The following is a 113,836-nucleotide window of genomic DNA, read 5'->3' as shown; positions in this document are numbered from 1 at the left end:
TCTGGGCATAATCCAGCAGGATCTCGCTAGGCTTGAAGGCCTGCACCGAAGAGGTGTTAATAATGACCGCGCCTTCCGACAGGTGATGCAGGGCGGCACGGGTGATCCAGAAGAGAGCATAAACGTTAGTTTTGAAGGTCGCATCGAAAGCGGCTGTCGTCAGCTCTTCAATGGACTCGCAATACTGCTGTCTGCCCGCGTTATTCACTAAAATGTCGAGGCCGCCCAGTTCACTCACCGCCCGTTCAACCAGCGTGTCGCAGAACGATTCCACCCGAATATCACCGGGGATCGCCACGGCTTTACGGCCTTCAGCCTGAATCAGCGCGATAACGGCCGCAGCATCAGATTCTTCTTCCGGCAGGTAGCCAATGGCCACATCGGCACCTTCGCGGGCATAAGCGATGGCGACTGCGCGTCCAATACCGGAATCACCCCCGGTAATAAGCGCTTTTTTACCTGCGAGTTTGCCAGAACCGATATAACTGGTTTCGCCATGATCGGGGATTGGCTTCATTTCCGATGCCAGTCCTGGCGTTTGTTGCGGTTGCTCCACAAACGGTGGGCGTGGGTAGTGTTTTGAAGTGATGTTTCCTGATGTCATCCCGACCTCCTTAGTCAATGAATATAAATAATAGTCACTGTGACGTGACACACATTTCCGGGAGGCAAAATTCGGACGATTCTTCTTTTGAATATATTTTTGCTTTTTTACGCAGGATGTCTTACCCAAATATAGGGCACGCCCTGTACGCAGAAATCAATATCTCATCAGGGCAATTATTTATGCGGATGCTTGCGTGTCATACGGGAAATAAAAAGCCTGAGGTGTCGTTCAGGTGAACGCTTTCGCGGCGCGTTGCGGGGCAATAAATTGACTCCGCCGTAACCGGGTCAGAAATGGTGGATATCCGCCTGGTTACCGGGAGAGGGGAATCAGCGCCGCAAGGTTTTTTTGTGGTGACCTCTCAACCCCCAGTCAATATGTTAGAATCCGCAAAACACCAGGCGCAAATAAGCAAGAGGGAGAAGATGGTAAGGAAAAACAGGATCGTTGTGGATTATTCGTTATCCATTTTAGAGCGCACTAAAGCCAGTAAACTTATTAACGATCATAAAAAAGAGTATCTCAAACCCTACGGTTATCTTTCACTCATTCAAAAGGCGGCGGTCTCTGTTTTAGGGGTAGCGGCGTTATTTACGCTTATTACGCTGCTGATGTTAAGCCTGAAAACCGCCCCCGACGCTGCTTTTTTTGCCAGAACACGTAACTTCAGTATCGCTCTGCTGGTGCTGTTTGGTGTCGCGTTGGCCCTGTTCAAACTCTATGACGTGTTGATGAATAACATCATGAAGAAACACCAGCGGGTTGAGCAGGAGGACCCGGAGACCTTACAGAAAGTGAAGCTAAACCGCTTCTTTATTGAAAATATCACCAACACCGCCAGCGGGAAAATCTACTGGAAAAACGTTAAGGACAGCTACCGGAAAGGTGGATTTATTTTTATCCATATGATGAACGATAATTGCGTGGTGATACCTGAAAGGGTTTTTGCTTCGACCAGCGAAGCCGCAGAGGTTTTTGATTTTATCAACGAGCAGATAGCGCAAAATAAATAAACCATGACAACCCAACAGCAATTCACCTTTGCCACGCGCCCGCTGGTGCCTTTCGCCCATGATTACACGCATGGCGAAACGGAGCCGTGGCACAGTCACACCTGCGCCCAGCTGCTGCATACCCTGAGCGGGGTGGTGCGCGTGGAGACCGCGCAGGGGTTCTGGATTGTACCGCCGGGGCGGGGCGTCTGGCTGCCTGCCGGGACGCAGCACCGTCTGCTGATCACCGGCAACGTGGCGGCACGGACGCTGTTTATCGATCCTTTTGCCCGGGCGGATCTGCCCTCGGTTTGCCAGGTGGTGCAAATTTCCACCCTGCTGCGCGAGCTGATCCTCGCCTCGCTGCACCTGCCAGAAAGTTACGCGGCGGGCAGCAGAGCCGAGCGCATTTATGAGTTGATCCTCGATGAAATCCGCGGGATAAGCGTGCTGCCGTTCAATCTTCCCGAGCCAGAGACACCCGCACTGCTGGCGCTGTGCCGCCAGATCCAGGCCGAGCCGGGCGCGCGCTGGACGACGGCGCTGGCGGCCAGCCAGTTAAACATCAGCGAACGTACCCTGTTGCGGCATTTTCGCCAGCAGACCGGGCTGGCGTTCAGCGAATGGCTGCGCAGGGCGCGGCTGATGGAGGCCCTGAACCGCCTGGCGCAGGGGCAGTCCGTGCTCCGGGTGGCGCTGGACCTCGGTTATGAGAGTCACAGCGCCTTTAGCGCCATGTTCCGCCGCACCCTCGGCGTGGCCCCGAGCGACTACTTCCAGCCTGAGTCGCTTTCCGGCAATGCGTTCAACAATGCCTGAAGCGATGCCCGGGAAACATCGTTGTCGATGCCCGTTCCCCAGCGGCTCACGCCCTGCTTAGTGCTGCAGCGAATATAGGCCGCCGACCGGCTTTCGCTGCACCTGCCGAGGGTATGCTCGTGATAATCCTCGATGGCGAATGTCAGATTAAAGCAGGTTTTTATCGCACTGGCGGCGGCAGAGAGCAGGCCGTTGCCTTTTCCCTCTAAGGTCACGATACCCCCGGCGGTCTGCACCCGCGCCGACAATACCAGCCCACCGTCCGGCTGGCTCTCCGTCCGGTAGTCCAGCAACTGACGTGGGGCGAGCTGATGCGGGCCATACAGCTCGCGGTAGAGCTGCCACAGCGCGCTCAGCGTCATCTCGTTGCCTTCCCGGTCGGTGTGGGCCTGAACGTGGCGGCTGAAGTCCTGCTGCAACGCCCGGGGCAGCACCAGACCGTGATTTTGCTCCAGCATCCAGGCCGCGCCGCTTTTCCCGGACTGGCTGTTGACGCGGATCACCGCCTCATAGCTACAACCGATATCGTTCGGATCAACGGGAAGATAGGGCATCTCCCAGCGCGGTGAGGCTGACTGTTCCCGGGCGTGAAACCCTTTTTTGATGGCATCCTGATGAGAGCCAGAGAAGGCGGTAAACGCCAGCTTACCGGCATAAGGGTGGCGCGGATGCACCGGCAGCTGGTTGCACTGCTCCACCAGCTCCACCACCTGCTTCATGTCGCTGAAGTCGAGCTGCGGCGAAATCCCCTGGCTGTAGAGATTCATCGCCAGCGTCACCAGACAGACGTTGCCGGTGCGCTCCCCGTTGCCAAACAGACACCCTTCCACGCGATCGGCCCCGGCAAGCAGAGCCAACTCGGCGCTGGCGACGCCGCTGCCGCGGTCGTTATGGGGATGCACGCTAATACAGACGTCACGCCGGCGAGAAAAGTGACGGCAGAAGTACTCAATCTGATCGGCATAAACGTTGGGCGTATTCACCTCGACCGTGGCGGGGAGGTTGATGATCATCGGCCGGGCGGAAGAGGGTTCCCAGACATCCGCCACCGCCTCGCAGATTTGCAGGGCGAAGTCCGGTTCGGTGAAGCAGAACGTTTCCGGCGAATATTCGTAGCACCAGCGAGTCTGCGGGTGAGCCTCGCATAAGGCGCGGATCTGGCGCGTGGCGCTGACGGCCAGTTGCACGATCTCCTCTTTGCTCTGGCGAAACACCAGCTGGCGGAACAGCGGCGCGGTGGCGTTATAGAGATGCACCGTGGCGCGTTTGGCACCTTCAAGAGAGGCAAAGGTGCGCTCAATCAGATCGCTGCGGGCCTGGGTGAGCACCTGAATGGTCACGTCATCCGGGATCCGCTGCTCCTCAATCAGCTGACGGACAAACTGAAAGTCCGTCTCTGAGGCGGAAGGGAAGGCGACCTCGATCTCCTTAAATCCACATGTCAGCAGTTGCTCCCAGAAGCGCAGCTTGCGCGGAATATCCATCGGTTCGGCCAGCGCCTGGTTGCCATCGCGCAGGTCGGTAGAGAGCCAGCGTGGCGCGTGGGTTAAGGTCTTATCCGGCCACTGGCGGTCAGGTAACGCAATGGGGGCAAAGGCGGCGTACTTTTGCGAGGGATTGGGCAGCATGGTTATTCTCCAGGTGATGTTGTGTTTTTATCCTGGCGAAAAAGGGGGCAGGGCACTGGCGCAAAACTGACAACCTGTGGCGAGGATCCGCCACATCACATCGCCCTGTGCAGCGCCTCTTCCATCAGCTGCTCCAGCTTCGTCTGGGCTGTGCTTCCGCTCTTTTGTTCCAGCGTGATCCCCAGGCTTCCTGGCGCAGGCAGAACACTCTCCGCCACCCGCAGGTTGCCCGGCATGCCGATACGGGTGCGCAGGGTGACGCCGAGTCCCGCCTGCACCGCCGCCCAGATGCCGCTCAGGCTGTGGCTGACAAACACCACCCGCCAGGGGATGCCCGCCTGGTTCAGGCAGTCGATGGCACGGGCGCGCATCAGGCAGGGGGAGTCAAACATGACCAGGGGCAGAGGTTCGCCCCGGGCCAGCAGGGCGCCGATGTCCATCTCCGGGGGCTGGATCCACGCCATCTGGCGCTGGCCAATCAGCTGGCCCTGGCGCTTTTCCTGTGCGTTCTGCCATAGCAGCACCATATCGAGGGCGTCATCATCAAAGGCAGTGAGCAAAGCCCGGTTGCGATCGACCCGGGCAATGATCCGCACATCGGGATGGTGGCGTTTAAATTCCCCCAGAATGCCCGGCATCAGCGACTCGCCAAAATCCTCCTGCATGCCGATACGGATCTCCTCCTGTAACTGTTCCCCTTTCAGGGCGCACTGCATCTCATCATTCAGGGCCAGCATCCGGCGGGCATAGCTCATGACGATCTCGCCGTCGCGGGTCAGCGCCAGGCCACGGCCCTTTTTCATCACCAGGTCTGCCCCGCACTGCTGTTCCAGCTTTTTCAGCTGGGCGCTGACCGCAGAGGTGGAGCGGCAGAGGCGAATGGCGGCCTGGGCGAAGCTGCCGCACTCCATGCCGGTGACAAAACTGCGCAGGGCATCGAGGTCGAGCGTGGGCGGGATCTTGTTCATAATCGTCCTGAAATGCGGGATGGTAAGCCGCATATTATTTGATTTTCAGGATGAAAATATCGCGCCAGAATCGGCTTACTGTCAATACGGAGAGCACACCATGGCGAAATCACTGACTGCGGAAACCCTGTCCCGCGTCGCACCCAAACTGGCCGAGCTGAGCAGGGAGGTCCTTTTCAATGATATCTGGAAGCGTGATGCGCTCTCCCCGCGCGATCGCAGCCTGATCACCCTGGCTGCCCTGACGGCCCTGGGGGGCGTCCAGCAGCTGCCCTGGCATATCGACTTTGCGCAGCAAAACGGCCTGAGCAAAGAGGAGATCACCGAAGCCTTTACCCATCTGGCGTTCTACGCTGGCTGGCCTGCGGCGGTGTCGGCCCTTGGCTGCCTGGACGAGGAGTAACCCCGATGCCTTTCACCCGTATCTCCCTGCGTCCGGGGTACAGCGATGTGCAGATCGCGCAGATCTCCGACATCCTGCAGCAGAGTCTCGAGGCGGAGTTTGCCGTCCCGTTCGGCGATCGCTTTCAGATTTTTGAGGCGATCCCCGCCGGACAGCGCCTGTTCGACCGCCACTATAAAAGTGGAGGACGCAGCGACAATTTTATTCAGTTCCACATTCTGGCGGGCAAGCCCCGCTCGCGCGAACAGAAGCAAAATTTCTGCCGTCTGCTGAGCGATCGGCTGCACGCGGCGCTGGGTATACACCCGGATGATGTGATGGTGATGATCCACTTTAACACCGCCGATGACTGGAGCTTCAGCCAGGGACGGATGCTGTCGGAGGAGGGGTTATGATCGTGATGCAATACCGCTTCACCCTGCCTGCCGACTACGACATGGCCATCGTTGAGAAGCGCATTGCGCAGAACGGTGCCCGGCTGAACGGTTTCGCCGGGCTGCTGTTTAAAGCGTTTCTCGTCTCGCGACGAGAAGACGCCCATACCGAAGAAAACCGCTATGCGCCGTTCTACGTCTGGGAAAATGTCGGGGCGATGGCGCAGTTTTTACAAAGCCCTGGCTTTCGCAAGCTGACCGAGGATTTTGGCTGGCCGCAGATCGATACCTGGCTGGCGCTGCGCCTGCCTGCTGTTGATGAGGTAAAAGAGGCCGCCTGGCTGTCGATGGATCGCCAGCCGATCGCCCCCCACAGCGACCTGTCGGCGCTGACCCTGCGTGCGCCGCTGTGCGCATGGGATGTCAGCCGCTGGCAGGTGTTGGAGGTCGGGTTTGGTGACGCGCCACAGGCGGGAAAAGAGAATTATCGCATCGGCTACGTGGCGAGCGGTGCGACGGGTTCAACCGCCGTCCTTTCTTAAGCGTGATTTCCCTGCGGGGGAGATTCGCGGGATCGGGTTGGCACATTCAGAGGAGAGCGGGGCGAGCAACCCGCTTTCCGTCTCAAACGGTAGCGGCGGCCTGGCTTATATATCCTGTTGCGTATAATTACGCCCCGTGACAGGCATGAAAAATGTGCGGATGTATTCATCACCGCTGTGTTGCGCAAAACAACCCTTCCCCGTAGCAACAAAGTGAATTAAACCATTATGTTTATGGGTGTTTATTTGCGTTGTATAACGTGCTGGCTTGTTTTTTGTACGCCCGGAATAAAATTAACCTACATCTAATACTTTTTCAGACCAGACTTAATCTAAATTACAGCGCGCGATTCTCTCTAACTCGTTGATTTGTATGGTTAGAATTTTTCAATGAATTTGCTGAATCCATAATAGTCCGGTGACATATATTAATAGCATAATAACTAAATTATACTTCTTACCAATTGACAGAAGGATGAGGTTAGAATGCGGTTAATTGTCTTGTTGTTAAGCTTTGTGGTAACCATCCAGGCCTGGGCTGGTGAACTTCCCAAACCTGTCGGCAAAGTCCTTTTAACACTGTCCGGTAATATAGAAAATACAAATGAAGAGGGCAAAGCCGTCTTTGATATCGCCAGCCTTGAGAAACTGGGCCTGGTGAGTTTTAAGACCACCTCTCCCTGGTATGATGGGCGCACGACCTTTACGGGCGTGCCACTGAAAAAGCTCATGGAGTATGTTGGGGCGAAGGGGTCTGTCCTTAAAATCACCGCGCTCAATGATTACACAACCGTGATCCCTCTTAGCGATGCCCAAAAATACAACGTTATCCTGGCCTTAAAAGTCAACGGGGAGTATATGCGTATCCGTGATAAAGGCCCGTTATTCGTCGTGTATCCTTATGACAGCATGCCTGAACTGAATAATCAGATTTTCTATTCAAGGTCTGCGTGGCAGGTCAGCAAAATGATGATCGAATAGGCGTTCAGGAGAGCTTCATGAACAGGATACTGGCGGGCATCATTTTTTTCCTCTTTATCTCTACCGGGTATGTCTCTTTCCTTGTGCATGAAAGGCAGCAAGAATTACAAAAACTGACGCATTACACTGATTCCTGGTCGGCGGCACAGTTGGTATCCGAATATTACCGATTTGAGTCCATGCTGGGTCTTTATGCTATCGATGAAACGCTCTCCATCGATGATGTACGCCTGCGCCTCGACATTATGCTCAGCCAGAGTGATTTAATGAAAGAAGGGGATCTGGGGTATTATATTGAAAGTTCTGAAGCGCATCAGGCACTGGCTGCGGAGCTGGAAAAGTCCCTGAAATATCTCGATCTCCATCTTGAGCAAATGAATCGCTCAGAGCTCAAGACATATCTGAAGACGATGCATACCCTTGATGCGCCGCTCAGCAACCTTTCATCCAGTGCGTTAAATAAAGATGTTAACTCGATTAACAGCGCCAACCTTAAAATTCAGACGCTGTATTATGTCTATTCCGCGACCTCTGTCCTGCTGATCATACTCAGCGCCATACTGGGTACGCTGATATTTTATCAGAACAGAAATATTCTCAAGGCACACCTTCAGGTCCAGAGCCTGGCTGAAGAGCTGCAAACATCGAAAGAGAAACTGCAAATCCAGAATACGCAGCTGGAATATGACGTCTACCATGACTCGCTCACCGGAATGAATAACCGCCAGTTCTTCTGGGATAATTTAAAAAAGATAATCGAGGTAGCAGAGAAAAATAATAATTCTGTGGTTGTGATGCTGTTTGATTTAGATCGCTTTAAAGAGGTCAATGATACCTATGGTCATGATGCCGGCGATATGTTGCTGCGCCAGATATCCGACCGCCTGACGTCGATGAGCCTGACCACAGAAACGCTCTATCGCTTAGGTGGGGACGAGTTTGCGTTTCTGTCGCGTGGCCTGACCGAGAGCAGCGCTGTGTCGCGAGCGCAAAAGATTTGTGACGCTATCAACCAGCCTTACACCATAGATAACACCATTATTAATATCGCGACCTGCGTGGGGATTGTTATCTCCGAAACGGAACGCCGCGCCGATTATCTCTATAAATTTGCCGACCTGGCGCTTTATGAAGCCAAAAAACAAGGCTCCGGCCAGATCAAGGTCTTCCGCCAACGTATGCTACAGAAGCTGCTGGAAAGCAGAACTCTTGAACACGATATGGCCATGGCCTTAATGAATAAAGAGTTCGTGGTCTATTATCAGCCTATTGTGGATTCGTTCAGCCAGGATATTTACAGCTATGAAGCGCTTATTCGCTGGGTGCATCCTCTGAAGGGGCTTCTGTCGCCGGATAGCTTTATTCCTGTTGCTGAAAAAACAGGGATGATTAACGAGATGGGGAAGTCTGTGCTTGAAATGGCCTGCCGGGAAGCGGCTACCTGGGCGGTACCGGCCAAAATTTCCGTTAACGTCTCGCCTGTTCAGCTCAGCAGTAAAGCCTTTGCCGGGATGGTGCTATCCATTCTGAAAGAGACAGGCCTTGCGGCAGACCGTCTTGAACTGGAAGTGACAGAGTCTTCTCTCTTTACCGAGAACAGTACGCCGATGAATACGCTCAACAAGCTCAGAGCAGTGGGCGTGAAAATCTCCATTGATGATTTTGGCACGGGTTACTCTTCGCTTTCGCGGCTGAGTAAGCTGGCCTTCGATAAAATCAAAATAGACAAATCCTTTGTGCATTCCATCTCCACGCAGGAAGATGCCCTGAAGATCATCAAACTCATCACCGGCATGGCGAAGTCCCTCAACATGCTAACAGTTGCTGAAGGTGTTGAAACGCAAGAACAGCTGGAAAATCTTCAGGCACTGGGGTGCGATCTCGCCCAGGGCTATCTGTTTGGCAAGCCTCAGCCCGGTATCGATGGCAGAATCAGAAACGGTTAAATCGCGAACGGCCTACTGAGCGGGTGAAGGGGCAGGAGTGAGTCATCGCAGGGCAGCCCGAACAGGTAAACCCGGCTTTGCCCGGTAAGTTAAACGGGACAATGAATTATCACCCCTCCGTCTGCGGATACTTTGGCACGACCTCATCCGGCCCCAGCTCCCTTCCGTCACTTGCCACCATTGCCAGCGGCCGCAACGGCTTACGATCCCGGGCATCTACCAGCACTGTTCCCACATCCCCTTCCGCAAACAGATGCGCATTTCCCCACTGGGAAAGGGCCAGCAGCACGGTTTGCAGGGCGCGGCCCTTTTCCGTCAGAACATACTCCTGCCACGCACTCCCGTCAGAGGCGGGTTGCAGCACCAGGATCCCTTCGTCCACCAGCAGTTTCAGGCGGGTCGCCAGCATGTTTTTCGCAATCCCAAGGCTTTTTTGAAACTCACCAAAGCGTTTAATCCCGCTCAGGGCATCGCGCACAATCAGCAGTGACCACCAGTCACCGATAATATCCAGCGAGCGGGCAACAGCACAGGGACTCTCTTCCAGGCGGGTACGTTTCATGGCGGCTCCTTATCAGCACAGAGTTTTATTATAAAACCATTCTTCGCCACCGCACAAAGTTTGCCGCCACTTTGCGGGTGTGCTCCAGGTAATCCGTCACAAATCTGTCACACTGTTTACGACAATAAATCAGAGTGAGGAATTAGGGATGAGAAAAGCACTAATCGCTGTCGCCGTGACATGCAGCATCGGTCTGTCTGGCGGCGTCCAGGCGCAAACCGCGCCGGAAGGGTATCAGCTGCAACAGGTTCTGATTATGAGCCGCCATAACCTGCGTGCGCCGCTGGCCAATAACGGCAGCGTGCTGGAGCAGTCAACCCCGGAAAAATGGCCGGAGTGGGATGTGCCTGGCGGGCAGCTCACCACCAAAGGCGGGGTGCTGGAGGTCTATATGGGCCACTACATGCGCGAGTGGCTGGCAGAGGAGGGCGTGGTAACCGCCGGGGAGTGCCCGACGGCGAACAGCGTTTATGCCTACGCCAACAGCCTGCAACGCACGGTGGCGACCGCACAGTTCTTCATTACCGGGGCCTTCCCGGGCTGCGATGTGCCGGTGCACCATCAGGAACAAATGGGCACCATGGATCCGACCTTTAACCCGGTTATTACCGATAACTCCCCGGAATTCCGCGAGAAAGCGCTGCAGGCAATGAACAACGAGCGCCAGGGGATGAAGCTCGACGAGAGCTACAGCCTGTTGGAGCAGATGACCGACTACAAGGATTCGCCTTCCTGCAAAGAGAAACAGGTCTGTTCCCTGACCGGGGCGAAAGACACTTACAGCGCCGAATACCAGAAAGAGCCTGGCGTCTCCGGCCCGCTGAAGGTGGGTAACTCGCTGGTGGATGCCTTTACCCTGCAATACTACGAAGGCTTCCCGCTGGATCAGGTGGCGTGGGGCGAGATCAAAACCGACCAGCAGTGGCGGGTGCTGTCTCAGCTGAAAAATGGTTATCAGGACTCGCTGTTCACCTCGGCAGAGGTGGCGCGGAACGTGGCGAAACCGCTGGTGAAATACATTGATAACGTGCTGGTCACCGACCAGGCGAAGGCACCGAAAATCACGCTGCTGGTGGGGCATGACTCGAACATCGCCTCGCTGCTGAAAGCCCTCGATTTCAAGCCTTATCAACTGCCCGGTCAGTACGAGCGCACGCCGATTGGCGGCAAGATCGTTTTCCAGCGCTGGCACGATAAGACCGGCAACCGGGATTTGATGAAAATTGAGTATGTTTATCAGAGTACGGAGCAGCTACGTAATGCCCAGGTCCTGTCGTTAAAAGCCCCGGCGCAGCGTGTCACTCTGGCGCTGAACGGCTGCCCGGTGGATGCGGACGGCTTCTGCCCGATAGAGACATTTAATACGGTGCTGAATACGGCGGCGAAATAAGTTTAGCCCCTCTCTGTACTGACCCTGAAAGTGGGGCAGATTAACCGAGGCATATGAGAAAGAGTCCATGGAATAGATGGGCTCTTTTTGTTTCCTGTTAACGTTGAATCAACGCTTCTGTAGCCAAATTCTCGATTCTCCTGCGTCGATGTCTTCTGCGCTCGTCCTGATGCAATCCTTTTCTGAGAGCGCGCCGCGGTAGACGCAACCCCGGAGATCAAGGACGCGCTGACAGCGACCGGGAGGCCAATCTGTCTCAGCGACACGGCGATCGCCGGGCATGTCATCGCCGCCGGTGCCGTGTTGGTGACGAACAATGTGCGAGAGTGTGAGAATGTGCCTGACCTGTTCCTTGAGGACTGGGCTAGCTGATAGCAGAAAAAATCTTAAAGGCCAGAAGGTCCGCCCTGTGCCAGAAGCGGACATTCGTATGTAGAAGGGCAAGCGCCGGTTAACGCACTCTTATATCGGAGATTATTCTGCCCTTACCTTATTCACTGCCTCAAGTGAGGTTTTTGTCTTACTCTCACACAGGGATAGTTCCGATTACCAGTGCTGCGATAAGCGCGCACACGCTCATGATCCAGACTTTCGTCATAGAGTGTCTGATATGTTCATCAACGCGTAAATTGAGCAGACTCAGTCCGAGATGCGTGGCCGGTATAACCGGACTCAGCAGCAAGCCAATCTGTTCAGTAATAAGCATGGCAATGGTAACGTGCAGAGGCGACACGCCGAAGCTCTGGCCAAGCCCGACCGCGAGAGGTAACAGAGCAAAATAGAACGCATCGGAACCTATCAGAATAACGATTGGCACGCTGAAGGCCGCGAGAATAAGATACAGATAGGGACCCAGGCTGGTGGGGAAGATTTCGGCGATCTCGTTCACTAATACTTTAATAATGCCGGTATTCTGCAAAATCCCAACAAACACACCGATGGTTAAAAATATAACGATCACGGGAAATATAGTCAGGGCATATTCTTTTATTTTTTGTTGGGCTTTCTTCGCGTCAGGATAATTAATGATAACCGCTAGCGAAAAAGCAATCATAAACAGATAATTGCCAGCGACCAGGCCTGATACCAGTATAACAATAGTGGCAATAACCAATGCGAAGTTCAGTTTCAGCAACCAGGGGTTATGATCTGTTTTGCAGGCGAGCATATCGGCGCGCATATAATGAAACTCTTCCGGCGAAATACCTGAGCCGTTTCTGTTTTCGATCTTCGCCATAAACCAACACAGCATTACGCCCAGTACAAACAGAATTGCCTGGAGCGGGATCAGCCGGTAATAGACATCCAGAATATCCAGATGCGTCACCGCGATTGCTCTGTTGAGCGATCCGCCCCAGGGGGTGATCCCGGTTACACCCACACCCACAGTGATCAAAAGTAACAACGTCTTTTTGCTGATGTTCATCTTCTCATAGATGGGCAGCAGGGCGGGTACTGTCACCAGCAGAGTGGCATACGCGTTGCCGTCCAGACTGCAAATGGAGGCAATTACGAGGGTCGCGAGTAACACCGAAAATGTGGAGGGCGTAATGAAGCGCAGGATAAAGCGAACGATCACGTCGAACACCCCGGCCTCTTTCATCAGGGTAAAAAACATGGCGCTGAAGGCAACGAGCGTTGCTGTGCCCACCACAGATTTCAAACCTTGGGCAACATAGTCGCCTAACTCTTTAAAACCGAAGCCACACACTAATGCCGCAGCAGTAGGCAGAACAATAAATAAGATGCTGGGAGGAAATATGTTTTTCAGAAGACACCAGGTTAATATGACAAACATAACTATCCCAGTGATAAGCATAAGAGACATAGACGACCTTATTATAATTTGGGTGACACAGGCAGGGTAAACCCTGCGTAATAGATTACGCAGAGGCTTTCAATTATTATTTACTTCATATTAAATGTGGCGTTGAGTTCGTCGACATTTTCCTGCGTCAGGGTATTCATACCAAAAGGCTTAAGCATGAAGTAGAGTTTAGCCGTTTCCTCTAATTCCTCGGCATTAAATACCGCCTCACGGATATCTTTGCCCGAAATAATAGGGCCATGATTGGCCAGAAGAATGGAGTTATGTTCCGCCGCCAGTTTTTCAACATGCTCCGCAATCAGCGGTGAACCTGGACGAATATAAGGCACAACGGGAAGTTTACCCACGCGCATTACGTAATAGGGGGTAATCGGGGGTAGGGCATTTTCAGGATCGATACCCGGCAGGCACGACAGGGCGGTTAGCCAGGGAGAGTGCAGGTGAACGATGCCGCCGCATTGCGGGCGCTGGCGGTACATGGCGAGATGCATCAGCACCTCTTTTGAAGCTTTCTGCCCGGACAGGAGCTCACCCTGCATGGTGACTTTACTCAGCGCGTCCGCATCAAGATCGCCAAAGCTTGAGTTAGTTGGTGTCGCCAGAATATTGCCGTCCGGAAGCTTCAGACTGATATTACCCGCGCCGCCGCTGCTGTATCCGCGTTCAAACATGGAACGTGCATAGCGAACCATATCCTCTCTAAACTGTTTTTCACTCATGATAATGTTCCTGTGCTTTCTGGAAGAAATCCTGGCTACCAAAGTTCCCGGATTTGAGAATGACCCACTGCTGTTTGTTGAGAACCTGGGTCCAGGGCACGCCCGGCGCGACCGGCTCGCCAATGACCATCCCCTCAATGTTTAAACCCTGCGTTACCGCGCCGGAGGTTTCGCCTCCCGCGACAATAAACTTATTAAAACCTGCCCGGGTCAGCGACCTGGCCAGCGAAGAGAAGAAGGTCTCGATCCGGTCGCTGATGTATTCAGCGCCGTAGTGCTTCTGAATCAGCTCGATGATTTGCGGTGGCTGGGTGGCATAAACCATCGGCGCCAGGTGATCACTGGCGTGGGCGATCACCCATTGCGACACAAACTCCAGGTATGCGGGATCCTTAATGATTTTTTCCACGTCCAGCGCCAGCGAGGAGGCGCGCTGCTGATAGAAATCTACCTGTTGATTGGTCATAGCCGAGCAGCTGCCTGAGAGCACGACGCTGGCCCCGCGGGCATCAATGTGCATGGCCTGTTTTCCGGACAGCGCGCGGTGTTCGTCCAGAGCGGCGATGGCGTAACCCAGTCCGGCGGCACCGGTCACCAGCGGGAAGTTCGCCGTAACCCGGGCGACAGTCAAAAGATCCTGATTATCAAGTACGTCGAAGATGAAATAACGGGCCTTGTTCGCCAGTTGTGTTTCAATCTCACGCGATAGCTCGTCCGGATGGTTTTTCACTTTATCGAGATTAATCATCCCGCACAGCCCCATCGACTGTGCCTCCATTAGCTTTTTCAGGGAAGAGTGCTTCATCGGCGTGACGGGATGGTGCTCCATGCCGCTTTCATTAAGCAGTTCCCCCTTAACGAACAGATGACCATGCACAATGGTGCGGCCATTATCCGGAACCGCCGGGCAGACGAGGGTTGCAGAGGTATTAAGAAACTTCATCAGCGCATCGGTCACCGGACCGATGTTGCCCTGAGCAGTCGAGTCAAAGGTTGAGCAATACTTAAAAAGCTGCCGCTGGCATCCCTGGGCCTGCAGCCACGCCGAAGCCGATAACGACAGCTCCACTGCCTCGTTGACCGGGATGGAACGACTTTTAAGCGCAATCACAATGGCGTCGGTATCCTGCGCGTCGAATGCTTCCGAAGGCACGCCATTAAAAAGCACCACTTTCCAGCCTGCGTTGACCATAAAACTGGCAATGTCGGTGGCCCCGGTAAAGTCATCGGCGATAACGCCTAACTTAGTCATGTTCACTCCTCACAAACCCGTTGATGCCGTTATACTGCTTTTATGTATCTATAAATGCAAATGTGCGTCATGTTAAAACGTGGTTAAGATCACATTTTTGCCGCTAATTAAATAACTCAGCCTACTATTGCCTGCATAGCGTTGAGCAAGCGGTTTCAGGCGATTTATGACGTAAAAATTGGGTGTTCGCAAGTGCATGAAAGGTAAACAAAATGCTAAATCCAAAAAGATTTATCAGATAAATGTGATTGTCATCACCTTACGGCATATGCATTTATTGATATAAAAATGCAATCGAAAGCAAACAACCTATTGGAGTTTTTATGCGCATTCTGGTTCTTCCATGTGACGGTATCGGTCCTGAAATCACCTCAGCAGCAGTAACGGTGCTGAATTCACTGGATAAAGCCTTCGGCCTGGGTTTTGAGTTTGATTACGAAGACGTGGGCTTTAAGAGCCTCGAAAAATATGGCACCACGCTTCGTCAGGAGTCTTTAGACAAAGCGAAAACCTATGATGGCATCATCCTCGGCACTCAGTCCCATGCAGACTATCCCGTTCCTGAAAAGGGTGGCCGCAACGTATCAGCGGGCTTCCGTATCGGTCTGGATCTTTATGCGAACGTGCGTCCGGCACGCACGCGTCCGTTCCTCACGTCGAACATGAAAGAGGGCAAAACCATGGATCTGGTGATCATGCGTGAGGCCACGGAAGGTTTTTATCCGGATCGTAATATGACCCGCGGCTGGGGAGAGGTAATGCCGAGTCCGGACATGGCGCTATCAACCCGCAAAATCACCCGCCATTGCTCCGAGCGTATTGCGCGAAAAGCCTTTGAGCTGGCGATGCAGCGTAAGAAAAAAGTGACGGCTATCCACAAAGCCAACAGTTTCCATATGACGGATGGTCTGTTCCTCGAAGCTGTGCGCGCCGTGGCAAAAGAGTTCCCGGAAGTGCAGCTGGACGACCTGCTGGTGGATGCTTCCACCGCGCACCTGGTGCGTAACCCGGAACGCTTCGACGTGCTGGTGGCTACCAATTTCTACGGCGATATCATCAGCGATCTGGCAAGTGAACTCTCCGGCAGCCTGGGCCTGGCTGGCTCCATCATGGCCAGTGACACCCACTGTTGTGCCCAGGCACAGCACGGTTCCGCGCCGGATATCCAGAATCAGGACAAAGCCAACCCGGTCTCGATGATCCTCTCTGCGGCGATGATGCTGGCCTGGTATGCCGAAAAGCATAACCAGCCGAAATTCCTGAAAGCGGCCGATGAAATCAACCGTGCGGTGGATGAAGTGCTGGAGAACCCGGCTACCCGCACTCCGGATCTGGGCGGCACCTGCGGCACTAAGGCATTTGCGGAAAAAGTGGCAGCGGCTATTCGCTCCTGAGTTGGGGTTGTGGCTGCCCGAATCCGGGCAGCCTGTTATCTGGAGAGAGCCATGAGCCAACGTATCGTCCTGATCCACGCCACCCCGCTGGCTGTGGCCCCGATCAATGACACTTTTAAACTGCTGTGGCCGGAAGTTGAAGTCAGCAATCTGCTGGACGGCGCCCTAAGCGTGGATCGCGCGAAAGAGGCCACGCTTACCCCGCGTCTGTATCAGCGTATCGATGCCTTAGTGGACTATGCCCTCAGCATTGATGCCGCCGCGGTGCTGTTTACCTGTTCGGCCTTCGGTGCCGCTATAGAGGCCAGCGCGCAAGGTAAAACCTTACCTGTGCTCAAGCCTAATGAAGCCATGTTCGAGGATGCGCTGGGAAAAGGGCGCAATATCGTCATGCTCGCCACCTTTGGGCCTGCCGTGAAAGGAATGGAGGAGGAGTTCAGGGAGCTGGCTGCGGCGCGTCAGGTTGATGCCACGCTGACCAGCTACGTGGTGCCGGGCGCCCGTGATGCCCTGAATGCCGGTAACGCCCACCTGCATAACCAGCTGATTGTCGAAGCGGCCATGCAGCACCAGCACGCCGACGCCATTCTGCTGGCGCATTTCTCGATGGAGATCGCTTACCCGCAGGTCAGTTCCGCCGTCTCCTGCGCGGTGTTAAGTAGCCCGCAATCCGCGGTAAATAAGTTAAAGCGGGTGATGAATTAACGTGCTGCGTGAGAAACCAGGGGCAGAGTGTAAATACAGCCATGTGGCGTCTGTGCCCGAAGTCGTATTACCCGCGAATAGTTGTGACTGTCACCATCATATTTTTGACCGGCGTTTTCCCTATGCGCCGGACGATAAGCGCAATTTACCCGATGCCACTGTCAGTGATTATCGCGTGTTTAAACACTGGCTGGGATTTACGCGTCACGTGCTGGTTCAGCCTTCCTCGTACGGTGCGGATAACCGCTGTTTGATCGATGCGCTGCAGTCTTTTGGCCCGGTGGCGCGCGGCGAAGCCGTGGTCACCGATACCGTCAGCGACGCTGAGCTGGACAGCCTCGCGGCAGCGGGGGTGACCGGGATCCGCTTCAATTTTGGCGCGGGCAGTATCACCACGAAAGAGATGCTGCTACCGCTGGCATCCCGGGTGGCTGAACGTGGATGGCATGTGCAGATCCATGCCACTGCTGACCAGTTGTGGGCCCTGCGCGCCTTGTTGAAACAGATCCCCGGCAGGCTGGTCGTCGACCATTTCTTTCGACTGCCGCAGCCGGAACCGATGTCCCATGCCGCCTGGCAACTCGCCTGGGACTTAATAGGGACAGGGCGCTGCTGGGTAAAATTGTCAGCCCTTTACCATCAGTCGCAACGGGATGATGTGTCTGATATGGCTGGTGTGATGAAAGGTTTTTTGCATGAAGCCACCGAACGCGTGCTGTGGGGAAGCGACTGGCCGCACCCAAACCTTATTAGCGCAAATAAGAACATGCCAGATGATGCCCTGATTCTCTCCAGGATCTTTCACTGGGCAAGTAATGACCGGGTCCGGCAGAGATTATTTGTCGATAACCCGTCTGAACTCTATGGATTTAACTCTTCGTCTTCATGATAAGGCTGAAAAGAATGACAACTCCTGACTCTGCTCCAACAAAAAAGAGACCCACACATTATCGCTATATGATTTTGCTGATGGTGTTCTTCAGTATCGCCTTAAACCACGGCGATCGCGCCACGTTCTCCATAGCCGGAACCGATATGGTCAAAGCCGCTGGCCTGGACATTGTGGCGCTGGGTTATCTGATTTCCACCTTTACCTGGGCGTACGTGCTTGGGCAGTATCCGGGCGGCTGGTTACTCGATCGTTTTGGGTCAAAAAGGGTGCTGGTTACCGGGGTCTTTACGTGGTCACTTTTTGTCTTTCTGGTGGGGTTCAGCACCTCTTTTGACAACGTCTGGGTTACCCGCGTCATGATTTTCGGGTTTATTTTTATGATGGGGTTGATTGAAGCACCGACCCTGCCTGCTAACTCGCGCTTTCTTGCCGCCTGGTTCCCGGCGCGCGAACGCGGCAAAGCGTCCGGCTTTACTACGGCCGCGCAGTACTTCGCGCTGGTGGTCTTTTTACCCCTAATGGGATGGTTCTCCTACAGCTACGGTTGGGAATCGGTGTTCTGGTTTATGGGCGGGCTGGGGATCCTGGTCTCTCTCCTGATGCACAAGGTGCTTGCCGATACCCCGAAGGTCCATCCGCTGGTCAACAGTGAAGAGCTGGATTACATCCAGTCGGGCGGCGGCCTGACCAACCTGAAGGCCAGCAAAAAGGGCGATACTGCGGGCAAGGGCTACACCCGAAAATTACTGACCAACCGGCTGGCGCTTGGGGTCTATATGGGGCAGTTCTTCTTTACCGTGCTCTCGTACTTCTTCCTGACCTGGTTCCCGGTCTATCTGGTTCACGATCGCGGGATGACCATTCTGAAAGCCGGTTTCGTCGCCTCGTTACCTGCGCTGTGCGGCTGCGCCGGGGCGCTGCTGGGGGGCGTGCTGTCCGATTATATGCTTTCCCGTGGCTTTAGCCTCTCCGCGGCCCGCAAAACGCCGATTGTGATTGGTATGCTGCTGGCCGTTAGTATGGTGATTTGCAACTATGTCGACTCTGCCTGGATTGTGGTGGCGATTATGTCTCTGGCCTTCTTCGGCAAAGGATTCGGGGCGATGGGATGGTGCGTGGTATCCGACTTCTCCCCGAAAGAGGCGATCGGCTTAAGCGGCGGGCTGTTTAATATGATTGGTAATATCTCGGGGATATTCACGCCGATTATCATTGCCTACATTATTAAAGACACCGGCTCATTTAACGGCGCGCTGATTTTCGTTGGGGTCTGCGCTTTCCTGAATTTGTGCTGTTATTTATTCGTCGCCGGTAAAATCCAGCGTCTGAGTTTTGACACCAGCCAGCATGATCACAACCGTCTTCCGGAGGAACCCCATGTCACGCAGTGAACCCTTACGTTTCGCCATCAATCTGGGCAACGCCGTACTGGCGAAAGCGTTGCCAGACGGCAGTCCGGGCGGCATTACCGTGGAACTGGCGCATAAAATCGCGGCGGAATGGGGCAGAGAGGCGCAGTTTGAAACCTATCCGACTGCCGGAAAGGTGGTGGATGACGCACAGAAGGGGCTTTGGGATATCGCGTTCCTGGCGGTCGATCCCCAGCGTGAAGAGGTGCTGCACTTTACCCAGCCCTATATTCAAATCCAGGGAACTGTTCTGGTTAACGACAGCAGCCCCTGGCAGAGCGTGGCGCAGATGGACAACATTGGAGTGGTGATTAATGTCGGTAAAGGGGCGGCCTACGACCTTCATCTTACCCGGCAGCTAAAAAACGCCACGCTGAATCGGCTCGCCTCATCTCAGGCCGCTATCGATGCGTTTCTGAATGGCGAAGGGGATATGGCTGCCGGTATTCGCCAGCCTCTGGAGCGTGCAGCCGCAGAACATCCCGGATACCGGGTGCTGCCGGACAATTTTGGGCAGATAAACCAGGCTATCTGCGTTCCGCGGGGTAATGAAAAACGCTACCATGATCTCGTTGCGCTCCTGACCCGATGGCAGGCAGACGGCAGCGTACAGCAGATTATTGACAGAGAATTAGCCGTTTCGTGACTCCCCTCTTAGCGTTCTCGATAAGAGAACGCTATCTTATCAAAAGTTCAATTTTCACCCCATCCCGGGCATGGCAACGTTATCCACTCAGGAACATAACAATACTGCTGTGACGGAAGGTTCTATGACATCACCCCTGGCTCTCGAACGTTCAGAACTGATGATTGATCATCAGCACTATCATTTTGTGGATCTCACACGGCTGCTGCCCCTGGAGCAGTTGCAGACCCTGCCTTTCAGCCTGCGCGTGCTGCTGGAAAACGTCGCCCTGCGTTCTCCGCACGCACTGCCGCGGTTTTTGCTGATGCTGGCCGGAGCGGCGGACAAAGGCGAGGTGGAGTTCTTTCCCGATCGGCTGATGTTCCATGACACTACCTGTCTGCCAGCGCTGGCTGATTTCGCGGCGATGCGCGATCTCACCACCGAGTTGGGCGGTGACGCCACGGCGATTAACCCGCGCATTCCGGCGGTGCTGACCATCGATCACTCGGTAATAGTCGAAAGCTATGCCACCGCCTCGGCGCTGGAAGATAACCTGCAGTTTGATTTTCGCCGCAATGCGGAGCGCTACCGCTTTATCCGCTGGGCTGAAAAGAGTCTGGACAATTTCCGCGTCATCCCGCCGGGCACCGGGATCATCCATCTGATGAACCTTGAGGCCATTGCTGAAGTGGTGACGGTGGATACTACCGCGCCCGTGCCGCTTCTGCATGCGGACTGCATGATTGCTACCGATAGCCATACCCCGATGATCAACGCCCTTGGCATTCTGGGATGGGGCGTAGGCGGGCTTGAAGGGCAGGCTGCGCTGGTGGGGGAGCCCGTCACCCTGAGCTTCCCTGAGGTGATTGGCATTTCGGTATCAGGCGCGCTTTCACCTGACGTCAGCGACAGCGATCTGGCCCTGCATATCACTCGCCTGCTGCGCGAAACCGGCGTGGTCGGTAAATTCGTTGAGTTTACAGGGCCGGCATTAGCCAGCATGTCCGTTGAATCCCGGGCCACTATCGCCAACATGGCCCCGGAATACGGCGCGACGGTAGTGTTCTTTCCATTTGACGAACGCAGCGCGGAATACGTAGCCTTAACCGGGCGTAGCGAAGAGAAACAGGCCTTAATCAGAGCGTACATGCAGGCGCAACACCTGTGGCGCACAACGGATGCGCCGCAGCCTGTATTCAGCCAGCTCATTGCGCTCGATCTCTCCACCATCGAGCCATGCATGGCCGGGCCGGTTAATCCCCATCAACAGATCCCGCTGGGCCAGGCGGCCAGCAGTTTCGACGACACGCTCAGTCCGCAAGCAAGGGAACGCTACTGGATTCGGCCTGAATACCCGGAGCCGATCCATCAGGGTGCCGTAGCCATCGCCGCCATTACCAGCTGCACCACCACCGCTAACCCCTGGCTTATCATTCAGGCGGCACTCTTTGCGCGTAATGCCGCGAAACATGGTCTGAGGCCAAAGCCGTGGGTCAAAACCTCGTTCTCGCCGGGTTCCAGGGCTGTCACCGACTACCTTAGCGCGTCGGGTTTACTGACCGAACTGGAAAAGGTGGGTTTTGATGTCACCGGCTACGGCTGCATGACCTGTATTGGCAGCTCCGGCGCTTTGCAACCGGCCATGGAGGCGCTGGTCAGCGAGGGGCTGCAGGCGGTATGCGTTCTTTCCGGCAACCGTAACTTCCCCCGTCGCGTCAACCCCTCGCTTGGGCACGGTTATCTGACCTCTCCGGCGCTGGTGATTGCCTGGGCACTCGCCGGGCATATCGCCCATGACATGGTAAATGACCCGTTGGGCGTGGACGATGCAGGGCGTCCGCTTACAATGCGCGATTTAATGCCCTCCCGGGAGGAGGTAGAAATGTGGCTCGGCCGGGTAATGAAACCGGAATACTACATAAAACGCCGGGACATTATCTGGCAGGGAACCCCACACTGGCAGCAGATTGAAGCCCCAGGCAGCGTGCATTATCCCTGGGAAGCGACGTCCACCTATTTGCGCCGTCCGGGTTACCTGGAACGCTTACCTCGCGATCCCGCCGCGCCGCTAACCCTCTCTGGCGCGCATCCCTTCCTGTGGTTAGGGGATGATGTCACCACCGACCACATCTCTCCAGCCGGGGCGATCCCGCTCGCGAGTCTGGCGGGGCAGTGGCTGATCGAACATCATGAGGATCCGCAGGACCTGAACTTATACTCGACGCGCCGTAGCAATCACGAAGTGATGGTTCGCGGGGCCTTCACCAATACGGCGCTGGTCAACCGCCTGCTTCCTGCAGCGCAGCGCAGCGGCGGCGGCAAAGCCTGGGATGCGCAGCATCAGCAGATCCTGCCGGCGTATGAAGCGGCACAAAGCTGGCTCCGGCGTGAGACGCCGCTGGTGATCTTTGCCGGGGAGCGTTATGGCGCAGGCTCCAGCAGGGACTGGGCCGCCAAAGCTCAGGCGCTGCTGGGCGTTAAAGCGGTGGTGGCGCACAGTTTTGAACGTATCCATCGTACCAACCTGATCGGGATGGGGATTTTGCCTTTGCATATCTCTCCCGAGGATGCGGCGGATTTACCAGAAATGGATGGGCGCGAGGAGATTGACGTTGACGGGCTGGATAATGTACAGACGGGCTGCACGCCTCTGAGGATGCGTATCCGGCGCGGCACGGCGCTGCTGGGCGAATTCAGGCTGACGCTGAGCCTCGATTCGCAGCAGGAGCTGCGTTATCTCCGGCACGGGGGCATTCTGCCTTATGTTATTCAGCAAACACTGCAGCTCTAATTATGGATACAACGATGCGCTTTGATCTGGTTTCTTTATCTCTCTTCGTGGCGGTCGCGGAGACGCAAAATCTCACCCATGCAGCCCGCAGGAAGCATACGGCAGTATCTGCGGTCAGCAAGCGTATTGCCGAGCTGGAGCAGCAGGTGGGCACCCAACTGATGCTGCGTCTGCCGAGGGGCATCACCCTGACCCCAGCGGGTCATTCACTGCTCTATCATGCGCGTCAGGTGTTCCGCAATCTTGAAAAAATGGAAGAGGAGCTGAGTGACTATGCCGCGGGTATCCGCGGCCATATCCGTATTTACACTATCTCTGCGGCGCTGATGAATCATTTGCCGCGGGTGGTGAGCGACTATCTGTCGCTCTATCCGCAGACCGACATTGAGATTGAAGAACAAACCGGGATGAGCGTGGTTCAGGGGTTACTGGCAGGAGAAGCCGACGTCGGCTTTTTCTCCAGCTGGACGCCCGCGGCAGGGATTGCGTTCTGGCCCTGGCAGCACGATCTGCTGTCGGTGCTGGTGTGGCCCACTCACCCCCTGGCCGCGCGCAGCCAGCTTACCTTTGCCGATATCGTGAATGAGAAATTGATTGGTTCGCACCGCAACAGCGCCGTAAGTCATATTCTGGAGCGGCAGGCGCGCGCCCTGGGTAAAACCCTGAACGTGGGGCTACGTGTCAGCAGCTTTATCTCGATGGCCGAGCTGGTTGCACAGCAGCTGGGGATTGCCGTGCTGCCGGTGAATGAAGTGGCATCATCGACCCTGCACAGTGGTGTCAGGGTCATTCCGTTGGCGGAGCCCTGGGCGAAACGGGATCTGCTCGTCGGCGTCCGGGACTACGGGCAGGCTTCTCCCTCGGTGAAAACGCTTATCGGCAGCCTGCTACCGACCGAGCAGGCTGCGGGCTCAGACAAAACAGATGCAGGTTGGGCTGGCGGAGGGAATTGAAATCGCTGTTGCTGATAGCATTCCTGTTTCCGCGTCGACATCGAATACCTGAATGGTGTCGGAATCTTCATTCGCGCTAAAGAAACGTGCGCCATCGGGTGAAAGGGTGGTGAAACGGGGTGTTTTTCCGCCGCAGGGAACCCATCCCATGAGCGTCAGCGAGCCATCCTGCTGATTAATGCTGAACACGGCGATGGAGTCATGTCCCCGATTAGCGGCATAGACAAAACGCCCGGACGGGTGCACCTCTATCTCACTGGCATCGCTGCGGCTCGTGTAGCCCGCAGGTAGCGCGCTGAGGGTTTGCTGGAGTGAGAAAGTGCCCTTTTCCCGATCGAGATGATATACCGTGACGGTGCTGCTCAGCTCGCTAATGCCGTACAGCCACTTCCCGCTGGGATGAAAATCGACGTGACGCGGCCAGCTGCCTTCCGGAAGTTGAATCTCATCCGCCAGGCATGAGCGGGTCTGCTCCCAGTGATAAAGGCGGATCATATCGATGCCGTTACCGGCCTTTCGGCCCTGAACCGGCACGGCAAAAAGAGTGCTTCCCGGGGCAAAAACAATTTCATGCGGGCGCGACAGCGTGGCATGCGCGGCGGTATGGCCTTCGATAGCGGCAAGATGTACTGGTGGCTCCAGACCCTGGTCGCTGACGGGCAGGGCGGCAATATTGCCCCCTTCGTGGTTAGCGATGAGCAGGGTATTGCCGTCGGGAGTGAGGGCGGCCCCGACCGGATTATTCCTGCGGGCGGGATCCAGATCTGGATTACTGTGTCGGGGGCCGGTGGTTTGATCCTGATACAGACTCAGCAGGCCTGTGTCAGGATCGCGGTTAAACACCGCAACGCGGTCGCCGTCGCCGTGTAAAACGTAGAGCCGGTTACGCGGCAGATCGAGCGTCAGCCACGAAGGGTTATCCTGCACCGAAGCAATGCATTGTAATAGCTCCCAATGACCTGAATTCTCAATCCGGTACACGCTGATTCCCTTACCACGCGCACCGCGCCATGCCGAAGTCCGGCAGCCAACATAAGCATAGGTTGTCATGATTACTCCTGTTATTTTGCATTTTTTATATTATAAATGCAGATGCTATGTTGTGATGCTTATCTCAATTCTCCTTACCTTATCCCTCTCCTCCTGGCTTTAAGTGCATTTCACCGATGTTCATGGGAGTGAAAAGCAAAAGCGCAGATTTTGAGTTTTCGCTTAAATTGCATTTGATTAACTTTAAATGCATAAATTGAACGATCCTGCTCACATTTCCAACAAGGTCAGGTTGCGGAATCATAATGCCCCCCGCTTAATGTTAATAAGAAGTGAGCGAATGTTAATAAACTGCAACGGGAGAGGGGTATGACCCAACGTATCGCGTATGTCACATCGGGAATGGGTAGTCTTGGTACGGCTATTTGTCGTCGGTTAGCGCAGGATGGCTTTATTGTCGTGGCCGGTTGCGGACCCAATTCAAAAAGGAAGGACGTCTGGCTGGAAGATAACAGGAAGTTAGGTTTCGATTTTATCGCCTCTGAGGGAAACGTTGCAGACTGGGATTCAACGGTAAAAGCCTTCGAAAAGATCCGCGCCGAGGTGGGTGAGGTGGATGTGCTGATTAATAATTCCGGGACCGCGCGTAATGTCCTGTTCCGCGAAATGCAGCCCCAGGAGTGGCGGGCGGTTATTGACACTAACATGAACTCCTTATTTAACGTAACGCGTCAGGTGGTGGATAGCATGATGGCGCGCGGTTGGGGCCGCATTATTAATATCTCCTCCCTTAATGCGCAGATTGGCACCGTCGGGCAGGTTAACTACTCCACCGCAAAATATGCCGTGCGTGGTTTTACACGCGCCCTGGCGCGCGAGGTTTCGGCGCGCGGCGTGACGGTGAATACCGTCTCTCCCGGCTATTTGGCCACCAGTAAGCTGAAGACAGTCACCCCCGTTCAGGTCATCGATAAAATTGTTCAGGAGATACCGGTCAGGCGTCTGGGATGGCCAAAAGAGATCGCCTCCATTTGCGCCTGGCTGGCTTCCGATGAAGCAGGTTATGCCACCGGGGCCAATTTCTCCGTCAATGGCGGTATGCACATGAGTTAATCGCTTCTCCCAAACATTTAATAACGTACATTCCTTCATTACGCAGTTAGCAATATCTGCGTCGGAGACTCTTATGCTCTCGTTACTGGGTTACGGCATGATTGTGGTCTTTATGATCCTTATCATGACCAAAAAATTATCCGCTCTGACCGCCCTGACTATTATTCCCATTCTGTTTGCGCTTATTGCCGGTTTCGGTGGTGAGATGGGCGATATGATGATTGAGGGATTAAAGAAGGTCGCGCCCACCGCGATTATGGTTATTTTCGCGATCCTCTATTTTTGTACCATGTTCGACACCGGTTTGTTCGACCCGATAATACGTTTCTTCCTGCGCATTATTGATGGTGACCCGGTTAAAGCGGTGATGTGTACGGCGCTACTGGCGGCGATGGTCTCCCTCGACGGCGACGGTTCAACCACCTACATGATCTGCGTTACGGCAATGCTTCCGCTGTTTAAACGTATTCGTCTCGACCCGCTTGCCCTGACCTGTGTGGTGTTCCTTTCCGGGAGTGTAACCAACCTGCTGCCATGGGGCGGCCCGCTGGCGCGCGTTTCGGCGTCGTTAAAGGTGGAGTCGAGTGAGCTGTTTATACCGTTGATCCCCTCGATGATCTGCGGCCTGGTGGGGGTACTGGTGCTCTCCTGGTATATCGGCATCCGCGAACGTCGTCGTTTGGGCAAACTGAGTATTCAAACCAATGGGCATGGCTCGGTGATTGAAGAAGATGCCGAGAGCTATCTGCCTGCCATCAATGAAGTCAATGATGAGCTGCGTCGGCCAAAAATGTTCTGGTTAAATGCAGCGCTGACGCTGGCGCTGATGGCTTCGCTGGTGATGGAGCTTCTCCCGCTTTCGGTGCTGTTTATGGTGGCGTTTGCCATCGCGCTGTTGATTAACTATCCGCATCTGGATGCGCAGCGTCAGCGTATTGCGGCACATGCGCCCGCCGCGCTGAACCAGACCTCGATTTTCCTCGCGGCCGGGATCTTCGCAGGAATTTTGTCGGGGACGGGGATGGTTAACGCCATGTCCAACACGCTGCTGGACATCCTGCCGCAGTCCTGGGGGCCTTATCTGGCGCCGATTACCGCGCTCATCAGCCTGCCGGGCACGTTCTTTATGTCCAACGATGCCTTCTATTATGGCGTGCTACCCGTTCTGGCTGAGGCGGCAAAAGCCTATGGCATCGATCCGGTTGAGATTGGCCGGGCATCGCTGGTGGGGCAACCGGTACATTTGTTAAGTCCACTTGTGGCCTCAACCTATTTGCTGGTGGGGCTGGCAGGGGTAGAGTTCAGCGACCATCAAAAATACACCTTCAAGTGGGCATTCCTGCTTTGCATGGTCTTCCTGGGATCGGGCTTACTGCTGGGGCTTTATCCCCTCTATTCTGTCGCCAGTTAATCGAAAATCGGCTCACGATGTGAGCCGATTTTTTTGGGCTGGCTTTAACTTTCCGCGCTGATTCGGCGCATTTTTTTATTATCGAGGGCGACGGAAAGGTGCTGCTTCATAGTGTAGGACGCCTCTATGCGCTGCCCGGATTCGATCAGGGCGAGGATGCGCATATGATCTTTTACCTCAGCGTAGTAACGGTTGCGGTCATCCATGATCCGGTAATCCATCAGCCGACGCATGCGGTTGACATTGCGCAGCGAGATTTCAAAAAAGGGATTATTGGAAAAAGCGATAATGGTTTCGTGGAAGCGGTAGCCTGCCAGCTGTAGCTGGGTAGGGGAAAGGCGTTCAATCCCACTCTCCAACAGCATCTCCAGCTCGCGGCGGATCTCGTTAATCTTTTCCTGAGGCGCGTTAAAGGTGGGCTCCAGAATGGCCATCGGCTCAATAACCATACGGAAGCTGAAAATCTGCTCCAGTGCGGTCTTGGTTTTTGCCACCGGTAAAAAACGCCAGCCGTAGCCCTGTTTACGTTCCACCCAGCCTTCACTGATCCCCCTGGCAAGGACAGTCGACAACTGGCTCTTGGTGAGGTTATAGCGCTTCATCAGGAATAGCTCGGTCACTTCTGACTCGATTTCGTCCCGTAGCCAGTCTTCGGCAAGTTGGTAATACTCCGGTAAATCAAGCTCTTCCGACAGCTCCTGCTTAGTATCTGCTTGCGGGGTGTAGTCATCTTTAACGAAAAAGCCGCGGTTTTGCTTTTGCTGCAGAACCCCTTTCTGTTCCAGATAAACTAAGGCTTCGCGGACAGGCGAGCGGGAAACATCGAAGGTTTCGGCCAGCTTAGGTACACTCAAATGTGAACCCAGAGCAATATCGCCAGTATCGATTAACCCCATGATCTTTTGTGAAATTCTTTCGGTTAGTGCACTAATCTTCATCTAAGCGCCCTGAGTAAAAATGCAAATTTGATAAAGATTATTGCATTTATCTGTAATTAAAAGCAATGATGGGGGAGGGGCTCAGAAAGGTATCATATTTAAAATGTGATGTGGCCAGAAAAAATGAAAGACGAAGTTGCTCGGGCAAATTTTGACCTCGTCCTAATTTTAATCCTCGAAAAGAGATATAAACAGAATCAAAAACAGAGAGAATGAATGATAAAAGCCTCTTGCTTAAATTATGCCGTACTGCAGTAAATATTGAGTCAAAATATCATTGATAATTTATTTGAGCGCAATTTTATAGTGAATATATACCAATCCTAAACGACTTCGAAATAAGTTGCAATCTTGATTAAGTCTTGACAATGACGAGTTATAAAGCACGTCATTTTGCAAACTTTCAAATGGTTAGAACATGGGGAAACTGAAAAGAGTTATCTATGGCTGGAAAGCCTCAGACTCAGAAACATATCGAGAGTGTTATGAGAGTCATGGAGGAAGTATAAATGTTAATCCGGATGTGCTGGATTTTATAGCCAAGAAAACCGGGCATCAGGTTACGTATTTTCAGCGTGAGAAAAATGGTGAGATTGAGGGGGCATACCCTTTAATTGATAAACATGTTGGAGTCAGGGTCTGGAAAAAATACCCCATCTCTTATGATGATGTTCTTTTCCCCATGTCCAAAACAAGTCGGGCAATGTTTCCTGAACGTTGCAATCGAATCTCTCCCTCTCTGAAAGATAACCTCTTAAATATTAATTATAAAATTGCACGAAAAGGTACTGTATGTATTATTAAGGATGAATTTTCGTCAAAAACTGAGAAAAACAGACGAAATGAATTAAAGAAATTTACTGATGCTGGAGGGGTCTGTATAGATCAAAGTTATTTTTCAGCTACTGAACTTGCGAGTCTGTATGTTAGACTTTTCAATTCCCGCTTTGCAGGCAAGGTTACCTGTCACAGTGAGGAAAATCTTGTAGATATGATTACAGAGTTACGACACCTTATATTCGGTAATGTACTTTTAATTAATGACCTCCCTTGTGCGTTTGACCTCGTATTTTGTGCAGAAAGCAAAAGTATGGTTTATTTTGACGTTCCTAACGGTGGCCTTGATCCCGCTTATTCGCATTTCAGTCCTGGAAGTTTATTGATGTGGAAAAACATACATGCAGCTAAAGCCTTTTGTGAGACTAAAAAGAAAAAAATGATTTTCTCTATAGGCGCTTTTGAAGAGCAATGGTCTTATAAACTCCGTTGGGCTTATGTAAACAAAACGGGAAAACCCTTTATCTAGTCGCCTCTTGTACCTGATTTACAACCAGGTACAAATAACAGGCTAATATTATGGTAAGGATACCCTGGGCAGAGTCACCTTAAACGCGCGTTAACGACTGTTAAGGTAGCAGGGATAACATGTTAAATTACTCAATAATGTTTGCGAGCGGTTGTTTTGTAAGCGGTGAAATATAATTTGCGAGCTGTGTAAGCGAAGCATGATAATGAGAGTAAATATGGGAAAAATCCTTACCATAATAATGTGCTTCTGAAAAAAACAGCATTAAGTATAATGTATGCCATAAAGTTAATAGATGATTTTGTTTTTCATTTCATGCATCTCTGAGCCTATAACCAATACCCCTTATATTGGTAATAATATTATACTGACCCGCCTGCTCTAATTTTTTACGTAAATTGTAGATATGCGTATCCACTACACGTTCAAACGCTTCACTTTCGGGATGGCAGGCCTCAAGCAGAGCTTGACGAGAAAAGGCTTTTTGCGGATAGGAGATAAATAGTATCAATAGGGTCAATTCTGTAGGCGTGAGCTTCAAGCGAAATTCCTTACCCTTATCATTGACCACCCATGCTTTATAAGATGCCGTATCAACACGGATCTCTGCATATTTTAGAAAACTCACTTTATGGATCCCCGAAGTACGACGGAGTACTGCATGAACGCGAGCCGAAATTTCTGTAGGGTTATAAGGTTTTAAGACATAGTCATCCGCACCGAAGCGTAAGGCATTAATGGCACCGGCACTTTTTTCTGGTGACGATAACATTATCACAGGGATTTCACTGTTGCGTCTTAATTCAAGCAAAATCTCCATGCCGCTTAATGCTGGCAGCACTATATCGAGTAGAATTAAATTCGGCTCCCATCTTAAAGCAAGTTCAAGCCCTCTTTGCCCGTCACTGGCTACCAACGTGTGAAAGCGTTCTTTTTTTAGATACGCCTCAAGAATATTTGCCGTATCCAAATCATCTTCAATGATCAGTACTTTCTGCATTCTAATGCAACCTTCGGGGTGATAATTTTATATTTACCAGAAAAAATTCTTGGCACGCCTGAGTTTACATATCAAGAATTCATTATTTAAGCGTGCGATTAAGGCTTCTTTAAAAAATTGTATGGGCAATAATATTAAAGCCACACTGATGTAGCCCGTAAATTTATGTACAGGCTACATTTATAACCGATCATGTTCTTTACATTAAATGAACCAATCACGCTTCTTGTGGATAAAACTTTGTAGCGTCTCGGGATGGTATCCCATGAGTTTGTAAAAATCAGAGCTTGCATGTGCAGCATCCCAAATTTTACTCTCATGTTTCATATACTGAATTAACGTTTCAGCCTGATCTCCCGCCCAACTTTTTATTCCAGCATCACTATCTTCATACTGAACATTCTTATCGGTTTCAGCACTGATAATTGTAGCGATATCGCTAAATCTGTAACGACCAATACCCGTTATGATATGATTTTTCCCAACGTGTTTTTCTGGACCCTCCAGAAGAACTTTGATGAATACCGAAGCCAGATCGTCTTCATTCAGCCAGAAACGAGATGCGTCATGCGGCAGAATTACTTTTTTATGCTCTTTGACGTCTGAAGCAACCATCCACGAGAGATTATTAAAGAACCACCCACCCGCATTCACAAATGCAACAGGAATATCACTTTTTGCATATATTCCCTGTGCGACTGTATGCAAACTGCTGCCAACTTTAATCGCTCGATATTCAGGATCGAGATCGTCGGCGCTATCTGTTTGCGAGTTTGCAAGCATACGAACAACAAGATCAACAGTGGGACTGGCTTTTGCAGCAGCAATAATGTTTGGAGTAGCTTTCTCTTCATCAGTTACAAAATCAGGCGGGATCACAACGATACGATTCATTCCTTCAAACGCACGATGAAGACTTTGCACATCATACCAGTCAGCATGCATGACCTGGGCCTGAGGATAAGCGGCTTGCAGTTTATCCACTCCCTCCTTGCGGCTGCTTGTCAGTCGAAGAGAGACATCCGCTTCTTGAGATAAACCGGCGACGATTCGGGAAGCAACATTGCCTGCCGCGCCAATGATAAGAATTTTTGTCATACGGAACTCCAGATATAGTCGTGTAGGTGAGTGATTTTTATGTGTTGCGCATCAATATAGTTAAATTTGTACACTTGTCCAGAATTAACTTGGACTGGTGTACAAATCTCTTTTGCTCTATTCTGCGCAATTGTTTGAGGATTAATGAGGTCGTTAATGTCCTATCTAGCTCGGGAAGAACGTCGGACACAGATTGTAGACGCTGCTGTTGCATTAACGATCAGTGATGGTTTAGCTGCCGCAACGGTGAGAGCTGTTGCAGCAGCCATCAATGCCTCACCAGGTCAGATTCATCATCACTTCCCATCAGCCGATGCACTTCGCGCTGAAGCTTTCAGAGAGTTTGGATTGCGCCTGGAAAAAGAGTATGACGACATCAGTAGCTCGCTGACTCCCTTTGACCAACTATTCCTTTTGCTCGATTGTGATTCCTATGATTCAGGACCTGGAGTAGAACGCTTGTGGAAGGAGGCGATCTTCGCCTCCGGCCAGAACAGCCTTATTCGTGAATCAGTCCAGGCGGTACTCGAAGGCTGGCGCGTCAGGGTTGCCGATGCGTTGCTCGCTGTTGTAGCTGAACGAGGCCTGGTAGTCGCAGGAGATCTTCATGTTTCTTCAAGGCGTCTTATAGGTATCGCCATAGGTTGGGATGTTCTTACAGACTTCAATTTTCAAAGGCCTGACAGGAATACAGACCTTTCCAGTTACATTGAATTTGAGCTTTCAGGACTTATTGGTTAAACGGGGGTCAGGTTATTCATTTCAGAATGGTGATTTGTCCCGGCTACAGGAGAGGTATTACCTCTCCTGTAAATGATCAATCAGGTGCGCGCTTTCTTTCTGAACTTGTCAACTAGCGTTAAAACCGTTACGAAGAAAACGGGAACGAAAAAGATAGCCAGTAGGGTTCCGGTTACCATGCCGCCAAACACGCCGGTCCCAATAGCCTGCTGCGTTGTGGCACTTGCTCCAGAAGCGAGCATTAGCGGAACGACGCCCAACGTAAATGCCAGCGATGTCATCATTATCGGCCTTAAACGCATCCGCGCGGCCTTGACCGTAGCATTCAGAAGATTTTCGCCGTCGTGTTGCAACTGACGGGCAAACTCAACGATGAGGATAGCGTTTTTAGCAGAAAGACCGATGATGGTGATCATCCCCACCTTAAAGAAGGCGTCATTCGGCATCCCTCTCAGGTAGACAGCAATCATCGCCCCGATAAGGCCAAGCGGGACCACAAGCATGACTGAAACCGGGATGGACCAGCTTTCATAGAGAGCAGCCAGCACGAGGAAAATGACCAGCATTGAGAGCAGCATTAACATCGGAGCCTCAGAAGCTGACTGCTGTTCCTGGAGTGACTGACCCGTCCATTCGATGGCAAAACCCGCCGGCAAATCTGCGGCAATTTTTTCCATTTCCGCCATTGCATCCCCGCTCGAATAACCCCAGTTTGGCCAGCCTGTTATCCTGAATGCCGGATATCCTTGATAACGGACCATTTGCACTGGTGAGACCTGCCATACCGGACGGACGAACTCTGACAGCGGTACCATCCCGCCATTTTTATTACGAACGTTGAGGGACAGTATTTCGGGCAACTGCATGCGTGATTCCGCCTCGGCCTGCACTATAACCTGCTGTATACGGCCATCATTAGGGAAGTCATTCACATAACTCGATCCAAGTGCACCGGAAAGCGTCTGATTGATTTCATTGAAAGAAACGCCCATCGCTTCAGCTTTTTGTCTGTCAACTTTCAGGCTGAGCCCCATACCATCAGGCAGTCCGTCCATATACACGCCATACAGCGCTTCACTTTGGCCTGCTTTTTCCAGAAGCATATTAAGGGCTTTCACTAGCTCCGGATAACCGTGCCCGGAACGGTCTTCCAGACGCAGGGTGAAACCAGATGAGGTGCTCAGCTCAGAGATCGCAGGAGGAAGAAGGCTGGTTACAGTGGCTTCCGGAATATCGCCCAGAACATTCTGGATATTTGTCACTTCATTTTGCGCTGTCGCGCCGTTGCGCTGATCCCAGTCTTTAAGCGTGGTAAACGCCATCGCGGAGTTTGTACCCGCACCAGAGAAGCTGAACCCCAGAATTGAAACATTACGTTCCACCCCTGGACGTTCCATTACCTGTTTTTCATACTCCTTCACCACCGCCTCAGTACGTTTCATCGTGGCGTCAGCTGGCAGCTGTATTGAAGTAATAAAGTATCCCTGATCTTCTTCTGGCAGGAATGATGAAGGTAAGAATTTAAATGCTAAATAGAGAACACCGCACAATGCCAGATAGATGAAGGTCATCCTTCCTGTCTTACGTATGACCCGGGTAACGCCATTTTCGTAACGGCCTGTGAGGCGATCAAATGATGTGTTAAACCACGTGAAGAAACGGTTTTTTTTATGGGAATCAGCCGTTACGGGTTTCAGTAGGGTTGCGCATAGCGCGGGAGTTAGCGTTAATGCCAGAAACGCGGAAAACAGAATCGAAACCGCCATCGAAAGTGTAAACTGACGATAAATCACACCCACCGAGCCAGAGGCAAGCCCCATTGGCAGGAATACCGCCGTCAGAACTAACGTGATACCGACAACCGCGCCGGTAATCTCCTTCATGGCCTTAACCGTAGCCTCTTTAGGCGATAATCCTTCTTCCGCCATCAGGCGCTCGACGTTTTCCACCACGACAATGGCGTCATCCACAATTATCCCTATGGCCAGAACCATGCCGTACATCGTCAAAACGTTGATGGAAAAACCGGCCAGCATCATGACCGTGAAGGTGCCCAGCAACGCTACCGGCGCAACGATCGCCGGTATGAAGGTGTAGCGCACATTTTGCAGAAAGAGATACATCACCAGGAAAACCAGCACCATCGCTTCGATAAATGTATGAACTACCTTTTCGATCGAAATTTTTACGAAGGGCGATGTATCAAAAGGAATGGAATATTCCATGCCTGACGGGAAGGATTGCGCAAGATCCTGCATTCTGGCCTTAACCGCGTCAGATGTACGAACAGCGTTTGCACCGGGAGAGAGCTGAATGGCAGCGGCGGTTGAGCCATGCCCGTTTTCCCTGATGGCAAACGAATAAGACTGTAAACCTAGTTCAACACGAGCCACATCACCTAACGTTACCCGCGATCCGTCCGGATTCGCCCTGAGGACGATGTTACGAAACTCTTCTGGCGTACCAAGCTGACCATTGACGTCTAATGGATAGGCTGTCAACTGATTCGCAGTTGCAGGGGAATCACCCAGTTTGCCGGGCGAGACCTGAGCATTTTGTTCAGTAATTGCCGTATTGATATCGCTGATTGAGAGCTTGTAGGCAATGAGTTTTGAAGGGTCGACCCAGATGCGCATGGCTTTCTCCGAGCCAAATGCCTGTACTTTGCCGACGCCATCAATACGACGAAGCTCGTCTGTTATTTTTCGCGCAAAGTAATCGCTCAGGTCGGCCTCGCTGAACCTTCCATCAGGAGAATTAAGACCCACCATCATCAGGAATCCTGAAGAGGCGGCCTCAACGCTTAAACCATTCTGACGGACAGCCTGTGGTAGCCGAGGCTCCACGACTTTAATCTGATTCTGCACATCAACCTGTGCAAGCCGGATATCTGTACCGGGTTTGAAAGTAACGGTGATAGTCGCTACGCCAGATGTATCGCTGGTCGACTCATAATAAAGCAGATCGTCAACACCGGATAACTCACGTTCAATGAGTGAAATGACCGATTCGTTCATGGTCTGAGGCGTTGCACCGGGATAGGTCACCGTAATAGACAGGCTCGGCGGCGCAACCGACGGATATTGAGCGACCGGGAGTTGCGGGATAGCGATCACGCCTAAAAGAATAATAAAAAGCGCAATTACCCAGGCAAATATAGGTCTGCGAATAAAGAACTGTGACATCAGAATTTCCTGTGATAATAAGTCATTACGAAGCTAACTGGGTTTCATCAGGACGAGCAGTAACATCAGCGCCTTCCTGGAGCTTGTCCTGACCTTCAATGACTATCTTGTCGCCAGCTTTCAGGCCGGCTGTTACCGTGATTCCTTTCGCCGTTTGTTCTCCGGTCTGGATTTCAACGCGTTTCGCTTTATTATCCTGACCAACAATCCATACGGTGGTCTTATCTTCAGATCTGTTAATAGCCTGCTCAGGAATGGCCATGCCCTCTTTTTTGATAAGGCGTGTAATTTGCAGCTTCACAAACATACCGGGAAGCAGGGTCCGTTGAGGATTTTCGACTTCCGCCCGAAGAACAACATCGCCGGTTTCATCGCTAACGCTTATGCCCGAAAACAGCAAATGCGCAGGCGTGTCATAGGGCCGACCCTCATCATCAAGCACGACAGCTGTTATGCCAGACTGACCTGCCGGAACAGCGTCATTGAGCTGGTAGAGAGAGCGAAGAGCCTGAGAGGGGACACGTGCATCAACATAAACATGATCGACTTGTTGTATGACAGCCATAGCCTGCGTATCGCCAGGGCTGACCAGTGCGCCTTCGGTAACGAATTCCTGATCCACGCGCCCGCTGATAGGGGCCTTAACGGTTGCATAATTTAAATCCAGCTTTTTACGGTTTAGAGATGCTGTCGCTTCGGCAAGTTCTGCCGCAGCCTGTGCACTTGCCGCTTTTGCATCGTCAAGATCCTGCTGGCTAATTGCGGCATTTTTTTGTAATTGAGAGAAACGATAAGCGCGGCTACTCATCTGTTGATAGGTGGCTCTGGCCTTTGCAACTGCCGCATTAGCCATTTCGACATCTGCCTCAAAAGGCGCTGCATCGATCTGAAATAGTGCTTGTCCTTCCCGTATTTCAGAACCCTGGAGGAAAAGTCGCTTTTGAATTATCCCCCCTACCTGAGGGCGAATTTGTGCTGTCTTTACCGCAGTAACGCGTGCAGGAAAATCACGAACGGAATAGATATCTTCAGTGCCAAGCGTTTTAGTGACGACTTTGGTTTTTGCTGGCGTGGAAGAAGTTTCATTCATCTCTGCCGAATCACAACCTGCGATAAAAAATAAGCATAGCGTTGTGCTGATAGCCAGCTTCCTGATATTCATGGTCAATTTCCGAGTTTATTAATGTAAGAAGTGTGGCCCTGCCATCAGCTGTGGCTGACGGCATTACCCTGTTTGAAAATAAAAAAAGTCATAATCATCAACACCATCAGAATTAACGAGGCTGATTCAAGCATGACATTATGCGACTGCATAAAAGCAGACGATGCAGATGTAAGAAGCGCCTCACGGGCTCCTTCATCCAGATGGCGAGCAGCCTCAACGGCTTCGCTTAGCGATGCGCCTGCAGAAGCGCGAACGGATTCCGGCAAGTGCTCCGGCAGACGAACTGTACTGGAGTACACGCCAGCGAGAACCGAACCGAATATAGTTATTCCCAGCCCGGTCCCCAGTTCATAAGACATACCCTCAATGGAGCCTGCAGAACTGGCTTTATGCACAGGTGCTGCGGACATGATGGCTGAAGAAGAGGCCATTAAAGCAACGGTATCCCCGGCCCCGAGTAGGGTCATCCATAGCCATGCTTTTGTGGCCTGAATACCAAAGTTAATGTCTGACAGCATATAAAGACTCAGGGCTGATACGGCAAGGCCGGACACAGCAACCATCCTGATACCGAAGCTGTTAATCAGATAACCGGCAAGAGGGCCAGCCAGACAACCTGCAAGCATAAGCGGCATGATATACAGCCCGGCCTGTACAGGGGTGAAGCGGTGGACGAACTGTAACTCCTGAGAAATAACAAGCTCAAAACCAACCAGCGTAATCATTGAGATCAGCGCAAGAACGATTCCGGCGAGAATATTGCGTTGTTTTAATAAATCTGTATCGAGAAGAGGTGATCGGCTCACCATCTGGATAGTGATGAAACTGCCCAGTAAAACCAGACCGACCAGTAAGAGATAAACCGACATAAGGGCGGGGTTGCCATGATTTATAAGGCTCTTGGCTCCATAGATAATTATCAGTATTGCACTCATCAGCAAAAGCCCCTGAGAGAGGTTTACTGGTTTGCGGATACGGCTTTCATCATCAGGTATCCATCGCTGAATTAACATAATTACAACCAGTACAACCGGGACATTGATGAGGAAAACAGATCCCCAGTAAAAATGGCTCAGTAAAGCCCCGCCTACCAGTGGGCCTGCCAGAGCACCGCCTGTACCGATTGTTGTCCAGATTCCCAAAGCCATATTTCTGTCTTTATCATCCGTAAAATTCTTTCTTACAGCTACGAGCGTCGCAGGCACAATCATTGCAGCACCGACTGCCAGAAGCGCACGCGCCGCAATGAGGAGTTCCGGCGATTGGGAGAAGGCAGCTCCTGCAGAAGCTATGCCGAAAACCATGCTTCCTGCGATCGCCATTTTTTTGTAACCGATACGGTCTCCAAATGAACCCATGGGCAGCAGAAGTGCAGCCATAATCAGAGGGTAAATGTCCATAATCCACAGTAACTGATGGTGAGAAGCCTGAAGCTGCGTACTTAATACAGGCGCTACAACGTAGAGGACTGTTGCGTCAATGGACACAGGTAAGTACATGAATATAATCACTAAAGTACATACCATTTACTTTTCATGCTATAGGTGCCTTGTAGAAACAGTAAGAAGTGGACATGTGTTCAAGTTAAATTTATAGTGAACTTGAACGCATGTCCACATTGAGTTTAAAAAAGGAGTCGAATCGGAATGTCTTATTACAGTCGTGAAGTGAGGCACCAGATGATCCTGGAAACAGCCGTAAACATTGCTTACCAGGAGGGATTATCGGCTATGACAGTAAGGAGAGTTGCACAGGAAGCCCAAACTGCCATTGGACAGATTCACCACCATTTTTCATCTGCTGGCGAGTTGAGGTCTGAGGCTTTTAAGCTTTCGGTCGAGCAAGCCCTGAATCTGCTGATTGATGTGGGAGAAAAAGAAAACGCAAGTTGTCTGGAAATGCTCAGCTGGTGTCTGTTTATTGAGGATCATGAAGAGGCACATAAGTACAGCAAATTGTGGAAAGAAGCTGAGGTCATTTCATTTAATGATGAAAACATGCGTGACGCGTTCCGGCAGGTTACCAGACAGTGGCATACGTCGATTGTTAACCTTCTTGAAAAAGGCGCCTTAAATAATGAATTCAGATATGGCAGACCGAAAGAATTGATAGCATGGGATTTTATTGCTTATTCTCATGGCCTTGACGGGATATTCAGTCTCGGAATCGAGGGCTTTGGTCATAAGGAATATAAAGACAGCACCGAAGCATTTATCAGGAGTCAGATTGAGATAATTACGTAACCTGGAAGATTTCAGAGGAAATTTTCTGGTGAGAAAGAGCATTATAATATTGTTTAATTTTTGGCAAGGTAAGGTATGGCATATAAAATTGTATCGGGCGTGTCTCTGGCATTTCTGATGGGAATTTCTTTAAACTCTGCGCAGGCGGATGATTTTTCGTTAGGTTTAACTGCGGGATGGTCTTCAAAACTGTATAAAGATGTTAATCCTAATAAAAACAGTCTCATATTTCCCAATATCGATTATGATGCGGGTCGCTTCTGGTTTCATGGGCTTAGCGCTGGATATGATCTTCTTCAAACACCTGCGGATAGCATCTCTTTAGTCGGATATTATTTCCCGCTTTCTTTTAAAGCAAGTGACAGCCGTTCACATGCAATGCGACAGCTAAAGAACCGCCGCAGTACGTTGATGACAGGTATCCGGTATGAGCATGAATCTATCAATATGGGTAAATTTGAAACCACGCTTGCTACTGATACCCTTGGTACGAGCAATGGTTTTCACTGGAACAACGCCTGGAGTTACCCGGTACAGATTGGTTCACTTGGTATAGAACCCGCTTTGGGTTTCAACTGGAATGACCGAAAATTCAACAAATATTACTATGGCGTTAGCGCCGAAGAAGCCGGGAGAAGTGGGTTACGAAAATATACGCCCGGTGAAAGTGTAACACCCTATGCAGAAATCAATATGAATTATACATTGGCTGGAAACTGGAACATTTACGGGGGGGCTCGCTATACCCTGTTACCGGATGACGTTAAAAAGAGTCCAATGATAGAAAAAGATTCGCTTCTTTCCTTGTGGACCGGGGTCGCTTATACATTTTAATTTCGAGCCGGGTTTATTAGCCCGGTCTTTTAACAAGCACTGGTTTTTGTGTCAATACACGATAACCAGATCTGCTTGCAGGTGACACTATGAATGAATCCAGGTTTTGCTCTGAGTTAATAATATGGATTGAAGATAATATCAGTGAAAGACTTCTTCTCGATGATATTGCGATAAAATCCGGCTACTCAAAATGGCATCTGCAACGAGTGTTCAAAAAAAACACAGGCACCCCTCTTGGGTTGTTTATCAAACGGAAAAAGCTGGAATATGCTTACCATGATATCATGGTAAAAGAAGAGACAATTACTGACATTGCGGTCAAATATGGCTATGAGTCATTGCAGGCTTTCTCCCGGGCTTTTACCAGACACTATAGGCTTCCGCCATCGATAATTCGTAAAAAAGGTGTTGAAAATAAATAAAATATTATTTCGGCAAGAGAGGTTTATGCTGTACAGAACGTTATAACAGAGTGGTTTTTATATGCCATCCACCCTTCATCTCTTTCCTCTCTGACAGTTATACGTATAAATCTCTCATCACTGCCAGCTGTTTATAAGATAATAAACCCTTTGAACAATATTCCTTTATATGTGATGTGGTTCATTTGTGGCTACAGATACGCCTTGTAATTGTGCTGAAATTGCGATCGCGCAAAAAGCGGGCAGTATTGTCTTCAATGACATATTCAGTACCACATGAAAGCAGGAACATAATATGACGTGTGGCAGGCGATAAGAGGTAATACTGAACAGCGATTGGAAGTCAGTCAGACGGAATCTTTCCGGGTATACTAATGTTGTACTGTCTATTCTCCCGGTCATTAGTTTCTGCCTGCTGCGCCAACCGCTCAACCAAAACTACCGAAGCTTTGACATCAATGGACCCATGACGCCACGCAGATTATAGCGACAGGTAAGAAGAGCGTGCTATGCCACACGCAGTTAGCGACCTTTTTTGCGCCTGTTCTGATGCTCTGATGCTCTGATGCTCTGATGCTTTGAGGGCCGGAACCGGACGATCGTAGACGCTACCAGATATCGATGTTGCACTCGCCGCCATCGGTACGCAGGTCTTTGCGGACTATACAGCGATTGCAAGCTACACCATAGTCGTCGATGCTGTTCTTGTGCTCAACAATTGTGAGCGTCTGGAACGGGTGCAGAAAACCTGGGTGAAGTAATAACAGACAGAACGCTGAATGCTGTAGGTTTGTTTTGTACGAGATGCGGACAGACTTCTCATACCCAACGTATTTTCCAGTCAGGGCAGGGTGCTTCGCGCTAATATGCCACCAAAACAGTACCAGAGCCTGATGCAGATGATAAGATTATGGTCCAACAAGGAGACATTCTTCCAGCTAAACCAGAACTGTCCGTTTACATTCACTGCTGGTGATGAAATTGATCCAATGGCTGCACAGCAGGTAAAATAAAGTCCTCATACTTCGAGGTTATATTCATCCTCATTCATCCAAAAAAGTCCTCTACATGAAAAAAATCGGTAATAAAGCACCTACCATCACTGATATTGCTCGTCTGGCGGGGGTAAGCAGCATTACCGTTTCCAGAACTTTTACCGATCCGGATAAAGTGAAAGCTAAAACGCGGGAGAAAATCCTGCAAATTGCTGGCGAAGTTGAATACGTTCCCAATGTTTTTGCCCAGAATATCAAGACCACCCAAAGCCCGATTATTGGCATTGTCACCGACGACACCTTTAACCAGAGCTATTCGTATGTTATTCAGGAGTTGTGTCAGCATGCGGAAGCGAAAGGCTATTCAGTGATGATCTTTACCACGGGCGGCAATCGCGAATCAGAGGTAAAGGCTATTAATACGCTGGTTAGCTACAAGGCAGCTGGCGTGGTGTTGTCTGTTATCAATGATACGCCCGACTATGACACCAGCCACCTGAAAACGCTGTACCATTCTTCAACCAAACTCATTCAGTTTGATCGCCAGTTCGACACCACGCTACCCGCTGTTTACGTAAACGATGAGCGGGCAGGTGAGCTGATAGCTTCAGTGATCAAGCAAAAGCAGTATCAGCATGTACTCGTGATTGGTGGTCAGGAGCAATCCCGCATCACACAGGCTCGTGTTAACAGCATTTGCCAGAATCTCCCCTCTACAACGCAAGTAACGCATTTGTATGCCGATTATCGTTATGACAATGCGAAGGCGATGATAACGGCTCATTTTGCTGCGGGTGACAGGCATTATGACGCTATCGTAGGCGTCAATGGCGCCATCTCTCTGGCTGCACGCAGCGTCGCGACGAAATGGTCGCTGGCTGGCGTGGATTTCCTCTCTATCGACGACATCCCTAACGCCGAGGATTTCGGCTTTTTCTACCCCTCCGTTGTTCATGATTACAAACAGTGGGCCACCATTGTGGCGGAAAACCTGGTTGCCGCTATTGAGGGGCGCCCCTGGCAGCCACGAACTGTGATTAATGGCTTTTTGAAGAATACCCGTTGAGCCAGGACTGATAGGGTCGCTGTTTAACCATCAATGTTAACATGAACATTTTCTGGGGTGGATTCATAGGTAATCTTCAGGAGGTTCATAAAGTAAAACGCTGTTTTATTTTATGTTGCTGATTATTAAGGGTTATTGAAACTATATTGTAATGAAGATCACAAATAGAGTGGCGTTGCTTATAAATGTTCACGAAAACATTATAAGGTTTATGTAACTTCATTCGTTACAGGAACGCTGCTTTGAACATCAAACCTACCGTCATCAAACAACTGGTCAATTTTGGCCCGCACGATTACCGATTAGTGACTTCGCCCTTGCCGGAGCCACAGCACAATGAGCTGCTGGTGAAAGTCGGCGCATGTGGCATTTGTGCCTCTGATTTCCACTGCTATCACGGCGCGCCTATGTTCTGGGGGAATGAAATCTTCCCGGCCTATGTCAAAACGCCGGTGGTAAGCGGCCACGAATTTTTTGGTACGGTGGTTGCTGCGGGTCCTGATGCGCTGGAGCATTTTGGCGTCGAGGTGGGCGACCGGGTGATCGCCGAGCAGATCGTTCCCTGCGACAAGTGTCGGTTTTGCCGTAACGGTCAGTACTGGATGTGTGAAAAACACGATATCTATGGCTTCCAGAAAGAGGATGCCGACGGCGGCATGACCGAATACATGCTGTTTAAACCTACCAGCCGGGTGCATAAAATCCCTGAGTCTCTCTCACTGGAAGAGTGCGCGCTGATTGAACCTTTCTCCTGCTCCGTACATGCGGTCAACCGGGGCGATATTCAGTTTAATGATGTCGTAGTTCTGGCCGGTGCCGGGACGCTGGGGCTGGGGATGATTCAGGCTATCAAGCTCAAAACCCCAAAAAAACTGATCGTCATCGATACTATGCCTTACCGCCTGGCGCTGGCGAAAACACTGGGGGCAGATGTGACTCTTAACCCACTTGAAGATGATGTCATCGCCGAAGTTAAAGCGCTCACAGAGGGCTACGGTTGTGATGTTTATATCGAGGCGTCTGGCAATCCCGCCGCGGTCACGCAGGGATTGCAGATGATTCGTAAGCTGGGCCGTTTCGTTGAGTTCAGCGTTTTTAGCCGCGAAACGACGGTGGACTGGTCCATTATTGGCGATCGTAAAGAGCTGGATATCCGCGGCGCGCATCTCAGCCCGGGTTGCTACGAGACAGTTATCGATCTGTTCAGCCGCAAGCTTCTCACCGCTGAGGGCATCGTCACGCATAAATTCCCGCTCGATCGCTGGGAACAGGCTTTCGACACCTTCGGTACGCCAGAGGCGGTAAAAGTGCTGCTGGTGCCACACGCTGATTAAAACCTTTACCCACCGGTGCTGGCGGCTTCGGGCGTCAGCACGCTCTCCCTGTCCTCTACGCTTCGGGGCATAATAAAAATGAAAGAACGTAAAATCCGGCTCCATCACTATCTGGCTTATGGTTCAGGCGATTTTCTTGGCGCCGGAACCGCAGTGCTCACTTCTGCCTGGTTGCTCTATTTCTATACCAGCTTTTGTGGACTCACGCCTGTTGAAGCGACACTGATTTTTGCCTGCGCGCGAGTGCTGGACGCAGTGGTCAGTCCGTTGATGGGCTATCTGAGCGATAACTTTGGCGGCAACTGGTTTGGTAAACGATTTGGACGACGTAAGTTCTTTATTATGTTGGGTATTCCCTGCATCTTCAGCTACAGCTTTATGTGGGTGGGGGGGATGGATTTCTGGTACTACCTGGTAACGTATCTGCTGTTTGATATCGTCTATACCATGGTTCTGGTGCCCTATGAAACCCTGGTACCGGAGATGACAGACGACTTCAAACACAAGTCAAAATTCTCCGGGGCGCGTATTGCGATGGGGCAACTGTCGGCAATACTCGCGGCCTTTTTGCCAGGCGTTTTTCTCGGCCATTTCGGCAAAGACAATCCGCTCTCCTTCTTTTATGCCAGCCTCGTACTGGCAACGCTTTGCGCGGTGGTGCTGACCCTGGTTTGGTTCTTTACCTGGGAGCGCCCCGCAGAGCTGAAGTCGGTCGCTGAGCGGCAGTCAGAAGAGGAGGTACTCACTCTCGGGCAGCGTCTGAATCGCCTGCGAATTGAGCTGACGTCGACCTTCCGCATCAAAATCTTCCGTCAGCATCTTGGGCTCTATCTGGGGGGCTATATCGCTCAGGATGTATTCAACGCCGTATTTACCTATTACGTTGTGTTTGTGCTGATGCAAACCGCCCAGACTGCGTCGAACCTGATGGGGGTGATGGCGATCCTGCAGTTCGTGGCGGTGGTGGGGATGATCCCGCTTTGTATCCGCTTTGGGCCAGCGCCGAGCTACCGTTTTGTGGTGGTGCTGTTTGGCCTGGCGTCAGCGTCCTTTGCGCTGGTCTATTATCTGGGAATGAGCGATATCTACTCGCTGTTACTGTTTATTTCTGCGGTGGCCGGTCTGGGACGTGGTGGTATTAACTACATTCCCTGGAATATCTATACCTACATTTCCGATGTTGATGAAGCGGTAACGGGCCAACGTCGCGAAGGGATCTTCGCTGGGGTGATGACCATGACGCGCAAAGCCTCACAGGCCGGAGCAGTCATGCTCGTGGGGATAGTTATGCAGATGTCGGGCTTTGTGTCGGGGCAGAATGTTCAGGATCCGCAGGTCAGCCATACGATTTTACATATTCTCAGTTTTGGCACCATCGGCGTGCTGGCGATTGGTTTTATTATCTCGCTTAAATTCAGGCTTAACCTGCAAACGCACCAGCAACTGCAGCAGGAAAACCAACGCATGCGAAAGGCCAACGGCCCGCTGCCCGCAAGCGTCTCGCCTCAGACCCGAGCGACGGTCGAGACCCTGACGGGTATGCAGTATGAATCGCTATGGGGCAATAACAATATTGGCTATCTCAACCGTATGAAAGCCGCGCCCCTAAGGGCAGGCGCACCGCGTTCCGCTTTTATCCCTTCTGAAAACGACAACTAGACAGGATGACACAATGACGATTTATCCCGTGAAACACAGCGCGTTACTGCGCCAGCCAGAGCACGTTATCTCTCGCGATGCGTTGAAAGATTTGATCCATAAAGTCGCACAAAATCTGACTGCTATCGAAGACACTACCGGTGAGTTTGCACTGCATCTGGATGACGGTCGAATCATAGATGCGAAAGGCTGGGCGGCAGGCTGGGAATGGACGCACGGCATCGGGCTTTATGGCATTTTGCAGTTCTATCAGCAGACGGGTGAGCCGGAAGTGCTTGCCATTATTGACGACTGGTTCAGAGCAAGGCTTGCAGAAGGAACGCCGACTAAAAACGTTAACACTGTCTGTCCATTACTAACGCTGGCCTACCGTTATGAAGAGACACGCAATCCGGCCTGGTTGCCGCTCCTTGAGCGCTGGGCTGAATGGGTAATGTACGAAATGCCACGTACGGAAAAGGGCGGTATCCAGCATGTCGTCATTCACAAAGAAAATAATCAGCAGCTTTGGGATGATACCCTGATGATGACCGTGATGCCCCTGGCGAAAATTGGCAAGCTGCTGGGGCGGCAGGCGTATATCGAAGAGGCTAAATTCCAGTTTCTGACCCATATCCAGTATCTGATGGATCGGGAAACCGGACTCTGGTTTCATGGCTGGACCTTCGAAGGCAACCACAATTTCTCGCGCGCCCGTTGGGCTCGCGGCAACAGCTGGTTGACGGTGTCGATCCCGGACTTTATCGAGCTGTTAGAACTCCCGGAATACGATGCAACACGCCGGTTTTTACTGGAAGTGTTAAATAGCCAGGTTAGCGCGCTGGCAGAACTGCAGGATGAAAGCGGTTTGTGGCACACACTGCTGGATGATCGGGATTCGTATCTTGAAAGTTCGGCTACGGCGGGCTTTGCCTATGGAATTTTAAAAGCGGTGCGCAAGCGCTATATCAGCAGCGACTACGCTGTGGTAGGAGAAAAAGCGATTCGGGGTGTGGTGGGCTGTATCAACGACGAAGGTGAACTGACTCAGTCCTCCTTTGGCACAGAAATGGGACCGAATCTGGACTACTACAGACAGATTCCTCTGACGCCAATGCCTTACGGCCAGGCTATGGCGATTCTGTGTATGGCTGAATATTTACACACTTATCTCTAAACTATGAAGCGTAATGGCGGTCTCTTACTGCCATTACTTTTTTTGTGTGAGGTTGCCAGGATCCGCTCCTCGCTTATTACAGACTTCCAGCTCCAGGACGTTGTACGATTGGTGCCAGAAGAGGACTTAGAGCGCGTGAAAGGTAAGATGGTGCACAGTCATCAATGGTCAGATGATAGTGCTCATTCCCATCAAAGAGAAAACCTCGTCAGGCGGCTTTTTCAGTCAGATATTACTCAATACCGTATTTTTTTGAGTTAGAAAACCAAGTGGTTTCCAGTTCGGGCTTTTTACCAGCCCCATTTTGTCATTAAGGGAAACGACGCTTTTTTCAATTAGTTCGTGGAAAGTATTCATAAACTCTCATGTTTGAATTGCGGTGAATCGATATCGTACAAAATATCTATCCAAACCTGGATATCCAATACTTTTCAAAAAGCCAGCAAAGGACATACAATGTCTTTAACCGTCTCATTAAATAATAGTAAATCTAAATCAATCACTTAGCTACTCTCCATCTTAGTGTTCTGCTGCTTTAACAATATCAATGACCTGCTCCCCGTTGATTAATACACCTTGATGTTAGTAATGTCTTCATCAATAGCCTGAGGGCATATTTATAGAGAAGCAGGGAGGCGACGTAATCGCCTTTTATTGCTGGCCTTGTGACATTAGCTCAAATCATGCAGTGCCTTATCCAGCGGCGGCGTTAAAAGGATGTCCTGAAACACGACATCAAGCCCAGCCCGTTCTGGCGTACAACACATTGTACCGATCCTGACCGGACCCGGCGGAAAATAGCTCAGGCGTATTAAAGGCCACGTCTGTCCCTCTGTTGAATACTGCAGTCTCAGGCTGTCTCCTTTACGCGTGAGCCTCAGCCAGAACGCTCGCGCATCGCCGGGAAAAACTCCTGTAGCCCACTCGGAATGGCCAAGCGTCAGCACGCTGCCAATGGCGGGCGCGCCATCGTTATATTCAATACCCGCTTTTAGCCAGTGCTGCTCATCACCTATCATCATCAGTCCGGCCTGATCGTACAGCGTAGTAAAGTCTGCGCAGATTTTGAGCTGGAAAGTAAAATCTCCCTCAACCTCAGTGGCAAAGACATGACCGGTAAAGCGTTCAAACCCGTACCAGGTTTTGCGCCAGAAATCAGTTTTGTTATCGGTGGTGACCTGTAGAGTGTCATTCTGGCACTGCCACTTTGCAGGCTCATTTATCCAGGCAAACGATGTAAACATAACAGCTCCAGAATGGGTTATGGCTGACTTCACAAACACATCAGTAGAAACCTAAGCACCCCTAATACCAAACGTCATCATTCATAACGACCTTCAGGCCGTCGATGTCATTGAGTTTACGGACGTAAAATTAAGCTAATGTAACGTTCAGAAAAAGCCTTCCGTGCAGGCATTCTTCGAGGTTATTTGTACATCAGAGTAGAGGACTCCCCATTCAGAGAGTCCACTAAAATGGATGCACTACACACCCAAAGAGGGGGGGTAACGTGTCGGTGGCGCTTTGCTTATCCGACCTACCGAATCCCAACTCTGAACGGATTCTGTAGGCCCGATAAGCCTGGCGCCATCAGGCGTTAGTCGTCCGCGTTGGTATCAAACGTTTTTACGCTCAATGGTCTGCTCGCCCCAGAACAGCGAGTCTTTGTCGGTTTTGTCGAAGGCGATCACCAGCACTTCATCACTGCCTTCTTCCCAGATTTTCTCGGCCAGTTTTTCGTCATAGTTTGCGACTTCAAAAATCGCCTCGGCGATCTCTGGTGACGTATTACGTAAACGCGCAAATTCTCCGACGCGATGTGCTTTAGCTTCTTGAGTTGGCATAGTGAACCTCCTGTTGAGTATTAACCTTTCAGTTTAGCAGCCAGACCGGCAACGTATTCACCCTGATAGCGGGCAATGTTCAGTTCTGCTTCCGACGGCTGGCGTGAGCCGTCACCCCCGGCAATGGTCGTTGCACCGTATGGCGTGCCGCCGCGGACCTGTGAAATATCAAACAGCTCCGGCGTGCCGTAGCCGATGGGCACGATCACCATCCCGTGATGAGCCAGGGTCGTCCAGGTCGACGTGATGGTCTGCTCCTGACCGCCGCCGGTGCCGGTAGAGCTAAATACGCTGGCGATCTTGCCGTGTAACGCATTTTTGGCCCACAGGCCACCGGTCTGGTCGAGGAAAGTGCGCATCTGCCCGGACATATTGCCAAAGCGCGTCGGGGTGCCAAAAATAATGGCGTCGTAATCGCCCAGCTCCTGCGGTGATGCTTCCGGCGCATCCTGCGCTTTGCCTCCGGCTTTGGCAAAGGCGTCTGCCGGCATGGTTTCCGGTACGCGTTTGATCACCACCTCCACTCCCTCGACTTTCCTGGCGCCGTCCGCCACTGCATGAGCCATGGTCTCGATGTGTCCGTACATGGAATAGTAGAGCACCAGAATTTTCGTCATTTCGCTTCACTCCTCGCATGATTTAGAAGGCAGCGGCATGCTGCGCTCTTTTAAAGATATGACGTGACGGCGAGACTGCAAATTTTGAGGGCATTTATTTGATTTCAAACATAAAACAGGGAGGCCTCTTTTACGTAGCAAAATGAAACATTTTCGGTATTGTGGATTTTTAGAATGATAAGAACGGCTTATGGTTTCGTTTTAGCGAACGTCATACGAAAGGCTGATTTCATATTGCAGAATATTACGGTTAGCTGGCTGAATACCCATACTCCACTAAGCTTAGGTTCACGTGGCGCAGTTAAAGACACTTTTTTAGCGCCATCAGGTGAAAGAATTCGCTTTCACTGAATACAGTATTAAGTCTTATGTTTTATAACTCTGGAGGTCCGACATGGCAAACCATCGTGGTGGGTCAGGTAATTTTGCAGAAGACCGTGAAAGAGCATCAGAAGCAGGACGTAAAGGTGGCCAGCAAAGCGGGGGGAACTTCAAAAACGATCCTCAACGCGCATCCGAAGCTGGCAAAAAAGGGGGAAAAAATAGCCATGGCGGCAACAAAAGCAGTTAAGTTGCAGCCGTCTGAAGTATGGGTCTCATGACCCCTGGCACCCCCCGCCGCCGGGCCTCCCGGCGGTTTTTTTATGTCTGTTATTGAAGTGTTATCAAATTCCTTTCACACTAGCGGATTGACTCATTGTGCTGGTGCCTCATGTCCTCCTCCCGTTATGCCTTTTCGATCAAACCGCAGGAAGCGATCCTGATCCTTATCACCATGTTCTGGGGTGGGACTTTTCTTGCCGTGCAGTACGCCGTTACGCTCAGCGATCCCTTCTTTTTTGTTGGCCTGCGCTTCGCCACGGCGGCTATCGCGGTAGCGATCATCTCCCTGAAAACGCTGCCTGGCCTGACCATGACCGAACTGAAAGCCGGGCTGGCGATCGGCGTCTCCATTGCAATGGGCTACAGTCTGCAAACCTGGGGGCTGCAGTCGATCCCCAGCAGTAAATCAGCCTTTATCACCGCCATGTATGTCCCGCTGGTGCCGCTTTTGCAGTGGCTGTGCCTGCGCCGCATGCCGGGTGTGATGTCCTGCATCGGCATCGTGCTGGCCTTTATCGGCCTGATCCTGCTGGCGGGGCCAGACGATAACCTGCTGGCGCTCGGGCCGGGGGAGATGATTACCCTGGTAGGTGCGGTGGCGATTGCCGCTGAGATTATTTTGATCAGTGCCTGGGCCGGAAAGGTGGACGTCAAGCGCGTCACCGTTGTGCAGTTGGCTACCGCCTCGCTGGTGGCGTTTCTGTCGATGCTCCCGGCGGGGGAGTCCGTGCCGCCGCTCTCGTCAGGCCTGGTGATTGTGGCCCTCGGGCTGGGGATTTTCAGCGCCATTATTCAGGTCACCATGAACTGGGCGCAGCGCAGCGTCTCGCCAACCCGGGCGACGGTGATCTACACCGGGGAGCCGGTGTGGGCGGGAATTTTTGGCCGTCTGGCCGGGGAGCGCCTGCCGTTACTCGCCCTGGTGGGGGCAGCCTTTATTATCGCGGGCGTGCTGGTGAGCGAGCTGAAGCTTAAAAGAAAGAAAAAGGCGCTGGCGGAGGCCGACAGCGCCACGCTGGATCAAGGTTCCTGAGTCACGGCTTCGCCCTGCGGAACTGCCGCCATCCGGCGGCTGAGCAGGGCGTTAAGCGCAATCGCGCCAAAGGTGGCGGTGCCGATCCCGCCCAGGGTAAAGCCGCCGAGGGAGAGAGCAAAATCACCGGCACCCAGTACCAGGGTCACGGCGACCATAATCAGGTTGCCGTTCTGACTGAGATCGACCCGGTTCTGCACCCAGATCCGCGCCCCGGCCACCGCAATCAGCCCAAACACCACGATTGACGCCCCGCCAATTACCGCTGCCGGAATGGTGTGGATCAGCGCGCCAAATTTGGGTGAAAAGCCCAGCAGGATGGCGATCACCGCCGCCGCCACGAACACCAGCGTCGAGTAGACTTTGGTCACCGCCATCACGCCGATATTCTCGGCATAGGTGGTCACGCCGCTGCCGCCCACCGAGCCGGAGAGCATGGTCGCCAGCCCGTCGCCGACAAAGGCCCGCCCCATCCACGGGTCCATATTGCGCCCGGTCATTCCGGCTACTGCCTTCAGGTGGCCGAGGTTCTCTGCCACCAGAATTACCGCCACCGGGGCGATCAGCATCATCGCCTGGCCGTTAAAGGTAGGTGAGGTCAGCTGCGGCAGGCCAAACCACGCCGCCTGCTGCACAAGGGCGAAATCGACCGGTTTGCCAAACCCCAGTACGCTGGTGAGCAGGGCGAAGATCAGGCAGGCGAGGATCAGCCCCACAAGGATCAGCAGCCGCTGGATCATCCCCCGGGTAAACACCGCCACAAGGCCAATGCACAGCACCGTGACCACCGCCATCCAGCTGTCGAACGCCGAGCCGGACACCCCTTTTACGGCGATGGGGGCGAGGTTCAGGCCGATCGCCATCACCACTGCCCCGGTGACCACCGGCGGCATCAGCCGTTCTATCCAGCGGGTACCGAGCTTCATCACTACCAGGCCAATGACGGTGTAGATCGCCCCGCAGGCGATAATCCCGCCCAGCGCCACGCTCAGTTGTGGGTTAATCCCTTGCCCGCTAAAGCCGGTGGCGGCAATCACCACCCCGACAAAGGCCGCGCTGGAGCCGAGATAGCTTGGCACCCGTCCGCCGGTGATGACAAAGAACAGCAGCGTGCCGATCCCCGACATCAGTATCGACAGATTGGGATCCAGCCCCATCAGAATGGGCATCAGCACCGTGGCGCCAAACATCGCCACCGCATGCTGGACACCCATCACCGCGGTCTGCGCCAGCGGGAGGCGTTCATCCGGCGCGACCACGCCGCGGTCTGAAGAGGTCGATTTCAACTGCCAGTGAGGAAAACCGAATAGTGCCATCAGCTGCTCCTTAAGGAGGGTTAACAGGCGGGTCGCATCAGGGCGTGGTAGCCGCGGTCAAACCACACCAGGCCCTGAGGCACCGGGTGGCGGGTTATAGCAACGATCTCGCAAAACAGAATGTCGTGTGTGCCGACGCTCACCACCTGGCTAATGCGGCAGTCGAACGAGGCCAGCGCGTCGTCCAGCCGCGGGCAACCGGTGTCCCCGGTCTGCCACCGGGCGGCGGCGAAGCGTTCTGCCATCGGGGTCTTGCCACCAAACAGATTGGAGAGCGATTCCTGCCCGGCGCTCAGGGTGTTAACGCACAGGGTGCGGTTGTCGTTAAAAACCGGCCACACCGAAGCGCCGCGATTGAGGCACACCAGCAGCGTCGGCGGCGAATCGGTGACGCTGCACACCGCGCTGGCGGTAAAGCCCGCCTGTCCGGCCGGGCCGTCGGTGGTAATGATATTCACCGCCGCCCCGAGGCAGGCCATGGCATCACGAAATTCTTGTTTATCAATGTTCATGATTGCTCCTTATACCAGCCCGCAAGCGTCATCAAAGCTCAGGCGGGGCAGGCGGCCGTAAAGTTTGCTTGTATCGCCATAACCGATGTTGATCAGCAGATTGCTTTTCAGGTTGCTGCCGGTGAAGAAGGCGGCATCCACCTTCTCCCGGTCGAAGCCGGACAGCGGCCCGGTATCCAGTCCCAGCGCCCGGCAGGCGACAATCAGATACGCGGCTTGCAGGGTGCTGTTGCGAAAGGCGGTCTCCTCGGCAAGCTGTGGGCTGGCGGTGAACCAGCTCCGGGCATCGCCATGGGGAAACAGCTCCGGCAGCCGATCGTAAAACTGGCTGTCCCAGGCAACGATGGCCGTCACCGGGGCGGTGAGAGTTTTTTGCAGGTTGCCGCTGGATAGAGCCGGACGCAGTTTCTCTTTGCCTTCCGGGGTGCGGATAAACACCATCCGCGCCGGAGAGCAGTTGGCAGAGGTGGGTCCCCACTTCATCAGTTCGTATATTTCACGCAGCGTCTCGTCGCTGACCGGGCGGTCCAGCCAGCCGTTATGGGTCCGCGCTTCGGTAAACAGCGCATGCTGCGCGGTTGGGGTGATGGCTTCACTCATGGCAACTCCTTCGATAAACGTTCATGGCGGTGCAGCAGGCTGGCAAGCCCGTTTTGCAGCAGGGCGTTGAAAACCTCCGGCTCGGTAACGTTGCAGGCGTGGCCGCCCCGGGGCATCACCGTGAGGGTGCTGTCGGGCAGGGCGGCGTGGAGCTGGGATGAACAGACGGCTGGCACCAGCAGATCGTCGGCAGAGCAGATCGTTAACACCGGACAGCGGATCTCTGTCGCCAGGCGGCTGAAATCGGCCCGCTTGAGGGCGTTCAGTCTGCGCAGCAGGGTGGCTTTACCCTGAAAATGGGCCAGCGCCAGCGCCTCTTCGGCCTCCATGCGCGGCTGACGGGCGGCCATCCAGTCGGCGGGATAGAGAAACAGCGGCTGAGCTTCTACCCACGCCTGCGCGCCACCGGCATGCAGCAACCGCTCGCGCACCTGAAAACAGCGCCGGGTATGGGGATGCAGCGTCAGCCAGCCGTTGACGCACACCAGCGCGTCGATCGCGCCAGGGCGATCCACCGCCAGCTGCAGGCCGATCAGCGCCCCCAGAGCATGGCCGACCACCGAAAAGCGCCCGATCCCGGCGGTGCTGAGCGCCTGCCACAGCTCATCGGCCATCTGCGCCAGGCTGTAGTCCTCCGGCAGTTCGCCGGGGTTGTTGCCGGTGCCGCGCTGGTCATAGCAGACCACCTGGTAATCCTGCTCCAGATCGGCCAACTGGGGCAGCCAGTAGCTGCCGCTGCCGCCCAGCCCGGCGCTTAACACCACCACTGGCGCGCCCGCAAAGGGCGGGGGTGAAATTGAAAGGTTCATGGCAACCTCACTGACCGATGTGGGCAATGGTGGCGATCTCCACCAGCGCCTCGGGTTTGACCAGCCCGCACTGAATGCAGAACCGCGCCGGTTTATCGCCAGGGAAAAACTCGGCGTAGATTTCGTTAATCGCGGCGTAGTTTTTCCAGTCGGTAATAAAGATGCTGTTGAAGGTCACGTCCGCCATCGTCCCGCCCGCCGTTTCGATAACGCGCTGGATAGTTTGTAGCACGTGGCGGGTTTGCGCCTTTGGGTCATCGGGAAACACCACGTTGTTGTCGGCGTCGAACGGCAGGGTGCCCGAGACGTAGACCACGCCATCTGCCAGCGTACCTGGCACGAAGGGGGCGATCGGCGTACTGGTGCCTGGCGGGATAATCACAGATTTTGGCATTGGCTCACTCCTCAGGCGATACGGGCATAGGTGGATGGTGTAAGGGCGTCGCAGAAGGTGGCGACGTCGCTGACCCAGCCGAAAAAGGTTTCGATGTTAAACAGCGCGGCCTGCTGGGCAAACGCCGGGCCTGCCTGGTGGGTGGCGTCTTCCAGCACCACCCCGAAATATTCGAGAAAGAAGCCGTCGCGCAGGGTCGATTCCACGCACACGTTGGTGGCAATGCCGGTGAAGATCAGATGGCGGATCCCCCGGCTGCGCAGCAGGCTGTCCAGCGGGGTATTAAAGAAGCCGCTGTAGCGCGGTTTCGGCAGCACGATATCCCCTGGCTGCGGCACCAGCTCGTTCACCAGCTGGTAGTCCCAGCCGCCTTTCGCCAGCAGCTTGCCCTGCAATTCCGGGCGCTGGCGCATGGTTTTCAGGGCGTTGGATTTGTGGAAGTTGGGCGAGCCGGGGCCGCCTGCCTCCACGTACTCTTCATCCCAGCCGTTCTGGAACCAGATGATCTGGATCCCGGCCTGGCGAGCCGCAGCCACCGCGGTGCGAATATTGTCGATTACTGGCCGGGTGGCGGAGACGTCAAACCCGGCGAGGTCAAGGTAGCCGCCAGGGCTGGCGTAGGCGTTCTGCATATCCACCACGATCAGCGCGCTCTGGGCGGGATCGAAGGTGATAGCTTCCGGGCGTGCGGGCAGGGTCGTCATTACGCGACCTCCCTGGTGATAGCGGGAAGATGCGATCGGCACGTCATCAGCGGCTGGATGCGCTCGCCAAAGGTTTCAATTCCGGCCAGGAAATCATCAAAGGTGAGCAACACACCTTCGGCACCGGGGACGCTTGCCACTTCATCGAGCATCCGCGCCACGCTGGCATAAGAGCCGACCAGGGTGCCCATATTGATATTTACTGCGGAGGTCGGGTCTGCCATCTGCCGCACGTTGGTGTCTGCCCCGGAGCGGGTGTCTTTCTGGCTCTGTTCGCTGAGCCAGCTCAGGGCTTCGTCGTCGGCCCCGGCTTTGTAATGCTCCCACTTCGCCCGCGCCGCTTCGTCGGTTTCGTCGGCTATCACCATAAACAGCACATAGGAGCCGACATCGCGCCCGGTTTTTTCAGCGGCCTGTTTCATGCGGGCCGCGGTGGGGGCGAAGGCCGTCGGCGTATTGACCCCCTTGCCAAAGCAGAAGTTGAAGTCGGCATAATTTGCCGAGAACTCCATCCCCGCATCGCTCTGCCCGGCGCAGATCACCTTCATGGGCACCGAGGGCTGCGGGCTGACGCGGCAGTCGTTCATGGTGAAGAATTCACCTTTAAAGTCGCTTTTGCCGGTGCCCCACAGATCGCGCAGGATCTGAACATACTCGGTGAGATAGTCGTAGCGCTTCGAGAAATACTCATCGCCCGGCCAGAGTCCCATCTGCTCATACTCCGGTTTTTGCCAGCCGGTAACGAGATTGACGCCAAAGCGGCCGCCGGAGATGGTGTCGATGGTGGAGGCCATCCGCGCAACAATCGCCGGGGGCAGGGTGAGCGTGGCGGCGGTGGCGTAGATCTGGATGCGGGAGGTGACTGCCGCCAGCCCGGCCATCAGCGTGAAGGACTCCAGGTTGTGATCCCAGAATTCGGTTTTGCCGCCGAAGCCGCGCAGCTTGATCATCGACAGGGCAAAATCGAAGTGGTAGTGCTCCGCTTTTTGCACAATGGCTTTGTTCAGCTCGAAGGTCGGCATGTACTGCGGCGCGTGGGTGGAGATAAGCCAGCCGTTATTGCCAATGGGAACGAATACGCCAATTTTCATCACTAACCTCTCTTCATCTCAACATGGGGTGAAAGTCAGACGTGGCGCTGCATCCTGCATCTCCTGTTCAGCCGCGTAAGCCTGTTTTGCAAAGCGGATGCCAGGTTTGAAATTACTAATGTTATTAATGTGTTAATGATTGGTTGAGGAAATGCAGGCGATAAAAGTGGACTGTCTGGTCAAAATAGTTGCACACAAAGCAGGCAGTCGTGCGCGGTAGCGGTGCAGATTGTCGTGGTAACTCAGGGGTTTTTGCTATGCTGGGTGCAGATCAACAAGGAGTGAGCCAATGGTACAAGGCGCAGTGAAAACGGGCGGTAAACGTTCCCAGGCAGTGAGCGCGAAAAAACAGGCAATTCTCTCGGCGGCGCTGGAGACCTTTTCGCAGTTTGGCATTCACGGCACGCGCCTGGAGCAGGTAGCCGAGCTGGCGGGGGTGTCGAAAACCAATCTGCTCTACTACTTCCCCTCAAAAGAGGCGCTGTACGTGGCCGTTCTGCAACAGATCCTCGATATCTGGCTGGCGCCGCTGAAGGCGTTCCGCGAAGAGCTGACCCCGCTGGTGGCGATCCAGCAGTATATCCGCCTCAAGCTGGAGGTCTCCCGCGACTATCCGCAGGCCTCACGGCTGTTCTGTCTGGAGATGTTGCAGGGGGCACCGCTGCTGAAAACGGTGCTGAGCGGGGACATGAAATCGCTGGTGGATGAGAAGTCGGCGATCATTGCCGGTTGGGTGGACACTGGCAAACTGGCCCCGGTGGATCCGCACCATCTGATCTTTATGATCTGGGCCGCCACCCAGCACTACGCCGACTTTTCCGCTCAGGTGGAGGCGGTGACCGGCAAGTCGCTCAAGGATGATGACTTCTTCCACAGCACCGTGGATAACGTGCAGCGGATGATTATCGAAGGGATCCGGGTGCGTTAACTGGACGGCGGAAGCGGGCAGCTTAAATCGCCCTCTTCACACTGCATCAGCGAGGCCAGGAAAGCGTCTCGTTCGTTGGTTTTCTCCGTCATGCACTGATTAATGATCATCGGCTGCACGGAGCCGCCTGCGGTGCCCGAGCCGATAAGGGCGCAGTCGGCATCGCGCAGGGCGATCCACGCCTGCTGGGCTTTTTTCAGCAGATCGCGCTGGGGTGTCGCGGCGCGCTTCATGACGGCCTGATAGGTCTGGTTCAGGGTTTTATCCGCCGCCTGATACTGTTGCGCGGTGCAGGTGTTCATCTCAACCTGGGTGCTGGCGTTACCGCACTCATCCGCCAGCGCGCTGGTGCTCAGCAGTAATGCTGCCACGGCAATAAAAGCTCTTTTCATGTTTCTCTCCGTGTAAAAAAGCCGGATGCGCTACGCTTATCCGGCCGGTGAAAACCACATTGTCACGCTATCTGTAGCCCCGGTAAGCGTAGCGCCACCGGGGAAAGATTGCACGTTTAGCCGATGGTCATCAGGCTGGCATTACCCCCTGCGGCAGCGGTGTTCACGCTCAGGGAGCGCTCCACGTACAGACGCTCCAGCTGCAGATTATCCTCGCCGCGGGCGAAGCCCTGCACCGACACAATCGCGCCGCTACGGGCCGCAACCTGTTCGCACAGCTCGCGCAGCTGGTCGGAATCGCCGTGATAGATCACCGCATCAAACGGCTGGCTGGTCAGCACATCCGCTTTCGCAAAGTGAATGCGCGCGGTCACTGCCTTCGGCAGCTGCTTCGCCAGGTCACGGTGCAGGCCATCTTCCGGCCACAGCACTTCACATCCGGTCGCCAGCGCGGCTGCCAACTGGATCAGCGCATCCTGCTCGTTATCCGCCACACAGAGCACGCGCTCGCGCGGCATCAGGGTCCAGGTGTTACGCTCGCCGGTCGGGCCAGGCAGCACACGTTGCGTACCCGCCTGGACCAGCTCGCCATACTGCTGGCACAGCGCCCGGAGTTCAGGACGTTTTTCAGCCCAGGTGGCCAGCGCTTCCAGCGGCTGAGTCAGCACCGCTTTCACCTGGGCATCCACCGGAAGTTGTGCATCCTGACGCGCCAGGGTCACGCCGAGGGCGTTCGCCGGACGGTTCGCCAGCAGGCGGTACAGGTACATTGGACCACCGGCTTTCGGACCGGTGCCTGACAGCCCTTCGCCGCCAAACGGCTGCACGCCAACGACCGCGCCAACCATATTGCGGTTCACGTACAGGTTGCCGACTTTCGCGCTGCCGGTTACCTGGGCGATGGTTTCGTCGATACGGGTATGCACGCCCAGCGTCAGGCCATAACCGGAGGCATTAATCTGCTCAATCAGCTGATCGAGGTTGTTACGGTTGTAACGCACCACGTGCAGCACCGGGCCAAAGACCTCTTTTTTCAGTTCGTCGAAGCTGGCCAGCTCGATCAGGGTTGGCGCCACAAAGGTGCCGCTGGTCCATTCGCGGGCGTCTTCGCTGTTCTCACGCACCGCCTGGAATACCGGACGGCCTTTGGCGCGCATCGCCTGGATGTGATTCTCAATATTCGCTTTGGCTTCGGCATCAATTACCGGGCCGATATCGGTGGTCAGACGGCCTGGGTTGCCCATCCGGCATTCGCCCATCGCGCCACGCAGCATCTTCAGGGTGTGGTCAGCGATGTCATCCTGCAGGCACAGCACACGCAGGGCAGAGCAGCGCTGTCCGGCGCTGTCGAAGGCCGAAGCAACCACGTCCACCACCACCTGCTCGGTGAGGGCAGAGGAGTCCACGATCATCGCGTTCATGCCGCCGGTTTCCGCAATCAGCGGGGTCGGACGGCCCTGGGCATCCAGACGGGTGGCGATGTTGCGTTGCAGCAGGGAGGCCACTTCGGTGGAGCCGGTGAACATCACGCCGCGCACGCGGTTGTCGGCGGTGAGCTTCGCGCCCACGGTCTCGCCGCGGCCTGGCAGCAGTTGCACCACGCCTGCCGGTACGCCCGCTTCCAGCAGGATGTTGATCCCCTGGGCGGCAATCAGCGGGGTTTGCTCGGCCGGTTTCGCCAGCACGCTGTTACCGGCGGCAAGCGCGGCAGCAATCTGACCGGTGAAGATGGCCAGCGGGAAGTTCCACGGGCTGATACAGACTACCGGCCCCAGCGGGCGATGGGTTTCGTTGTCAAAGTCGTCACGGACCTGACCGGCATAGTAGTGCAGGAAGTCAACCGCCTCGCGCACTTCGGCGATCGCGTTGCTGAAGGTTTTACCGGCTTCGCGCACCAGAATACCAATCAGCTGTTGCATCTGATCTTCCATCAGCACCGCAGCGCGCTCCAGGATCGCGGCACGCTCCTGCGGCGGCGTGGCGAACCAGATTGGCGCATTGTTCACCGCGCTGTCGAGGGCCAGATCCACTTCCTGCTCGGTGGCTTCGCGGGCGAAACCGACGATGTCTTTCGGCTCAGCCGGGTTGACCACCGGCTGCATTTCGCCGTTGCTCACCGGCTGCTCAAGGATCGGTTTGGCCTGCCATTTCTGCAGGGCGCTGTTGAGCAGCGACGAAGAGAGCGAGGCCAGACGGTGTTCGTTCGCCAGGTCCAGACCGGAGGAGTTGATACGGCCTGCACCGTACAGCTCGCGCGGCAGGGCAATCTTCGGATGCGGCAGACCCACCTGACCTTCCTGAGCGGCCATTTTTTCCACCGCCAGCACCGGATCCGCCACCAGCTCGTCCAGCGGCAGAGTGGCATCGGCGATGCGGTTAACAAAGGAGGTGTTGGCCCCGTTTTCCAGCAGACGACGCACCAGATACGCCAGCAGGGTTTCATGGGTGCCCACAGGGGCATAAATCCGGCACGGGCGGTTCAGTTTGCCATCCGCAACCTTACCGGTGACCTGCTCGTACAGCGGTTCACCCATGCCGTGCAGGCACTGGAACTCGTACTGGCCCGGATAGTAGTTCTGACCGGCGAGTTGATAAATGGCCGCCAGGGTGTGGGCGTTGTGGGTAGCGAACTGCGGGTAAATCAGGTTCGGCACGCCGAGCAGCTTTTTGGCACAGGCAAGATAAGAGACGTCGGTGTAGACCTTGCGGGTATAGACCGGATAGCCCTCCAGGCCTTCCATCTGGGCGCGCTTGATCTCGCTGTCCCAGTAGGCGCCCTTCACCAGACGGATCATCAGGCGGCGACGGCTGCGGGTGGCGAGGTCGATCAGGTAATCAATCACGAACGGACAGCGTTTCTGGTAGGCCTGGATCACGAAGCCAATCCCGTTCCAGCCTGCCAGCTCTGGCTCGAAGCACAGCTTTTCCAGCAGATCGAGGGAGATCTCCAGACGGTCGGCCTCTTCGGCGTCGATGTTGATCCCGATGTCATACTGGCGTGCCAGCAGGGTCAGGGACTTCAGGCGCGGGTAAAGCTCATCCATCACGCGGTCGTACTGGGCGCGGCTGTAACGCGGGTGCAGGGCGGAGAGCTTAATGGAGATCCCCGGGCCTTCATAAATGCCGCGGCCATTCGAGGCTTTACCAATGGCGTGGATCGCCTGCTGGTAAGAGACCAGATAGGCCTGCGCGTCGGCAGCGGTCAGCGCCGCTTCGCCCAGCATGTCATAGGAGTAGCGGAAGCCTTTATCTTCCAGCTTGCGGGCGTTGGCCAGCGCTTCGGCGATGGTTTCGCCGGTAACGAACTGCTCGCCCATCAGACGCATCGCCATGTCCACGCCTTTACGGATCAGCGGTTCGCCGCTCTTGCCGATAATGCGGTTCAGGGAGCGTGAAAGGCTGGCTTCGTTATGGGTGGAGACCAGACGGCCAGTGAACAGCAGACCCCAGGTGGCGGCGTTAACGAACAGCGATGGGCTGCGGCCAATGTGTGAATGCCAGTTGCCGTTGCTGATTTTGTCGCGGATTAGCGCGTCGCGGGTGGCTTTGTCCGGGATGCGCAGCAGCGCTTCCGCCAGACACATCAGGGCCACGCCCTCCTGGGAGGAGAGGGAAAACTCCTGCAGCAGGCTCTGCACCATTCCGGCACGGCCGGTGGCGGTTTTCTGGCTGCGCAGTTTTTCGGCCAGCTGATACGCCAGGTTATGGGCCTGGGTGGCAATCGGCTCCGGCAGGCGCGCCTGCTCCAGCAGCATCGGGACGGCATCGGTCTCGGCACGGCGGTAGGCGGCGGTAATGGCCGCGCGGCTCACCGACTGAGGCAGGATCTGCTCGGCAAATTCGAGGAACGGCTGGTGGATCTCTTCGACGGCCTCGGCGTGCTCGTCGCCCTCATTAGCGGCACCGGCCAACAGGGCAGGCAGCTCTGGCAGGGCGTCGTCGCTCTCCAGCTTTTCCAGATAATTAAAGATGGCCTGCTTAATTAACCAGTGTGGCGTGCGGTCAATTCGCGTGGCTGCCGATTTAATCCGTTCGCGGGTCGCGTCATCCAGCTTAACCCCCATGGTGGTCATGCCCATGCCAAAAACTCCTGTGATTCAGTAGCGCTAATGTAGTTAACGTGAAATATCCACTATGTTGCAACTTTGTGCAACCTCGTTAAATGTGACCCGGTTTGCAAGCTGGAAAATGAATGGATTGTTATGACATGGTTAACCGCAAAAAAGATGTGGATTTTCGTTTTCAACCCTGGTTTCATGCGGCGCTTAACACTTTTTGCAGGTGCAACCGCGAAAAACGTGAGCGAGTGCAACCTCCAGCAATCTGCTGTGAAACCGGGGATGAAATTGATGTAAATGCAGTGTTAAATCGTTTGTGTCAGAGCAGCGCATACGGCAGGATACGCGCGGCCAACACAAACACACATCATCACCCCCTCGTTCCGGGGGTGGAATAAAGACTGCCGGGAAGGCTGTCGAACATTTTTGCGGAGTATTTAAATGGCAATTAGCACACCGATGCTGGTGACATTTCTTATCTATATTTTTGGCATGATCCTGATAGGGTTCCTTGCATGGCGTTCTACCAAAAACTTTGACGATTATATTCTGGGTGGGCGTAGCCTCGGGCCGGTCGTCACCGCGCTCTCGGCGGGCGCATCGGATATGAGCGGCTGGCTGCTGATGGGGCTGCCGGGCGCTATCTTCATCTCCGGGATCTCTGAAAGCTGGATTGCCATCGGTCTGACCGTGGGGGCATGGATTAACTGGAAGCTGGTGGCCGGGCGTCTGCGCGTGCATACCGAAGCCAACAATAACGCCCTGACCCTGCCGGACTACTTCACCGGGCGTTTTGAAGATAACAGCCGGGTGCTGCGTATTATCTCTGCGGTGGTCATCCTGGTGTTCTTCACCATCTACTGTGCCTCCGGGATCGTGGCCGGGGCGCGTCTGTTCGAAAGCACCTTCGGCATGAGCTATGAGACCGCGCTGTGGGCGGGTGCTGCGGCAACCATCCTCTACACCTTTGTGGGCGGGTTCCTGGCGGTTAGCTGGACCGATACCGTGCAGGCGAGCCTGATGATTTTTGCCCTGATCCTGACCCCGGTGATTGTGATCCTCTCCGTGGGCGGCCTGGGTGATTCTCTGGCAGTGATCCAGCAGAAGAGCATCGAAAACGTCGATATGCTGAAAGGCCTGAACTTTGTGGCGATTGTCTCGCTGATGGGCTGGGGGCTGGGTTACTTCGGCCAGCCGCACATCCTGGCGCGCTTTATGGCGGCAGACTCTCACCACACCATCGTTCATGCCCGTCGTATCAGCATGGCCTGGATGATCCTCTGTCTGGGCGGGGCCTGTGCAGTCGGCTTCTTCGGTATTGCCTACTTCACCAACAACCCGTCGCTGGCAGGTGCGGTGAACCAGAACGCCGAGCGCGTGTTCATCGAGCTGACGCAGATCCTGTTCAACCCATGGATTGCCGGTATTCTGCTCTCTGCAATTCTGGCGGCAGTGATGTCCACCCTGAGCTGCCAGCTGCTGGTCTGCTCCAGTGCCATCACGGAAGATCTCTACAAAGCATTCCTGCGTAAAAGCGCCAGCCAGAAAGAGCTGGTGTGGGTCGGGCGCACTATGGTGCTGGTGGTGGCGCTGGTCTCCATCGCGCTGGCGGCTAACCCGGAAAACCGCGTGCTGGGCCTGGTAAGCTACGCCTGGGCAGGTTTTGGCGCGGCCTTCGGTCCGGTGGTGCTGTTCTCGGTTATGTGGTCACGCATGACCCGCAACGGTGCGCTGGCGGGGATGATTATTGGTGCCGTCACCGTTATCGTCTGGAAACAGTTCGCATGGCTGGGGCTGTACGAAATCATTCCAGGCTTTATCTTCGCCAGCATCGGGATTGTGGTCTTCAGCCTGCTGGGTAAAGCGCCGTCTGCCGCGATGCAGAAACGCTTTGCGGAAGCGGATGCGCAGTACCACACCGCGCCGCCAACGAAGTTACAGGCGGAATAATGTGTTTTCTCCCTCTCCATGAAGGAGAGGGAGAACCCTTACCTTCGTAATCTAAGCCGGGCATGCCCGGCTTTTTTCTTGCCAAAATCCGTGATTTACGTTGATATCGCTGTGGGTTGCCCCTGAATACTTCGCGTCGCAGGAAGGTGGCAAGGACGTGAATCCTCAGGCGCTTATATAAGTGAGTAACTGGGGTGACGGTGCGTAGCCAACGCACATGCAGCGTGAAGCATGAAGGGCAAATAACAATGAGGATAGCGAACAATGATAATCAAAACAGGGCTGATGGCGGGTGCGCTTTTACTGTTGGCAGGATGCAACGCCCCATCGCACAGCACAGCGGATAACACTTGCAAAGCCGATAACCAGATGCAGCAGACCACGCTCTATTTTGGCCTGAACCGTCCGGCAGGGGAGGCGATCACCGGCCAGGAGTGGCAGCAGTTTGTTGACCAGGACGTCACCCCGCGTTTTCGTGATGGCTTAACGGTGTTTGAGGCGCGTGGGCAATGGCTGGGTAACGACGGAAAAGTGGCGCGCGAGTCGAGTAAGGCGCTGATGCTCATCCACGGCAAAGATGCCCGGAGCGAAAGCAATATCGAGGCGTTGCGCGGCATCTATAAGCAGCGCTTTGCTCAGGAGTCAGTGATGCGCGTCGACCAGCCGGTGTGCGTGCAGTTTTGAGGTGATGCTGTGTGGCCTGTTGCCCTCACCCAAGGTGAGAGGATTAATTCAAAAACGGCAATGCGCGTTGTAATGCCAGCCAGTTAAGTCCGGCGGATTGTTCCGTTCACCTCATGTTCAGCAGAACATGGCATTACACAACCCGTGAACGTGACAAGGGGGGCCGCCGGGCCCCCCTTGTCAATCCCCGCGGCCCCGCAATGAAACCGGTGCTTCGCACTGCGCTCACCTCCCGACCGGCTGCCTGCGGTCGGCTCAACTCGACATCCTGTCTCGATTCGCCTCTGGCCGCCATCCCTGGCGTCCAGCCCTTGTCATCCGGTCTCCGGTTCGCCGGTTTCAGCGGGGACTCAACACCGGTGCCCCTTTCAGACGACTGCGAAGCGTGAGGGAGCGTGAATCCGGCTGAAAATCGACGAAGCGTTTCCGTAAGGCCGGGGCGAGGCGCAGGGACGCGCCGAGAGGGCATAGCCTGCAGGGATGCAGGCTATGCCCGGCCCGAAAGCCTGAAGGAATAAGCTGAGTGCACCGCGAAGCGGCGATTTTCTTTGCCAGGAGCCGGGGTAGCCAGGGGGGAGGCGGCGAGCCCCCCTGGCACGTTCACCGCAGCGGAGGGGGCATAAAGCAGAGGTGCTTTAGTGAACGGAACTTTTCCACTTCACTCATTTAGAAATATCGAATTGCTTAACTGGCTGGCAATAACCCGAGTAGCCGTTTTGCATTGACGTTATTGGCCCGGCAAACATCGCCGGGCAACTAACTACAACACCAATCCCGCAAAGCTCGCCGACAACAGGCTCACCAGGGTGGCGCCGTACACCAGGCGCAGGCCAAAGCGCGACACCACATTGCCCTGTTTCTCGTTCAGCCCTTTAATCGCCCCGGCCACGATGCCGATAGAGGCAAAGTTAGCGAAGGAGACCAGGAACACCGACAGAATTCCCAGCCCGCGCGGGGTCATCTGCGCCGCAATTTTTTGCAGCTCAATCATCGCCACAAACTCGTTCGCCACCAGTTTGGTCGCCATAATGCCGCCCGCGTGCAGGGCATCACTCAGCGGAATGCCTACCAGCCACGCCAGCGGATAGAAGACATAGCCTAAAATCTGCTGGAAGCTTAAACCGAACACGGTAGAGAAGAGGGCGTTAACGGCGCTGATCAGGGCAATAAAACCGATCAGCATCGCCAGAATAATCATCGCCACTTTGAATCCGGCCAGAATATATTCGCCCAGCATCTCAAAGAAGCTCTGAGACTCATGCATCTTCTCAAGCTTAATTTCCGGCTCCGCTTCCGGGCGGGTCGGGTTAATCACCGTGAGAATTATAAAGGTGCTGAACATATTCAGGATCAGCGCCGCGACCACATATTTAGCCTCCAGCATGGTCATATAGGCTCCGACGATCGACAGTGAGACGGTCGACATCGCGGTAGCGGCCATGGTAAACAGACGGCGGGAGGAGAGATCCCCCAACACCCCTTTGTAAGCAATGAAGTTTTCCGACTGGCCCAGCGTCAGGGAGCTGATGGCGTTAAAGGATTCAAGTTTGCCCATGCCGTTTACCTTCGACAGCAGGGTGCCGACGACGCGGATAATCACCGGCAGAATACGCCAGTGTTGCAGAATACCGATCAGCGCAGAAATAAAGATAATCGGGCACAGCACACCGAGGAAAATAAACGCCAGCCCTTTTTCACCCATCCCACCAAATACAAAGTTGGTTCCTTCGGCGGCATATTTCAGTAATGACTCGAAGAAGCCCGAGACGTATTGAATAACAAACAGACCGCTTTCGGCGTGGAGGAAAAAGAACGCCAGCGCAATTTCAATGACAATAAGCTGGATGACATAACGAATGCGAACATGACGGCGGTCAAAACTGACCAGCCAGGCCAGCGCAAGGATTACCACCAGCGCCAGCAGAAAGTGCAGGAATTGATACATAGTTGATTTTCAGCAGATTAATGAGGCGCATATTTAGCCACAGCCTGCTTTAACCGTAAATGAACTTTTGCGTGATAACTTATTCACCTTTTAGTCACTGTGGTGATTATATTTCCCTTATGGGTTTACATCCTGTCATCAAAATGCAGCATATTTCGCTTGTATTTCTTATTGCCGTAATGATAATCACTATCACAAGAATTTACCTTTCTTTGCATCAGTTGACCGTGATAAACATTTAAGGTGTCGGCATGTTTGTTCCATTTCTCATTATGTTACGTGAAGGCCTCGAAGCGGCCCTTATTGTCAGCCTGATCGCCAGCTATCTGAAACGAACCCAGCGTGGTCGCTGGATTGGGGTGATGTGGATTGGCGTCTTCCTGGCGGCCGCCCTCTGTCTCGGTCTGGGGATTGCGATTAACGAAACCACCGGGGAATTCCCGCAAAAAGAGCAGGAGCTGTTTGAAGGCATCGTCGCAGTCATTGCGGTGGTGATCCTCACCTGGATGGTGTTCTGGATGCGCAAAGTGTCGCGTAACGTTAAGGTTCAGCTGGAACAGGCGGTGGATAGCGCCCTCGCAAAGGGCAATCACCACGGCTGGGCATTGATCATGATGGTCTTCTTCGCCGTGGCGCGTGAAGGGCTGGAGTCGGTCTTCTTCCTGCTGGCTGCTTTCCAGCAGGATGTCGGGATCTGGCCGCCGCTCGGCGCGGTACTGGGTCTGGCAACCGCGGTGGTGCTCGGTTTCCTGCTCTACTGGGGTGGGATCCGTCTTAACCTCGGCGTTTTCTTCAAGTGGACCAGCCTGTTTATTCTGCTGGTAGCCGCCGGGCTGGCCGCCGGGGCGATCCGCGCCTTCCATGAGGCGGGCCTGTGGAACCACTTCCAGGATGTGGCGTTCGATCTCAGTAACGTCCTGACCACCCATTCGCTGACCGGCACCCTGCTGGAAGGGATCTTCGGTTATCAGGAGACGCCGAGCGTCAGTGAAGTGGCTGTCTATTTCATCTATCTCATTCCGGCGCTGGCGCTGTTTTTCATGCCATCGCGGCCAGGCACGCAGCCGTCGCATACCGCGTCCTGAAGTGCTTATTATGTCTACAAAATCATGCACGTTGCATCCAGTCGGCAAGGCTGAGGCACCCCAGGCGCTTACTCAGGTAAGTGACTGGGGTGAGCAAACGAAGCCAATGCAGGGGTAGCTTGCAGGGTGACGTGTATAGTTACAACATACTTGTTAAAGGGAAGGGTCATGGCAATTCAATTTCGTCGCAGTGCGTTACAGGCTGGCGTGGCAGCGCTGATTGCGTCTGCCTTCGCTGCACAGGCCGCGGATGTTCCGCAGGTTAAAGTTACCGTCAATGATAAACAGTGTGAGCCGATGACCATCACGGTCAACAGCGGTAAAACCCAGTTCATCATCCAGAACCACAGCCAGAAAGCGCTGGAGTGGGAGATCCTCAAAGGGGTCATGGTGGTGGAAGAGCGTGAGAACATCGCGCCGGGCTTCAGCCAGAAGATGACTGCCAACCTGCAGCCGGGTGAATACGACATGACCTGCGGCCTGCTGACCAACCCGAAAGGCAAGCTGATTGTTAAAGGCGCTGCCACCGCCGACGCCGCCAAAGGCGACGCGCTGCTGAGCCTGGGCGATGCCATCACCGCCTATAAAGCCTACGTGACCAAAGAGACCGCGGATCTGGTTGCCGGCACAAAAGCCTTTACCGACGCCGTGAAAGCAGGCGATATCGAAAAAGCTAAATCGCTGTACGCGCCAACCCGCCAGCACTACGAGCGCATCGAGCCTATCGCCGAGCTGTTCTCTGACCTGGATGGCAGCATCGATGCCCGTGAGGATGACTACGAGCAGAAAGCCGCCGATCCGAAATTCACCGGTTTCCACCGCCTGGAGAAAGCGCTGTTTGGCGATAACTCAACCAAAGGGATGGAGCAATACGCGGAGCAGTTGAACAGCGACGTGCTGGAGCTGCAAAAACGCATCAGCGAGCTGGCCTTCCCGCCGTCAAAAGTCGTGGGTGGCGCGGCTGGGCTGATTGAAGAAGTGGCCGCCAGCAAAATCAGCGGGGAAGAAGATCGCTACAGCCATACCGACCTGTGGGACTTCCAGGCGAACGTCGAAGGTGCCCAGAAGATCGTTGACCTGCTGCGTCCACAGCTGCAAAAAGATAACAGCGCTCTGCTGGCGAAAGTGGATGCCAACTTTAAGAAGGTCACCACTATTCTGGCGAAATACCGCACCAAAGACGGGTTTGAAACCTACGACAAGCTGACCGATGCTGACCGTAATGCCCTGAAAGGGCCGATCACCACCCTGGCGGAAGATCTGGCTCAGCTGCGTGGCGTACTGGGTCTGGACTAAGTAGATGAACAAGCATGACGAGTACGACGTGGCTGAACCTTCACGACGTCGGTTGTTAAAAGGGGTAGGGGCGCTTGGCGGCGCTCTCGCCCTGGCGGGTGGTTGCCCGGTGGCGCATGCGGCAAAACCGCAGAGTGCCCCGGGCACGCTCTCCCCGGATGCGTGGATGGAGACGCAGCCGTTTTACGGTCAGCATCAGGCGGGGATCTTAACCCCGCAGCAGGCGTCGATGATGCTGGTGGCCTTTGATGTACTGGCCAGCGACAAAAGCGAACTGGAACGTCTGTTCCGCCTTCTGACGCAGCGCATTGCATTTTTGACCACCGGCGGCCCGGCGCCCGATACGCAGAACCCGCGTCTGCCGCCGATGGACTCGGGGATCCTGGGTGCCTATATTGCCCCGGATAACCTGACCATGACGGTATCGCTGGGGGCCTCGCTGTTTGACGATCGCTTTGGTCTCGCCGCGCAAAAACCCAAATCGTTGCAGAAGATGGTGCGTTTCCCGAATGACTCCCTGGATGCGGCCCTGTGCCACGGCGATCTGCTGATCCAGATCTGCGCCAACACTCAGGATACGGTGATTCACGCGCTGCGCGATTTGATTAAACACACCCCGGATCTGCTGAGTGTACGCTGGAAGCGGGAAGGATTTATCTCTGACCACGCCGCGCGCAGCAAAGGCAAAGAGACGCCGGTGAATCTGCTCGGCTTTAAGGATGGCACCGCCAACCCGAACAGCCAGGATGCGCCCCTGATGGACAAAGTGGTGTGGGTAACGGCCGACCAGAGTGAACCGGCCTGGACGGTGGGCGGCAGCTATCAGGCGGTGCGCATTATCCAGTTCCACGTTGAGTTCTGGGACCGCACGCCGCTCAAGGAGCAGCAGACCATTTTTGGCCGCGACAAACACAGCGGCGCGCCGTTGGGGATGAAAAACGAGCACGACGTGCCGGATTACGCCAGCGATCCTGACGGCGAGACCATTGCGCTCGACAGCCATATCCGCCTCGCTAACCCACGCACAAAGGAGACCGAGTCCAACCTGATGATGCGCCGGGGGTACAGCTACTCGCTGGGGGTGACTAACTCTGGCCAGTTGGATATGGGCCTGCTGTTTGTCTGCTACCAGCACGATCTGGAGCAGGGCTTTTTGACCGTGCAGAAGCGCCTGAACGGCGAAGCGCTGGAGGAGTACGTTAAGCCGGTTGGCGGGGGCTATTTCTTTGCTCTGCCAGGCGTGCGCGATAAAAACGGCTGGCTTGCGCAGGGGCTGCTCGAAGCCTGAATCCCGTCCCGCTTACCCCATAAGCGGGACCTATTTTTATGTTCCGCTAAACTCTTGTTATAATTCTGTAATATTCCCATAGCAGACTAACTAACGCTGTCAGGCGAATCTTAAAAGTTGCACTCAGGTAAAAATAATGTTGCATTCATGCTAAATCCTGATGTACTTACATTAAGAAAGCGGTAAACCTTACAGTGATCATGAATCGCTCTGGAGATCGCGAATGGTTGGGTCCTCAACTGGACAAGGTAAAGGCAACAAACGCAGCACCCGGCGCGGAGGTTCACACTCCGGCAGCGATCTCTTCACCGAAAAATTCTCCCCCTCCCCAGTAAATCCTGATTTTTCCGATCCACCGAATGGTGAGCATAGCGATTCGGTTGGGTCATTTAACCAAGCAAGCTATGGCTTAGAAGGAAGCCAACCCTCAGATGTTTGTTCGCATAATCGTACCGATGCCGGTACGAGTGATGAATACCAACAACTCAAGGTGCTATCCATGGGAAGACAAAAAGCAGTGATCAAAGCTCGTCGTGAAGCAAAACGTGTGCTGAGACGGGATTCACGTAGCCATAAACAGCGTGAAGAAGAGTCGGTCACCTCGCTTGTGCAGATGAGTGGCGTTGAAGCAATTGGCATGGCGCGGGACAGCCGGGATATGGCGCCAATTGTTGCACGCAATGACGCTCAGGCGCAGTACCTGAATGCTATTGAGAGAAAGTCGCTGATTTTCGCCACCGGTGAAGCCGGTTGCGGGAAAACCTGGATAAGTGCAGCCAAAGCGGCAGAGGCTCTGATTCATAAAGACGTCGATAAGATCATTGTCACTCGCCCGGTATTGCAGGCCGATGAAGATCTCGGCTTCTTGCCCGGTGATATTTCGGAGAAATTTGCGCCATATTTCCGGCCCGTTTATGACGTGCTGGTGAAGCGTTTGGGCGCATCTTTTATGCAGTACTGCCTGCGACCAGAAATTGGCAAGGTAGAAATTGCGCCGTTCGCCTATATGCGCGGACGTACATTTGAAAATGCAGTTGTGATTCTCGACGAGGCTCAGAACGTAACTGCTGCGCAAATGAAGATGTTTTTGACGCGCCTCGGGGAAAACGTGACGGTGATCGTGAACGGGGATATCACCCAGTGCGACCTGCCGGCCGGCGTAAAATCGGGTCTGAGCGATGCGTTGGCACGTTTCGTTGAGGATGAGATGGTAGGGATAGTACAGTTTACGAAAGATGACTGTGTGCGTTCGGCGCTCTGTCAGCGAACACTGAACGCCTACTATTGAGTCTGTTGCTGTGTGCAAAGCCCGGGAAACCGGGCTTTGTTGTTTGTGCGGGGCAGATGCCTGATGGCGCTGCGCTTTGTTTCTTCTCTGCTGGGGGAGGAGAATCCCCACAAAAATATTGGCACGGTCGGCCCCCTCTCCATTCAGGGAGAGGGCGGGGGTGAGGGGCCCAGAGCGCACGGAGTGACAGTTGGCTCCGGGAGGGATGGACTTGCTGCGCTCGCCCTGCGGGTAGCCTGTTCACTGCGTTCATGGTCTGTCCAACTGGCGACAGCCAGTTGTCGAACACTTGGTCGGGGGAGCTCATTCCTCCCGCAGGCGTGCTACATGCGAAAAAAAGCCCGCATTTTCATGCGGGCTCTCATCTTAAATATGGCGGTGAGGGAGGGATTGACTCGCTTCGCTCGCCCTACGGGCAGCCCCCTCACTGCGTTCGCGGTCTGTCCAACTGGCTGTCGCCCGTTGTCGAACCCTCAGTCGAGGGTTCTCATCCCTCCCTTTCGGGAGAATATAAACGAAAAAAGCCCGTACTTTCGTACGAGCTCTCATCTTGAATATGGCGGTGAGGGAGGGATGGACTCGCTGCGCTCGCCCTACGGGCAGCCTGTTCGCTACGCGCTCAGGCTGTCCAACTGGCTGCGCCAGTTGTCGAACCCTCAGTCGAGGGTTCTCATCACTCCCGCAGGCGTGCTACATGCGAAAAAAAAGCCCGCATTTTCATGCGAGCTCTTCATTAAATATGGCGGTGAGGGAGGGATGGACTCGCTGCGCTCGCCCTGCGGGCAGCCTGTTCGCTGCGCGCTCAGGCTGTCCAACTGGCTGTCGCCAGTTGTCGAACCCTCAGTCGAGGGTTCTCATCCCTCCCTTTCGGGAGAATATAAACGAAAAAAGCCCGTACTTTCGTACGAGCTCTTTTCTTGAATATGGCGGTGAGGGAGGGATTGACTCGCTTCGCTCGCCCTGCGGGCAGCCTGTTCGCTACGCGCTCAGGCTGTCCAACTGGCTATCGCCCGTTGTCGAACCCTCAGTCGAGGGTTCTCATCCCTCCCTTTCGGGAGAATATAAACGAAAAAAGCCCGTACTTTCGTACGAGCTCTCATCTTAAATATGGCGGTGAGGGAGGGATTCGAACCCTCGATACGTTGCCGTATACACACTTTCCAGGCGTGCTCCTTCAGCCACTCGGACACCTCACCATATTGTTTTGCTGCCTTTCCTCTCGGGGGCAACGGGGCGCTACTATAGGGAGTCAGGCTAAATCGGTCAAGCAGATTTTCTGCATTAATGCGCGTTCGGTTAAGCAATAATCAGCTCCACGGGTTTCAGACCATGGAGCGAACCATTAACGCTGTGAATCGAGCGCTTCGCTGTTCTTCACCACCTCTTGCGCCTTGCCGTAGCTTTCCATGAGCAACTGATATGCCGGGAAAATGTGCGTGTAGACTTCCGCCCACTGGGCGGCATCCTCACGATTCCAGGTGCGCTGGATCTCAGAGGCCACGGCTGCGGTATCCATGGGCACAACGCCTGCCTGTACCACACGCGCCAGGGTGATCTCCTGCGCCATTTTGCTGTAGGTACCTGAAGCGTCAATCACGGCAAAGACTTTATAGCCGTCAGCTACCGCGCTGATCGACGGGAAGGCCATGCAGACGCTGGTGATGGTGCCAGCAATAATCAGCGTCTTGCGCCCGGTCGCCTTCACGGCTGCCACGAACTCCGGGTTGTTCCAGGCGTTGATCTCGCCTTTGCGCGCCACGTACTGCGCATGCGGGGCATTAGCGTGGATCTCCGGGATCAGCGGGCCGTTTGGCCCTTGCGGTACGGAGGCGGTGGTGATCACCGGGATATTCGCCAGACTGGCAATTTTGGCCAGCGCCGCGGCGCGGGCGCGCAGCTCCGGCATTGGCATGTCACCAACGGTCTGGAACAGCCCGCTCTGGTGGTCGATCAGAAGCATCACAGCATCATTCACATCAATAACTGGACGCGCACCGCTAAAGTTAGCTGGGGTCGACATGGTTCTCTCCTTTATTACGTTCAGATCTGGCCGAAGCGGCCGGAATTGAAATCGCGAATAGCTTCTGCAATTTCGGTTTTACTGTTCATCACGAACGGGCCGTAGCCGACGATGGGTTCATTCAGGGGTTCTCCGGCCATCATCAGCACTTTGGCGTCGCTGCTGGCCTCCAGATGCAGCTTCTCGCCTTCCTGACTCAGCACGACAAGCTGCGCTTCACCCGCCTGGGCGGAGCCGTTCACCGTCACGCTGCCTTCCAGCACAACCAGCGCCGTGCTCCAGCCTTCAGGCTGAGTGAGCGTCAGAAGGCTGCCCTGACGCAGGGTGATATCCCAGAGGTTCAGCGGAGAGTGAGTCTGCGCCGGGCCGGTGACCTCCTCGTAACGTCCGGCGATCACCCGCAGTTCACCGCTGTCATCGGATAATGTCAGCACCGGGATCTGGCTTTTGGTGATGCTCTGGTAGCCCGGCGTCGCCATCTTGTCTTTGGCGGGCAGATTGACCCACAGCTGCATCATTTTTAGCTCGCCACCCTGCTGTGCAAAGGCGCTGGAGTGGAACTCCTCATGCAGAATGCCGGAGCCAGCTGTCATCCACTGCACATCGCCCGGGCCAATTACGCCGCCTTTACCTGTCGAGTCGCGGTGTTCCACCTCGCCGGAATAGACGATCGTGACCGTCTCAAAGCCGCGGTGGGGATGCTCGCCCACGCCGCGTTTTGCTCCATCTGGCGGGAAGCTGTACGGCCCGGCGTAGTCCAGCAGTAAAAACGGGCTAAGGGGCTCGCCGTGGGTCTGGTAAGAAAACATCGAACGCACCGGGAAACCGTCGCCAACCCAGTGCTGGCGGGGTGCGGTATAAATACCTGTTACGTTTTTCATCCTCTTCTCCTGATGTTCTGTCGATGTAATTAGCTTATATTCAGGCTTAATATCCCGGTAGACGGTGAAAATGACATGCACTGTTCCTGATATGGAACTATGAGGGCGTTATGCAGGATCTGAATGATTTCGTGTGGTTTGTGAAAGTGGTGGATCACGGTGGCTTCGCGGCGGCGGGCCGGGCGCTGGATCAGCCTAAATCGAAACTGAGCCGTCGGATTGCGCAGCTTGAGACGCGGCTCGGCGTGCGCTTGATCCAGCGTACCACCCGTCAGTTTACGGTCACGGAGGTGGGGCATACCTTCTATCAGCACTGTAAGGCGATGCTGGTAGAAGCCGAAGCGGCAGAAGAGGCCGTTGCGGCATTGCAGGCGGAACCCCGCGGCGTGGTCAGGATTACCTGTCCGGTAACGCTCCTGCATGTGCATGTCGGACCGATGCTGGCGAGGTTTATGGCGCGCTATCCCGGTATTAATCTGCAGCTGGAGGCGACCAACCGGCGGGTGGATCTGGTGGCCGAGGGGATTGATGTGGCGATCCGCGTTCGCCCGCGTCCGTTTGACGACAGCGATCTGGTTTTGCGGGTGCTGGCCGACAGAGGCCATTGTCTGGTGGCGGCACCGCAGCTGCTTACCCGGCTGGGAACGCCGCGTGCGCCGTCTGAACTGAGCGCCTGGCCCGGCCTGAGCATGGGGGAGGGGAAACAAGTTCATAAGTGGGCGCTGAGCGGGCCGGAAGGGGCCAAAGCGGAGATCCATTTTCAACCGCGTCTGATCACCACCGACATGCTGGCACTGCGAGAGGCCGCCATGGCTGGGGTGGGTCTTGTGCAGTTGCCGATTTTGATGGTCAAGGAGCAGCTGGCGTCCGGGGAGTTAGTTAAAGTGCTTGAGGCATGGGAGCCGCGCAGGGAGGTTATTCATGCGGTCTATCCTTCCCGGCGTGGGTTGTTACCTTCGGTGAGAACGCTGGTGGATTTTTTGACTGAGGAATATGCGAGGATGGTGGAGGAGTGAGGCCTGGTGGCGCTTTGTTCCCTCTCCCTTGGGCAAAGGTTTAGGGTGAGGGGCCCAGACCGCACGGTGTCGCATTAAGCACCGGGAGGGATTGACTCGCTGCGCTCGCCCTGCGGGCAGCCTGTTCGCTGCGCGCTCAGGCTGTCCAACTGGCTGTCGCCAGTTGTCGAACCCTCAGTCGAGGGTTCTCATCCCTCCCGCAGGCGTGCTACATGCGAAAAAAAAGCCCGCATTTTCATGCGAGCTCTTCTTCAAATATGGCGGTGAGGGAGGGATGGACTCGCTGCGCTCGCCCTTCGGGCAGTCCACTCACTGCGTTCGCGGTCTGTCCAACTGGCTGTCGCCCGTTGTCGAACCCTCAGTCGAGGGTTCTCATCCCTCCCTTTCGGGAGAATATAAACGAAAAAAGCCCGTACTTTCGTACGAGCTCTCATCTTGAATATGGCGGTGAGGGAGGGATGGACTCGCTGCGCTCGCCCTACGGGCAGCCTGTTCGCTACGCGCTCAGGCTGTCCAACTGGCTGCGCCAGTTGTCGAACCCTCAGTCGAGGGTTCTCATCACTCCCGCAGGCGTGCTACATGCGAAAAAAAAGCCCGCATTTTCATGCGAGCTCTTCTTTAAATATGGCGGTGAGGGAGGGATTCGAACCCTCGATACGTTGCCGTATACACACTTTCCAGGCGTGCTCCTTCAGCCACTCGGACACCTCACCATATTGTTATCCCGTTGTTGCTGGGACGGGCGCTAATGTAAGGAAAAGCCTTACGGACGTCAATCAACTTTTTCAGTAAATTAGCGCGTTGAGACAAACTTCAACCAACCTGATTTCTTAATGTGCTGAAAGTGCCTCTTTTATCTACAACGACCAAGGGCACAAATTTTGTTATGCTGCGATGCAGTTGAAAATGAACGTAAAACAGCGCAACAGAAGGCAATCGCAATGGACATCATTTTTTACCACCCGACATTTGATAACGCTTACTGGATAAAAACGCTTTCGGCGGCGCTGCCGGGCGCACGGGTTCGTGAGTGGAAACGTGGCGATAACGACCCGGCGGATTATGCCCTGGTGTGGCATCCTCCGGTAGAAATGCTGCAAGGGCGTAAACTGAAAGCGGTCTTCGCCCTGGGAGCGGGGGTAGATTCGATCCTCAGCAAGCTCAAGGCGCACCCGGAGATGCTGGCAGAATCCATTCCTCTGTTTCGTCTTGAAGATACGGGGATGGGGCAGCAGATGCAGGAGTACGCCACCAGTCAGGTACTGCACTGGTTCCGCCGGTTTGACGACTATCAGGCGTTAAAACAGCAGGCGCGCTGGGAGCCGCTGGCCGATTATCAGCGTGAAGATTTCACCATCGGTATCCTCGGGGCAGGGGTGCTGGGGTCGAAGGTGGCCGAGGCGCTGGCACCCTGGGGCTTCCCGCTGCGCTGCTGGAGCCGGACGCGCAAAGACTATCCGGGTGTCACCAGTTTTGCCGGTATGGATGAACTGCCGCAATTTTTACAGGGCACGCGCGTGCTAATTAACCTTCTGCCGAACACGGCGGAGACCGTGGGGATTATCAATAGCAGCCTGCTGAATCAGCTGGCGGATAATAGCTACCTGATGAATCTTGCCCGCGGCGTTCATGTGGTGGAGGCCGATCTGCTGGCGGCGCTGGAGCGCGGCAAACTCAAAGGCGCAATGCTCGATGTCTACAGTAAAGAGCCGCTGCCCGCTGACAATCCTTTATGGGCGCACCCGCGGGTGGCGATGACGCCGCACGTGGCGGCAGTAACGCGTCCGGCCGAAGCCGTGGCTTATATCGCGCGCACCATCACTCAGCTGGAAAAAGGCGAGCCGGTCACCGGGCAGGTCGACAGGCAGCGCGGTTACTGAGTCAAACCCGGCCATCGCCGGGTTTTTGCTAATAAACGCCTGGGATAACTGCTATCCTTTGGGAAACACGAGAGGAGAGAACGATGTACCCCGTTGACCTGCATATGCATACCGTTGCCAGTACTCACGCCTACAGCAATCTTCATGACTACATCACCCAGGCAAAGCTAAAGAACATTAAACTCTTTGCGATCACCGATCATGGCCCGGATATGGCAGATGCTCCGCACTACTGGCACTTTGTGAATATGCGTATCTGGCCGCGGGTGGTGGATGGCGTAGGGATCCTGCGCGGCATTGAGGCCAACATCAAAAACACCCATGGTGAGATTGACTGTACCGGCCCGATGCTGACCTCGCTGGATCTGATCCTTGCCGGTTTTCATGAGCCAGTATTTGCTCCGCAGGACAAAGCCACCAATACCGAGGCAATGATTGCTACCATCGCCAGCGGCAACGTGCATATCATCAGCCATCCGGGTAACCCGAAATACCCTATCGACATTCAGGCTGTCGCCCGGGCGGCGGCTGAGCATTCCGTGGCGCTGGAGATCAACAACTCTTCGTTTATTCACTCCCGCAAAGGCAGTGAAGACAACTGCCGTGAAGTCGCGGCTGCGGTGCGTGACGCCGGTGGCTACGTGGCGCTGGGTTCTGATTCCCACACCGCCTTTACGCTGGGTGATTTTAGCGAGTGCCTTAAGATCCTCGATGCGGTGGGCTTCCCTGAAGAGCGCATTCTGAACGTAACGCCTCGTCGTTTACTTGATTTTCTGGCGTCGCGTGGCATGGCGCCAATCCCCGAATTTGCTGAATTTTAACTGTGTAATGGACTAAATAAATGAACGAGTTTTCCATCCTCTGTCGCGTACTGGGTTCCCTTTATTATCGCCAGCCGCAGGATCCGCTGCTGGTGCCGCTGTTTACCCTGGTCCGCGAAGGCAAGCTGGCCGAAAGCTGGCCACTTGAGCAGGATGAGCTGCTGCAACGTCTGCAAAACAGCTGCGACATGCAGCAGATTTCAGCTGATTACAACGCGCTCTTTGTTGGCGAAGAGTGTCGCGTGTCGCCTTATCGCTCCGCCTGGGAAGAGGGCGCAACCGAAGCCGAAGTGCGTGCGTTTCTCTCTTCACGCGGTATGCCGCTGACCGATACCCCAGCCGACCATATCGGCACACTGTTGCTGGCGGCCTCCTGGATTGAAGACCACGCGGCAGAAGACGAAAACGAGGCGCTGGAAACCCTTTTCGGTGAGTATATTTTACCCTGGTGCGGGGCGTTTCTCGGCAAGGTCGAGGCCCATGCCACCTCGCCATTCTGGCGCACCATGGCACCGCTGACCCGTGACGCCATTGCCGCTATGTGGGACGAACTGCAGGAAGAGAACGAAGAGTGATCTGGATCACTTTCTGAGTGTAACAGCAAATCTCAATTTGCATATTTTGTGTTCCTGATCTCATTTCATGGCCGCGTATCTGCTAAGATGCGCGCCATGAACATACTACTTTCTATTGCAATCACGACAGGCATCCTCTCCGGGATATGGGGTTGGGTTGCCGTCTCCCTCGGACTCCTGAGCTGGGCGGGCTTTCTGGGCTGTACAGCCTATTTCGCCTGCCCGCAGGGTGGCGTAAAGGGGCTGTTTATCTCTGCATGTACGCTGATGAGCGGCGTAGCGTGGGCGATGATCATCATCCACGGCAGCGCGCTGGCGCCCCATCTGGAGATCGTCGGCTACGTCATGACCGGCGTGGTGGCGTTTTTGATGTGCATCCAGGCAAAGCATCTTCTGCTGTCGTTTGTGCCTGGCACCTTTATGGGTGCCTGCGCCACTTTTGCAGGGCAGGGTGACTGGCGGCTGGTGGTGCCTTCGCTGGCGTTAGGGCTGGTGTTTGGCTATGCCATGAAAAACAGCGGACTGTGGCTGGCGGCGCGCAGAGACAGCGCGCGAAACGTCACGGCGTTAAGCAAATAAAAAAGGCGAGACCAGGGTCTCGCCTTTTTAATGCGCTTTCTATTAGGATTCTGGCGGCGATGACATCTCGCGGTATTTCACCAGAACATCGTTTTTCACTTCGTTTTTGTTTTGCAGATCCCACAGACCGCGATCGATACCGTCGTTAATCAGGAAGATGACCCCGGTTTCGATAGCCGACATCAGGCAGAGCATCACCGGTTCGTTAGAGGTATAGCCGATTTCGCCTTCCAGCAGTCGTTGGTAGTCGATAAAGCGGAACACCCCGGCCTGAACCTCGTACGAGAGAATGGTTTTGCTGGTGGTGACCGAGGATAAAATTTCCCCGGTACTCACGTTAACCACACGCAGGTTCACTGCAATCTGGTCAAGCTGGTACTGAGTATCACCGCCGATGCCGAAGTAGCGCGCCCCCACACCCCCCGATTTCACATTACTTTCGTAACCGATAATCGAGCCTTCAACCATGACGTTTGCCGCCGTGAGTGAGTGCAACGGAATACGGTTGTTCATCGCCACGGTGCCGTTATCCTGCGCTGCACGAATAATTTTGCGTTCGTTGAGCAGGTTTTGCAGCCCCTGACGTTCCAGAGGAATAAACCAGCGAGAATCTTTTAACGCCGTGACCAGCATCGCGGTGGCGCTTTGCGGGACTGCGGTGGAGAAGTTACTTGCCGGATAAGGTTTAAATTGACCCGTTTCATCCTGAATATTGTATACCGACACGTAGATCTTACCCGTTGGTAACGGTAACTGGGTCAGATCGCGATAGCTCTGGGCGCGAGGCATTAATGTCGGTTTTGCTGCCTGTTTGGGGGGAGCAGTTAAACAACCGCTCAATAAGCACACTGCAACAAGTATGAGAAAGCGCTGCATGATTATTGTCCTTATCTCAACTATGTCTAAAAGTCGGTGGAATTGCTTTGCAAGCCAGCGACCTGAATGGTGGAGGTTCTCCCCGTTTTCCGGTCTGTGACATTTAATTGCATTTGTCCGTCCGCATTGGCGATATCGACAATAAAGTCGCTGGTCACCATACGGCCCGGTTTACCGGTGTTGATGTTGGTCAATAATCCGCCCAGAACCTGGGCCTGGATCGCCTGGGTAAAGTTATCCAGTGCGCTTGGGGTCTCAATACCGAAGTCATCATCGGCGCTTGGGTCCTTATAGGAGTTTTGCGCCTGGGCCGAGTTTAAAAGAAAAGAGCCGTTATTAGGGTTTCCCCCAAAGTTAGGGTTACGGAACTGGAACGTCATATTTCCGGCCCAGCTCAATGATGGAATGAGCAGTAGAGCAATAACTGCATAGACAACACGCATGAATGCCTCCGAATTAAAACTCGTCTTGCGCTAAATCGCCGGTACTGAGCAGAGCTTTATCAATCTGCAGACGATTTATTGCTTCTTCGGTTTGAGCCAGAGCGAAGATTACGTTCTGATCCAGATCTCTTTTCGTTGGGAATAAAAAGGTCTGGAAAATAACGTCCTGATTCACCGTTATGGTGATCCAGCTACCCCATCGCGCACTGGGCCGTTCATTGATCGTTAAGTTCCCAGGATAGTCACTTTCCCATTTGTCGCTGAAGCCACGATAAAAAGCATGACCAACAGCCGAGACAGTGTGATCGGTTAACAATCCTGGGATCTCTACTTCAACCGCATGCAGATTCCCGGCAGCAAGCCAAAAGCTTGCTGCGGCAATCCAACTCGTTGTGCGTTTCATACTGTTAACGCCTGAGGTTATCATTTGCCCATGAAACCGCCTGCGTCCGGTTTTTAACAGCTATCTTCTTGAAAAGATTATAAAGATGGGTCTTTACCGTATTTTCGCTGATAAATAACGAACGGGCGATTTCAATATTTGAAGCTCCGATGCGTAATTTATTCAGAATTTCTTTTTCGCGATGGGTCAGCAAAGCAGACTCTGAACTGTTATAGCGATAATTTCCGGAATGCGTTATGAGGTAGCTGGCAAGTTTTTGCGAGAAGTAGCATTCCCCACGCAGAACGCCCTGCAGGCCGTCAACCACGCGCGCCTCGTCCTCGTTGACATAAAAGACGCCGTTGATATGCGGCCAGCTTTCAATATCTCTGAATGGATACTCTTCAGGCGTATTCAACAATAACACACGGATATTGTTGTTTTTTCTGCTTAAAATATCTTGCCAGTATTGGATAAGTTTTTTATCCGCTTCCATCATATCGAAAAGAATAATACTGCCAGGTGTAATGTCATCAAAAGAGCGTTGAATACTATGCAATTTTCCGCTCAATGTAAGGCTCTGCTTTAAATGCTGTAGTAAGGCTGTCGCCTGCAAAGAAGGTTTGGTCACTAACAATAATGTCTGACCATGAAAACTTTGGACTTCATTAAACATGATGAAACCCCTTTTTTGAAACACCTGGCAGCTGCCCCCAATAATATTATTGGGGGCACCAGAAGTACTGACAGATGTGGCACTGCTGTGTGTAGAAGAAAGACCATATCCCTCGAAGTAAGGGAAAATAAAAAAACAATTGCGAACTTCTGTTTTCAATCTAGCTATTACGGTTTTTAAAGCAAGTGTTAAACGTGTAACAAGATGTAAAAATCAATATTAACTTGTAAAAAATGAGTTCATGAATTGCTTAGAGTTCATCATAAAGTTGTACACAAAGTTATTGATGCACACATTTAAAAAATCATACAAATTATATTATCTTAATGATTTTACTATAATTTATAGTTTTGATGTTATTAGCGGGAAGGTATGAGCGTGGTCAAAACGCTAAGCCTCTTTTTACAATGTGTAAACGTCTTAAGAAATCACGCACTTTGTCACGCTATCATGGATATATCGTGATGGCGCACCTGCAAGGCAGGCGAAACGGCAAATCAGGATTTTCTCTTCTATCCATTTCCAAAACCCGGCTTTCGCCATTAAATGTCGCCTGTTAAATGGCTGTATCGCCACGCTGTTTAATTTTTTTTAATACTTTGGGGTGACGGGGAAAATAAAAATACAACTGGCGGGTGAGATATTAAAATTGTTTCGGCAGACATACTCTTCATCGTAACGCCGGGTTAACAAAATATTTAGCCTTGTTAACACAAGTTATTTTACCACCAGGTCCAGGGTGATAACATGAAGAACAGTTTGTTATTAATGTTTACATTACTGGGTGCACCTGGATTTGTTTTCGCTAGCTCTGATTTGGCAGCTTCAGAATACAATTTTGCGGTGAATGAATTGAGTAAATCATCTTATAACCAGGCCGCTATTATTGGACAGCAGGGCGTAAACAATAACGCAACTGTTCTCCAGCAGGGCTCAAAATTGTTATCTGTCGTTTCCCAGGAAGGCGGAAATAATCGGGCGAACATTGAACAATCAGGCAGTTATAACCTTGCCTACATTGATCAAAAAGGGAACTCGAACAGTGCGAGTATTAATCAAGGTGCATATGGTAATACCGCAATGATTATTCAGAAAGGTTCTGGTAACAGAGCGAATATTACGCAGTACGGTACGCAAAAAACGGCAGTTGTAGTACAGAGACAGTCACAAATGGCAATTCGCGTTATCCAACGCTAGTTATTTGATGACGAATTAATCAATCCGATGGGGGCTTTACAATGAAACTTTTAAAAGTGGCAGTAATTGCAGCAATCGTGGTTTCTGGCAGTGCTATGGCTGGCTCCGTTCCACAATGGGGCAATAATCATGGCGGCGGCAACAACGGTGGTAATAACATCAGCCCAGAAACACTGACTGTTTATCAGTACGGTGGTCGTAACAACGTAGACGCTTTGCAAAGCGACGCTCGTGGGTCTAAAATCACCGTTAGCCAGAGCGGTTTCGGTAACGATGCTGACCTGTCACAGGGCGCTGATAGCAGCGAAATCGATCTGAACCAGAGAGGCCAGGGTAACTCGGCAACTATCAGCCAGTGGAGTGGTCGTGACCTCACCGCTAACGTTCGTCAGTCTGGTGGTCGTAACGACGTCCAGCTGAATCAAACTATGAACGGCGCGACTGCTAACATCACTCAGGTTGGCTTCGGCAACACCGTGACTGCTGGCCAGTACTAAGCTGACGTCCGTACGACGATAAAACAGGGCTGAGGCCCTGTTTTTTTTTGGGAGAAGATCATGAATACACTTTTATTGCTTGCTGCACTTAGCAGTCAGATCACCTTTCAGACGGCTACCGAGGGCGACATGTTGACCATTATTCCCCAGGTCACGGTGACGGAGCCCTGTTTATGTCAGGTACAAATTCTCACTTCGCGCAACGGACCCGGTGGTCAAAGCACTTCGCGGCAGCAAAATACCGTCTCGTTACCCGCTAATAAAACGGTCAATCTTTCCCGAATGACCCTTAACTCTGGACCCAACGATAAGATAAATGTCATTGTCACGGTGTCGGACGGTAAATCTCTGCACCTGTCGCAACAGTGGCCGCCGTCGAAAGCATAAGGGATGAAATATTCTTTATATTTATGGATTGATGTTACTGAAATTGACTCGCGTCTGATGTTACTGGCATCGCCGATGCCAGTCGACGGCCCGTTTTAAGGCCTGTTGTTTCATCATGGATGATGTTCAGTGAAGCTCCTCCCGATGGTCTTGCCAGGTATCCTGTCTATTTAAATCCTCTCCCTGCCGCTTCGCTAACCACGGCAATGTTATCCCTTTTACCGATAAGGGGCGCGACGAGCCTTGCATCATTCCGCCTCCATCGCAGACGATTTCCGTAACCTGCCCACAGAAAAGTAAAATGCGCACCCGTCAACGGCGCGGCGGTCTTCGGGGATCGCGTGGCCATCACCATGACATACCCCCCAGTCCTGAAAAATCGCGGGCTATCGTTCGGGTGGATTACCACCATGGCGGGGCGGTTTTCTGTTTACAGGCCTTACATGGCCCATCCTCTGCGATACACTTAAGAGAAAAACGTCAGCAGAGGTTGAATATGAACTCGCGTATTGAAGTTTTTCTGGGTGATATCGCCACCCTGCATGTTGATGTGATCGTCAATGCCGCTAATCCCTCATTAATGGGGGGCGGCGGCGTGGATGGCGCCATCCACCGGGCAGCGGGGCCAGCCCTGCTTGAGGCCTGCAAGGTGGTGCGTCAGCAGCAGGGCGAGTGCGCGCCGGGCCAGGCGGTCATTACACTGGCGGGCGATTTGCCGGCCAAAGCGGTGATCCATACCGTCGGTCCCGTCTGGCATGGGGGCGATCATCATGAAGCCCGCATTCTGGAAGAGGCTTACCGCAACAGCCTGAACCTGGCGGCAGCCAACGGTTATCATTCCCTGGCATTCCCGGCGATAAGCACCGGCGTGTACGGTTATCCCCGCGCCGCCGCCGCGGAAATCGCCGTTAATACGGTTTCGGATTATCTCACCCGCAAGCCTCTGCCGGAGCGGGTATACTTTGTCTGCTATGATGAAGAAAATGCCCGGCTATACAAGCGACTGCTTACCCAACGAGGACAGGAAACCGACGCATAACACGCGACTAGGACGCGCTATTGCACCGGTCAGTTCTGCACATCCTGGCCTTTGTGGACTTCTCCCTCTTGATAACAGTCTGGACGCCTTCGCCTGCCGCTACCGGCTGGCGGAGATGGCGGAAAAAACCCTGGATGTGCAGTACTACATCTGGGAAGACGACATGTCAGGAAGGCTGCTGTTTTCCGTGCTGCTCTCCGCCGCCATGCGCGGCGTGCGTGTACGCCTGCTCTTAGACGACAACAACACGCAGGGGCTGGACGCCATCCTGCGCTTGTTGGACGCGCATCCCAATTTTTCTGTACGCCTGTTTAATCCCTTCTCGTTTCGCACTCTGCGCGCCCTGGGTTATCTCACCGATTTTGCCCGCCTTAATCGGCGGATGCATAACAAGAGTTTTACCGTGGATGGGGAAGTAACTATTGTTGGCGGCAGAAACATCGGGGATGCCTATTTTGGGGCGGGTGAGGAGCCGCTGTTCTCCGATCTGGATGTGATGGCAACAGGCCCGGTGGTGCAGGATGTAGCGGATGACTTTGAACGCTACTGGAACTGTGCGTCGGTCTCCACGCTCCAGCAGGTGCTGGAACTGTCGGAAACCGAGATCGAAGATAAAATTCAGCCGCCTGAAGAGTGGTATCGGGACGATATCACCCGCCGCTATCTGGATAAACTCCAGTCCAGCGAGTTTATCACCCGCCTGGAAGCCGGTAATTTGCCGTTGATCTGGGCTAAAACCCGGTTGCTTAGCGACGATCCGCGTAAAGGGCAGGGCCGGGCAAAGCGCCATTCGCTGTTGCCCCAGCGCCTGCTGGACGTGATGGGTTCGCCGGTTGAGCAAATTGCAATTATTTCAGCCTATTTTGTCCCGACCCGGGCGGGGGTGGCGCTCCTGCTGCAGATGGTGCGCAAAGGGGTAAAAGTCGCCATCATGACCAATTCGCTGGCGGCCAACGATGTCGCCGTGGTGCATGCTGGCTATGCCCGCTGGCGCAAGAAGCTGTTACGCCACGGCATTGAGCTGTATGAACTTAAGCCGACCCAGGATGGCGTGCCGGTCATTCACGATCGCGGCATCACCGGTAACTCCGGCTCCAGCCTGCATGCCAAGACGTTCAGTATCGACGGCGAGAAGGTTTTTATTGGTTCGCTCAATTTTGATCCCCGTTCAACCATGCTCAACACAGAAATGGGTTTCGTTATAGAAAGCGAGGTGCTGGCGCGACTGATCCATACCCGTTTTGTACGCAGTCAGCGTCACGAGGCCTGGCAGTTAAAGCTGGACAAGCTGGGGCGTCTGAACTGGATTGAGCGCAAGGATGGGGAGGAAATTGTACATAAAAAGGAACCCAAAACCCGCTTCTGGCAGCGGATGCTGGTGCGGCTTGCCTACTGGCTGCCTGTAGAGTGGCTTCTGTAAAGCGGCGCCGGTTACGTAACCGGCGCACAAAGGTTTAGCTGGTGGTCTGCGGAGAATTGGCGGGTTTGCTGGCCGGTTTACCGGAAAATAAAAAGCGCAGCAGCGGAATACGCAGATGAATTTCATATAGCACAATCGCGATCCCGACCACAAACACCAGTCCGGCGATAAAGCCCAGCAGGTTTGAGCTGATATGCGGCGTGATGTAGGCGCCGAAAAACAGCGTCAACGGATGATGCACCAGATAAATGAACAACGACGCATTAACGAAATAGGTGACGCGCGCGGATTTAAAGTTCAGCAGCCGATGCCCCAGCGCAAAGACCACATTCACCATCCACAGTCCCAACACCATAGTAATCACGCTTTCGGTTTCATACATCCATGCATCGCCGCTGCCATAACGCTGATTCAGCAGATAGGCGACAAACGCCAGTGCCGCGCCAAGGGTGCAGCCGCGCGATGGCGTGGTGAACAGGGCTTTCAGTTTGGGATGGACAAACGCCAGGGCGCCAATAACAAAGAAAGGCAGATAGAAGAGGGTCTGCATGACCACAAAATTGAACAGGCCATCGCTGAGGATCGGCGAATAAACGATTAACAGCGTGCGGCGCAGGGCGGCATAGGCAATACCCAGCAGTAAAAACAGGACCGACAGTTTGCCCCAGGTGATGTCCGCGAGAAGTGTCCCTGATTGGGTGCTAAGACGGTGGCGCATGCGGCTGAACACCCACAGGCTAACCGTGGTCATCACCACCAGCACCAGCAGGAACCACAGGTGCGAGACCAGCTCCCAGGCAAGAGTGTTGTATTTTTCGTACAGCGACAGGGTATGCCAGGTGTCCGCTTTGCCTTTGACATATTGCAGCATAATGAATTGCGGCAGCGTCAGCAGGGGAATGGCGGTGAGCATCGGAATACCGACGCGCTCCACGCGCACTTTCCACCACCGCTTTAGCGGGTAGCGCAAGAACAGCATGTAAGAAAAATAACCCGAAATAACAAAAAAGACCTGCATTCGGAATGAGTGAATAAAGTCGTTAAACAGCGTCAGCCACCATGAGGACTCGGCGCTATTGACATGCCAGACGTGGCTCGAATAGATCAAGGAGATGTGAAACGGGATCCCCAGCAGCATGAGCCAGGCCCGAATAGAATCAAGGAAATATTCGCGTTGTGCGGGTACGGTACTCATAGTGCGTTATGCATTCTCAGACTTATCGCCTTATCCCTAAGACCAATAGTGGTTACATTCGGGGCCAACCCTACACGAAGTCCGACAGACTGTCTCCAGGATAAGCACGCAAAGTGAATACGGGTTACTTTCACTTGCTTACTCCATGAGCCAGCACGCTGAACAAAGCGGTGATTATGTTGTCGGAATGCCTGATTTTCCATTAAAATGGATCGGATCGATATAAGCACACAAAGGGGGAAGTGCTTACTTATTATGAAACATAAACCACAAATGATGAAAATGCGTTGGTTAGGGGCAGCCGTCTTGTTGTCTCTGTATACCTCATCGGCCCTGGCCTTTACCATCGACGACGTCGCAAAACAGGCAAAATCGATGGCAGGTAAGGGGTACGAAGCGCCAAAAAGTAACTTGCCCTCCGTTTTCCGCGATATGAAATATGCGGACTATCAGCAGATCCAGTTTAATCACGATAAAGCGTACTGGAATAAGATCAAAACCCCGTTCAAGCTTGAGTTTTATCATCAGGGGATGTACTTCGACACGCCTGTCACCATTAATGAAGTGACATCCAACGCGGTACGCAAAATCAAATACAGCCCGGACTATTTTAATTTCGGCAATGTGCAACACGATAAAGACACCGTAAAAGACCTGGGCTTTGCAGGCTTTAAAGTGCTTTACCCCATCAACAGTAAAGATAAGAACGACGAAATTGTCAGCATGCTGGGGGCAAGCTATTTCCGCGTCATCGGTGGTGGCCAGGTATATGGCCTCTCTGCACGCGGTCTGGCGATCGATACTGCGCTGCCTTCCGGGGAAGAGTTCCCTCGTTTCCGCGAGTTCTGGATTGAGCGTCCAAAACCGACCGACAAACGCCTGACCATTTATGCGCTGCTGGACTCCCCTCGTGCGACCGGTGCCTATCGCTTTACCATCATTCCGGGCCGCGACACCGTGGTTGATGTGCAGTCAAAAGTCTATCTGCGCGATAAAGTGGGCAAACTGGGCGTGGCACCGCTGACCAGTATGTTCCTGTTCGGGCCTAACCAGCCTTCACCAGCCACCAATTTCCGCCCGGAACTGCATGATTCTAACGGTCTGTCGATCCTGGCCGGGAACGGCGAGTGGATCTGGCGTCCGCTGAACAATCCGAAACACCTGGCGGTAAGCAGCTTCAGCATGGAAAACCCACAAGGGTTCGGCCTGCTGCAGCGTGGTCGTCAGTTCTCCCGCTTTGAAGATCTGGACGATCGTTACGATCTGCGTCCAAGCGCGTGGATCACCCCGAAAGGCGAGTGGGGCAAAGGTAAAGTGGAGCTGGTGGAGATCCCAACCAACGACGAAACCAACGACAACATCGTCGCTTACTGGACGCCGGATCAGCTGCCGGAAGCCGGTAAAGAGATGAACTTTAACTACTCCATCACCATGAGCCGCGACGAAGACAAGCTGCATGCGCCAGAAAGCGCGTATGTGCTGCAGACCCGCCGTTCCACCGGCGATGTGAAACAGTCGAATCTGATCCGTCAGCCGGATGGCACTATCGCTTTCGTGGTGGACTTCACCGGTCAGGAGATGAGTAAACTGGCGCCGGAGACCCCGGTCACCGCGCAGGCGAGCATCGGTGATAACGGTGAAATCGTTGAAAACAGCGTGCGTTATAACCCGGTCACCAAAGGCTGGCGTTTAACCCTGCGTGTGAAACTGAAAGACGCGAAACAACCGACTGAGATGCGCGCCGCCCTGGTGAACGCTGACCAGCCGCTGAGTGAAACCTGGAGCTATCAGCTACCTGCCAATGAATAAGATAACTGAGTATATCGATGCCATGCCGCTGACCGATATCGAGAAGGCGGCACTGCCGAAGGGTGACATCAGCGAGGTGCATACCGCGTTGGATGCCGATCATCACGCGTTTACCCGTGAAGATGATACCCCGCTTGGCTCGGTTAAAAGCCGCCTTGAGCAGGCCTGGCCCGACTCACTGGCCGAAGGCCAGCTGATTCGCGATGACGAAGGGCGTACCCAGCTTGAGGCCATGCCGAAAGCCACGCGCTCCTCTATGTTCCCGGATCCCTGGCGTACCAACCCGGTAGGCCGTTTCTGGGATCGCCTGCGTGGCCGTGACGTGACCCCGCGCTATCTTTCCCGCCTGACCAAAGAGCAACAGGCCAGTGAGGAAAAATGGCGTACTGTCGGCAGCATTCGCCGCTACATCCTGCTGCTGCTGACCATCGCGCAGACCGTCGTCGCCACCTGGTATATGAAAACCATTCTGCCTTACCAGGGCTGGGCGCTGATCAATCCGGCCGATATGTTCGGCCAGGATCTGCTGGTTTCGTTTATGCAGATCCTGCCGTATGTGCTGCAAAGCGGCATCCTGCTGCTGTTTGCCATCCTTTTCTGTTGGGTATCGGCCGGTTTCTGGACCGCGCTGATGGGCTTTTTACAGCTGCTGATAGGTCGGGACAAATACAGCATCTCTGCGTCAACGGTGGGGGATGAACCTCTCAATCCTGAGCACCGTACTGCGCTGATCATGCCTATCTGTAACGAAGACGTGGATCGTGTTTTCGCTGGCCTGCGCGCCACTTGGGAGTCGGTAAAGGCCACCGGGAACGCCGCACACTTCGATGTTTACATTCTGAGTGACAGCTACAACCCCGACATTTGCATGGCGGAACAGAAAGCCTGGATGGAGCTGATCGCCGAAGTGCAGGGCGAAGGACAGATCTTCTACCGTCGTCGCCGTCGCCGTGTGAAGCGTAAAAGCGGCAATATCGATGACTTCTGCCGTCGCTGGGGCAATCAGTACAGCTATATGGTGGTGCTGGATGCCGACTCGGTGATGACCGGTGACTGCCTGACTGGCCTTGTACGTCTGATGGAAGCCAACCCGAATGCCGGGATCATCCAGTCTTCGCCAAAAGCATCGGGCATGGACACGCTGTATGCGCGCTGCCAGCAGTTTGCAACCCGCGTATATGGGCCGCTGTTTACTGCCGGTCTGCATTTCTGGCAGTTGGGCGAGTCCCACTACTGGGGGCACAACGCTATCATCCGCGTGAAGCCGTTCATCGAGCACTGTGCGCTGGCACCGCTGCCGGGTGAAGGCTCGTTCGCTGGCTCGATTCTGTCGCATGACTTCGTGGAAGCGGCGCTGATGCGTCGTGCCGGTTGGGGGGTGTGGATTGCCTACGACCTGCCGGGATCTTATGAAGAGCTGCCGCCGAACCTGCTGGATGAACTGAAGCGTGACCGCCGCTGGTGTCACGGCAACCTGATGAACTTCCGCCTGTTCCTCGTCAAAGGGATGCACCCGGTACACCGTGCCGTGTTCCTGACCGGCGTGATGTCCTATCTCTCCGCGCCGCTGTGGTTCATGTTCCTGGCCCTGTCGACCGCGTTGCAGGTCGTCCACGCCCTGACCGAGCCGCAGTACTTCCTGCAACCGCGTCAGCTGTTCCCGGTGTGGCCGCAGTGGCGTCCTGAACTGGCGATTGCGCTCTTTGCGTCGACAATGGTGCTGCTGTTCCTGCCGAAGCTGCTGAGTATCGTGCTGATCTGGTGTAAAGGCTCGAAAGAGTATGGCGGCTTCTTCCGCGTAACGCTCTCCCTGCTGCTGGAAGTGCTGTTCTCAGTGCTGCTTGCACCGGTACGTATGCTGTTCCACACCGTTTTCGTGGTCAGTGCGTTCCTCGGTTGGGAAGTGGTCTGGAACTCGCCGCAGCGTGATGATGACTCCACCCCATGGGGTGAAGCCTTTATGCGTCACGGCTCGCAAATGCTGCTCGGCCTTGTGTGGGCTGTCGGGATGGCGTGGCTGGATCTGCGCTTCTTGTTCTGGCTGGCACCGATTGTGTTCTCGCTGATCCTGTCGCCGTTTGTGTCGGTGTTCTCCAGCCGTTCAACGATCGGGCTGCGCACCAAACGCTGGAAGCTGTTCCTGATCCCGGAAGAGTATTCTCCGCCGCAGGTGCTGGTGGATACCGACAAGTATCTGGAACTCAACCGCAGCCGTTCGTTGGACGATGGGTTTATGCACGCGGTGTTTAACCCGTCCTTCAACGCCCTGGCCACCGCCATGGCGACTGCCCGTCACCGTGCCAGCCGCGTGCTGGAGATCGCCCGCGATCGTCACGTTGAACAGGCGCTGAACGAGACGCCAGAGAAGCTGAACCGCGATCGTCGTCTGGTGCTGCTGAGCGACCCGGTCACCATGTCGCGCCTGCATTATCGTGTCTGGTCTGCCCCGGAGAAATACTCTTCATGGGTGAACTATTACCAGACCTTGAAGATGAATCCGAAGGCGTTAAAAGCGAAGTAATACGCAGAGTGGCGCTATGCCTGACTGGCCTGTGAATCTGCAGGCCCGTGCAGGCGACGCGTAGCGGGGCAAATAAATACCGGCTCTCGAGCCGGTATTTTTATCTTTTGAGGTACTGGATGCGATTTTTCATCGTCATTACGATGGCGCTATTACTGAGCGGCTGCGGAAGTATTATCAGCCGGACCATCCCTGGACAGGGACACGGCAATCAATACTACCCGGGCGTGCAGTGGGACGTTCGCGACTCCGCATGGCGTTACCTGACGGTGCTGGATCTGCCATTCTCGCTGGTTTTCGACACCCTGCTACTGCCCATCGACGCTCATCATGGGCCTTATGAGTAATTAACGCTCATCCCACTCATCCGCTGCAGTTTGGCCCTCTTCGGTATCCAGCGGCGGCTCGAGCTGAAACTCACCCTCATCCCATTCGTGCAGGGTGTTCTCTTCAAGCCACTCCTGACGCAATTCAATCTCGTCATAATCGCCATCAAACACTGCCTGGGCCGCTTCACCGGTCAGCACCGGCAGGCATTCGCCATCTTCACCGTCATCGGCAAAGAATTCGGCCTGCCACATAATGTCCCCATCCTGCATGACATATTTCTGAATATTGAGCTGCTCAATATTCGCGTCATCTTCCTCAATGCCGGGATTATCAGCGAGGAACTCCTCGCGCGCGGCATCAATCGCTTCCTCTAGAGTGGCAAACATAGTCATCGGCGTCTCCCTGTGATTTGACATGGTGTTCAGGGAAAGAATAGCTGATTCTCCATGATTGCAAGTATGAAAGCCGTAAAAGCATTCACGGAGTTGTCTTAATCAGGCGCAGATACCTTATCCGGCGTAGCAACAGCCCGTGGCTGCCGGACGGCGCGCGACAAACTGATCCAGGAGTAAAAAGCGTTAAACATCACCACGCAGGCGGTGACAATAAACACTGCGCGAAAGCCGTAGCTGGCTGCAATACCGGCCCCGAGAAGCGGGCCGGTGACGTTGCCGATATCACGAAACGACTGGTTATAGCTGAAGATACGCCCGGCAATCTGGTTGGTGGAGTTATAGACCAGCAAGGTCTGTACGGCGGGCAGCAGGGCACCGTCGGCTGCCCCGAGTAAAAAGCGCAGCACGCCCAGTTGCCACGGCGATTGCACGAAAGACATCGGAATAAGTAGCAGAACGGAGATCACCAGCGCGACAATCAGGATCCTTTCCGGGCCGATGCGATCCCCCAGTTTCCCCAGCCGCGGGGCGCTGATCAGGGCGGCCACGCCAGGGACAGAGGCGATTAAGCCGCTGATAAAGGCGATGTTGCTGACGTGGCCCGCAAGGTCACGGACGTACAAGGTCAGGATCGGCGCAATGGACCCGGTTGCCACCTGAATGATCAGGGTGGTGACAAACAGACTGAGCACCAGACGGGGATTTTTCAGCGAGGCAAACACCTGACGGGCGTGCAGCATCTCTTTTTTGGGTACGGGGGTGAAATTTTCCCGGATGCAAAAAAAGGTCAGCAGGAAGCAGGCAAACAGGACGACCGCCGTGATGAAAAATACCGGGCGCAGGCCGTAGCTGTCTGCCAGTAATCCTCCGGCCAGCGGGCCAAGCAGGGCGCCGCTTACAGCGCCGGTGGAGAGTGTTCCTAACGCCCAACCGCTTTTGTTGCGGGGAATTTGCGTGGCGATAAGCGCATTGGCATTGGGCACAAATCCGCCCAGTAGCCCCAGCACGGCGCGTAAGATCAGAAATTGCCAGATGTTTTGCGCCATCCCCATCAGCAACATAATAATTGCCATGCCCAGCGCCGAACGCAGGAGCATGATTTTACGCCCTTTGCGATCCGCCAGCCCACCCCAGAATGGCGACGCGATGGCGGAGAAGAGGAAGGTAATGCTGAACACCAGCCCGGACCACATGTTAAGGGCGCTGTGGCCGCTGACGCCCAGCTGTTCGACATACAGCGGCAGGAAAGGCATCACCAGGCTAAAGGCGGCTCCCGTAAGAAAGCAGCCCAGCCAGGCTACGATAAGGTTGCGCTTCCAGTTTATTGGCGTTTCTGAAGGAGACATAGCTACCCGCGTTATGATGCGCAGCGGCATCATTATTTGAAGGAATTAATAAGCCTGCTAATTATGCGCCTGGGTGATGGTTGCTGCAATGTGGGAAAGCATCATACGTCAAAGGGGAGATGCGGCCGGTCAGGCCGCAGGAGAAGACATTAATAGCGGGAAGGCACCCCTTCAGGGCGGGTTTTAAACCGGCGGTGCAGCCACATATACTGTTCAGGTGCCAGCAGGATGCACTTCTCAACCACCTCATTCATCCACGCTGCGGTGGTTCTCGCATCGTCCAGAGGCGGAGAACACTCAGGTTCCAGCATCATCAGCTCATAGCCTTTACCGTTGGCCTTCCGGCGCGGTACGAAGGGGACAATGGCTGCCTGTGACAGGCGGGCCAGTGTCCAGGTGCCGGTGGTGGTGGCCGCTTCATCAACGGCAAAAAACGGTACAAAGACGCTGGCGCCAGGGCCGTAGTCATGGTCCGGCGCATACCAGATCACCTCGCCGGATTTCAGCGCCCGGATCATCCCCTTAAGGTCTTTACGGTCGATCATGCTCTTGTTGGAGCGCATCCGACCCCAGGTTTGCAGCCAGTCGATCACCGGATTATCGTTCGGGCGATAGACACCGATGCCGGGAGCCTGCATGCCGAACATCCGCGCGCCGATCTCAAGGGTCAGAAAATGGACGCCAATCAGCAGTACGCCCGTTTTTTGCGCCTGAAGCTGATGTACAGGCTCCATTCCGGTGCCGGTCACTTCGGTCCAGCGCGCCATGCGTTTGTCTGACCAGAACCACGCCATGCCTGTCTCCATCAGCCCCATGCCGACGGATTCAAAATTCTTCACGACCATCTCGTGACGCTCTTGCTCGCTCATGTGCGGGAAACAGAGTTCCAGATTGCGTCGGGCAATGTAGGCGCGGCGTGACATAAAGCGCATCGCCAGGCGACCCATGCCGCAGCCAAGACGGTAGATCACGGGATAGGGCAGATGCACCAGTAACCATAATAAACCGATGCCAGCCCAGGTCAGCCAGTAACGAGGATGTAATAGCGCAATGGAAAATTTAGGTAATTGAGTCATGTCATTCCTGTTTTTGATACGTCCTGTCGGCAGATTGTCGCATTATTCGTTTCATATCCAAAACGCATAGCAGCGAAATGTTCATTGAAGCCGCAATTGTTATGCTCTGCGCATTTTGAGGTGAGAAATGTAGCGCAAAATGAGGGGATGTAAATTCTCATTGTTTGCTATATGATGCCGCCCGATTTTCATTCTCACTACGATTGCAGGAACCGTACACCATGCCAGTGTTACACAACCTCATTTCGAACGAAGAGCTGAAAGCGCGTATGTTGGCTGAAACCGAACCGCGCACGACGATCTCGTTCTATAAATACTTCACTATCGTTAACCCACAGGCGACGCGCGACGCGCTGTACAAGGCGTTAACCGCCCTGAACGTCTTTGGCCGTATTTATCTGGCCCATGAAGGCATTAACGCTCAGATCAGCGTGCCAGAGAGCAAAGTCGACGCCTTGCGGGAATTTCTGTACGCCTTCGATCCGGCGCTGGATGGCCTGCGCCTGAACGTGGCGCTCGATGATGACGGTAAATCCTTCTGGGTGTTGCGCCTGAAAGTGCGTGAACGCATTGTGGCCGACGGCATTGACGATCCGACGTTTAACGCCAGCGATGTGGGCGAATACCTGAAAGCGGCCGATGTGAACGCCATGCTTGACGATCCCGACGCCGTGTTTATCGATATGCGTAACCACTACGAATATGAAGTGGGCCACTTTGAAAACGCGCTCGAAATCCCGGCGGATACTTTCCGTGAGCAACTGCCAAAAGCGGTTGAGATGATGCAGGAGCATAAGGACAAGAAAATTGTCATGTACTGCACCGGGGGGATCCGCTGTGAAAAAGCCAGCGCGTACATGAAACACAAAGGCTTCAACAAGGTCTGGCATATCGAGGGCGGGATCATTGAGTATGCCCGTCGCGCGCGTGAGCAAGGGCTGCCGGTACGCTTTATCGGTAAGAACTTCGTCTTTGATGAGCGGATGGGAGAGCGTATTTCTGACGATGTGATCGCCCATTGTCATCAGTGCGGCACCGCCTGCGATACCCATACCAACTGCAAAAACGACGGTTGTCACCTGCTGTTTATTCAGTGCCCGTCCTGCGCAGAGAAGTTCAACGGCTGTTGCAGCGAGCTGTGTAGCGAGGAGAGCATGTTGCCGGAAGAGGAGCAGCGCCGCCGCCGTGCCGGTCGCGAGAATGGCAATAAGATCTTCAATAAGTCGCGTGGGCGTCTGAACACCCGTCTGGGTATTCCTGACCCGGAATAACGCTAAAACCTTGCCCGGTCGCAGGATGCTGACCGGGCGAGGGCATTACTTCTGCTGAACCCCTTCCACTGAAATAATCAGTTCCACGTCCTGCGACGCCGGGCCAAGATCGGTCGTGATGTTGAAGTCTTTCAGATGGATTTTACCTGTCGCTTCAAAGCCAGCACGTTTACCGCCCCACGGATCATCACCCTGACCAATCAGTTTTGCATCCAGCTTAACCGGCTTGGTCACGCCGTTCAGCGTCAGATTGCCGGTGATATCCAGATCTTCACCCTCTTTTTTCACCTCGGTAGAGGTAAAGGTGGCCTGCGGGTATTTCGCAACGTTAAGGAAATCCGCACTGCGCAGGTGCTTATCGCGCTCGGCGTGGTTGGTATCCAGGCTGTTGGTGTTCAGGGTGACATTCACCTTATCGGCCGCCGGATTTTTCTCATCAAACGTGAAGGACCCGTCGAAATCCTTGAAGGTGCCGTACAGCCAGCTGTAGCCCAGATGCTGGATGCGGAAGTTCACAAAGGCGTGCTGACCTTGTTTATCAATTTTGTAGTCGGCTGCTACCGCGGCACCGGTGGTGAACAGCAGAGAACCTAAGGTTAATCCCAGCAGGCTTTTTTTCATTTTATGCTCCAGAGTCAGGTGACGCTTTGCCCAACATACGTGTCAGGGTGGCGTCTTTGTCGATAAAGTGGTGTTTGATGGCCGCAAGACCATGCAGTGCAGATAACGAGACCACGCCCCAGGCCAGCCACAGATGAACAGTCCCGGCCAGATCGGCCTGCGCTCCGGCATCGGCCAACAGGGCAGGGACGTCAAACAGACCGAAGACGCTGATTGGCTTGCCGTCAGCAGTGGAAATTAAATAGCCGCTGATGAGAATGGCGAACAGCACCGCGTACAGAGCAACATGCGCCGCAGCGGCGGTCAGGCGCGTGGCGCGTGACTGGCTTTTCAGCGCCGGGGGAACCGGGGAGTAGTGGCGCCACAGCAGACGCACCACCAGCGCCAGCATTAACATAAAGCCGATGCTTTTATGCAGCTCCGGTGCCTGGTGATACCAGCCATCGTAATAGCTGAGAGTAACCATCCATAATCCAAGGCCAAACATGCCATATACCGCAATAGCCATCAGCCAATGTAAACTCATGGAAATAACGCCATAGCGTGTGGGGGAATTACGCACCTGCATTGTGAATACCAAAATTAATTAGCGAGCGCTAAAAATGGCGTGGGTGAAACATTAATGCAAATGATATTTACAGATATTCATTATTAGTTTTTTGTTGTTCAGTATTTTCGAATGAATGTTGATATTGATAGTCAATGTGGTTGTTAATGGTTTGTAGGAATGCTGTTCATAGGCGGGTTATGACAAATTTATGATGTTCAAATAATTTATTCTGAAATTATAGTTATCTGAAGAATTGTCAATTTGTGTCAATATATCTCATCAGAAAAATACAATGTACAGAATATCGAGGATCGCCAGTAACGACCACAGCACAATATAGAGCATTAAATGCTCGCGAATATTATTGACCAGATAATTCACAATACGACGCATGAGGATACCGATAATAAAAGGAAGAAAGGCTTCGGCAACCCGAAGCCTGACAGCATTATCGGCTAAAGCGCGACAGGGAGAAAGGCGTGAGATCAAATGGCGGGGCGATCTGCTGAGAGAATTGCGCGGCAATCTCACCCAGCACGCTGGCGAATTTGAACGCGTGACCGCTCAGGCCGGTGATCAGCAGCGTATTGTCGTGACCCGGCAGGGTGTCGATGATGAAATCTTCGTCCGGCGTGTTGTCATAGGTACAGGCTGCGCCATATAACAGGCCCCCAATACCCGGCAATATGTTGCGCAGGAATTTGAACGCTTCGGAGCCATCGCCAGGGTAAGCACCAAACGGCTTGCGCTCTTCCGGGGAGTTAATCACCTGCCCGCCGTTGTGTTTCCCAATCTTCAATGCATCTTTTTCCGACGGGAAGCCGTAGAACTGATCCCCGTCAGGCAGCTCGCCGGTGAACGCCGGGAAGTGATTCTGGTGGCTGTAACGGCCGTCGGACTGGAACCAGGAGAAAACCTTGCGCACAGGCTGGATCGGCAGGTCTGGCACCAGACGCGACACCCAGGTGCCAGCACTCACCAGCAGGCGATTGGCGCGGTATGGGCCTTCGGGCGTTTCGACGGTGACGCCGTCGTCCTGATGCGTAATCGCGTTGACCGGACAGTTAAACAGCTGCGCACAGCCAGCCTCTTTCGCCAGTGCAATCCAGGTTTTTATCGCCAGTTCGCTGCGCAGCACACCGGATTCGGCTTCAAACAGACCGATATAGCCCTCGGGCACCTGAATTTCAGGCCAGCGTTTCATCACCGCCGCCGCGTCAAGCCGCTCAAGGTTAAGATTGAACTGACGGGCGCTTTGCTCAACGTTTGCCAGGAAGGACGACTCAGACGGCCCGAGATTGACGACGCCGGTGCGTTCAAAGACCGGCTCACCGCTGATTTGGGCCAGTTCATCCCATAGCGCCTGCGCACGCAATACCAGCGGCACATAGCGTTCACCTTCTCCGTAAGCATGACGCATCAGGCGGGTGTCGCCGTGGTGGCTGCCTTCGGTATGCGGCGGCATATGGGCATCAATCATTAGTACGTTTTGCCCCGCCCGGGTTGCGTAATAACCTGCCGCTGCACCGACAGATCCGCTGCCAATAATAATTAGATCGTATTTCATCTGGTTCTCTTTACGCGTTTCGTTGCTTAGCAGGGTAATTAAGACCGGACGGTTATACAAGGGCGAAATAAATGAGGCACCGTGAGGTGCCTTTTGGGGTGAGAATGAGACATTACATTAATGTCGCTGGTACTCATTTGCCTCGTAGTCACTGGATTCTATTTTTGCAATACCGGCTTCTAAAATAGAAATAAACTGACGTGCAACATCTGTTGTTAACCATAGCGTCTGCCCAACCTCCGCTTCTTCGGTGTCAGGGTGGTCCGGGGTCTGGTAATGCAAACGCAGCATCAGTGCGTCGTAGCTATCTACAGTGCTGATATCCCAGCCAACAAGTGGATGTGTCTGGATGACTTCATTATTCTTTTCCATCATAACCCCCTGAATACGTGTTAAAAGACAACGACTGTGAGGTTCAATGCGTGTTTTTCTGAAGCAATTTCAGTATATCAATAAATAAGGCTTATGAAGGGAAAAAGAAACAGGGAGCAAGACATTTTTGTGTCTTTTAGGATTGTTTGAACATTAAAACATCATCTTGCAGATGATTTTTGATGGAGTCAGTCAGATTATTCGCAGTTCCGTTATGAAAATGAAAAAAAGCCGGGGCGACCCGGCAAAAAAAACAAAGAGGGAGAAAATTAATCGGTAATAAACCAGTCGTCAGCGCTTTCCCAGGTTTCCTGTAAAATTTCGCTGATGCGTTCTTTATCTTCTTTGGCACCACCGATAACCGAAAGATTGTTAGACCCGGCATAACGCACGGTGACAGCACCTTCGCGTTCGGGAAAGGAGTCATTTATACGGCGGGAAAATTCACCCGCCAGCGCGTCCAGCGCACCAGCAGGCAAAGCAGTTGTTCTGGCAATGGTGACTTCGATACGCATAGTTGCCCCCTGTGTAATATACTGTTTATTTATACAGTCATATTGTGGAACTTACAACAGGGGGGCCAACAATTTTTAACCTTTCACCGTCCAGCGCACGGTTTCACCCGCAAGGAACGGGATCAGCGTGTCATCCGTCAGCGCAATAGACTCCACCACGGGGCTCTCTTCACGCACCAGCTCAACGTAGGTCTCATTGACCGGCAGGCCGTAGAAGCGAGGGCCGTTCAGGGAGCAGAAGGCCTCGAAGTGTTGCAGGGCGTTCATCTCATCAAACACCTGGGCGTAGCTGGCCAGTGCGGTAGGGGCGTTGAAGCAGCCTGCGCAGCCACAGCTGGCCTCTTTGCGGTGACGGGCATGCGGGGCAGAGTCGGTGCCGAGGAAGGCGCGCTCAAAGCCGCTGGCGACCAGTTCACGCAGCGCCTGCTGGTGGATATTACGCTTGAGGATCGGCAGGCAATAGAGGTGTGGGCGCACGCCGCCTACCAGCATGTGGTTGCGGTTGAACATCAGGTGCTGCGGAGTGATGGTAGCGGCCAGCAGTTCGTTACCGTCGCGCACGTACTCGGCCGCATCTTTGGTCGTGATGTGTTCAAACACCACTTTCAGACCCGGCAGGCGCTGGCGCAGCGGTTCCATCACAGACTCGATAAAACGCGCTTCGCGGTCGAAGATGTCGATCTCGGCATGGGTGACTTCGCCATGCACCAGCAGTGGCATTCCCAGTTTTTCCATGCGCTCCAGCACCGGCATAATCGCATCAATGCTGGTCACGCCATGGCTGGAGTTGGTGGTGGCGTTGGCCGGATAGAGCTTGGCGGCGGTAAAGACCCCTTCGTTAAAGCCGCGTTCGATCTCGTTTGGATCGAGCGTGTCGGTCAGATAACAGGTCATCAGCGGGGTAAAATCGTGACCGGCAGGGACGGCAGCAAGAATGCGCTGACGATAGGCAATCGCCGCGTTGACCGTGGTGACGGGCGGTACCAGGTTTGGCATAACAATCGCGCGGCCATAAATTTCACTGGTATACGGCACGACAGTGTTGAGCATATCGCCATCGCGAAGATGGATATGCCAGTCGTCTGGGCGGCGAATTTTCAAAACCTGGGAAGGTGCAGTCATGGATAGGCTCCGGCTGAGTGAGATGATTTTTGCCGGACACAAAGAATAGAGGGAAACGTTTTCGTTTGCACTCTTTTCCGCAAAAAAAGGCGCCGAAGCGCCTCAGAGGTTAATCGACGAAGGGGATAACAATCTCACCCGGTTTCACTTCGATCCCTTTTGCGTACTTTTTCGCCAGCGCTTCGCCCTTGCTGTTGTCTTCACGCAGGATGTAGGCCGGCTGGTGGTTGAAGTAGTTTTGCAGCGACTGATTCAGGTAGGGCATCAGCGTTTGCAGAACCGGTTTCATTTTATCCGGGGACACCACAGCGTCGGTAATCTCCATCTGCTGCAGATAGATTGCGCCCTGGTCTTTATTGAAGACCGGCAGCGCTTTTAATTTCAGTTTGATATTGGCTTTCTGGCTGCCGAACAGCGAGTTCATATCCAGGCTTGCATCCCCGGAGAGCATCACTTTGTTCGGCTCTTCACGGCCAATCTGGCTGGCGAGGTTGGTCAGGACAATATGCGCATCGGCCACACCCGGGACGCCAATATCTTTCGCAAAGTTATTGCGCTTTTGCAGGGCCTGATTGATCTCTTGTTCACTGACGGTGTACTGGGTGAGCTGATTACAACCAACCAGCAGGCCGCTGACGATCAACGCAGTGGCAATAACGAATTTTTTCATGGTTTTCCTCGACATAGTGTCAGCGCTTCAATCCTGACGCGCCAGTATGTCAGGGGAGAGAGTGGCAGACCAGCAGAAAAAACTGATATCTGCGTCTGCCCGTCGATCAGGTGCCGGGTTCCAGAATGCCGGGCACGCGACGTTTATGGCTGAACTGCCAGCCCAGCGCAAAGAAGGTGAGAACCCCGATCAACGCCAGCATGACCCACGGCAACTCAGGCTGGTGGAAGACTTTTCCGGCATCAAATAACCAGCCGCCACCGGCATACCCCAGCGCGCCGCCAATCGCCAGCCCAAGACGGCTAAAGCCCATATAGCTTCCCCGCGAGCGCGGGTCAGCCAGTTCGGCGCTCAGGGTTTCCCGGGCCGGTTCGGCAATGATCGAGCCGATATAGAACAGGCAGATCAGCATAAATAGCTGTTGCAGGGAATCTACCATGCCGATGGGCAGCATGCTCAGGGACATCAGCAGCAGCCCCGCCATCAGACGGTGCTCAAGACGGAACCGTTTTTCACTCCAGCGGGCAATCGGGTAGAGCAGAGAAAGAGAGAGGCAGGCTTCAATGGCGTACATCCATTTCACCGCTGCTGCGGAGCCCGCCACATCGTTGACCATGATTGGCAGCATCAGCATCACCTGCACCCCCAGCATGTAATAGCCTGCCAGGGTCAGCACATAGGTGATAAAGCGTTTATCGCGCCAGACCCGATCCAGCCCTTCGCGCACCGGCGCTTTCACGGTGGAGAGTTTCCATGCCGGTAACAGCCAGGCATTAAAGGCCGCGCAAAGGATAAACAGCACCGCGCCCGTGGCGCACACCAGACGAAAATCATACTGCAGCAGCCAACTGCCCAGCAGTGCGCCCACCACCGCCCCGGCACTGTCCTGCATCATCAGCAGGGAGAAAAAGCGTCCGCGATGCTGAGGGCGGATCAGTTTGACCACCAACGCCGTACGCGGCGGGTCGAACAGCGTGCCGCCCAGCCCGGAAATAATGCAGGAGACCCACAGCACCCATGGCTCATGGGCAATAGCCATGGTGGCAAACCCTGCCGCCCGCAGCAGCATGCCGGTGACGATCATCGGTTTGGCGCCGAAGCGATCGGCAATTGCGCCGCCGAACACCCCCAGCCCCTGCTGAACAAACTGGCGCAGACCCAGCGCAATGCCCACCATCAGCGCCGCCCAGCCCATCTGATCGACAAAGCGAATTGAAATTAGCGGAAAAACGACAAAAAAGCCGAGCACAACCAGCATGTTATCAACGAGCAGGAAGTATTTGCCCAGACGGCGTGCGTGTGAGATACGGGACATTTCCCCTCCAGGGAAATATACCCGTCCATACTTCAAGTTGCCGGTGCGTTGACATGACTCGGCCCATGGCCTCGCCCCTTTGGGGCCAGCGCAAGCGCTGTCACTTACTGGGGTAGGCGCCTGGGGATTCGCTGCGTCGCCGCCTTCCTGCAACTCGAATTATTTAGGGTATAAAGATGATGAGCGCGCTAATATTCTGCGGCCTCGCCCGGTTTTTTCCCACAGCGCAGGCGACAATATTTTTTTATCAAAAAGGTACTTTGATTGAGGCTTTTAATCGAAAAATGTGAAAAGTCTTCAAAATGGTATGTCACTGTTTTCCCAGACGGCAGCGGCGCAGGTATAGTAAAGCTAACGGGTCAAGGTTGTAACTGGAAGGAGTTGTATCCATGTTTGGCTATCGCAGTAATGTGCCGAAAGTGCGCCTGACGACTGACCGGCTGGTGGTTCGTCTGGTGCATGAGCGTGATGCCTGGCGTCTGGCGGACTACTACGCAGAGAATCGTCAGTTTTTAAAACCCTGGGAGCCCGTGCGGGATGAGAGCCACTGTTATCCTTCTGGCTGGCAGGCCCGACTGAGCATGATTGCCGAGTTTCACAAGCAAGGCTCGGCATTCTATTTTGCGCTGCTTGACCCCGATGAGAAAGAGATCATCGGGATCGCCAACTTTTCTAATGTGGTGCGGGGATCTTTTCACGCCTGCTACCTGGGCTATTCCATCGGGCAAAAATGGCAGGGGCAGGGGCTAATGTTTGAGGCCTTAACCTCGGCTATCCGCTATATGCAGCGCACCCAGCATATGCACCGCATTATGGCCAACTATATGCCGCACAATCAGCGCAGTGGCGATCTGCTGGCGCGCCTCGGATTTGACAAAGAGGGCTATGCCAAGGACTACCTGTTGATTGACGGCGAATGGCGCGATCATGTTCTGACAGCGCTGACGACTAAAGAGTGGAGCGCAGGACGCTAAGGAACAGAGATGAAATACCAACTAACCGCCACAGAAGCGCGCGTCATTGGCTGCCTGCTGGAAAAACAGGTCACCACGCCGGAACAGTATCCGCTCTCGGTGAATGCCGTTACCCTGGCCTGCAATCAAAAAACCAACCGTGAACCGGTGATGAATCTGGCTGAACATGAAGTGCAGGAGCAACTCGATGCGCTGGTAAAACGGCACTATCTGCGCACCGTCAGCGGCTTTGGCAACCGCGTCACCAAATATGAACAGCGGTTTTGTAACTCCGAGTTTGGCGCGTTAAAGCTGAACCCGGCTGAGGTGGCGCTGATCGCCATTCTGCTCCTGCGTGGGGCGCAAACGCCTGGCGAACTGCGTACCCGGGCCGCGCGCATGCACGAGTTCGCAGATATGCAGGAGGTAGAGCAGGCGCTTGAGGGCCTTGCCACCCGTGAAGATGGGCCTTTTGTTTTGCGTCTGGCGCGCGAGCCAGGCAAGCGCGAGAGCCGCTATATGCACCTTTTCAGCGGTGAAGTTGACACCGCCGACGCGGCACCCGAGGCCGCAGCGCCGGTTGCGGATGAGACCCTGCTGGCTCGCGTTGAAGCGCTGGAAAATGAAGTCGAAGAACTGAAACAGCGACTCGATTCGCTGCTGGCACATCTGGGAGATTAACGGTGACAAAATTACGTGTAGGCGTTGTAGGGCTGGGCGGAATCGCCCAGAAAGCCTGGCTGCCGGTGCTGAGCACTGCAACAGACTGGACATTGCAGGGTGCCTGGTCGCCGTCGCGGGATAAGGCGCTGCGGATCTGCGAGTCCGTGCGCATGCCTTATTATCCGTCGCTACAGGATTTGGCCCGCGACTGTGATGTGGTCTTTGTCCACACCTCCACCGTCACTCACTATCAGGTTGTCAGCGAGCTGCTACAGACGGGCGTGCATGTCTGCGTCGATAAACCGCTGGCCGACAACCTGGCCGACGCTGAGCGGCTCATTGACCTCGCTGAACAGAAGAAGCTCACTCTGATGGTCGGCTTTAACCGCCGCTTCGCGCCCCTCTATCGGCAGCTCAAAACGCAGCTCACCGGTGCGGCATCGCTGCGGATGGACAAGCACCGGGCCGACAGTATCGGGCCAAACGATCTGCGCTTTACCCTGCTGGATGATTATCTCCATGTGGTGGACACCGCGCTGTGGCTGGCGGGGGATGATGCCCGGCTTACCGGCGGCACGCTGCAAACCAACGATCAGGGGGCGATGGTCTATGCTGAGCACCATTTCAGCACGGGCAATGTGCAAATCACCACCTCCATGCACCGCCGGGCGGGCAGCCAGCGGGAGTGGATCCAGGCGGTGACCGACGGTGCGCTTCTGGATATTACCGACATGCGCGAGTGGCGTGAGGAGCGGGGGGCAGGGGTTATTACGCCAGCCATCCCGGGCTGGCAAAGCACTCTCGAACAGCGCGGCTTTGCGGGCTGCGCGCGTCACTTTATCGAATGCGTGCAAAATCAGACGGTTCCTGAAACCTCCGGGGAACAGGCGATCCGCGCCCAGCGTATCGTGGAGAAGCTCTGGCGCGAGGCCATGAGCGAATAACTCGCTGTAACATCTGCCCATAGCAATTCCTATGTTTACGAGTAGACTAGGCGCGTTTTCAGTTTTCCAGGTCGGGTAAGCATCGCGCCGCCCGGCGAAATTACGCCTGCTCTGCAGGCGTTTTGTTTCAGGTAGTGGACGCTCACATTAATGAACCTATTAAAATCGCTGGCTGCCGTCAGCTCGATGACCATGTTTTCGCGCGTGCTCGGCTTTGCGCGCGACGCCATTGTGGCGAGGGTCTTTGGCGCAGGGATGGCGACTGACGCCTTTTTTGTTGCTTTTAAACTGCCCAACCTGCTGCGCCGTATCTTTGCCGAAGGCGCATTCTCTCAGGCTTTCGTCCCCATCCTGGCGGAATACAAAAGTAAACAGGGGGAAGATGCGACTAAGGTGTTTGTCTCCTACGTTTCGGGCTTGCTGACTCTTGCCCTGGCGATCGTCACGGTCATCGGGATGTTAGCGGCACCCTGGGTGATCATGGTCACCGCGCCAGGATTTGCCGATACTGCCGATAAATTTGCTCTGACCTCGCAGCTGCTGCGCATTACGTTTCCCTATATTCTGCTGATCTCGCTGGCGTCGCTGGTGGGGGCGATCCTCAACACCTGGAACCGCTTCTCGGTCCCGGCCTTTGCCCCGACGTTCCTGAACGTCAGCATGATCGGCTTTGCGCTGTTCGCCGCGCCGCACTTCCATCCGCCGGTGTTGGCGCTGGCCTGGGCGGTGACGGTGGGGGGTGTGCTACAGCTGGCGTATCAACTGCCGCACCTGAAGAAAATCGGCATGCTGGTGCTGCCGCGCATTAACCTGCGTGATGCCGGAGCGATGCGGGTGGTGAAGCAGATGGGGCCGGCGATCCTCGGCGTCTCGGTGAGCCAGATTTCCCTTATCATCAACACCATCTTTGCCTCGTTCCTTGTCTCCGGGTCGGTCTCCTGGATGTACTATGCCGACCGTCTGATGGAGTTCCCGTCCGGGGTGCTGGGGGTGGCGCTGGGCACCATCCTGCTGCCGTCACTCTCCCGCAGCTTTGCCAGCGGCAACCATGATGAGTACTGCCGTCTGATGGACTGGGGGCTGCGCCTCTGCTTCCTGCTGGCACTGCCGAGCGCGGTAGCCCTGGGCATTCTCGCCAAACCGCTGACCGTTTCCCTGTTCCAGTACGGGAAATTTACCGCCTTTGACGCCGCCATGACCCAGCGGGCGCTGGTGGCCTATTCCGTCGGCCTGATGGGGCTGATCGTGGTGAAAGTGTTGGCCCCGGGTTTCTACTCGCGTCAGGACATCAAGACTCCGGTGAAGATTGCCATCGTCACCCTGATTATGACGCAGGTGATGAACCTGGCCTTTATTGGCCCGCTGAAGCATGCCGGTCTGTCGCTCTCCATCGGTCTGGCGGCCTGCCTTAACGCCGGGTTGCTCTACTGGCAGCTGAGAAAGCAGCAGATCTTTACCCCGCAGCCGGGATGGTCGAGCTTCCTGTTACGTTTGGTCATTGCGGTGCTGGTGATGGCTGCGGCGCTGGTTGGCATGCTGTACGTGATGCCGGACTGGTCGCTGGGCACGATGCCTTATCGACTGCTGCGCCTGATGGCGGTAGTGGTGGTGGGTGTTGTGGCCTACTTCGCAACCCTCGCCGTGCTGGGCTTTAAGGTAAAAGAGTTCGCCCGCCGTACGGCCTAAAGCAAAATCTAAAGCAAAAAAGGGGAGTACCTGTCGGTACTCCCCGTTCTCTGTCTGTCCCGTTCGGGCAATTAGATCGAAAACTTCTTCCCACTGCTGCGTGAGCTGGATGTCTGGCCATTCGCGCCATACAGGGCCGGTTCCTGGTGCGGCTTCAGCACGTCCAGCGCCTGCTGGTTGCGGCTGATTTGTCCTTCAAGTAACCAGCCGTTGTGCTGATTGAGGTCGCGCAGATGCTGAGTTTTTTCAGTAATAGTTTGCCAGCGATCGGCCACATCATCATTTGCACTATGGCGCGCAGATTGCTCGGTACGTCGCTGCTGCTCCAGATAATCCAGAGTGGCCAGCAGGGAGCTTTTATCTTCGGTAATGCGCTGCAGTGCGCTGCCGTTGACATTCCCGGCAGAGAGCTGCTGCTGCTCGGCGTCCATAACCGTTTTCAGGTCGTTTAATACGACCGTCATGTGATCCATTATTTCCGTCAGACGACTCATACGGCGATTACTCTAAGAAACTTTGCGTATCCTGGATCAGCGCGTCAGCGATTTTACTGGTATCCATTTTTAGCTCACCGTTACGGATCGCGGTTTTCAGCGCTTCAACACGTTCCATGTTGATATCGTTGCTGCCTGGCTGCATCAGTTTTGCCTGGGCATCGCTCAGCGTGACGCTGGTGCTGTTAGTCGCAGCAGATTTTTGCGTGCGCGTTTTAGCTGGCGCAGTGTCATTCATTTCGCGAGGTTGTACAGTGCTAACCGGCTTCAGGGGCGATGTACGATCAATGCTCATTATGGTGTCCTCATCGAGGGTTGGCGGCGTTAGCGCCTGACATTATCATTTGTTAATGATTTATCGGCAGTCGCCGCATAATCTTTAAAAAGATTATAGGTTAATCAGAATATTCCCATCAGAATCGACCGTGCCGCTCACTACCTGGCCTGAAATCATCCTGACGCGGGCGTTTTGCGCCACGGCCGCATTGTTCAACGCTTTCCCTTCGCTGTTAACGCTAAAGCCTTCGCCGCTGGCGATCACCCTGACTCGCTGTCCGGCTTTGATTCGCCATGACTGGCGCAGCATCGACAGTTGCAGAGGTTGCCCGGGCACCAGATCGCGCAAGCTAACGGCGTTCTGCGCCTGGTGAATATCCAGAATCGTGCGCGGCGGGAGCTGATCCAGCCTGCCGCGTTTCAGCGTAACGCTGTCTGGCTGCAAGGCCGCACCCCGGGGGATGTTCCGGGACGCGACAACATAATCGCCCGTCGCCTGAACTACAACCTGTATAAACCGTTTTCCCGTGTCACAACGTGCCGTGACGCTCACGTTACCCCACTGTCGGGTGTTGCCAGCGACGCTGAATTCAGGCGTTTCGCAGGTGGGGAGCATGTTGGCTGGCGTGCGGATCTGAACCGAAACCTCATCGCTAAATCCAGCCAGTCGCTGGGCAAAAAACGCCGTCAGCTGAGTATTCAGATCCTGTGCCTGAGAGAGAGCGCTCCAGAGGAGCAGGGTTGCGGTCAAACCACCTTTGAGTGCCATATCGTCCGTTACCGTCGGATTACAGAATGAGCAGGATTCTACCTGTAGCGGGTGGGCATCAACGCAATAAATAGCGACGCATTTTGCGCTTATTCCGTCGATGACGGAGACGGGTTGAGATTTAAGCTATCCACTGAAATTTTGCCATCAGCGGAGGAGACATGCTCGATAAACTCGACGCCGCGCTACGTTTTCAGCAAGAAGCGCTCAACTTGCGTGCCCAGCGTCAGGAGATTCTGGCCGCCAATATCGCAAACGCCGATACCCCCGGGTTTCAGGCGCGTGATATCGATTTTTCCAGTGAATTAAAGAAAGTGATGGAGCGTGGTCGGGCCGAAAACAGCGGTGTTGCCCTTGCGCTGACCTCTGCACGTCATATTCCTGCAGAGACCGTCACGACCCCCAATACCGATTTACTTTATCGCATCCCGGATCAGCCATCTCTGGACGGTAACACCGTCGATATGGATCGGGAGCGTACGCAGTTCGCTGATAACAGTCTCAAGTACCAGATGGGGCTGACCGTTCTCGGTGGACAGATTAAAGGCATGATGAGTGTTCTGCAGGGAGGCAACTAATAATGGCCTTACTCAATATCTTTGATATCGCGGGTTCCGCGCTGACCGCGCAATCCCAACGTCTGAACGTGGCCGCCAGTAACATGGCGAACGCCGACAGCGTGACCGGCCCGGATGGCCAACCCTACCGCGCTAAACAGGTTGTGTTCCAGGTGGATGCTGCACCGGGTGCGGCAACCGGCGGGGTAAAAGTGGCCAACGTGATTGAGAGCCAGGCCCCGGACAAACTGGTGTACGAGCCGGGCAACCCGCTGGCCGACGCCAGTGGCTACGTCAAAATGCCGAACGTGGATGTGGTGGGTGAAATGGTTAACACCATGTCGGCATCCCGCAGCTACCAGGCCAACGTAGAAGTGCTGAATACCGTGAAGAGCATGATGCTTAAAACGCTCACTCTGGGCCAGTAAAGGAGAGATCAATGTCTATTGCAGTCAATGTAAATGACAGGACGGCTACGACTGGCGTCGGCGGCACTACCGGCAGCAACTCCCTCACCGGAAGCAATGCTTCCGATCTGCAGGGCAGCTTTCTGACGCTGCTGGTCGCCCAGCTTAAAAACCAGGATCCAACCAACCCGATGCAGAACAACGAACTGACCACGCAGCTTGCGCAGATCAGTACGGTGAGCGGCATCGAGAAACTGAACACCACGCTGGGTTCTATTTCCGGGCAGATCGACAACAGCCAGTCGATGCAGGCCAGCACGCTGATTGGCCATGGCGTGATGATCCCTGGCTCGACCGTTCTGGCGGGCACCAGTGGTGCCGAAGGCTCGACCACCACCTCAACCACGCCATTTGGTGTTGAGTTGCAGCAGAGCGCAGACAAAGTGACGGCTACTATCACCGATAAGTCCGGTGCAGTGATACGGACCATTGACATTGGCGAGCTGAAAGCGGGCGTCCATACCTTTACCTGGGATGGTACTCAGACCGACGGCAGCACGGCACCAAACGGCTCTTACAACGTAGCGATTTCCGCCAGCAGCGGCAGCACGCAGCTGGTGGCACAGCCACTGCAGTTTGCGATGGTGCAGGGTGTGATCCGCAGCGGTGGCGGTAACACGCTGGATCTCGGCACTTACGGTACCACCACGCTCGACGAAGTTCGGCAGATTATTTAAGCCCTAACATTTACCAGGAGTAACTCATGGCCTTTTCACAAGCGGTCAGCGGCCTGAATGCTGCAGCCACTAACCTCGACGTCATTGGTAACAACATTGCCAACTCCGCGACCTACGGCTTTAAGTCCGGTAGCGCGTCATTCGCGGACATGTTCGCCGGTTCCAAAGTCGGTCTGGGCGTAAAAGTCGCCGGGATCACCCAGGACTTTTCAGATGGTACCACCACCAACACCGGTCGTGGTCTGGATGTGGCTATCAGCCAGAGCGGTTTTTTCCGTATGCTCGACAGCAACGGTTCTGTTTTTTACAGCCGTAACGGTCAGTTCAGCCTGGACGAAAACCGCAACCTGGTGAACATGCAGGGCTTACAGCTGACCGGCTATCCGGCAGCAGGTAGCCCTCCGACGGTTCAGACCGGTGCTAACCCACAGGCGATCACCATCCCTAATGACCTGATGCCCGCGAAAGCGACCAGCACTGCGGCGCAGCAGATCAACCTGAACTCCACGGACAGCGTGCCGAACATTGCGTTTGACGCGACCAATGCCAACCCGGATTCAGACAGCTTCAACAAGAAAGGCACTATCACCGTTTACGACAACCAGGGTAACGCCCACAACATGTATGTCTACTACGTAAAAAAAGCAGACAACAAATGGGATCTCTACACCCAGGACGGTAGCGTGACGAACGGTAAAATTACTAAAGCTGCACAGATGAACTTCGACAGCAACGGTAACCTGGACGGTATCTACAACTACAACGCCGCTGGCGCGTTGAGCGCGACCCCAAATGGCAACCCGGCGATCAACGTGACGACCGATCCACTGAGCGGTGCGCTGCCGGTGACCTTCTCCCTGAGCTTCCTGAACTCCATGCAGCAGAACACCGGGGCGAACAACATCGTGGCAACCAACCAGAACGGCTACAAGCCGGGCGACCTGGTGAGCTATCAGATCAACGATGACGGTACCGTGGTAGGTAACTACTCCAACGAACAAAACCAGGTGCTGGGTCAGATCGTCATGGCGAACTTCGCCAACAACGAAGGCCTGCAGTCTGAAGGTAACAACGTCTGGTCTGCTACCCAGTCTTCAGGCGTGGCGCTGCTGGGCACCGCCGGTTCCGGTAACTTCGGTACCCTGACCAACGGCGCGCTGGAAGCCTCCAACGTCGACCTGAGTAAAGAGCTGGTCAATATGATCGTCGCGCAGCGTAACTATCAGTCGAACGCGCAGACCATCAAAACGCAGGATCAGATCCTCAACACGCTGGTTAACCTCCGCTAAGTAGCTGACGGGATAGCTTAATGGATCACGCAATATATACCGCGATGGGCGCTGCCAGTCAGACGCTCAATCAGCAGGCAGTCACCGCCAGTAACCTGGCGAACGCCTCGACGCCAGGTTTCCGTGCGCAGCTCAACGCAATGCGCGCCGTGCCGGTGGAAGGGCTTTCCCTGCCGACGCGTACGTTGGTCACCGCCTCCACCCCAGGTGCCGATATGACACCGGGGCAGATGGACTATACCTCGCGCCCGCTCGACGTGGCGCTGCAGCAGGACGGCTGGCTGGCGGTTCAAACGGCCGACGGCAGCGAAGGCTACACCCGTAACGGTAACATCCAGGTGGATTCGGTCGGGCAACTGACCATCCAGGGACATCCGGTTATCGGTGAAGGCGGCCCGATCACCGTGCCGGAAGGCTCGGAGATCACCATCGCGGCAGACGGGACCATCTCGGCCCTGAACCCCGGCGATCCGCCAAACACCGTAGCGCCGGTTGGCCGCCTGAAGCTGGTAAAAGCCGAAGGTTTTGAAGTGCAGCGTGGCGACGACGGCATGTTCCGTCTGACCCAGGCGGCGCAGGCGACCCGTGGCGCGACCTTACAGGCCGACCCGAGCATTCGCGTCATGTCTGGCGTGCTGGAAGGCAGTAACGTTAAGCCGGTCGCGGCGATGACCGACATGATCGCCAGTGCGCGCCGTTTTGAAATGCAGATGAAGGTCATCTCCAGCGTTGATGAAAACGCCGGGCGCGCCAACCAGCTGCTGTCAATGAGTTAACAGGACACCTTATGATCAGTTCTTTATGGATCGCGAAAACCGGCCTCGACGCACAGCAAACCAATATGGACGTCATCGCCAACAACCTGGCGAACGTCAGCACCAACGGTTTTAAGCGTCAGCGTGCGGTTTTCGAAGATTTGCTTTACCAGACCATCCGTCAGCCGGGTGCGCAGTCGTCTGAACAGACCACGCTGCCATCCGGTCTGCAGATCGGTACCGGTGTTCGTCCGGTGGCGACCGAGCGTCTGCACAGCCAGGGTAACCTGTCTCAGACCAACAACAGCAAAGACGTGGCAATCAAAGGCCAGGGCTTCTTCCAGGTGCAGTTGCCGGACGGTACCTCGGCCTACACCCGTGACGGCTCGTTCCAGGTGGATCAGAACGGCCAGCTGGTGACGGCGGGCGGTTTCCAGGTGCAACCTGCCATCACCATTCCGGCTAATGCCCTGAGCATTACTATCGGCCGTGACGGGATTGTGAGCGTGACCCAGCAGGGCCAGGCCGCGCCGGTGCAGGTAGGCCAGCTTAACCTGACCACCTTCATGAACGACACCGGTCTGGAAAGCATCGGTGAGAACCTGTACATCGAAACTCAGTCTTCCGGCGCGCCAAACGAGAGCACGCCAGGTCTGAACGGTTCAGGTCTGCTGTACCAGGGGTATGTGGAAACCTCAAACGTCAACGTCGCGGAAGAGCTGGTGAATATGATCCAGGTTCAGCGCGCGTACGAAATTAACAGCAAAGCAGTGTCGACGACCGACCAGATGCTGCAGAAACTGACGCAACTCTAAGGTGTAGTCCGGTGCGGTTCGCGCCGCACCGGCTCCCTGTTTTCGAAGATGAAGGCAATGCAAAAACTCGCGGCGATTCGTTATCCGATAGTGACCCTCCTGGCCGTTACCCTGACCGGTTGCGCCTGGATCCCGTCTCAACCTCTGGTGCAGGGTGCGACTTCCGCCCAACCCGTTCCTGGCCCGATGCCAGTCGCGAATGGCTCTATTTTCCAGACAGCGCAGCCGATTAACTACGGTTATCAGCCGATGTTTGAAGACCGTCGCCCACGTAATATCGGCGATACGCTGACCATCCAGCTTCAGGAAAACGTCAGCGCCAGCAAAAGCTCCTCAGCCAATGCCAGCCGCGACGGGAAAACCAATTTTGGTTTCGACACTGTGCCGCGTTACCTCGAAGGACTCTTCGGTAATGCACGCGCCGATGTTGAGACGTCTGGCGGCAACTCCTTTAACGGTAAAGGCGGCGCCAATGCCAGCAACACCTTTAGCGGCACGTTGACGGTGACCGTTGACCAGGTGCTGGCGAACGGCAATTTACATGTTGTGGGTGAAAAACAGATCGCCATTAATCAGGGCACTGAGTTCATTCGCTTCTCCGGTGTGGTTAACCCTCGCACCATCAGCGGCTCCAACACCGTACCGTCCACCCAGGTGGCCGATGCGCGCATTGAGTACGTCGGCAACGGCTACATCAATGAAGCGCAGAATATGGGCTGGTTGCAGCGTTTCTTCCTTAATTTATCGCCGATGTAAGCGAGGTGACCTATGTTTAAATCCCTCTTCGGGATCCTGTTGGTGCTGGTGGCAACTGTTGCCCAGGCCGACCGTATCCGCGATCTCACAAGTGTTCAGGGTGTGCGGGAAAACTCACTGATCGGTTACGGCCTGGTGGTGGGGCTGGACGGCACGGGTGACCAGACGACCCAGACCCCGTTTACTACGCAGAGTCTGAATAACATGCTCTCCCAGCTCGGCATTACGGTGCCCGCCGGGACCAACATGCAGCTGAAAAACGTGGCGGCCGTGATGGTCACCGCCTCCTACCCGGCCTTTTCCCGCCAGGGACAGACCATCGACGTGGTGGTCTCCTCCATGGGTAACGCGAAAAGCCTGCGTGGCGGTACGCTGCTGATGACGCCGCTAAAAGGGGTGGACAGCCAGGTGTATGCCCTCGCGCAGGGTAACATTCTGGTCGGCGGGGCAGGTGCATCCGCAGGCGGCAGCAGCGTGCAGGTTAACCAGCTT

General features: G+C 54.3%; 111 protein-coding genes, 2 tRNA genes, 4 other RNA genes and 1 pseudogene (2 of these 118 cut by a window edge). 63 read left to right on the top strand and 55 right to left on the bottom strand.

Annotated features, from left to right (window positions below; all coding sequences use genetic code 11):
• A protein-coding gene (locus C3F35_RS03425) for an SDR family oxidoreductase (protein ID WP_103792995.1) crosses the window boundary here: on the bottom strand, window positions 1-604 show its 5' portion. Its footprint begins 281 nt before the window's first position; the window shows 604 of its 885 coding nt (coding positions 1-604); it begins with the start codon at window positions 602-604; its stop codon lies beyond the left edge, outside the window.
• A 296-nt stretch (window positions 605-900) separates the two neighbouring features.
• Between C3F35_RS03425 and C3F35_RS27030 the strand changes: the two genes are divergently transcribed.
• The gene (locus C3F35_RS27030) at window positions 901-1,620 is read left to right on the top strand and encodes a YcxB family protein (RefSeq protein ID WP_233211661.1); all 720 of its coding nucleotides are present in this window, start codon (window positions 901-903) and stop codon (window positions 1,618-1,620) included.
• A 3-nt stretch (window positions 1,621-1,623) separates the two neighbouring features.
• Window positions 1,624-2,418 (top strand): AraC family transcriptional regulator, encoded by a 795-nt coding sequence (locus tag C3F35_RS03415; RefSeq protein WP_103792994.1) that lies wholly within the window; start codon window positions 1,624-1,626, stop codon window positions 2,416-2,418.
• Here the strand turns inward: C3F35_RS03415 and leuA are convergent.
• Entirely contained in the window at window positions 2,370-4,046 is a 1,677-nt protein-coding gene (gene leuA, locus C3F35_RS03410; protein WP_059308312.1) for a 2-isopropylmalate synthase, read from the bottom strand. The genes C3F35_RS03415 and leuA overlap by 49 nt on opposite strands.
• A 95-nt stretch (window positions 4,047-4,141) precedes the next feature.
• Window positions 4,142-5,014 (bottom strand): LysR substrate-binding domain-containing protein, encoded by an 873-nt coding sequence (locus C3F35_RS03405; RefSeq protein WP_077227314.1) that lies wholly within the window; start codon window positions 5,012-5,014, stop codon window positions 4,142-4,144.
• Window positions 5,015-5,114: 100 nt separating this feature from the next.
• On the opposite strand from C3F35_RS03405, the gene C3F35_RS03400 reads away from it, so the two are divergent.
• The 5 genes from C3F35_RS03400 (at window position 5,115) to C3F35_RS03380 (ending at window position 9,260) form a co-directional block, all read left to right on the top strand.
• A complete protein-coding gene (locus C3F35_RS03400; protein ID WP_103793015.1) occupies window positions 5,115-5,417 on the top strand; it encodes a carboxymuconolactone decarboxylase family protein in 303 nt (100 codons plus the stop codon).
• A gap of 5 nt (window positions 5,418-5,422) precedes the next feature.
• Complete coding sequence (locus C3F35_RS03395; protein ID WP_103792993.1) at window positions 5,423-5,812, top strand: tautomerase family protein; 390 nt, start codon at window positions 5,423-5,425, stop codon at window positions 5,810-5,812.
• Entirely contained in the window at window positions 5,809-6,333 is a 525-nt protein-coding gene (locus tag C3F35_RS03390; protein WP_103792992.1) for a DUF4865 family protein, read from the top strand. Before C3F35_RS03395 ends, C3F35_RS03390 begins: the two co-directional genes overlap by 4 nt.
• A gap of 486 nt (window positions 6,334-6,819) precedes the next feature.
• Window positions 6,820-7,314 carry a molybdopterin-dependent oxidoreductase gene (locus tag C3F35_RS03385; RefSeq protein WP_032617461.1) on the top strand — a complete coding sequence of 165 codons (495 nt, stop codon included), beginning with the start codon at window positions 6,820-6,822 and terminating at the stop codon, window positions 7,312-7,314.
• A gap of 17 nt (window positions 7,315-7,331) precedes the next feature.
• Window positions 7,332-9,260, top strand: coding sequence for a putative bifunctional diguanylate cyclase/phosphodiesterase (locus tag C3F35_RS03380; RefSeq protein ID WP_059308309.1), 1,929 nt, complete (start codon window positions 7,332-7,334; stop codon window positions 9,258-9,260).
• 109 nt (window positions 9,261-9,369) lie between these two features.
• Here C3F35_RS03380 and C3F35_RS03375 read toward each other — a convergent pair whose 3' ends face one another.
• Window positions 9,370-9,822, bottom strand: a complete 453-nt coding sequence (locus tag C3F35_RS03375) for a winged helix-turn-helix transcriptional regulator (protein WP_103792991.1) — start codon at window positions 9,820-9,822, stop codon at window positions 9,370-9,372.
• A gap of 148 nt (window positions 9,823-9,970) precedes the next feature.
• Between C3F35_RS03375 and agp the strand changes: the two genes are divergently transcribed.
• Together agp and C3F35_RS27025 are read left to right on the top strand one after the other, a co-directional pair.
• Window positions 9,971-11,212, top strand: coding sequence for a bifunctional glucose-1-phosphatase/inositol phosphatase (gene agp, locus C3F35_RS03370; RefSeq protein ID WP_032617464.1), 1,242 nt, complete (start codon window positions 9,971-9,973; stop codon window positions 11,210-11,212).
• Between the two features lie 144 nt (window positions 11,213-11,356).
• A pseudogene (locus C3F35_RS27025) lies at window positions 11,357-11,584 on the top strand (VapC toxin family PIN domain ribonuclease); the annotation flags it as partial.
• Window positions 11,585-11,738: 154 nt separating this feature from the next.
• Here C3F35_RS27025 and C3F35_RS03360 read toward each other — a convergent pair.
• The 3 genes from C3F35_RS03360 to otnK form a co-directional block, all read right to left on the bottom strand.
• A complete protein-coding gene (locus C3F35_RS03360) occupies window positions 11,739-13,058 on the bottom strand; it encodes an SLC13 family permease (RefSeq protein WP_327062015.1) in 1,320 nt (439 codons plus the stop codon).
• A gap of 62 nt (window positions 13,059-13,120) precedes the next feature.
• Window positions 13,121-13,759, bottom strand: coding sequence for a 3-oxo-tetronate 4-phosphate decarboxylase (gene otnC / locus C3F35_RS03355; RefSeq protein ID WP_103792989.1), 639 nt, complete (start codon window positions 13,757-13,759; stop codon window positions 13,121-13,123).
• On the bottom strand, window positions 13,752-15,011 hold the full coding sequence (otnK, locus tag C3F35_RS03350) for a 3-oxo-tetronate kinase (protein WP_103792988.1): 1,260 nt from the start codon (window positions 15,009-15,011) through the stop codon (window positions 13,752-13,754). The genes otnC and otnK overlap by 8 nt, the downstream gene beginning before the upstream one ends.
• A gap of 323 nt (window positions 15,012-15,334) precedes the next feature.
• On the opposite strand from otnK, the gene C3F35_RS03345 reads away from it, so the two are divergent.
• The 7 genes from C3F35_RS03345 (at window position 15,335) to C3F35_RS03315 (ending at window position 23,783) form a co-directional block, all read left to right on the top strand.
• Window positions 15,335-16,405, top strand: coding sequence for an isocitrate/isopropylmalate dehydrogenase family protein (locus C3F35_RS03345; RefSeq protein ID WP_103792987.1), 1,071 nt, complete (start codon window positions 15,335-15,337; stop codon window positions 16,403-16,405).
• 51 nt (window positions 16,406-16,456) lie between these two features.
• Window positions 16,457-17,110, top strand: coding sequence for an arylsulfatase (locus C3F35_RS03340; protein ID WP_103792986.1), 654 nt, complete (start codon window positions 16,457-16,459; stop codon window positions 17,108-17,110).
• Between the two features lie 52 nt (window positions 17,111-17,162).
• Window positions 17,163-17,999, top strand: coding sequence for an amidohydrolase family protein (locus tag C3F35_RS03335; RefSeq protein ID WP_225317097.1), 837 nt, complete (start codon window positions 17,163-17,165; stop codon window positions 17,997-17,999).
• 14 nt (window positions 18,000-18,013) lie between these two features.
• Window positions 18,014-19,393, top strand: coding sequence for an MFS transporter (locus C3F35_RS03330; protein WP_103792984.1), 1,380 nt, complete (start codon window positions 18,014-18,016; stop codon window positions 19,391-19,393).
• A complete protein-coding gene (locus tag C3F35_RS03325) occupies window positions 19,380-20,057 on the top strand; it encodes a transporter substrate-binding domain-containing protein (RefSeq protein ID WP_103792983.1) in 678 nt (225 codons plus the stop codon). The genes C3F35_RS03330 and C3F35_RS03325 overlap by 14 nt, the downstream gene beginning before the upstream one ends.
• A gap of 124 nt (window positions 20,058-20,181) precedes the next feature.
• Complete coding sequence (locus tag C3F35_RS03320; protein ID WP_103792982.1) at window positions 20,182-22,830, top strand: aconitate hydratase; 2,649 nt, start codon at window positions 20,182-20,184, stop codon at window positions 22,828-22,830.
• 2 nt (window positions 22,831-22,832) lie between these two features.
• Complete coding sequence (locus C3F35_RS03315; protein WP_103792981.1) at window positions 22,833-23,783, top strand: LysR substrate-binding domain-containing protein; 951 nt, start codon at window positions 22,833-22,835, stop codon at window positions 23,781-23,783.
• Here C3F35_RS03315 and C3F35_RS03310 read toward each other — a convergent pair.
• Window positions 23,742-24,833: a lactonase family protein gene (locus C3F35_RS03310; protein ID WP_103792980.1), complete on the bottom strand. Its 1,092-nt coding sequence runs from the start codon at window positions 24,831-24,833 to the stop codon at window positions 23,742-23,744. The genes C3F35_RS03315 and C3F35_RS03310 overlap by 42 nt on opposite strands.
• Before the next feature lie 309 nt (window positions 24,834-25,142).
• Here C3F35_RS03310 and phbB point away from each other — a divergent pair, with 309 nt between their 5' ends.
• Window positions 25,143-25,886 carry an acetoacetyl-CoA reductase gene (phbB, locus tag C3F35_RS03305; RefSeq protein ID WP_103792979.1) on the top strand — a complete coding sequence of 248 codons (744 nt, stop codon included), beginning with the start codon at window positions 25,143-25,145 and terminating at the stop codon, window positions 25,884-25,886.
• 73 nt (window positions 25,887-25,959) lie between these two features.
• Window positions 25,960-27,297: a CitMHS family transporter gene (locus tag C3F35_RS03300; protein WP_103792978.1), complete on the top strand. Its 1,338-nt coding sequence runs from the start codon at window positions 25,960-25,962 to the stop codon at window positions 27,295-27,297.
• Window positions 27,298-27,341: 44 nt separating this feature from the next.
• Here the strand turns inward: C3F35_RS03300 and C3F35_RS03295 are convergent, their stop codons facing one another.
• Window positions 27,342-28,235 carry a GntR family transcriptional regulator gene (locus C3F35_RS03295; RefSeq protein ID WP_103792977.1) on the bottom strand — a complete coding sequence of 298 codons (894 nt, stop codon included), beginning with the start codon at window positions 28,233-28,235 and terminating at the stop codon, window positions 27,342-27,344.
• Window positions 28,236-28,653: 418 nt separating this feature from the next.
• Here C3F35_RS03295 and C3F35_RS03290 point away from each other — a divergent pair, with 418 nt between their 5' ends.
• Entirely contained in the window at window positions 28,654-29,541 is an 888-nt protein-coding gene (locus C3F35_RS03290) for a GNAT family N-acetyltransferase (protein WP_103792976.1), read from the top strand.
• A gap of 313 nt (window positions 29,542-29,854) precedes the next feature.
• On the opposite strand, the gene C3F35_RS03285 is transcribed toward C3F35_RS03290, so the two are convergent.
• Both C3F35_RS03285 and C3F35_RS03280 read right to left on the bottom strand, forming a co-directional pair.
• Window positions 29,855-30,547 carry a response regulator transcription factor gene (locus tag C3F35_RS03285; RefSeq protein WP_103792975.1) on the bottom strand — a complete coding sequence of 231 codons (693 nt, stop codon included), beginning with the start codon at window positions 30,545-30,547 and terminating at the stop codon, window positions 29,855-29,857.
• A 198-nt stretch (window positions 30,548-30,745) separates the two neighbouring features.
• Entirely contained in the window at window positions 30,746-31,639 is an 894-nt protein-coding gene (locus C3F35_RS03280; RefSeq protein ID WP_103792974.1) for an NmrA family NAD(P)-binding protein, read from the bottom strand.
• Between the two features lie 156 nt (window positions 31,640-31,795).
• Between C3F35_RS03280 and C3F35_RS03275 the strand changes: the two genes are divergently transcribed.
• On the top strand, window positions 31,796-32,380 hold the full coding sequence (locus tag C3F35_RS03275; protein WP_158251935.1) for a TetR family transcriptional regulator: 585 nt from the start codon (window positions 31,796-31,798) through the stop codon (window positions 32,378-32,380).
• 80 nt (window positions 32,381-32,460) lie between these two features.
• On the opposite strand, the gene C3F35_RS03270 is transcribed toward C3F35_RS03275, so the two are convergent.
• From C3F35_RS03270 to C3F35_RS03260, 3 genes are read right to left on the bottom strand one after another with little or no spacing between them, the layout of a single operon-like run.
• Window positions 32,461-35,565: an efflux RND transporter permease subunit gene (locus C3F35_RS03270; protein WP_103792972.1), complete on the bottom strand. Its 3,105-nt coding sequence runs from the start codon at window positions 35,563-35,565 to the stop codon at window positions 32,461-32,463.
• Window positions 35,566-35,590: 25 nt separating this feature from the next.
• The gene (locus tag C3F35_RS03265; protein WP_103792971.1) at window positions 35,591-36,727 is read right to left on the bottom strand and encodes an efflux RND transporter periplasmic adaptor subunit; all 1,137 of its coding nucleotides are present in this window, start codon (window positions 36,725-36,727) and stop codon (window positions 35,591-35,593) included.
• Window positions 36,728-36,771: 44 nt separating this feature from the next.
• Window positions 36,772-38,217 (bottom strand): MFS transporter, encoded by a 1,446-nt coding sequence (locus C3F35_RS03260; RefSeq protein ID WP_442786119.1) that lies wholly within the window; start codon window positions 38,215-38,217, stop codon window positions 36,772-36,774.
• A 159-nt stretch (window positions 38,218-38,376) separates the two neighbouring features.
• Here C3F35_RS03260 and C3F35_RS03255 point away from each other — a divergent pair, with 159 nt between their 5' ends.
• The 7 genes from C3F35_RS03255 (at window position 38,377) to bglB (ending at window position 46,442) form a co-directional block, all read left to right on the top strand.
• Window positions 38,377-38,973: a TetR family transcriptional regulator gene (locus C3F35_RS03255; RefSeq protein WP_103792969.1), complete on the top strand. Its 597-nt coding sequence runs from the start codon at window positions 38,377-38,379 to the stop codon at window positions 38,971-38,973.
• Between the two features lie 75 nt (window positions 38,974-39,048).
• On the top strand, window positions 39,049-39,807 hold the full coding sequence (locus tag C3F35_RS03250) for a MipA/OmpV family protein (RefSeq protein ID WP_103792968.1): 759 nt from the start codon (window positions 39,049-39,051) through the stop codon (window positions 39,805-39,807).
• Window positions 39,808-39,896: 89 nt separating this feature from the next.
• Complete coding sequence (locus C3F35_RS03245; RefSeq protein WP_103792967.1) at window positions 39,897-40,232, top strand: helix-turn-helix domain-containing protein; 336 nt, start codon at window positions 39,897-39,899, stop codon at window positions 40,230-40,232.
• A 1,068-nt stretch (window positions 40,233-41,300) separates the two neighbouring features.
• Complete coding sequence (locus tag C3F35_RS03240; protein WP_103792966.1) at window positions 41,301-42,293, top strand: LacI family DNA-binding transcriptional regulator; 993 nt, start codon at window positions 41,301-41,303, stop codon at window positions 42,291-42,293.
• A gap of 242 nt (window positions 42,294-42,535) precedes the next feature.
• Complete coding sequence (locus C3F35_RS03235; protein WP_103792965.1) at window positions 42,536-43,627, top strand: alcohol dehydrogenase catalytic domain-containing protein; 1,092 nt, start codon at window positions 42,536-42,538, stop codon at window positions 43,625-43,627.
• Window positions 43,628-43,705: 78 nt separating this feature from the next.
• Window positions 43,706-45,286: an MFS transporter gene (locus C3F35_RS03230; protein WP_103792964.1), complete on the top strand. Its 1,581-nt coding sequence runs from the start codon at window positions 43,706-43,708 to the stop codon at window positions 45,284-45,286.
• Between the two features lie 13 nt (window positions 45,287-45,299).
• Window positions 45,300-46,442, top strand: coding sequence for a beta-galactosidase BglB (gene bglB, locus C3F35_RS03225; protein ID WP_103792963.1), 1,143 nt, complete (start codon window positions 45,300-45,302; stop codon window positions 46,440-46,442).
• A 671-nt stretch (window positions 46,443-47,113) separates the two neighbouring features.
• Here the strand turns inward: bglB and C3F35_RS03220 are convergent.
• The 3 genes from C3F35_RS03220 to wrbA form a co-directional block, all read right to left on the bottom strand.
• Window positions 47,114-47,686 (bottom strand): DUF1349 domain-containing protein, encoded by a 573-nt coding sequence (locus C3F35_RS03220; RefSeq protein WP_103792962.1) that lies wholly within the window; start codon window positions 47,684-47,686, stop codon window positions 47,114-47,116.
• 372 nt (window positions 47,687-48,058) lie between these two features.
• Window positions 48,059-48,286 (bottom strand): YccJ family protein, encoded by a 228-nt coding sequence (locus C3F35_RS03215; protein ID WP_032617466.1) that lies wholly within the window; start codon window positions 48,284-48,286, stop codon window positions 48,059-48,061.
• A gap of 20 nt (window positions 48,287-48,306) precedes the next feature.
• The gene (gene wrbA / locus C3F35_RS03210; protein ID WP_032617467.1) at window positions 48,307-48,903 is read right to left on the bottom strand and encodes an NAD(P)H:quinone oxidoreductase; all 597 of its coding nucleotides are present in this window, start codon (window positions 48,901-48,903) and stop codon (window positions 48,307-48,309) included.
• Between the two features lie 394 nt (window positions 48,904-49,297).
• Here wrbA and C3F35_RS03205 point away from each other — a divergent pair, with 394 nt between their 5' ends.
• Both C3F35_RS03205 and C3F35_RS03200 read left to right on the top strand, forming a co-directional pair.
• Window positions 49,298-49,474 (top strand): general stress protein, encoded by a 177-nt coding sequence (locus C3F35_RS03205; RefSeq protein ID WP_032617468.1) that lies wholly within the window; start codon window positions 49,298-49,300, stop codon window positions 49,472-49,474.
• Window positions 49,475-49,615: 141 nt separating this feature from the next.
• On the top strand, window positions 49,616-50,539 hold the full coding sequence (locus C3F35_RS03200; protein WP_032617469.1) for a DMT family transporter: 924 nt from the start codon (window positions 49,616-49,618) through the stop codon (window positions 50,537-50,539).
• Here the strand turns inward: C3F35_RS03200 and rutG are convergent.
• The 7 genes from rutG to rutA are packed head-to-tail and all read right to left on the bottom strand — an operon-like array spanning window position 50,527 to window position 55,965.
• A complete protein-coding gene (rutG, locus tag C3F35_RS03195) occupies window positions 50,527-51,855 on the bottom strand; it encodes a pyrimidine utilization transport protein G (RefSeq protein ID WP_103792961.1) in 1,329 nt (442 codons plus the stop codon). The genes C3F35_RS03200 and rutG overlap by 13 nt on opposite strands.
• A 20-nt stretch (window positions 51,856-51,875) precedes the next feature.
• Entirely contained in the window at window positions 51,876-52,367 is a 492-nt protein-coding gene (gene rutF, locus C3F35_RS03190) for an NADH-dependent FMN reductase RutF (protein WP_103792960.1), read from the bottom strand.
• A gap of 9 nt (window positions 52,368-52,376) precedes the next feature.
• Window positions 52,377-52,967, bottom strand: coding sequence for a malonic semialdehyde reductase (locus C3F35_RS03185; protein WP_103792959.1), 591 nt, complete (start codon window positions 52,965-52,967; stop codon window positions 52,377-52,379).
• On the bottom strand, window positions 52,964-53,776 hold the full coding sequence (gene rutD / locus C3F35_RS03180) for a pyrimidine utilization protein D (protein ID WP_103792958.1): 813 nt from the start codon (window positions 53,774-53,776) through the stop codon (window positions 52,964-52,966). Before rutD ends, C3F35_RS03185 begins: the two co-directional genes overlap by 4 nt.
• Before the next feature lie 7 nt (window positions 53,777-53,783).
• Complete coding sequence (gene rutC / locus C3F35_RS03175) at window positions 53,784-54,170, bottom strand: pyrimidine utilization protein C (protein WP_032617475.1); 387 nt, start codon at window positions 54,168-54,170, stop codon at window positions 53,784-53,786.
• Window positions 54,171-54,181: 11 nt separating this feature from the next.
• Window positions 54,182-54,874: a pyrimidine utilization protein B gene (gene rutB / locus C3F35_RS03170; RefSeq protein WP_032617476.1), complete on the bottom strand. Its 693-nt coding sequence runs from the start codon at window positions 54,872-54,874 to the stop codon at window positions 54,182-54,184.
• On the bottom strand, window positions 54,874-55,965 hold the full coding sequence (gene rutA, locus C3F35_RS03165; RefSeq protein WP_103792957.1) for a pyrimidine utilization protein A: 1,092 nt from the start codon (window positions 55,963-55,965) through the stop codon (window positions 54,874-54,876). The genes rutB and rutA overlap by 1 nt, the downstream gene beginning before the upstream one ends.
• Window positions 55,966-56,254: 289 nt before the next feature.
• On the opposite strand from rutA, the gene rutR reads away from it, so the two are divergent.
• On the top strand, window positions 56,255-56,893 hold the full coding sequence (rutR, locus tag C3F35_RS03155) for an HTH-type transcriptional regulator RutR (RefSeq protein WP_032617479.1): 639 nt from the start codon (window positions 56,255-56,257) through the stop codon (window positions 56,891-56,893).
• On the opposite strand, the gene C3F35_RS03150 is transcribed toward rutR, so the two are convergent.
• Together C3F35_RS03150 and putA are read right to left on the bottom strand one after the other, a co-directional pair.
• The gene (locus C3F35_RS03150; protein WP_103792956.1) at window positions 56,890-57,285 is read right to left on the bottom strand and encodes a lysozyme inhibitor LprI family protein; all 396 of its coding nucleotides are present in this window, start codon (window positions 57,283-57,285) and stop codon (window positions 56,890-56,892) included. The genes rutR and C3F35_RS03150 overlap by 4 nt on opposite strands.
• A gap of 116 nt (window positions 57,286-57,401) precedes the next feature.
• A complete protein-coding gene (putA, locus tag C3F35_RS03145; RefSeq protein ID WP_103792955.1) occupies window positions 57,402-61,364 on the bottom strand; it encodes a trifunctional transcriptional regulator/proline dehydrogenase/L-glutamate gamma-semialdehyde dehydrogenase in 3,963 nt (1,320 codons plus the stop codon).
• Window positions 61,365-61,487: 123 nt separating this feature from the next.
• On the opposite strand from putA, the gene C3F35_RS26605 reads away from it, so the two are divergent.
• The 3 genes from C3F35_RS26605 (at window position 61,488) to C3F35_RS03130 (ending at window position 63,977) form a co-directional block, all read left to right on the top strand.
• Window positions 61,488-61,640 carry a hypothetical protein gene (locus C3F35_RS26605; protein ID WP_158251934.1) on the top strand — a complete coding sequence of 51 codons (153 nt, stop codon included), beginning with the start codon at window positions 61,488-61,490 and terminating at the stop codon, window positions 61,638-61,640.
• A gap of 144 nt (window positions 61,641-61,784) precedes the next feature.
• Window positions 61,785-63,293, top strand: coding sequence for a sodium/proline symporter PutP (gene putP / locus C3F35_RS03140; protein WP_103792954.1), 1,509 nt, complete (start codon window positions 61,785-61,787; stop codon window positions 63,291-63,293).
• A gap of 264 nt (window positions 63,294-63,557) precedes the next feature.
• The gene (locus C3F35_RS03130) at window positions 63,558-63,977 is read left to right on the top strand and encodes a DUF3574 domain-containing protein (protein ID WP_103792952.1); all 420 of its coding nucleotides are present in this window, start codon (window positions 63,558-63,560) and stop codon (window positions 63,975-63,977) included.
• A 760-nt stretch (window positions 63,978-64,737) separates the two neighbouring features.
• Here C3F35_RS03130 and C3F35_RS03120 read toward each other — a convergent pair.
• On the bottom strand, window positions 64,738-65,922 hold the full coding sequence (locus C3F35_RS03120) for a NupC/NupG family nucleoside CNT transporter (RefSeq protein WP_032617490.1): 1,185 nt from the start codon (window positions 65,920-65,922) through the stop codon (window positions 64,738-64,740).
• 251 nt (window positions 65,923-66,173) lie between these two features.
• Here C3F35_RS03120 and efeU point away from each other — a divergent pair, with 251 nt between their 5' ends.
• From efeU to phoH, 4 genes are all read left to right on the top strand, one after another.
• Window positions 66,174-67,007, top strand: a complete 834-nt coding sequence (gene efeU, locus C3F35_RS03110; RefSeq protein WP_032617491.1) for an iron uptake transporter permease EfeU — start codon at window positions 66,174-66,176, stop codon at window positions 67,005-67,007.
• 168 nt (window positions 67,008-67,175) lie between these two features.
• Window positions 67,176-68,303, top strand: a complete 1,128-nt coding sequence (gene efeO / locus C3F35_RS03105; RefSeq protein WP_077226846.1) for an iron uptake system protein EfeO — start codon at window positions 67,176-67,178, stop codon at window positions 68,301-68,303.
• A gap of 4 nt (window positions 68,304-68,307) precedes the next feature.
• A complete protein-coding gene (gene efeB, locus C3F35_RS03100) occupies window positions 68,308-69,591 on the top strand; it encodes an iron uptake transporter deferrochelatase/peroxidase subunit (RefSeq protein WP_103792951.1) in 1,284 nt (427 codons plus the stop codon).
• Window positions 69,592-70,090: 499 nt separating this feature from the next.
• Complete coding sequence (phoH, locus tag C3F35_RS03095; RefSeq protein WP_032617494.1) at window positions 70,091-70,879, top strand: phosphate starvation-inducible protein PhoH; 789 nt, start codon at window positions 70,091-70,093, stop codon at window positions 70,877-70,879.
• 373 nt (window positions 70,880-71,252) lie between these two features.
• On the opposite strand, the gene C3F35_RS03090 is transcribed toward phoH, so the two are convergent.
• From C3F35_RS03090 to C3F35_RS03065, 6 genes are all read right to left on the bottom strand, one after another.
• A non-coding RNA gene (locus C3F35_RS03090) (RtT sRNA) lies at window positions 71,253-71,391 on the bottom strand.
• A gap of 228 nt (window positions 71,392-71,619) precedes the next feature.
• Window positions 71,620-71,758, bottom strand: a non-coding RNA gene (locus C3F35_RS03085) — RtT sRNA.
• A gap of 45 nt (window positions 71,759-71,803) precedes the next feature.
• Window positions 71,804-71,942, bottom strand: a non-coding RNA gene (locus C3F35_RS03080) — RtT sRNA.
• Between the two features lie 45 nt (window positions 71,943-71,987).
• A tRNA-Ser gene (locus C3F35_RS03075) sits at window positions 71,988-72,075 on the bottom strand.
• A gap of 146 nt (window positions 72,076-72,221) precedes the next feature.
• A complete protein-coding gene (locus C3F35_RS03070) occupies window positions 72,222-72,899 on the bottom strand; it encodes an isochorismatase family protein (RefSeq protein WP_103792950.1) in 678 nt (225 codons plus the stop codon).
• A gap of 20 nt (window positions 72,900-72,919) precedes the next feature.
• A complete protein-coding gene (locus C3F35_RS03065; protein ID WP_103792949.1) occupies window positions 72,920-73,780 on the bottom strand; it encodes a pirin family protein in 861 nt (286 codons plus the stop codon).
• Between the two features lie 110 nt (window positions 73,781-73,890).
• Here C3F35_RS03065 and C3F35_RS03060 point away from each other — a divergent pair, with 110 nt between their 5' ends.
• Entirely contained in the window at window positions 73,891-74,796 is a 906-nt protein-coding gene (locus C3F35_RS03060; protein WP_032610807.1) for a LysR family transcriptional regulator, read from the top strand.
• A gap of 258 nt (window positions 74,797-75,054) precedes the next feature.
• Here C3F35_RS03060 and C3F35_RS03055 read toward each other — a convergent pair.
• Both C3F35_RS03055 and C3F35_RS03050 read right to left on the bottom strand, forming a co-directional pair.
• Window positions 75,055-75,193: non-coding RNA, RtT sRNA (locus tag C3F35_RS03055), on the bottom strand.
• Window positions 75,194-75,421: 228 nt separating this feature from the next.
• Window positions 75,422-75,509 (bottom strand) — tRNA-Ser (locus C3F35_RS03050).
• A 228-nt stretch (window positions 75,510-75,737) separates the two neighbouring features.
• Between C3F35_RS03050 and ghrA the strand changes: the two genes are divergently transcribed.
• From ghrA to C3F35_RS03030, 4 genes are all read left to right on the top strand, one after another.
• Entirely contained in the window at window positions 75,738-76,676 is a 939-nt protein-coding gene (ghrA, locus tag C3F35_RS03045; protein ID WP_103792948.1) for a glyoxylate/hydroxypyruvate reductase GhrA, read from the top strand.
• Between the two features lie 83 nt (window positions 76,677-76,759).
• Complete coding sequence (locus C3F35_RS03040) at window positions 76,760-77,497, top strand: phosphatase (RefSeq protein WP_103792947.1); 738 nt, start codon at window positions 76,760-76,762, stop codon at window positions 77,495-77,497.
• 20 nt (window positions 77,498-77,517) lie between these two features.
• Complete coding sequence (locus C3F35_RS03035) at window positions 77,518-78,072, top strand: TorD/DmsD family molecular chaperone (RefSeq protein ID WP_032617497.1); 555 nt, start codon at window positions 77,518-77,520, stop codon at window positions 78,070-78,072.
• 96 nt (window positions 78,073-78,168) lie between these two features.
• Window positions 78,169-78,651: a DUF1097 domain-containing protein gene (locus C3F35_RS03030; protein WP_206535073.1), complete on the top strand. Its 483-nt coding sequence runs from the start codon at window positions 78,169-78,171 to the stop codon at window positions 78,649-78,651.
• 42 nt (window positions 78,652-78,693) lie between these two features.
• Here the strand turns inward: C3F35_RS03030 and csgG are convergent, their stop codons facing one another.
• Genes csgG through csgD form a run of 4 tightly spaced genes read right to left on the bottom strand, consistent with a single transcriptional unit; the run spans window position 78,694 to window position 81,028 of the window.
• Window positions 78,694-79,527 carry a curli production assembly/transport protein CsgG gene (gene csgG, locus C3F35_RS03025; protein WP_032617498.1) on the bottom strand — a complete coding sequence of 278 codons (834 nt, stop codon included), beginning with the start codon at window positions 79,525-79,527 and terminating at the stop codon, window positions 78,694-78,696.
• A gap of 26 nt (window positions 79,528-79,553) precedes the next feature.
• Window positions 79,554-79,970, bottom strand: a complete 417-nt coding sequence (gene csgF, locus C3F35_RS03020; protein ID WP_059308287.1) for a curli production assembly/transport protein CsgF — start codon at window positions 79,968-79,970, stop codon at window positions 79,554-79,556.
• A gap of 13 nt (window positions 79,971-79,983) precedes the next feature.
• Window positions 79,984-80,373, bottom strand: coding sequence for a curli production assembly/transport protein CsgE (csgE, locus tag C3F35_RS03015; RefSeq protein WP_032617500.1), 390 nt, complete (start codon window positions 80,371-80,373; stop codon window positions 79,984-79,986).
• 4 nt (window positions 80,374-80,377) lie between these two features.
• Window positions 80,378-81,028 (bottom strand): biofilm master transcriptional regulator CsgD, encoded by a 651-nt coding sequence (gene csgD / locus C3F35_RS03010; protein ID WP_032617501.1) that lies wholly within the window; start codon window positions 81,026-81,028, stop codon window positions 80,378-80,380.
• 747 nt (window positions 81,029-81,775) lie between these two features.
• On the opposite strand from csgD, the gene csgB reads away from it, so the two are divergent.
• From csgB to C3F35_RS02980, 5 genes are all read left to right on the top strand, one after another.
• The gene (gene csgB, locus C3F35_RS03005; protein ID WP_032617502.1) at window positions 81,776-82,225 is read left to right on the top strand and encodes a curli minor subunit CsgB; all 450 of its coding nucleotides are present in this window, start codon (window positions 81,776-81,778) and stop codon (window positions 82,223-82,225) included.
• 41 nt (window positions 82,226-82,266) lie between these two features.
• Window positions 82,267-82,722: a curli major subunit CsgA gene (csgA, locus tag C3F35_RS03000; RefSeq protein WP_103792945.1), complete on the top strand. Its 456-nt coding sequence runs from the start codon at window positions 82,267-82,269 to the stop codon at window positions 82,720-82,722.
• Window positions 82,723-82,782: 60 nt separating this feature from the next.
• Window positions 82,783-83,109: a curli assembly chaperone CsgC gene (gene csgC / locus C3F35_RS02995; protein WP_103792944.1), complete on the top strand. Its 327-nt coding sequence runs from the start codon at window positions 82,783-82,785 to the stop codon at window positions 83,107-83,109.
• A gap of 496 nt (window positions 83,110-83,605) precedes the next feature.
• The gene (gene ymdB / locus C3F35_RS02985) at window positions 83,606-84,148 is read left to right on the top strand and encodes an O-acetyl-ADP-ribose deacetylase (protein ID WP_103792942.1); all 543 of its coding nucleotides are present in this window, start codon (window positions 83,606-83,608) and stop codon (window positions 84,146-84,148) included.
• Window positions 84,084-85,568, top strand: coding sequence for a phospholipase D family protein (locus C3F35_RS02980; protein WP_164530092.1), 1,485 nt, complete (start codon window positions 84,084-84,086; stop codon window positions 85,566-85,568). The genes ymdB and C3F35_RS02980 overlap by 65 nt, the downstream gene beginning before the upstream one ends.
• Window positions 85,569-85,602: 34 nt before the next feature.
• Here the strand turns inward: C3F35_RS02980 and mdoC are convergent, their stop codons facing one another.
• Window positions 85,603-86,763, bottom strand: coding sequence for a glucans biosynthesis protein MdoC (mdoC, locus tag C3F35_RS02975; protein ID WP_032617507.1), 1,161 nt, complete (start codon window positions 86,761-86,763; stop codon window positions 85,603-85,605).
• A gap of 273 nt (window positions 86,764-87,036) precedes the next feature.
• Here mdoC and mdoG point away from each other — a divergent pair, with 273 nt between their 5' ends.
• The 3 genes from mdoG to C3F35_RS02955 all read left to right on the top strand — a co-directional run bounded on the left by mdoG (window position 87,037) and on the right by C3F35_RS02955 (window position 91,440).
• Complete coding sequence (gene mdoG, locus C3F35_RS02965) at window positions 87,037-88,572, top strand: glucans biosynthesis protein MdoG (RefSeq protein WP_127472146.1); 1,536 nt, start codon at window positions 87,037-87,039, stop codon at window positions 88,570-88,572.
• Window positions 88,565-91,093: a glucans biosynthesis glucosyltransferase MdoH gene (mdoH, locus tag C3F35_RS02960; protein WP_103792941.1), complete on the top strand. Its 2,529-nt coding sequence runs from the start codon at window positions 88,565-88,567 to the stop codon at window positions 91,091-91,093. The genes mdoG and mdoH overlap by 8 nt, the downstream gene beginning before the upstream one ends.
• 119 nt (window positions 91,094-91,212) lie before the next feature.
• Window positions 91,213-91,440, top strand: a complete 228-nt coding sequence (locus C3F35_RS02955; protein WP_032617510.1) for a YceK/YidQ family lipoprotein — start codon at window positions 91,213-91,215, stop codon at window positions 91,438-91,440.
• Here the strand turns inward: C3F35_RS02955 and C3F35_RS02950 are convergent, their stop codons facing one another.
• The 3 genes from C3F35_RS02950 to C3F35_RS02940 all read right to left on the bottom strand — a co-directional run bounded on the left by C3F35_RS02950 (window position 91,441) and on the right by C3F35_RS02940 (window position 94,240).
• Entirely contained in the window at window positions 91,441-91,815 is a 375-nt protein-coding gene (locus tag C3F35_RS02950) for a MysB family protein (protein WP_032617511.1), read from the bottom strand.
• 98 nt (window positions 91,816-91,913) lie between these two features.
• Complete coding sequence (gene mdtG / locus C3F35_RS02945; protein ID WP_032617644.1) at window positions 91,914-93,164, bottom strand: multidrug efflux MFS transporter MdtG; 1,251 nt, start codon at window positions 93,162-93,164, stop codon at window positions 91,914-91,916.
• A gap of 149 nt (window positions 93,165-93,313) precedes the next feature.
• Window positions 93,314-94,240 (bottom strand): Kdo(2)-lipid IV(A) acyltransferase, encoded by a 927-nt coding sequence (locus tag C3F35_RS02940; protein ID WP_103792940.1) that lies wholly within the window; start codon window positions 94,238-94,240, stop codon window positions 93,314-93,316.
• A gap of 221 nt (window positions 94,241-94,461) precedes the next feature.
• Here C3F35_RS02940 and trhO point away from each other — a divergent pair, with 221 nt between their 5' ends.
• Window positions 94,462-95,511, top strand: a complete 1,050-nt coding sequence (trhO, locus tag C3F35_RS02935; protein ID WP_059308280.1) for an oxygen-dependent tRNA uridine(34) hydroxylase TrhO — start codon at window positions 94,462-94,464, stop codon at window positions 95,509-95,511.
• Window positions 95,512-95,556: 45 nt separating this feature from the next.
• On the opposite strand, the gene C3F35_RS02930 is transcribed toward trhO, so the two are convergent.
• The 9 genes from C3F35_RS02930 to mdtH form a co-directional block, all read right to left on the bottom strand.
• Entirely contained in the window at window positions 95,557-96,132 is a 576-nt protein-coding gene (locus tag C3F35_RS02930; protein ID WP_032617514.1) for a YceI family protein, read from the bottom strand.
• A 1-nt stretch (window position 96,133) separates the two neighbouring features.
• The gene (locus tag C3F35_RS02925) at window positions 96,134-96,700 is read right to left on the bottom strand and encodes a cytochrome b (RefSeq protein ID WP_059308279.1); all 567 of its coding nucleotides are present in this window, start codon (window positions 96,698-96,700) and stop codon (window positions 96,134-96,136) included.
• Between the two features lie 261 nt (window positions 96,701-96,961).
• Entirely contained in the window at window positions 96,962-97,075 is a 114-nt protein-coding gene (locus C3F35_RS02920; RefSeq protein ID WP_103792939.1) for a YceO family protein, read from the bottom strand.
• Between the two features lie 55 nt (window positions 97,076-97,130).
• The gene (solA, locus tag C3F35_RS02915; protein WP_103793014.1) at window positions 97,131-98,249 is read right to left on the bottom strand and encodes an N-methyl-L-tryptophan oxidase; all 1,119 of its coding nucleotides are present in this window, start codon (window positions 98,247-98,249) and stop codon (window positions 97,131-97,133) included.
• Between the two features lie 117 nt (window positions 98,250-98,366).
• Window positions 98,367-98,621 carry a biofilm formation regulator BssS gene (bssS, locus tag C3F35_RS02910; protein ID WP_032617517.1) on the bottom strand — a complete coding sequence of 85 codons (255 nt, stop codon included), beginning with the start codon at window positions 98,619-98,621 and terminating at the stop codon, window positions 98,367-98,369.
• A gap of 269 nt (window positions 98,622-98,890) precedes the next feature.
• Window positions 98,891-99,136: a DNA damage-inducible protein I gene (dinI, locus tag C3F35_RS02905; RefSeq protein WP_032617518.1), complete on the bottom strand. Its 246-nt coding sequence runs from the start codon at window positions 99,134-99,136 to the stop codon at window positions 98,891-98,893.
• A gap of 75 nt (window positions 99,137-99,211) precedes the next feature.
• Window positions 99,212-100,258, bottom strand: a complete 1,047-nt coding sequence (gene pyrC / locus C3F35_RS02900) for a dihydroorotase (protein WP_103792938.1) — start codon at window positions 100,256-100,258, stop codon at window positions 99,212-99,214.
• A gap of 109 nt (window positions 100,259-100,367) precedes the next feature.
• The gene (locus tag C3F35_RS02895; RefSeq protein WP_032617521.1) at window positions 100,368-100,928 is read right to left on the bottom strand and encodes a lipoprotein; all 561 of its coding nucleotides are present in this window, start codon (window positions 100,926-100,928) and stop codon (window positions 100,368-100,370) included.
• A gap of 106 nt (window positions 100,929-101,034) precedes the next feature.
• Window positions 101,035-102,243, bottom strand: a complete 1,209-nt coding sequence (gene mdtH, locus C3F35_RS02890; RefSeq protein ID WP_103792937.1) for a multidrug efflux MFS transporter MdtH — start codon at window positions 102,241-102,243, stop codon at window positions 101,035-101,037.
• A 389-nt stretch (window positions 102,244-102,632) separates the two neighbouring features.
• Between mdtH and rimJ the strand changes: the two genes are divergently transcribed.
• The 4 genes from rimJ to murJ all read left to right on the top strand — a co-directional run bounded on the left by rimJ (window position 102,633) and on the right by murJ (window position 106,489).
• The gene (rimJ, locus tag C3F35_RS02885) at window positions 102,633-103,217 is read left to right on the top strand and encodes a ribosomal protein S5-alanine N-acetyltransferase (protein ID WP_032617523.1); all 585 of its coding nucleotides are present in this window, start codon (window positions 102,633-102,635) and stop codon (window positions 103,215-103,217) included.
• Between the two features lie 9 nt (window positions 103,218-103,226).
• Complete coding sequence (locus tag C3F35_RS02880) at window positions 103,227-103,877, top strand: YceH family protein (protein ID WP_103792936.1); 651 nt, start codon at window positions 103,227-103,229, stop codon at window positions 103,875-103,877.
• Between the two features lie 2 nt (window positions 103,878-103,879).
• Window positions 103,880-104,803 (top strand): Gfo/Idh/MocA family protein, encoded by a 924-nt coding sequence (locus C3F35_RS02875; protein WP_103792935.1) that lies wholly within the window; start codon window positions 103,880-103,882, stop codon window positions 104,801-104,803.
• Window positions 104,804-104,953: 150 nt separating this feature from the next.
• A complete protein-coding gene (gene murJ / locus C3F35_RS02870) occupies window positions 104,954-106,489 on the top strand; it encodes a murein biosynthesis integral membrane protein MurJ (protein WP_032617526.1) in 1,536 nt (511 codons plus the stop codon).
• Window positions 106,490-106,560: 71 nt separating this feature from the next.
• On the opposite strand, the gene flgN is transcribed toward murJ, so the two are convergent.
• From flgN to flgA, 3 genes are all read right to left on the bottom strand, one after another.
• A complete protein-coding gene (gene flgN / locus C3F35_RS02865) occupies window positions 106,561-106,983 on the bottom strand; it encodes a flagella biosynthesis chaperone FlgN (RefSeq protein ID WP_032617527.1) in 423 nt (140 codons plus the stop codon).
• Window positions 106,984-106,990: 7 nt separating this feature from the next.
• Window positions 106,991-107,278, bottom strand: coding sequence for a flagellar biosynthesis anti-sigma factor FlgM (gene flgM / locus C3F35_RS02860; RefSeq protein ID WP_103792934.1), 288 nt, complete (start codon window positions 107,276-107,278; stop codon window positions 106,991-106,993).
• Between the two features lie 93 nt (window positions 107,279-107,371).
• Entirely contained in the window at window positions 107,372-108,028 is a 657-nt protein-coding gene (gene flgA / locus C3F35_RS02855; RefSeq protein ID WP_103792933.1) for a flagellar basal body P-ring formation chaperone FlgA, read from the bottom strand.
• Between the two features lie 161 nt (window positions 108,029-108,189).
• On the opposite strand from flgA, the gene flgB reads away from it, so the two are divergent.
• The 8 genes in view from flgB to C3F35_RS02815 are tightly spaced (at most 57 nt apart) and all read left to right on the top strand, a layout consistent with a single transcriptional unit that may run on beyond the window.
• Window positions 108,190-108,606: a flagellar basal body rod protein FlgB gene (gene flgB / locus C3F35_RS02850; RefSeq protein WP_032617531.1), complete on the top strand. Its 417-nt coding sequence runs from the start codon at window positions 108,190-108,192 to the stop codon at window positions 108,604-108,606.
• A 2-nt stretch (window positions 108,607-108,608) separates the two neighbouring features.
• On the top strand, window positions 108,609-109,013 hold the full coding sequence (flgC, locus tag C3F35_RS02845) for a flagellar basal body rod protein FlgC (protein ID WP_032617532.1): 405 nt from the start codon (window positions 108,609-108,611) through the stop codon (window positions 109,011-109,013).
• Window positions 109,014-109,024: 11 nt separating this feature from the next.
• Window positions 109,025-109,729, top strand: a complete 705-nt coding sequence (flgD, locus tag C3F35_RS02840) for a flagellar hook assembly protein FlgD (RefSeq protein WP_032617533.1) — start codon at window positions 109,025-109,027, stop codon at window positions 109,727-109,729.
• 26 nt (window positions 109,730-109,755) lie between these two features.
• Window positions 109,756-111,018, top strand: a complete 1,263-nt coding sequence (gene flgE, locus C3F35_RS02835; protein ID WP_077226831.1) for a flagellar hook protein FlgE — start codon at window positions 109,756-109,758, stop codon at window positions 111,016-111,018.
• Window positions 111,019-111,038: 20 nt separating this feature from the next.
• Complete coding sequence (locus C3F35_RS02830) at window positions 111,039-111,794, top strand: flagellar basal body rod protein FlgF (RefSeq protein ID WP_032617535.1); 756 nt, start codon at window positions 111,039-111,041, stop codon at window positions 111,792-111,794.
• An 11-nt stretch (window positions 111,795-111,805) separates the two neighbouring features.
• Window positions 111,806-112,588 (top strand): flagellar basal-body rod protein FlgG, encoded by a 783-nt coding sequence (gene flgG / locus C3F35_RS02825; protein ID WP_032617536.1) that lies wholly within the window; start codon window positions 111,806-111,808, stop codon window positions 112,586-112,588.
• 57 nt (window positions 112,589-112,645) lie between these two features.
• Complete coding sequence (gene flgH, locus C3F35_RS02820; RefSeq protein ID WP_032617537.1) at window positions 112,646-113,344, top strand: flagellar basal body L-ring protein FlgH; 699 nt, start codon at window positions 112,646-112,648, stop codon at window positions 113,342-113,344.
• Window positions 113,345-113,356: 12 nt separating this feature from the next.
• Window positions 113,357-113,836: the 5' end (the start) of a flagellar basal body P-ring protein FlgI gene (locus C3F35_RS02815; RefSeq protein WP_032617538.1), read on the top strand. Its footprint extends 618 nt past the window's final position; only the first 480 of its 1,098 coding nucleotides appear in the window; its start codon is at window positions 113,357-113,359; the stop codon falls past the right edge of the window.

The sequence above is a fragment of the Leclercia sp. LSNIH3 genome (assembly GCF_002935105.1).
Lineage (GTDB): Bacteria > Pseudomonadota > Gammaproteobacteria > Enterobacterales > Enterobacteriaceae > Enterobacter > Enterobacter adecarboxylatus.
This window is presented reverse-complemented; position numbering and strand designations above follow the sequence as displayed.

Coding starts and splice junctions, on each gene's coding strand:
- C3F35_RS27030 (WP_233211661.1), top strand. CDS start 901: ATGGTGGATATCCGCCTGGTTACCGGGAGAGGGGAATCAGCGCCGCAA.
- C3F35_RS03415 (WP_103792994.1), top strand. CDS start 1,624: ATGACAACCCAACAGCAATTCACCTTTGCCACGCGCCCGCTGGTGCCT.
- leuA (WP_059308312.1), bottom strand. CDS start 4,046: ATGCTGCCCAATCCCTCGCAAAAGTACGCCGCCTTTGCCCCCATTGCG.
- C3F35_RS03405 (WP_077227314.1), bottom strand. CDS start 5,014: ATGAACAAGATCCCGCCCACGCTCGACCTCGATGCCCTGCGCAGTTTT.
- C3F35_RS03400 (WP_103793015.1), top strand. CDS start 5,115: ATGGCGAAATCACTGACTGCGGAAACCCTGTCCCGCGTCGCACCCAAA.
- C3F35_RS03395 (WP_103792993.1), top strand. CDS start 5,423: ATGCCTTTCACCCGTATCTCCCTGCGTCCGGGGTACAGCGATGTGCAG.
- C3F35_RS03390 (WP_103792992.1), top strand. CDS start 5,809: ATGATCGTGATGCAATACCGCTTCACCCTGCCTGCCGACTACGACATG.
- C3F35_RS03385 (WP_032617461.1), top strand. CDS start 6,820: ATGCGGTTAATTGTCTTGTTGTTAAGCTTTGTGGTAACCATCCAGGCC.
- C3F35_RS03380 (WP_059308309.1), top strand. CDS start 7,332: ATGAACAGGATACTGGCGGGCATCATTTTTTTCCTCTTTATCTCTACC.
- C3F35_RS03375 (WP_103792991.1), bottom strand. CDS start 9,822: ATGAAACGTACCCGCCTGGAAGAGAGTCCCTGTGCTGTTGCCCGCTCG.
- agp (WP_032617464.1), top strand. CDS start 9,971: ATGAGAAAAGCACTAATCGCTGTCGCCGTGACATGCAGCATCGGTCTG.
- otnC (WP_103792989.1), bottom strand. CDS start 13,759: ATGAGTGAAAAACAGTTTAGAGAGGATATGGTTCGCTATGCACGTTCC.
- otnK (WP_103792988.1), bottom strand. CDS start 15,011: ATGACTAAGTTAGGCGTTATCGCCGATGACTTTACCGGGGCCACCGAC.
- C3F35_RS03345 (WP_103792987.1), top strand. CDS start 15,335: ATGCGCATTCTGGTTCTTCCATGTGACGGTATCGGTCCTGAAATCACC.
- C3F35_RS03340 (WP_103792986.1), top strand. CDS start 16,457: ATGAGCCAACGTATCGTCCTGATCCACGCCACCCCGCTGGCTGTGGCC.
- C3F35_RS03330 (WP_103792984.1), top strand. CDS start 18,014: ATGACAACTCCTGACTCTGCTCCAACAAAAAAGAGACCCACACATTAT.
- C3F35_RS03325 (WP_103792983.1), top strand. CDS start 19,380: ATGTCACGCAGTGAACCCTTACGTTTCGCCATCAATCTGGGCAACGCC.
- C3F35_RS03320 (WP_103792982.1), top strand. CDS start 20,182: ATGACATCACCCCTGGCTCTCGAACGTTCAGAACTGATGATTGATCAT.
- C3F35_RS03315 (WP_103792981.1), top strand. CDS start 22,833: ATGGATACAACGATGCGCTTTGATCTGGTTTCTTTATCTCTCTTCGTG.
- C3F35_RS03310 (WP_103792980.1), bottom strand. CDS start 24,833: ATGACAACCTATGCTTATGTTGGCTGCCGGACTTCGGCATGGCGCGGT.
- phbB (WP_103792979.1), top strand. CDS start 25,143: ATGACCCAACGTATCGCGTATGTCACATCGGGAATGGGTAGTCTTGGT.
- C3F35_RS03300 (WP_103792978.1), top strand. CDS start 25,960: ATGCTCTCGTTACTGGGTTACGGCATGATTGTGGTCTTTATGATCCTT.
- C3F35_RS03295 (WP_103792977.1), bottom strand. CDS start 28,235: ATGAAGATTAGTGCACTAACCGAAAGAATTTCACAAAAGATCATGGGG.
- C3F35_RS03290 (WP_103792976.1), top strand. CDS start 28,654: ATGGGGAAACTGAAAAGAGTTATCTATGGCTGGAAAGCCTCAGACTCA.
- C3F35_RS03280 (WP_103792974.1), bottom strand. CDS start 31,639: ATGACAAAAATTCTTATCATTGGCGCGGCAGGCAATGTTGCTTCCCGA.
- C3F35_RS03275 (WP_158251935.1), top strand. CDS start 31,796: ATGTCCTATCTAGCTCGGGAAGAACGTCGGACACAGATTGTAGACGCT.
- C3F35_RS03270 (WP_103792972.1), bottom strand. CDS start 35,565: ATGTCACAGTTCTTTATTCGCAGACCTATATTTGCCTGGGTAATTGCG.
- C3F35_RS03265 (WP_103792971.1), bottom strand. CDS start 36,727: ATGAATATCAGGAAGCTGGCTATCAGCACAACGCTATGCTTATTTTTT.
- C3F35_RS03255 (WP_103792969.1), top strand. CDS start 38,377: ATGTCTTATTACAGTCGTGAAGTGAGGCACCAGATGATCCTGGAAACA.
- C3F35_RS03250 (WP_103792968.1), top strand. CDS start 39,049: ATGGCATATAAAATTGTATCGGGCGTGTCTCTGGCATTTCTGATGGGA.
- C3F35_RS03245 (WP_103792967.1), top strand. CDS start 39,897: ATGAATGAATCCAGGTTTTGCTCTGAGTTAATAATATGGATTGAAGAT.
- C3F35_RS03240 (WP_103792966.1), top strand. CDS start 41,301: ATGAAAAAAATCGGTAATAAAGCACCTACCATCACTGATATTGCTCGT.
- C3F35_RS03230 (WP_103792964.1), top strand. CDS start 43,706: ATGAAAGAACGTAAAATCCGGCTCCATCACTATCTGGCTTATGGTTCA.
- bglB (WP_103792963.1), top strand. CDS start 45,300: ATGACGATTTATCCCGTGAAACACAGCGCGTTACTGCGCCAGCCAGAG.
- C3F35_RS03220 (WP_103792962.1), bottom strand. CDS start 47,686: ATGTTTACATCGTTTGCCTGGATAAATGAGCCTGCAAAGTGGCAGTGC.
- C3F35_RS03215 (WP_032617466.1), bottom strand. CDS start 48,286: ATGCCAACTCAAGAAGCTAAAGCACATCGCGTCGGAGAATTTGCGCGT.
- wrbA (WP_032617467.1), bottom strand. CDS start 48,903: ATGACGAAAATTCTGGTGCTCTACTATTCCATGTACGGACACATCGAG.
- C3F35_RS03205 (WP_032617468.1), top strand. CDS start 49,298: ATGGCAAACCATCGTGGTGGGTCAGGTAATTTTGCAGAAGACCGTGAA.
- C3F35_RS03200 (WP_032617469.1), top strand. CDS start 49,616: ATGTCCTCCTCCCGTTATGCCTTTTCGATCAAACCGCAGGAAGCGATC.
- rutG (WP_103792961.1), bottom strand. CDS start 51,855: ATGGCACTATTCGGTTTTCCTCACTGGCAGTTGAAATCGACCTCTTCA.
- rutF (WP_103792960.1), bottom strand. CDS start 52,367: ATGAACATTGATAAACAAGAATTTCGTGATGCCATGGCCTGCCTCGGG.
- C3F35_RS03185 (WP_103792959.1), bottom strand. CDS start 52,967: ATGAGTGAAGCCATCACCCCAACCGCGCAGCATGCGCTGTTTACCGAA.
- rutD (WP_103792958.1), bottom strand. CDS start 53,776: ATGAACCTTTCAATTTCACCCCCGCCCTTTGCGGGCGCGCCAGTGGTG.
- rutC (WP_032617475.1), bottom strand. CDS start 54,170: ATGCCAAAATCTGTGATTATCCCGCCAGGCACCAGTACGCCGATCGCC.
- rutB (WP_032617476.1), bottom strand. CDS start 54,874: ATGACGACCCTGCCCGCACGCCCGGAAGCTATCACCTTCGATCCCGCC.
- rutA (WP_103792957.1), bottom strand. CDS start 55,965: ATGAAAATTGGCGTATTCGTTCCCATTGGCAATAACGGCTGGCTTATC.
- rutR (WP_032617479.1), top strand. CDS start 56,255: ATGGTACAAGGCGCAGTGAAAACGGGCGGTAAACGTTCCCAGGCAGTG.
- C3F35_RS03150 (WP_103792956.1), bottom strand. CDS start 57,285: ATGAAAAGAGCTTTTATTGCCGTGGCAGCATTACTGCTGAGCACCAGC.
- putA (WP_103792955.1), bottom strand. CDS start 61,364: ATGGGCATGACCACCATGGGGGTTAAGCTGGATGACGCGACCCGCGAA.
- C3F35_RS26605 (WP_158251934.1), top strand. CDS start 61,488: ATGACATGGTTAACCGCAAAAAAGATGTGGATTTTCGTTTTCAACCCT.
- putP (WP_103792954.1), top strand. CDS start 61,785: ATGGCAATTAGCACACCGATGCTGGTGACATTTCTTATCTATATTTTT.
- C3F35_RS03130 (WP_103792952.1), top strand. CDS start 63,558: ATGATAATCAAAACAGGGCTGATGGCGGGTGCGCTTTTACTGTTGGCA.
- C3F35_RS03120 (WP_032617490.1), bottom strand. CDS start 65,922: ATGTATCAATTCCTGCACTTTCTGCTGGCGCTGGTGGTAATCCTTGCG.
- efeU (WP_032617491.1), top strand. CDS start 66,174: ATGTTTGTTCCATTTCTCATTATGTTACGTGAAGGCCTCGAAGCGGCC.
- efeO (WP_077226846.1), top strand. CDS start 67,176: ATGGCAATTCAATTTCGTCGCAGTGCGTTACAGGCTGGCGTGGCAGCG.
- efeB (WP_103792951.1), top strand. CDS start 68,308: ATGAACAAGCATGACGAGTACGACGTGGCTGAACCTTCACGACGTCGG.
- phoH (WP_032617494.1), top strand. CDS start 70,091: ATGGGAAGACAAAAAGCAGTGATCAAAGCTCGTCGTGAAGCAAAACGT.
- C3F35_RS03070 (WP_103792950.1), bottom strand. CDS start 72,899: ATGTCGACCCCAGCTAACTTTAGCGGTGCGCGTCCAGTTATTGATGTG.
- C3F35_RS03065 (WP_103792949.1), bottom strand. CDS start 73,780: ATGAAAAACGTAACAGGTATTTATACCGCACCCCGCCAGCACTGGGTT.
- C3F35_RS03060 (WP_032610807.1), top strand. CDS start 73,891: ATGCAGGATCTGAATGATTTCGTGTGGTTTGTGAAAGTGGTGGATCAC.
- ghrA (WP_103792948.1), top strand. CDS start 75,738: ATGGACATCATTTTTTACCACCCGACATTTGATAACGCTTACTGGATA.
- C3F35_RS03040 (WP_103792947.1), top strand. CDS start 76,760: ATGTACCCCGTTGACCTGCATATGCATACCGTTGCCAGTACTCACGCC.
- C3F35_RS03035 (WP_032617497.1), top strand. CDS start 77,518: ATGAACGAGTTTTCCATCCTCTGTCGCGTACTGGGTTCCCTTTATTAT.
- C3F35_RS03030 (WP_206535073.1), top strand. CDS start 78,169: ATGAACATACTACTTTCTATTGCAATCACGACAGGCATCCTCTCCGGG.
- csgG (WP_032617498.1), bottom strand. CDS start 79,527: ATGCAGCGCTTTCTCATACTTGTTGCAGTGTGCTTATTGAGCGGTTGT.
- csgF (WP_059308287.1), bottom strand. CDS start 79,970: ATGCGTGTTGTCTATGCAGTTATTGCTCTACTGCTCATTCCATCATTG.
- csgE (WP_032617500.1), bottom strand. CDS start 80,373: ATGAAACGCACAACGAGTTGGATTGCCGCAGCAAGCTTTTGGCTTGCT.
- csgD (WP_032617501.1), bottom strand. CDS start 81,028: ATGTTTAATGAAGTCCAAAGTTTTCATGGTCAGACATTATTGTTAGTG.
- csgB (WP_032617502.1), top strand. CDS start 81,776: ATGAAGAACAGTTTGTTATTAATGTTTACATTACTGGGTGCACCTGGA.
- csgA (WP_103792945.1), top strand. CDS start 82,267: ATGAAACTTTTAAAAGTGGCAGTAATTGCAGCAATCGTGGTTTCTGGC.
- csgC (WP_103792944.1), top strand. CDS start 82,783: ATGAATACACTTTTATTGCTTGCTGCACTTAGCAGTCAGATCACCTTT.
- ymdB (WP_103792942.1), top strand. CDS start 83,606: ATGAACTCGCGTATTGAAGTTTTTCTGGGTGATATCGCCACCCTGCAT.
- C3F35_RS02980 (WP_164530092.1), top strand. CDS start 84,084: ATGAAGAAAATGCCCGGCTATACAAGCGACTGCTTACCCAACGAGGAC.
- mdoC (WP_032617507.1), bottom strand. CDS start 86,763: ATGAGTACCGTACCCGCACAACGCGAATATTTCCTTGATTCTATTCGG.
- mdoG (WP_127472146.1), top strand. CDS start 87,037: ATGATGAAAATGCGTTGGTTAGGGGCAGCCGTCTTGTTGTCTCTGTAT.
- mdoH (WP_103792941.1), top strand. CDS start 88,565: ATGAATAAGATAACTGAGTATATCGATGCCATGCCGCTGACCGATATC.
- C3F35_RS02955 (WP_032617510.1), top strand. CDS start 91,213: ATGCGATTTTTCATCGTCATTACGATGGCGCTATTACTGAGCGGCTGC.
- C3F35_RS02950 (WP_032617511.1), bottom strand. CDS start 91,815: ATGACTATGTTTGCCACTCTAGAGGAAGCGATTGATGCCGCGCGCGAG.
- mdtG (WP_032617644.1), bottom strand. CDS start 93,164: ATGTCTCCTTCAGAAACGCCAATAAACTGGAAGCGCAACCTTATCGTA.
- C3F35_RS02940 (WP_103792940.1), bottom strand. CDS start 94,240: ATGACTCAATTACCTAAATTTTCCATTGCGCTATTACATCCTCGTTAC.
- trhO (WP_059308280.1), top strand. CDS start 94,462: ATGCCAGTGTTACACAACCTCATTTCGAACGAAGAGCTGAAAGCGCGT.
- C3F35_RS02930 (WP_032617514.1), bottom strand. CDS start 96,132: ATGAAAAAAAGCCTGCTGGGATTAACCTTAGGTTCTCTGCTGTTCACC.
- C3F35_RS02925 (WP_059308279.1), bottom strand. CDS start 96,700: ATGCAGGTGCGTAATTCCCCCACACGCTATGGCGTTATTTCCATGAGT.
- C3F35_RS02920 (WP_103792939.1), bottom strand. CDS start 97,075: ATGCGTCGTATTGTGAATTATCTGGTCAATAATATTCGCGAGCATTTA.
- solA (WP_103793014.1), bottom strand. CDS start 98,249: ATGAAATACGATCTAATTATTATTGGCAGCGGATCTGTCGGTGCAGCG.
- bssS (WP_032617517.1), bottom strand. CDS start 98,621: ATGGAAAAGAATAATGAAGTCATCCAGACACATCCACTTGTTGGCTGG.
- dinI (WP_032617518.1), bottom strand. CDS start 99,136: ATGCGTATCGAAGTCACCATTGCCAGAACAACTGCTTTGCCTGCTGGT.
- pyrC (WP_103792938.1), bottom strand. CDS start 100,258: ATGACTGCACCTTCCCAGGTTTTGAAAATTCGCCGCCCAGACGACTGG.
- C3F35_RS02895 (WP_032617521.1), bottom strand. CDS start 100,928: ATGAAAAAATTCGTTATTGCCACTGCGTTGATCGTCAGCGGCCTGCTG.
- mdtH (WP_103792937.1), bottom strand. CDS start 102,243: ATGTCCCGTATCTCACACGCACGCCGTCTGGGCAAATACTTCCTGCTC.
- rimJ (WP_032617523.1), top strand. CDS start 102,633: ATGTTTGGCTATCGCAGTAATGTGCCGAAAGTGCGCCTGACGACTGAC.
- C3F35_RS02880 (WP_103792936.1), top strand. CDS start 103,227: ATGAAATACCAACTAACCGCCACAGAAGCGCGCGTCATTGGCTGCCTG.
- murJ (WP_032617526.1), top strand. CDS start 104,954: ATGAACCTATTAAAATCGCTGGCTGCCGTCAGCTCGATGACCATGTTT.
- flgN (WP_032617527.1), bottom strand. CDS start 106,983: ATGAGTCGTCTGACGGAAATAATGGATCACATGACGGTCGTATTAAAC.
- flgM (WP_103792934.1), bottom strand. CDS start 107,278: ATGAGCATTGATCGTACATCGCCCCTGAAGCCGGTTAGCACTGTACAA.
- flgA (WP_103792933.1), bottom strand. CDS start 108,028: ATGGCACTCAAAGGTGGTTTGACCGCAACCCTGCTCCTCTGGAGCGCT.
- flgB (WP_032617531.1), top strand. CDS start 108,190: ATGCTCGATAAACTCGACGCCGCGCTACGTTTTCAGCAAGAAGCGCTC.
- flgC (WP_032617532.1), top strand. CDS start 108,609: ATGGCCTTACTCAATATCTTTGATATCGCGGGTTCCGCGCTGACCGCG.
- flgD (WP_032617533.1), top strand. CDS start 109,025: ATGTCTATTGCAGTCAATGTAAATGACAGGACGGCTACGACTGGCGTC.
- flgE (WP_077226831.1), top strand. CDS start 109,756: ATGGCCTTTTCACAAGCGGTCAGCGGCCTGAATGCTGCAGCCACTAAC.
- C3F35_RS02830 (WP_032617535.1), top strand. CDS start 111,039: ATGGATCACGCAATATATACCGCGATGGGCGCTGCCAGTCAGACGCTC.
- flgG (WP_032617536.1), top strand. CDS start 111,806: ATGATCAGTTCTTTATGGATCGCGAAAACCGGCCTCGACGCACAGCAA.
- flgH (WP_032617537.1), top strand. CDS start 112,646: ATGCAAAAACTCGCGGCGATTCGTTATCCGATAGTGACCCTCCTGGCC.